The organism is Bacillus sp. ISL-41 (genome assembly GCF_018613235.1).
Lineage (GTDB): Bacteria > Bacillota > Bacilli > Bacillales > Cytobacillaceae > Mesobacillus.
Genome location: NZ_JAGGQP010000044.1, coordinates 1 through 90,094 on the forward strand (window position 1 = coordinate 1; position 90,094 = coordinate 90,094).

General features: G+C 42.0%; 73 protein-coding genes and 1 pseudogene. 30 read left to right on the forward strand and 44 right to left on the reverse strand.

What is annotated here, in order from left to right; translation table 11 throughout:
• Together J7I80_RS20625 and J7I80_RS20630 are read left to right on the forward strand one after the other, a co-directional pair.
• The coding region (locus J7I80_RS20625) for a hypothetical protein (RefSeq protein ID WP_214740907.1) at positions 1-205 on the forward strand (205 nt) is incomplete at its 5' end.
• Between the two features lie 46 nt (positions 206-251).
• Positions 252-449, forward strand: a complete 198-nt coding sequence (locus J7I80_RS20630) for a hypothetical protein (protein WP_214740909.1) — start codon at positions 252-254, stop codon at positions 447-449.
• A gap of 166 nt (positions 450-615) precedes the next feature.
• On the opposite strand, the gene J7I80_RS20635 is transcribed toward J7I80_RS20630, so the two are convergent.
• Together J7I80_RS20635 and galU are read right to left on the reverse strand one after the other, a co-directional pair.
• Complete coding sequence (locus J7I80_RS20635; RefSeq protein WP_214740911.1) at positions 616-987, reverse strand: hypothetical protein; 372 nt, start codon at positions 985-987, stop codon at positions 616-618.
• Positions 988-1,294: 307 nt separating this feature from the next.
• Positions 1,295-2,191 carry a UTP--glucose-1-phosphate uridylyltransferase GalU gene (galU, locus tag J7I80_RS20640; RefSeq protein ID WP_214740913.1) on the reverse strand — a complete coding sequence of 299 codons (897 nt, stop codon included), beginning with the start codon at positions 2,189-2,191 and terminating at the stop codon, positions 1,295-1,297.
• Positions 2,192-2,652: 461 nt separating this feature from the next.
• Between galU and J7I80_RS20645 the strand changes: the two genes are divergently transcribed.
• Positions 2,653-5,610: a S8 family serine peptidase gene (locus tag J7I80_RS20645; RefSeq protein ID WP_214740915.1), complete on the forward strand. Its 2,958-nt coding sequence runs from the start codon at positions 2,653-2,655 to the stop codon at positions 5,608-5,610.
• 253 nt (positions 5,611-5,863) lie between these two features.
• On the opposite strand, the gene J7I80_RS20650 is transcribed toward J7I80_RS20645, so the two are convergent.
• Positions 5,864-6,559 carry an N-acetylmuramoyl-L-alanine amidase gene (locus J7I80_RS20650; protein ID WP_214740917.1) on the reverse strand — a complete coding sequence of 232 codons (696 nt, stop codon included), beginning with the start codon at positions 6,557-6,559 and terminating at the stop codon, positions 5,864-5,866.
• A gap of 187 nt (positions 6,560-6,746) precedes the next feature.
• On the opposite strand from J7I80_RS20650, the gene J7I80_RS20655 reads away from it, so the two are divergent.
• Entirely contained in the window at positions 6,747-7,790 is a 1,044-nt protein-coding gene (locus J7I80_RS20655) for an S-layer homology domain-containing protein (RefSeq protein ID WP_214740919.1), read from the forward strand.
• 165 nt (positions 7,791-7,955) lie between these two features.
• Here the strand turns inward: J7I80_RS20655 and J7I80_RS20660 are convergent, their stop codons facing one another.
• The 6 genes from J7I80_RS20660 to J7I80_RS20685 form a co-directional block, all read right to left on the reverse strand.
• A complete protein-coding gene (locus tag J7I80_RS20660) occupies positions 7,956-8,660 on the reverse strand; it encodes a hypothetical protein (protein WP_214740921.1) in 705 nt (234 codons plus the stop codon).
• Between the two features lie 225 nt (positions 8,661-8,885).
• Positions 8,886-10,172, reverse strand: coding sequence for a hypothetical protein (locus tag J7I80_RS20665; protein WP_214740923.1), 1,287 nt, complete (start codon positions 10,170-10,172; stop codon positions 8,886-8,888).
• A gap of 12 nt (positions 10,173-10,184) precedes the next feature.
• Entirely contained in the window at positions 10,185-11,750 is a 1,566-nt protein-coding gene (locus J7I80_RS20670; protein ID WP_214740925.1) for a hypothetical protein, read from the reverse strand.
• 51 nt (positions 11,751-11,801) lie between these two features.
• On the reverse strand, positions 11,802-12,533 hold the full coding sequence (locus J7I80_RS20675; RefSeq protein WP_214740927.1) for an OmpA family protein: 732 nt from the start codon (positions 12,531-12,533) through the stop codon (positions 11,802-11,804).
• A gap of 14 nt (positions 12,534-12,547) precedes the next feature.
• Positions 12,548-14,500: a MotA/TolQ/ExbB proton channel family protein gene (locus J7I80_RS20680; RefSeq protein ID WP_214740929.1), complete on the reverse strand. Its 1,953-nt coding sequence runs from the start codon at positions 14,498-14,500 to the stop codon at positions 12,548-12,550.
• Between the two features lie 15 nt (positions 14,501-14,515).
• Positions 14,516-15,883 (reverse strand): NYN domain-containing protein, encoded by a 1,368-nt coding sequence (locus J7I80_RS20685; RefSeq protein WP_214740931.1) that lies wholly within the window; start codon positions 15,881-15,883, stop codon positions 14,516-14,518.
• A gap of 215 nt (positions 15,884-16,098) precedes the next feature.
• On the opposite strand from J7I80_RS20685, the gene tagU (J7I80_RS20690) reads away from it, so the two are divergent.
• Positions 16,099-17,028, forward strand: a complete 930-nt coding sequence (gene tagU, locus J7I80_RS20690) for a polyisoprenyl-teichoic acid--peptidoglycan teichoic acid transferase TagU (RefSeq protein ID WP_214740933.1) — start codon at positions 16,099-16,101, stop codon at positions 17,026-17,028.
• Between the two features lie 146 nt (positions 17,029-17,174).
• Here the strand turns inward: tagU (J7I80_RS20690) and J7I80_RS20695 are convergent, their stop codons facing one another.
• Positions 17,175-18,527 (reverse strand): hypothetical protein, encoded by a 1,353-nt coding sequence (locus J7I80_RS20695; protein WP_214740935.1) that lies wholly within the window; start codon positions 18,525-18,527, stop codon positions 17,175-17,177.
• Positions 18,528-18,682: 155 nt separating this feature from the next.
• Positions 18,683-20,005, reverse strand: a complete 1,323-nt coding sequence (locus tag J7I80_RS20700) for a PD-(D/E)XK nuclease family protein (protein WP_214740937.1) — start codon at positions 20,003-20,005, stop codon at positions 18,683-18,685.
• 581 nt (positions 20,006-20,586) lie between these two features.
• On the opposite strand from J7I80_RS20700, the gene J7I80_RS20705 reads away from it, so the two are divergent.
• From J7I80_RS20705 to J7I80_RS20715, 3 genes are all read left to right on the forward strand, one after another.
• Positions 20,587-20,823, forward strand: coding sequence for a sigma-70 family RNA polymerase sigma factor (locus J7I80_RS20705; protein WP_214740939.1), 237 nt, complete (start codon positions 20,587-20,589; stop codon positions 20,821-20,823).
• Positions 20,824-21,073: 250 nt separating this feature from the next.
• A complete protein-coding gene (locus tag J7I80_RS20710) occupies positions 21,074-21,259 on the forward strand; it encodes a hypothetical protein (RefSeq protein WP_214740941.1) in 186 nt (61 codons plus the stop codon).
• 167 nt (positions 21,260-21,426) lie between these two features.
• Positions 21,427-22,044 carry an S-layer homology domain-containing protein gene (locus J7I80_RS20715; RefSeq protein WP_214740943.1) on the forward strand — a complete coding sequence of 206 codons (618 nt, stop codon included), beginning with the start codon at positions 21,427-21,429 and terminating at the stop codon, positions 22,042-22,044.
• Positions 22,045-22,274: 230 nt separating this feature from the next.
• On the opposite strand, the gene J7I80_RS20720 is transcribed toward J7I80_RS20715, so the two are convergent.
• Entirely contained in the window at positions 22,275-23,036 is a 762-nt protein-coding gene (locus tag J7I80_RS20720; protein WP_214740945.1) for a polysaccharide deacetylase family protein, read from the reverse strand.
• Between the two features lie 111 nt (positions 23,037-23,147).
• Positions 23,148-24,302 (reverse strand): endo-1,4-beta-xylanase, encoded by a 1,155-nt coding sequence (locus J7I80_RS20725; RefSeq protein WP_214740948.1) that lies wholly within the window; start codon positions 24,300-24,302, stop codon positions 23,148-23,150.
• 364 nt (positions 24,303-24,666) lie between these two features.
• Here J7I80_RS20725 and J7I80_RS20730 point away from each other — a divergent pair, with 364 nt between their 5' ends.
• From J7I80_RS20730 to J7I80_RS20750, 5 genes are all read left to right on the forward strand, one after another.
• The gene (locus tag J7I80_RS20730; RefSeq protein ID WP_214740950.1) at positions 24,667-26,421 is read left to right on the forward strand and encodes a sensor histidine kinase; all 1,755 of its coding nucleotides are present in this window, start codon (positions 24,667-24,669) and stop codon (positions 26,419-26,421) included.
• Positions 26,411-27,196, forward strand: coding sequence for a response regulator transcription factor (locus J7I80_RS20735; RefSeq protein ID WP_214740952.1), 786 nt, complete (start codon positions 26,411-26,413; stop codon positions 27,194-27,196). Before J7I80_RS20730 ends, J7I80_RS20735 begins: the two co-directional genes overlap by 11 nt.
• 109 nt (positions 27,197-27,305) lie before the next feature.
• A complete protein-coding gene (locus J7I80_RS20740; protein WP_214740954.1) occupies positions 27,306-28,610 on the forward strand; it encodes an extracellular solute-binding protein in 1,305 nt (434 codons plus the stop codon).
• A 75-nt stretch (positions 28,611-28,685) separates the two neighbouring features.
• Positions 28,686-29,564, forward strand: coding sequence for a carbohydrate ABC transporter permease (locus tag J7I80_RS20745; RefSeq protein WP_214740956.1), 879 nt, complete (start codon positions 28,686-28,688; stop codon positions 29,562-29,564).
• 14 nt (positions 29,565-29,578) lie between these two features.
• Positions 29,579-30,472, forward strand: coding sequence for a carbohydrate ABC transporter permease (locus tag J7I80_RS20750; RefSeq protein ID WP_214740958.1), 894 nt, complete (start codon positions 29,579-29,581; stop codon positions 30,470-30,472).
• A 482-nt stretch (positions 30,473-30,954) separates the two neighbouring features.
• Here the strand turns inward: J7I80_RS20750 and J7I80_RS20755 are convergent, their stop codons facing one another.
• From J7I80_RS20755 to xylA, 5 genes are all read right to left on the reverse strand, one after another.
• Positions 30,955-31,578, reverse strand: coding sequence for a YesL family protein (locus J7I80_RS20755; RefSeq protein ID WP_214740960.1), 624 nt, complete (start codon positions 31,576-31,578; stop codon positions 30,955-30,957).
• A 210-nt stretch (positions 31,579-31,788) separates the two neighbouring features.
• Positions 31,789-32,772 (reverse strand): aldo/keto reductase, encoded by a 984-nt coding sequence (locus tag J7I80_RS20760; RefSeq protein ID WP_214740962.1) that lies wholly within the window; start codon positions 32,770-32,772, stop codon positions 31,789-31,791.
• Between the two features lie 12 nt (positions 32,773-32,784).
• On the reverse strand, positions 32,785-33,819 hold the full coding sequence (locus J7I80_RS20765; protein ID WP_214740964.1) for an aldose epimerase family protein: 1,035 nt from the start codon (positions 33,817-33,819) through the stop codon (positions 32,785-32,787).
• A gap of 53 nt (positions 33,820-33,872) precedes the next feature.
• A complete protein-coding gene (gene xylB / locus J7I80_RS20770; RefSeq protein WP_214740966.1) occupies positions 33,873-35,372 on the reverse strand; it encodes a xylulokinase in 1,500 nt (499 codons plus the stop codon).
• A 121-nt stretch (positions 35,373-35,493) separates the two neighbouring features.
• Positions 35,494-36,810, reverse strand: a complete 1,317-nt coding sequence (gene xylA, locus J7I80_RS20775; protein ID WP_214740968.1) for a xylose isomerase — start codon at positions 36,808-36,810, stop codon at positions 35,494-35,496.
• A gap of 316 nt (positions 36,811-37,126) precedes the next feature.
• Between xylA and J7I80_RS20780 the strand changes: the two genes are divergently transcribed.
• Entirely contained in the window at positions 37,127-38,281 is a 1,155-nt protein-coding gene (locus J7I80_RS20780; protein ID WP_214740970.1) for an ROK family transcriptional regulator, read from the forward strand.
• Positions 38,282-38,337: 56 nt separating this feature from the next.
• Here J7I80_RS20780 and J7I80_RS20785 read toward each other — a convergent pair whose 3' ends face one another.
• The 3 genes from J7I80_RS20785 to J7I80_RS20795 all read right to left on the reverse strand — a co-directional run bounded on the left by J7I80_RS20785 (position 38,338) and on the right by J7I80_RS20795 (position 41,090).
• A complete protein-coding gene (locus J7I80_RS20785) occupies positions 38,338-39,321 on the reverse strand; it encodes a glycoside hydrolase family 43 protein (protein ID WP_353050142.1) in 984 nt (327 codons plus the stop codon).
• Positions 39,322-39,463: 142 nt separating this feature from the next.
• On the reverse strand, positions 39,464-40,453 hold the full coding sequence (locus J7I80_RS20790; protein WP_214740972.1) for a Gfo/Idh/MocA family protein: 990 nt from the start codon (positions 40,451-40,453) through the stop codon (positions 39,464-39,466).
• 217 nt (positions 40,454-40,670) lie between these two features.
• Entirely contained in the window at positions 40,671-41,090 is a 420-nt protein-coding gene (locus J7I80_RS20795) for a DUF3221 domain-containing protein (protein WP_214740974.1), read from the reverse strand.
• A 292-nt stretch (positions 41,091-41,382) separates the two neighbouring features.
• Here J7I80_RS20795 and J7I80_RS20800 point away from each other — a divergent pair, with 292 nt between their 5' ends.
• Positions 41,383-42,594, forward strand: coding sequence for a M14 family zinc carboxypeptidase (locus J7I80_RS20800; protein ID WP_214740976.1), 1,212 nt, complete (start codon positions 41,383-41,385; stop codon positions 42,592-42,594).
• 47 nt (positions 42,595-42,641) lie between these two features.
• On the opposite strand, the gene J7I80_RS20805 is transcribed toward J7I80_RS20800, so the two are convergent.
• On the reverse strand, positions 42,642-43,088 hold the full coding sequence (locus J7I80_RS20805) for a VanZ family protein (RefSeq protein ID WP_214740978.1): 447 nt from the start codon (positions 43,086-43,088) through the stop codon (positions 42,642-42,644).
• A gap of 290 nt (positions 43,089-43,378) precedes the next feature.
• Here J7I80_RS20805 and J7I80_RS20810 point away from each other — a divergent pair, with 290 nt between their 5' ends.
• Positions 43,379-44,050 (forward strand): hypothetical protein, encoded by a 672-nt coding sequence (locus tag J7I80_RS20810; RefSeq protein WP_214740980.1) that lies wholly within the window; start codon positions 43,379-43,381, stop codon positions 44,048-44,050.
• 63 nt (positions 44,051-44,113) lie between these two features.
• On the opposite strand, the gene J7I80_RS20815 is transcribed toward J7I80_RS20810, so the two are convergent.
• A complete protein-coding gene (locus J7I80_RS20815; RefSeq protein ID WP_214740982.1) occupies positions 44,114-44,836 on the reverse strand; it encodes a GDSL-type esterase/lipase family protein in 723 nt (240 codons plus the stop codon).
• Positions 44,837-45,135: 299 nt separating this feature from the next.
• Between J7I80_RS20815 and J7I80_RS20820 the strand changes: the two genes are divergently transcribed.
• Together J7I80_RS20820 and tagU (J7I80_RS20825) are read left to right on the forward strand one after the other, a co-directional pair.
• A complete protein-coding gene (locus J7I80_RS20820) occupies positions 45,136-45,648 on the forward strand; it encodes a hypothetical protein (RefSeq protein WP_214740984.1) in 513 nt (170 codons plus the stop codon).
• A 78-nt stretch (positions 45,649-45,726) separates the two neighbouring features.
• Positions 45,727-46,662 carry a polyisoprenyl-teichoic acid--peptidoglycan teichoic acid transferase TagU gene (gene tagU / locus J7I80_RS20825; RefSeq protein WP_214740985.1) on the forward strand — a complete coding sequence of 312 codons (936 nt, stop codon included), beginning with the start codon at positions 45,727-45,729 and terminating at the stop codon, positions 46,660-46,662.
• 253 nt (positions 46,663-46,915) lie between these two features.
• On the opposite strand, the gene J7I80_RS20830 is transcribed toward tagU (J7I80_RS20825), so the two are convergent.
• The 11 genes from J7I80_RS20830 to J7I80_RS20880 form a co-directional block, all read right to left on the reverse strand.
• Positions 46,916-48,517 carry an extracellular solute-binding protein gene (locus tag J7I80_RS20830; RefSeq protein ID WP_251027892.1) on the reverse strand — a complete coding sequence of 534 codons (1,602 nt, stop codon included), beginning with the start codon at positions 48,515-48,517 and terminating at the stop codon, positions 46,916-46,918.
• 65 nt (positions 48,518-48,582) lie between these two features.
• Positions 48,583-49,455, reverse strand: a complete 873-nt coding sequence (locus tag J7I80_RS20835; RefSeq protein ID WP_214740987.1) for a carbohydrate ABC transporter permease — start codon at positions 49,453-49,455, stop codon at positions 48,583-48,585.
• Positions 49,456-49,476: 21 nt separating this feature from the next.
• Positions 49,477-50,400: an ABC transporter permease gene (locus J7I80_RS20840; RefSeq protein WP_214741052.1), complete on the reverse strand. Its 924-nt coding sequence runs from the start codon at positions 50,398-50,400 to the stop codon at positions 49,477-49,479.
• Between the two features lie 184 nt (positions 50,401-50,584).
• Entirely contained in the window at positions 50,585-51,211 is a 627-nt protein-coding gene (locus J7I80_RS20845) for a YesL family protein (protein WP_214740989.1), read from the reverse strand.
• A gap of 81 nt (positions 51,212-51,292) precedes the next feature.
• On the reverse strand, positions 51,293-53,593 hold the full coding sequence (locus tag J7I80_RS20850) for a heparinase II/III domain-containing protein (RefSeq protein ID WP_214740991.1): 2,301 nt from the start codon (positions 53,591-53,593) through the stop codon (positions 51,293-51,295).
• 47 nt (positions 53,594-53,640) lie between these two features.
• Complete coding sequence (locus J7I80_RS20855) at positions 53,641-55,065, reverse strand: extracellular solute-binding protein (RefSeq protein ID WP_214740993.1); 1,425 nt, start codon at positions 55,063-55,065, stop codon at positions 53,641-53,643.
• 80 nt (positions 55,066-55,145) lie between these two features.
• A complete protein-coding gene (locus J7I80_RS20860; RefSeq protein WP_353050143.1) occupies positions 55,146-56,087 on the reverse strand; it encodes an alpha/beta hydrolase family protein in 942 nt (313 codons plus the stop codon).
• Between the two features lie 189 nt (positions 56,088-56,276).
• The gene (locus J7I80_RS20865; RefSeq protein ID WP_214740997.1) at positions 56,277-58,112 is read right to left on the reverse strand and encodes a ligand-binding sensor domain-containing protein; all 1,836 of its coding nucleotides are present in this window, start codon (positions 58,110-58,112) and stop codon (positions 56,277-56,279) included.
• Between the two features lie 144 nt (positions 58,113-58,256).
• Positions 58,257-59,492 (reverse strand): DegT/DnrJ/EryC1/StrS family aminotransferase, encoded by a 1,236-nt coding sequence (locus tag J7I80_RS20870; RefSeq protein ID WP_214740999.1) that lies wholly within the window; start codon positions 59,490-59,492, stop codon positions 58,257-58,259.
• A gap of 20 nt (positions 59,493-59,512) precedes the next feature.
• Complete coding sequence (locus J7I80_RS20875) at positions 59,513-61,201, reverse strand: polysaccharide deacetylase family protein (RefSeq protein ID WP_214741001.1); 1,689 nt, start codon at positions 61,199-61,201, stop codon at positions 59,513-59,515.
• 254 nt (positions 61,202-61,455) lie between these two features.
• Positions 61,456-64,287, reverse strand: coding sequence for an NHL repeat-containing protein (locus tag J7I80_RS20880; protein ID WP_214741003.1), 2,832 nt, complete (start codon positions 64,285-64,287; stop codon positions 61,456-61,458).
• Positions 64,288-64,658: 371 nt separating this feature from the next.
• Here J7I80_RS20880 and J7I80_RS20885 point away from each other — a divergent pair, with 371 nt between their 5' ends.
• The 6 genes from J7I80_RS20885 to J7I80_RS20910 all read left to right on the forward strand — a co-directional run bounded on the left by J7I80_RS20885 (position 64,659) and on the right by J7I80_RS20910 (position 70,899).
• Complete coding sequence (locus tag J7I80_RS20885) at positions 64,659-65,909, forward strand: Nramp family divalent metal transporter (protein WP_214741005.1); 1,251 nt, start codon at positions 64,659-64,661, stop codon at positions 65,907-65,909.
• A gap of 17 nt (positions 65,910-65,926) precedes the next feature.
• Positions 65,927-66,943 carry an NAD-dependent epimerase/dehydratase family protein gene (locus J7I80_RS20890; protein ID WP_214741007.1) on the forward strand — a complete coding sequence of 339 codons (1,017 nt, stop codon included), beginning with the start codon at positions 65,927-65,929 and terminating at the stop codon, positions 66,941-66,943.
• Position 66,944: 1 nt separating this feature from the next.
• The gene (locus J7I80_RS20895; protein WP_214741009.1) at positions 66,945-67,994 is read left to right on the forward strand and encodes a dihydrodipicolinate synthase family protein; all 1,050 of its coding nucleotides are present in this window, start codon (positions 66,945-66,947) and stop codon (positions 67,992-67,994) included.
• Between the two features lie 143 nt (positions 67,995-68,137).
• Positions 68,138-69,463, forward strand: coding sequence for a GGDEF domain-containing protein (locus tag J7I80_RS20900; protein WP_214741011.1), 1,326 nt, complete (start codon positions 68,138-68,140; stop codon positions 69,461-69,463).
• 13 nt (positions 69,464-69,476) lie between these two features.
• Complete coding sequence (locus J7I80_RS20905) at positions 69,477-70,391, forward strand: Gfo/Idh/MocA family protein (RefSeq protein ID WP_214741013.1); 915 nt, start codon at positions 69,477-69,479, stop codon at positions 70,389-70,391.
• Positions 70,392-70,512: 121 nt separating this feature from the next.
• Positions 70,513-70,899, forward strand: coding sequence for a hypothetical protein (locus J7I80_RS20910; RefSeq protein WP_214741015.1), 387 nt, complete (start codon positions 70,513-70,515; stop codon positions 70,897-70,899).
• Positions 70,900-71,448: 549 nt separating this feature from the next.
• Here J7I80_RS20910 and J7I80_RS20915 read toward each other — a convergent pair.
• Both J7I80_RS20915 and J7I80_RS20920 read right to left on the reverse strand, forming a co-directional pair.
• Entirely contained in the window at positions 71,449-72,351 is a 903-nt protein-coding gene (locus J7I80_RS20915; protein WP_214741017.1) for an acetamidase/formamidase family protein, read from the reverse strand.
• Positions 72,352-72,464: 113 nt separating this feature from the next.
• Complete coding sequence (locus J7I80_RS20920) at positions 72,465-72,929, reverse strand: SRPBCC family protein (RefSeq protein WP_214741019.1); 465 nt, start codon at positions 72,927-72,929, stop codon at positions 72,465-72,467.
• 398 nt (positions 72,930-73,327) lie between these two features.
• Here J7I80_RS20920 and J7I80_RS20925 point away from each other — a divergent pair, with 398 nt between their 5' ends.
• The 4 genes and pseudogenes from J7I80_RS20925 to fdhF all read left to right on the forward strand — a co-directional run bounded on the left by J7I80_RS20925 (position 73,328) and on the right by fdhF (position 77,535).
• On the forward strand, positions 73,328-74,587 hold the full coding sequence (locus J7I80_RS20925; RefSeq protein WP_214741021.1) for an L-lactate MFS transporter: 1,260 nt from the start codon (positions 73,328-73,330) through the stop codon (positions 74,585-74,587).
• A 49-nt stretch (positions 74,588-74,636) separates the two neighbouring features.
• A complete protein-coding gene (gene fdhD / locus J7I80_RS20930) occupies positions 74,637-75,434 on the forward strand; it encodes a formate dehydrogenase accessory sulfurtransferase FdhD (protein ID WP_214741023.1) in 798 nt (265 codons plus the stop codon).
• A 49-nt stretch (positions 75,435-75,483) separates the two neighbouring features.
• A pseudogene (locus J7I80_RS23690) lies at positions 75,484-75,645 on the forward strand (hypothetical protein); the annotation flags it as partial.
• Positions 75,625-77,535: a formate dehydrogenase subunit alpha gene (gene fdhF / locus J7I80_RS23390; RefSeq protein ID WP_353050144.1), complete on the forward strand. Its 1,911-nt coding sequence runs from the start codon at positions 75,625-75,627 to the stop codon at positions 77,533-77,535. The pseudogene J7I80_RS23690 and the gene fdhF, both read left to right, overlap by 21 nt.
• 893 nt (positions 77,536-78,428) lie before the next feature.
• Here fdhF and J7I80_RS20945 read toward each other — a convergent pair.
• The 8 genes from J7I80_RS20945 to J7I80_RS20980 all read right to left on the reverse strand — a co-directional run bounded on the left by J7I80_RS20945 (position 78,429) and on the right by J7I80_RS20980 (position 87,744).
• The gene (locus tag J7I80_RS20945) at positions 78,429-79,601 is read right to left on the reverse strand and encodes an SEC-C metal-binding domain-containing protein (protein WP_214741029.1); all 1,173 of its coding nucleotides are present in this window, start codon (positions 79,599-79,601) and stop codon (positions 78,429-78,431) included.
• A gap of 147 nt (positions 79,602-79,748) precedes the next feature.
• Complete coding sequence (locus J7I80_RS20950) at positions 79,749-81,677, reverse strand: WG repeat-containing protein (RefSeq protein ID WP_214741031.1); 1,929 nt, start codon at positions 81,675-81,677, stop codon at positions 79,749-79,751.
• A gap of 172 nt (positions 81,678-81,849) precedes the next feature.
• Entirely contained in the window at positions 81,850-83,076 is a 1,227-nt protein-coding gene (locus J7I80_RS20955) for a hypothetical protein (RefSeq protein ID WP_214741033.1), read from the reverse strand.
• Between the two features lies 1 nt (position 83,077).
• Complete coding sequence (locus J7I80_RS20960) at positions 83,078-83,509, reverse strand: PulJ/GspJ family protein (protein WP_214741035.1); 432 nt, start codon at positions 83,507-83,509, stop codon at positions 83,078-83,080.
• Between the two features lie 16 nt (positions 83,510-83,525).
• Positions 83,526-83,951 carry a type IV pilus modification PilV family protein gene (locus tag J7I80_RS20965; RefSeq protein ID WP_214741037.1) on the reverse strand — a complete coding sequence of 142 codons (426 nt, stop codon included), beginning with the start codon at positions 83,949-83,951 and terminating at the stop codon, positions 83,526-83,528.
• Between the two features lie 642 nt (positions 83,952-84,593).
• A complete protein-coding gene (locus J7I80_RS20970) occupies positions 84,594-85,403 on the reverse strand; it encodes a creatininase family protein (protein WP_214741039.1) in 810 nt (269 codons plus the stop codon).
• 12 nt (positions 85,404-85,415) lie between these two features.
• A complete protein-coding gene (locus J7I80_RS20975; protein WP_214741041.1) occupies positions 85,416-86,819 on the reverse strand; it encodes an APC family permease in 1,404 nt (467 codons plus the stop codon).
• 157 nt (positions 86,820-86,976) lie between these two features.
• Entirely contained in the window at positions 86,977-87,744 is a 768-nt protein-coding gene (locus J7I80_RS20980) for an IclR family transcriptional regulator (protein WP_214741042.1), read from the reverse strand.
• A 267-nt stretch (positions 87,745-88,011) separates the two neighbouring features.
• Here J7I80_RS20980 and J7I80_RS20985 point away from each other — a divergent pair, with 267 nt between their 5' ends.
• Together J7I80_RS20985 and J7I80_RS20990 are read left to right on the forward strand one after the other, a co-directional pair.
• A complete protein-coding gene (locus J7I80_RS20985; RefSeq protein WP_214741044.1) occupies positions 88,012-89,721 on the forward strand; it encodes an S-layer homology domain-containing protein in 1,710 nt (569 codons plus the stop codon).
• Complete coding sequence (locus J7I80_RS20990; RefSeq protein WP_214741046.1) at positions 89,705-89,956, forward strand: DUF3006 domain-containing protein; 252 nt, start codon at positions 89,705-89,707, stop codon at positions 89,954-89,956. The genes J7I80_RS20985 and J7I80_RS20990 overlap by 17 nt, the downstream gene beginning before the upstream one ends.
• Positions 89,957-90,094 lie beyond the last annotated feature (138 nt).

Sequence of the window (90,094 nt, forward strand, 5' to 3'; positions counted from 1 at the left end):
TAAACTCCCCCAGCAATCACCAGCAATAGTACTAGACCAAGTAGAGTTTCCATCCAAATCATCCTCCATAAACTTCACCGCGTTAAACGGGTGGGGGTCAGACCCCCACCCGTTTAACGCGGTGAAGCAGTTCTTTCGAATTATGTCTGACTTTGTTGTCGATTTTTTTAAGTATTTGATGAACGATACTTATTATGCCTTTTGACCTATAAGGAAATACTTGGGATATCAAAAAAAGAGAGGTGAGAGGAATGGGATTACCAAATTTGAGGATGCCTACAGGTGGCGGCCGTGTATGGTGGTTCACACTAGAAAGCAGGAATGGGTTTAAGTTGCAACAAAACAAATTGACCGGGCATTATAGGGTGCTTGATCCTGCGGACTACGGGCTTGATTGGGGATTAAATGAACATGATATTCGCGACACTTTTCAAACGGTATCAAGATAATAATACAACCTAAAGGAGGTATATTTAATAATGAAAATCCAAATTCCAACCCCGATGGGACCAGTAATTGTTGAAACAGATTCTTGTGGTAAAGGGAAATAAAAGATTGATTTCAAATGACTATTAAAAATACAAAAAAGGCAGGGAATTAAACTCCCTGCCTTCGTTATGCTTTCTTCTGCCAGGCAAAACACATAAATCGCGCATCTGACGTAAGCCATTTTTGTGCATGAGCCTGATTAATTAGTTCCTTATGTTCAAAGAAAATCTTCTTGGCATAAGGAAGTTTTACATCCCTAACCGCTTCATTCAATAAACTCAAAATCCTCTTGTCCTTATTTGTCAGCATAGCAAACTCATTTGTTTCTTTTTCTTTTGCAATAACTTTGACCAAATCCTTGGATTGTTGGCTAAGCATATGAAAGTTATTTGGTTCAGTTATCCGGTTCCATTCCTTTAAAATGACTTCTCTGGCTGCCCCGTAGCGTTGTTTACTCATTAGATTCTCAATTTTAAAGACAACACTTTCGATTTTCACAATTTATCCCGTCCATAAGTTTATTTAATCTACCTCTATTTTAATTAGTAAAATAGTCCTAGTCAATCTATATTGAAGGAATATTCAAATATATTATTAATCCTTCTTTTACTTATTTAAATTAACGAAATAAATGGAGTTGGTGTTCGATAGAATTAGATAAATCAAAATGAAATAGTAACAATATTACTTTGATTTCTTTCTTGCTAGCGATAGTCAACTGTCTTAACTCGTCACTCGCTTTAACACTTTAACTCGCTGGGGGTCTGACCCCCGCTCCTTTAACGCGGCAATGTCACGCTCATGTTTACCACTTCTTCTTATCTTTACGTTCTTTTTCTAATACAACATCCAGGTATTTTAAGATATCTGAGCGGAGATTGGGATCTTTCAAGGCGAATTCAATGGTGGTTTTGACAAAGCCGATTTTTTCACCCACATCGTACCGTTTTCCTTCAAAGTTATAAGCGAAAACTCGCTGGATTTGATTGAGCTTTTGTATGGCATCTGTCAGCTGGATTTCGCCGCCCGCCCCGGTTTCCATCTGGTCAAGGAACATGAAAATTTCAGGCGTAAGGATGTAGCGTCCCATAATCGCCATGTTAGAAGGTGCAGTTCCTGGAACTGGTTTTTCAACGAGATTCTCTACAACATATCGTCGGTCCTCCAGCTCCGCCCCATCTATAATCCCATATCGGTGTGTCTCACTCATTTCCACTGGCTGTACCCCAATAATCGTGGACCTGGTCTTATCATATTGCTCCATTAACTGCGCCAAACAAGGTGTGTCACTCTGGACAACATCGTCCCCAAGCAGGACCGCAAATGGTTCATCGCCAATAAAATGCCTGGCACACCAAACCGCATGTCCTAAACCCTTAGGCTCCTTCTGCCTGATATAGTGGATATTCGCCAGATTAGATGGATACCGAACCTTTTCGAGCAAATCGAGCTTACCTTTTTGCTCCAGATTCATTTCTAGTTCAGGTGAAAAATCAAAATGATCCTCAATCGCACGCTTACCTTTACCTGTCACAATGATGATATCTTCAATTCCAGAAGCGACCGCCTCTTCCACTATATACTGGATTGTCGGCTTATCAACGATTGGCAGCATCTCCTTGGGCATTGCTTTCGTCGCCGGCAAAAAACGCGTACCCAACCCAGCAGCAGGGATAATCGCCTTTCGGACCCTTTTCTTCATATTCCCCCTCCTTTAGAAATCATCTCTTTTGGTCTTTACCTTATCAATTTATATTAGCAGTCTTATTTCTTCATGAAAATTATATTCTCTAACTACTATTATTATTTAATCAAACGTTTGATTAAAACCCCTTGAATCCAAGCCTATCAAGACCTCCGGACATCAGAACAAATAACCCTCCCTTTAACACAGTAACGCGCCGGGGGTCAGACCCCCGGCGCGTTACTGTGTTAAAGGATAAGCGGTGACGAACTCCTCATTATACGGAACATATCCTTTAATGCAGAAGCAAACGCATGGACTGTAAACTTCCAGTATGGATTCCAGGGGCAAGAACTTGAAATCACTATAGCAGAGTGAAGAGCAAAATCCAAAATTTGGATGATATCTATCACTTTAAATCCCTCTTTATACTTCCGATATAAATAGCATCAAAGTTATTCAACAAGAAGGGACAGAGTATGAATAGGAAAAGGTTTCGTAGTTTAGTTGTCGTTCCGTTGGCTGCAATGAGTCTTATGGTTACATCTGTATCTCCCGCGCTTGCATTGGAGTCACATCCTATAGCAGCAATACAGAAATCGGAAGTTGTCGTAGTTTACAAGAATACAGTCGGCCGAGAAAAGGTTTTGAATCAGGCCATCGAAGTAAAGGATGAATTCACATCCTTGAAAGCTATTAATCTAGTATTACCGGAATCTGCAATTCATTTTTTAAAAAGTGACCCTGATATCAGCTATATCGAGCATCAGGTCGATCAACAGGTTGAATTGCTGGGCACACCTGGACAATGGAATGTAGAAGCTGTCAATGCACCAGAGGCATGGTCTCAAGGGATTACTGGCCAGGGAGTAAAAGTCGCAATCATTGATACTGGGATTGCCATTCACAACGAATTGCCAAACGTTGTCCAAAGAGTCAGTTTTGTGGAGGATGACCCGGCAACCTTGATAGATGAGTCTTCCCCTCTTGACAATCATGGACATGGCACACATGTTGCCGGAATTGTCGGAGCAAAAATTGGCGGATCGATTTCAGATGGAAGTGAACTTGTAGGTGTTGCTCCCAATACCAATCTTTATTCACTAAAAGCCATGGATGGTGACGAGGGAAGTATTTTGAACGTCATCGAAGCGATTGATTGGGCAATTGCCAATGATATGGATATCATTAATCTTTCCCTTGGCCTGTCGAGCCACGTTCAGTTATTGCAGGATGCAGTTGACAGGGCATATAACGCGGGGATTTTGCTTGTTGGCGCTGCCGGCAATGATGATGTGGGCAGTCCGGTCAATTATCCCGCTAAATACGAATCAGTGATTGCCGTTTCTTCCGTTGACTACAGGAAGACACTATCCAGCTTTTCCTCTACCGGTGCCGAGATTGAATTCACAGCGCCAGGCAGTGGAATAGCCAGCACCTATGTTAATGGAAGCATTGCTATGATGAGCGGAACATCGCAGGCAGCTCCTCATATTGCAGGGTTCCTCGCGCTATTGAAGCAAAAAGACCCAACCAAAACGGCGAGCGAGCTTCGTCTTGAATTGCAAAAATATGCAGAGGACTTAGGTCCTGATGGCCGTGATGAGTTCTATGGATACGGGTTCATCGACTACAATACCTTGGACGATGTTCCACCCGCTGACGTAATGAACCTCCAAGCAGCTGCAACAACCACAGATTCTATTACAGTTTCTTTCACGAAGCCGTCTGATGATGATTTTGTAAAAACAAATCTCTACATTGACGGTGAGCTATCAGGCGAAACAACTGCTGATTCATACACATTTACAGGATTGAGTCCTGACAAGGAATACCATATTAGCTCCAAAACCGTTGACGGACATGGCAATCTTTCCAATGGTGTCAGTATTTTGGTGAAAACAAAGGCTTTACCAGATACGACCGCACCCTATGAAGTAACAGAAATAAAAGCAGAAAGTATCACAGAGACTTCCGCATTAATCTCGTGGACAAATCCCGATGATGATGACTTCGTCCATGTGAATCTTTATTTTAACGGTGAAAAAATAAAGACGGTTCTGAAAGATGCCACCCCTTCCCATACATTGACCGGCCTTACTCCTGATACTGCCTACTCTGTGCTCATCAGGACAGTCGATCAGACAGGGAACGAATCACCTGGTAAAACTGTTGCTTTCACTACAGAGGCTAGTGCAGTAGAAGATCCTGTTGAATCGCCCGCTCCTAGCGATCCAGGTGTGCAGGATCCACCAGAGTCAGGCGGAGAAGAACAGCCTGTCAACCCGGATCCATCAGAACCTGGCACACAAGAACAGCCTGTCAACCCGGTACCTACTGAACCTGCACCGCATCCAGGTGAGACAGCACCGCTACCGGATACACAAAGTGAATTATTGGTTACAAGAGAAAAGCTGGTTGAGACCAACGGTAAAATTGAACTGACTTTACCATCAACCACTGGGAAAATCATTTTCTCTCCTGATGTTTGGAATGAGTTAAGAATAATGAAAAAAGACCTCTACGTGTCTTTTAATGGATTGTCTATTTTAATGCCGAAAGAAAATATAGCGAACTTGAGACTTGAGCACCTTACCGAGATCGCTGTCAGTTCGGAAGCTTCTGCACCACCAAAAGGTGCTAATCTTTTAACTGACCTTGCAAAAATCGAGATGGTTGACCAGGTGACAAAAAGGCGAATCAATACTTTTGACAAGCCACTTACAATCACATTAGACCTTCCAGCTGTAAAAAGTGCAGGCCTTACTAAAGCAATATTCGGTGCTAGAAAAGCAGGCAGCGAGTGGCAGTTTGCAGGCGGAAATATTACCAGTGGAAAGTTAGTGCTGCACACAAGGCAATTAGCCTCTTTTGCTGTAATGGAGAATCATCGAACATTCCTGGATATTAAAAATCATTGGGCTAAACCCGAGATTGAACAGCTTGCATCACGGTTGATCATTCAGGGCAAAACAGCTGACCTATTCTCTCCTAATGAGGAGATCACACGCGCTCAGTTTGTCGTCCTGCTCTCAAGAATGCTCAGCATCCCAACCAAGGAATATTCCGGCACGTTCAGGGATGTGCCGAAAAGCCAGACATGGGCCGCCGTGTATATCGAAGCTGCCCAGCGCCACGGCATTACATCCGGACTTGGCGATGGCACATTCCAGCCGAACCGCATCATTACCCGTCAAGAAATGGCAGCCATGATCGTGCGGGCATTGAGAGTTGAAAATCCAGATGCCCTTCAGGAGAGCTCAGCTACAACTAAACCATTTACAGACGACAAGCAGCTAAGCACCACATTCAAACAAGAAATCTATCAAGCAACCAAAGCAGGCCTCATAAAAGGCCTCCCAGACGGAAGCTTCAACCCGCTAGCCAAAGCAACAAGAGCCCAAACAAGCGTAGTACTATACCGCGCACTACACTAAAGCATAAACGCGCCAGTGCGCCGGGGGTCTGACCCCCGGCGCACTGGCGCGTTAACTTTTTAAAGTCTTACCTAGCGGCCCCTTGATGAATTGTATTAACCTTTGCGGCATGGTCAATGGTTATAGGCTCCCCTTTAATCATTTTTCTTCATACTTTTAGCTATTAGCCAAATTGTGAAAGCCCCGACAATAATCAGCGTCCCAGCGGTAAGCACTGTTTCAATTTTAAAAACAAAATGATGTAGCTTCATAATCAGTTTCCTTCAAGATTTATTTTCGTCCAGTCAAACAAGCTTCCCGGATCGTTCTTTCGCTCAGGAGCGTACTCGTCATGCCCAATAATATGCTCCCTGTTTGGCAAGATTCTCTTATTCCTGGCCAGGATATCTTCTAGCAACAGGTTCAATGATTGATATTGAGCTTCTGTGTAACCAATATGTTCTTGTGGAATTTTTTTATAGGCATCGGCAGAAAGCATGGTTCCCATTTCAACTTCAGTACCGATCGCCATAAGCTCAATCCCAATGGAATAGTCATTCAAATCATCTATATATTCAGGATATCCTGCCAGCTCTCCTTTACCCGCATGCCGGGCAGCCCTGGTTTCCGGCAGCAAAAAGTAGATCTCTCCTTCACGGTCAATCATATAATGAGGAGATACATCATAATCCACAAAAATCTTCCGGATATCCTCATATATGTATGGATTCTCAGGATTCATTGCCGCATTGCTGGTAAAATGGAGCACCACATGAGTTTTACTATTGCTCCTTGGCACAAAGTTAAGCCTTGGCATAAAATCCTTGATGACAGGGATTTGAATTTCTGCGTAAACATCCTCACTCTTCTTCGTCTCAGCCTTGGCCACAACTTCCTCATGTGTTTGATCAGAACACCCACCCGTTATCAGCAAAAAAACCAGAAGAACCAGCAGAACTCTTATATTCATCTCAATCTTTTCCATTCTCTTAAAATTTATAAATATAAATTCTGTTTTTGTCTCCAAAATTCCTGCTAAGTAGTGGCATCAACCAAAATATGGATGGTGTTTCCCGCCCCACTTAGGCCAATAGACATGCTGACTTTTTCCAGTCGCCAGTTTAAACTAAGGACATATTATTAATGAGGTGAAATTTTTGAAAAAAGCTATTATTTCTATTGTTTCTGCTGTCATGCTATTTGGTGTTTTCGGAGGCAACCCTGCTGCTGCAAGCGCCTTTTCCGATATTGATTCCTCGCCGATGAAGCCGCATATCGAAAGGCTTGCACAGGAAAATATCATTAGCGGATATATGGATGGCACGTTCAGGCCAAAGGAAAAAGTAACAAGGGCACAATACGCAAAAATGCTTGCGCTTGCGATGGGACTGTCTCCTGATGCGAATGCTTCCAGACAGTTTACTGACCTGGCTGACTGGTCAAGGCCATATGTCGGCGCTTTGGTAAAAGCAGGAATCACCAATGGCAAATCCAAGACGTCTTTTGGCGGAAATGACTATATTACTAGACAGGAAATGGCCGTGATGTTCGTCCGGGCCATGGGTCTTGAAGAGTTTGTTTACATGCTCGATTACAAGGAATCATTTGCTGACTCCAACAAGATCTCAAGCTGGGCCAAACCACATGTATTTTTCCTGAAGGATATTGGTTTTGCAGATGGAAATGGAAAATACTATTTCCCACAGGATGCGACCACACGTGAAGCATTCGCCAAGCTGACCTACCGATTCACAATCGAAGAGCATAAGTACTTCGAATTAGCGTTGAACCGCATTGCTTTAGAAGTTTATGAAAATATTGAAAAAGTAACCTATTTGGGTGAAAGCCTAATAAAGGTCACCTATACCGACGGCACAGTGGAAGAAGATCAGATTGAGGTATTCCTTGATGAACTGTGGTGGAACTACCATTACTATTCACTCGATGAGATGGACGGATACGACTGGGCAGCGATGAACAGTACCGAAAAAAGGGATCTCATCATGTTCATCCTGAACTACTGGGATACAGACTATGATATCTATGTACTCACAAGGACAAAAGAAGATGCCTATAGAGTCCTGTTAGAAAGAGTAAATCTTGTATTCTTGCACGAACATCAACAATACCAGAACTTCATGCGCGAATTCATCTGGGCGGCCGTTGATACACGTACGATCGACACTGCCGATGAAGAATAAAAAGCAGGCTCGCTGGGTCCAATAACTAGGATCTGAGTGAGCTTGCTTTTTTTATAACACTATATGACTGCTTCCTCCGCAATTTCAGACAGGGCTCCCGTATAATAGTTTTTGAAAAAATTTAGCGAGTTCTCCGCACACTTCCCGTCCAGCTTACCTCCTAAATCAAACCTCCTGCAAAAACCTCATGGCCCTTTCCCTTGCCTTCTGCTCATACTTCTCCGCTGCCTTTTTTACCTCTTCAGGCTTATGGTGTTCAAGATGTGCCTGCACGAAGGAAGAATAGCCCATGACACATAGCACGTACATGACACTGCGATTTAAGAGCGGGCAGTAAGGATTATCAGGATTTATCTCGGTGCTGCTGATCAGTTGTAAATTCTTAGCTTCTTTTACATAGATGATAGAGCCTGATTCTTCCCCATCCTGAAACTTGTATCTCTCAAGGAAATAGGATGTAGTCCGCCCATCGAACTGGATATATTCAACAGGGATACAGGGAAGCTGCTGCTTCTTTAGGGCTTCCTCCGATAAACCAAGGTTCAAACGTTCATTATATTCGAATTTCAACTCCCGGAAAGTTCGCGGATCCTGCAAAACAGGCTGCTCACTTGCTCTTCCAATAAAAGTTATTATATGAATCTCTTGATCCTCAATCTCGTAAACAAATAAAATATCCGAGTCAATTATCGCTCTTTTATTCGAGTTCATTGTGATTCTGTTCGGGATTGCAAGCAGCTGGTTCAGCAATCGTTCCAATTGCGCAAATCCAATGTGCGGTCCTACTCTTTCGTTCCACCTTTTAAATGCATGTACAGTTAATTTGATTTGGACATCATCCCCCGGAAAGGAAGGTCTTACGTTAGCCACCCTTTGAACACTCCATAATACTTCTTGTTTTGAGTAGACCTTTTCATTGTCCAAAAGCTGCACGGCTTTTATTATTTTCGGTCTCCTTAATAAACTCTTAGTTTTACCCGTATTAACCATTGTTCTCATTCCCTTAGCATTTCAAGTTGATTTCCGTGGCCTTCCCTTTTCTTCCTCTTGGATTCTTCAGTTCAAAAAAATGAAGCAGGAGAACCGTCCCTCTGCTCACATTTTCTTTGAAAGCTCTCGGGATTTTTGTTGGACTAATATTATTTCTGATTGGTAGTGGACTGGGTGGACGGCTGTCTTTGCTATTGTTGCCATGGTTTGGGGCAGTATTTGGATTGTATTGTCTGGCCTGTTTTGAATAGATTGGGAGATTGCGAGTAATTCTTCTTTTCTGTTGAGCAGGTATTTTCTTTCCTCTGTAAAACGGTGCTGTGAATCTTTGGCTAGAATATCATTGGCTTTAGATTCTCGCAGATTTCCAAGCAAATTGTCCATTTTCTTATCTTTAATCTTCAGCTTCTCCTCAATCTGGTCAACAACTTTGCTGATCAACTTGACCATTGCCTCATTCAACTCAGCTTCTTGTTTTTTGGAAAAAGTCCTCTTGATTCCTGCAGATAATCTTCCTGCCTGGCTCACTCCGGCATAAGTTCCAACCATTGCACCGACTACGCCGCCTGCCGGACCAAAAATCATTGTTCCAACAATTACTGTCGCTTTCTGGCCGAGCGCTCCCAGTACTACCCTGGAAGTCGTATCGCTCACTACATTGAAAACCGCCTGGTTAATCGAGACCTCATCCGTCCAGACTCGTTTTATGTTGTAAATTGAACTAACTCCAGCAGCAATCCAGGGAATCTCGAAATCCAGCAGGTCATCTGCATGGGAAATCGTTGTCGAAGTCGCCTCAAGCACCTCATCCCTTGAAATGCTGGACACATATACCTGCGGATTCCCTTCAAAATACGGCGCCAGTTCTTCATTCACATAAACCGGGATATCCGGATATTTCTCGAGATGTTCCCGCACTCCGGCCGGGTCAGCCAGATTTTTCACCTGGAATGGCTGCCCATCGACCAATATGTCCCAACCCGGATTATTCGAGGTTTCAGGAAATTCAACATCGTGGCCCTTGGCCTGAAGCTCTGCTGCAATCATCTGTTCAGCAACATATCCCTGCAGCTGAGCCATATCCCCGGTCAATGTTTCTGTATCAATAGTGCCGGCAAATTGGCTCAAGGTAAATAAGCTCGATAGGTCCTCTGTCCGTGCAAAATCCAGCCCCTGAACAACTGCAGGATTGATCATGACATAATCATAGATGAATTCTCCGACACTGATTGCCGTAATCACTCCCGTCTGCTTCAATTGATCAGGCGGTCCGAAAAGCATCGTCTGCAGCCTGTTTCCAGAGGGCTTGTCCTCCTTAATTGAACATTTCAGCGCCTCTTCATATTCGCCATTATTCCAACGTCTCCAAAAATCCTTATTGGATATCGCCATCTTCAAACTCCCCTAAATTTTAGTAAACAAATCTGCCAGGCCGTAGTTTTCCTTTTCAAGCTTTTTAATTTTGTGGATGAAGCGAGAATGATCACTGTTCAATTGGCTCAAGCCATCTTGTAAAAAGGTCTTAGTCTCTTCTTCCTGAGCTTTTGCCGTCAGCAATTCCTGGATATGATCACGACTTGCAAGTACCGCATTCCGTTCACTCTCTTTAAAAGAACTTTGGGAATGGATTACATCATCGACCATCATATCCAAATACGAGTCAGCAACCTTCTCTTTTCCCTGGATATCCAGCGATGAAGAGAAGTTGGAGAAGCTGTTCTTCACTCTCTTAAAAAACCCGGTACTGGAATCATTCACTTTCTTGCTTCCCTTGATAAAAGCTATTTGTCCAAGTGTATTATGGTACAATTGCTTTCGCTTCAAAAATGATGAACTCACTTCCAACTGATCTAAATCAGTATTCTTCAGGGCGGACTTGATTTTCTGCCTCTCACTCACAAGTACACCCTTTTCTGCAAAAATCTTCGCACTAAGGTCATTTATTCGCTTTTCTCGCTCTGAAATTTGCTGCCTTACCGAATCCTGCTCAGCCACAATCTTCGCTAGTTCCTCCCGCAGCTCCGTATCATTCTCATACCGGCCTTCCCATTCCTGGATAAACGAATAAAAAGAAACATCCTCCCCTCCCTTGCTCATATATGGCAGAGCAATTTGCATGATGACAATTGGCAGAAGCTTTGATTTAAGAGATTTATTTTGATGATTGAACAGAAGATAACCACCGCCCAACAACATTGGAATAATGAAGAATGGGTTAGCCAGGACCGCAACGGCAGATGTCATCCCCGTATAAAAGCCAAACGGCAGAGTGAGACCGAACAAGCCCGCAAAGCTTGCCACCAGGGATGTTGCTGTAGTATAAAACGCAAATCCGCTGACCTCGACAATGATCGCAAAAACAACGCTTGTCCCGCTGGCCGCAATCGTCTTCCGCACCATTTCATCGGACAAATCATTTAGTCCCAGCTTATCTTTGATTTTCTGCTGCTTTTCTTCAGGCAAACTATGAATATAGTCATTCACCTGCGATGCGAATTTGGTCTGGTCTTCGATCGTAAAGTCCTTGAAGCTATCATCCAGCTCGCTGAACACCTTGCTCATCTGAAATTGGATCATCTTCTGCAGCAGCGTTGAGTTCGCTTGTTTTTCCGAAAAAGCCTGAAATTCTTTATCCTGCTTTTTATATTGCTGGTAAACATCCCGAATCATATTCCCACATTGGTCGGTGATTTCCTTTTCCAGCGTATATTTCATCCCTCTTAACTTTAACAGCCTGGTAATTTCAAGAAACAAATCAACCTGGATCACCTGGTCATCTGTATGCTGAAGTTTTCTCACTTCTGCTTCCAAATGTTTTGTAAAATGGTCCCCATCCTCTTTCGAGAAAACGTCCTTCGTTTTCGAAGATACAAGGTCTACGATATTGGTCTTGCACAATAAAGCATAAACCATCCTCAAGTCGCTGCCTTTCAAAGAAACCAGACTATTAGCCAATATTGCCCCATCCATTTCTTGTCACCCCTGCTGTAAAGATATTTAAAGGAGCCATACTCACTCCTTTTAGTTACTTTCATCGACCGCAAAATTCTTCAGCCTGAATTTGAATTCAACCCTGCGGGATTTTTGCCGGTCCACATTTCCATCCTTCTTTTTCAGCTGACTCTCCGAACGACCATTCGCGGTGATATCCTTCACGACCTCCGCTTTATACGGAAAATCACCGAATTCATCACTTAAAATATATCTGACGACGTTATATGCCCGCTTTTGTGACAAATCCAGGTTATCCATATAAGAACCGACATCGTCTGTATGCCCTTCAACAACAATTTCAGCGATACTTTCCTTGTTATCTTTATAAAGGACATTAAAGTAAATGGGAATAAAGGTTTTTAATTGGCCTTTAAATTCCGGCCTGACCTCAGCCTTTCCTGTCTCGAATAGGAGGTCCGCATTGAATTTAATCGCCCCTGTCTCTCTATCAATTTCAATATCAAGATTCGTCTTTTTGAATTCCGCTTCGAATTTTGCAACTATATCCTTGCGAACCCCGGTAAGCATCGCAATCTGCTTTTCTTGCTCTTCTATTTTCTTCTTGCGATCCTCTATTTCCAGCTTCCCTTTAGCAATTTCATCCTGCATCGCCTTGGTCACATTCTCGTTATGAATTGTTGTCGTAACCATGATCAGAATGACAACCAGCAAGATGGTGGCAAGCAAATCGGTAAAAGTTGGCCAAAAATCATTATCAGAGTTTGTTCCATCGAGAAGGCGCCGATACTTGTTATTCATCCATCATCACCTTCTTATTGCCCAACCGGTTCTGGGGTTTTGTCTTGTATTCCTGTAGCCAATTTCTGGACATTCGAATCAAGCGACATGATCGAGTCTTGAAGCTGGTTTAACGTAAAATACCCCACTTCTTCCATCGTAGATCTTGAAGCATCCATCGCGTCGAACTTTCTCTCGATAATGTCATTCGTTGTGCCAATATATCTCTGAAAGTGTTTAAGTGTATCTTTGAAACTATTATCCAGGCTGTCCTCAAGCAGCGAAAACAGCTTATTCATACTTTCAGACGACTTTATCACATATTCATTAAGCGCCGCCTTTAATGATTCTGACTGCTGTTGCTGCTGGACATAGTTGTTCTTGAATGTGTCCTCCATCTGGGCTGCAAGCTCTGTCAGGCGCTCATTATTTTGTTTGTAATTCTCAAAGTTAGATATGGCCTCTTTGAAGGACTGCTGGATCTGCTCATTTTGCGAGAAGCTATCCCTTAGGTAGGCATTAAAATCCTCCTGGGTCGTACGATGAGAAGATAGCTGCTCGTCCATAAGGGTCGCCAGGTTTTGGAACATCGATGTCTGCGAGTCATTCTGGACTTTAAGCTGGGCAATTTCGAACCCAAGCTTTTGAAAAAATTTCTGCAGCTTCTCCGTATTCTCGGAAAACGACTCCGACACGCTTGCAAGGTTTTCGAATGAACTGTTTTCAAGTATATGCTTCATCACGCTGGTTGCTGACTCAACTTCCTTAATATAAGACGAGTTCTTTTCCTCAATCCGCTGCTGGCTTTCCACAAGAAGTTTCTGCTGGCCGAGACTTCCATCGAAAAACTTGGCCATTTCCTCGTAAGCATCATGGACACGGTCAACAGCTGAATTGAATACATTCGAGAATTGCTCTTTGGTGGCATGATAATCCTGAACAATATTATTTAGGACAAAACTCATCTCTTTTTGCTGCTGGGCCTGAGTTGCCCAAATAGAAGCCACCTTTTCTGCTGAATATTGGACACTGTTGACAAGAGTGCTTTGAACCGCCTCCTGCTGATGGAAGTAATCAAATAATTTGCCGAAATCATCATGTATTTGCTTCGATCTTTCATTAAATAAAGCACTTACCTCGCGCATATCACCAAACAAGCGGCTGAGTTCGCCTGTATTTTTGCTAAAATCAGCATTGAACTGGTACATATTCTTTGTCGCCCTCTCAAAGTTCTTCGAAAAGTCTGCGACGTCAATGAACGATTGGCCCATCCGTTCGATTGCTTCCTTCACATCGACCATCGCGTGAATAACCTTCATATCAGAACTCTCATGGTCACTCTGGTGAATAAAATTCTCGATTTTCAGCATCAGCTGGATCAGGAGCTGTTCGGAGTTCACGATCCTGGAATGCAGGTTTATACCAATTGAATAGAGGATACCGGCAATACTCGTGTAAAATGCAGTATTAACCCCTGATAAAATATTCATTATAGAATTGTCCTTTAAACCAGCCTCAATACCAGCAAGCGAGTATACTAGTCCAACGAAGGTTCCCAAAACTCCTATCAAAATGGTGATAGAGGCATAGGTTTGAATCAGCTTCAAGTTTTTTACGATATTTGTATTCTCAAGCTGAAAATCTGCAAAATAGGATTCCAGGAAGGATGGAATATTGATTTGCAGATCATCATTCTTTTTTTCAGCCCGATATTTTGCGAGTATTTCTTTTGCTAATGGGGATGATCCAGGATCCCTGTTGATCGTCTCCAGGATCCCTTTCAAATGAATATTGAATCTCTTATTCTGGTAGATCGAGTAATAAGTGATGAATGACAATAAAAGAATCGTCGATATAACAATGATGTCGCCTGTTACTGATTGACTTTTTACTACCTTCAAAATGTTTGCTAGGAATATATAAGCAATTGGGGGTGAAAAAATGATGATATACTGCCATGCCGGCAGCACTTTAACATTACTTCTCATGTTGCTTCCTCCTTGTTAGATGATGATGCTTTCCCAATAATCCGTTATGAAATGGTGCCTGTCCTTAAAATGAGCAACCATTTCCTGTGATGTATCCTCTGGATGAATCGATATGACGTCAACCTGCACACCCTTTTCTTCATACTCTTTCATGACCGGGAGGAAGTGCTTGTCCCCCGTCAGGACAAGAATCTTAGTGTACTTATCCATTCGCTCTCTCATTTTTGCAATCAGCTTGAGGTCATCCGCATCCATTTCCCTGCCATTTTCAATTACCTTTGCTCTCTCTGTGCCATTTTCTGCTGTCAGCACTTGAAATCTTTGCGCCTCGAGGCTGACTTTAAACTCGTCCCTTCTTGCCTTTTCATAACTGGTTTTTGACTCACTCTCATCCTTCGGATAAAAAATTGCTGCATATTGATCTGAGATATTTTTCTTCTCTCCAAATACCTGCGTTAACAGCTGGCTAAAATCAATATTATAAGTATGCAGGCCAGTAAAAATATTGGCTGTATCCAGGAACACAGCAACCTTTTCTACCTTCGGAGACCGTCTGCCTTGCTGGTCAAGGAACGCAGCGATTTCTCTAAAATCATCAAAAGCATAATTATTCTGATCAAGTGCGATCATTAATAAATTTAAGTCCGAGTTATATTGATCTTCCCGGTAACTACCCGATCCGTATAGTTCTCCAGAAAAGTCCTGGATTAGAGCCTGAAATACTTTGAGATTATGAAGAAGGATTTCCAACCCGGGAGCAGAAGAGCGATCAAGAAGGTTATACATAAAAAACTGTTTGATTTCCCCTTCTTTGTTAAATAAGAAGGCATCCATTTTTAAACGATGATCTGCTTTTACCTTTATGTCGGTAATGAACTGGAAGAAGCTAATTAATTGCCTGATCCATTTTTGATTATGGAGCATTTTCGAGACGTGCTTATTTTTGAGAGAGTACTCCTCCATAGACTGAATCACTAAAACGGGGATACGATTAATCGCTGCACTCTTTTCCTTAATTAAATATCTATTAACACTCTTTATCGTTCTATGTATACTTTGTTTATTCACGAAGGCATTTTCCCCATACGAAATCAACTTTGCCTTGTTCTTGATCGAATCCAGCGGTGAAATCGCCTCAATAAATACTTGCAGGAATTCATGAGATTCCCGTGGAAGAATGGTTTCTTTTAATAGCACAATCTCATGCATCTTTGCATTTATGTAGGAAGGATCAGCTATTAAAGAATGTCCCCCACGTCTTTCAGCAAGCCGGAATACAAACTGATGATTCCCCACCATCTTAAAAAACGCCCGGTAGACCCCATCCCCTTCCTCCTCCGACAAAAAAGGAAGAACATAGAGAAACTCTCCAGATAAAGACATAAAACCAGCCCCCTTTCAACATCTATTCACCAATAAAACCAACAGATATTTAGCCCTACTAAATATATCGGCAAAAAGTCCCATTTTTTTAGAAGCAGAGGGACGGTTCTCGTGCTTCAACTTTTAAGTCTGACGATTGAAAAAACAAGCACGAGAACCGTCCCCGTGTACTCTTTTTTGTGTAAAATCTACTAGTTATGGGTAGGAATAATAATATGAAACCAAATAAAAACAATAAATGGTCTTTTGGGCTTAAGATGTTAGGCGTTATCATTCTTGTCCTCTTTATTGCTGTGGGAGGATATGCATTTTATGTGTATAATTCTTTGTCCCAAGCAGTGGATACGATGCAGGAGCCGATTGAGCGTGAGAAGTCGGAAAAGCGTCCGGAGCCTGTTACTCTGGAACAAAAGCAGCCTTTTTCTGTTTTATTGTTAGGTGTGGATGAACGTGAAGGTGACAGGGGGCGCTCTGATACTATGATTGTCGTCACTGTGAATCCAGATACAAAAACAACGAAAATGCTGAGCATTCCACGTGATACAAGGACCGAAATCATCGGTAAAGATTTTGAGGATAAAATAAATCATGCCTACGCCTTCGGCGGAGTTGAGATGTCGATGGATACGGTAGAAAACTTCCTTGATATCCCAATTGATTACTATATGAAAATCAATATGGAAGGCTTCAAGGATATTGTAGAAGCTGTAGATGGGATAACTGTTCAAAATGACCTTGATTTCACGTATGAAGGTGATTATTTCCCAAAAGGTGACATTCATCTAAACGCTGATGAAGCCTTAAATTACTCCCGGATGCGATACGAAGACCCCCGCGGCGACTTTGGGCGCCAATCTCGACAGCGTGAAATCATCAAGGGCGTAATCAAAAAAGGCGCGAGCTTTTCCTCTTTAACAAGATTCGATGAAATTTTTGATGCCTTAGGCAAAAACATCAAAACAAATATAAAGTTTGATGAAATGGTAGATATCCAGACGAATTACAAGGAATCGGCTGAAAGCATACAGCAATTGGAAATCAGCGGAAAGGGCGCAAAGATTGACGGCATCTATTATTTCATCGTAGCCGACGAAGAAAAACAAAAATTACAGCAAACATTAAAGGAGCATTTGGAACTGAAATAGACAAAAAGCCATTCCTTCTTATAGATGGAATGGCTTTTTCGGGTTTAATATTGCTTAACCAGATGATTGAATCAAACAGTGAATTAGCTAACTATTTACAGCCCCCATATCATTTTTTAAGTTTTGCTGGCGAATCCTCGATGCTGTTATTCCTCCCCGTCCCTTAATCGCTCAAAATATAAATAATCATCGTAGTTATCATATGGATTTTCAGCATTAAATTGGCTCCGGGCATGGTAATATTCCATACGGTAGGAATCTTCCGTCATCAACTCTGCTCTTTCCTGATCAGATGGTTCATAATAAGGAGTCACGGTTGGACCAGTATAAGCAGCTTTGGGTTCTGGGCGCTTTTTGTCTTTATAAGTATAAATACGCTCACTAAACGGAAGTTCGTGAATATTCACTTTCTGTATGATGATTTCCTTTATTTTTACCACCGGCTGGGTGCTGAATATGATTTCTTCATATTCAGTGACTGGATTGTCAGCTGCAGCGTTAATGGCTGCTCGGTACTCTGTGTTATTTTCCATATACCACTGCTGAATTTTTATACTATGAGAACAGTTCCACTCTTCCTTTACCTTTTCAATCCGACTTTTCACGTCCTGTTCAGGATAACGGAATTCTACAATCTTTCTTTGGCCATGGTATACTACCGCCCCAGGATTATTTGACCACCATTCCATCATCATCTTTGAATCCGCATTGTTCAAATAACCCATGAAGCGATTATCATACTCCGAGGAAGTTGATATCCTGAAGTTTTCAGCATCAGGATATGCTTCTAATTCATCAAATGGGTTACAATAAATTTTATCCCTCGGCTGATAAGCCGGGATAAATCCTCGATCATCCTCTCCTGATTCAAGCAATCGCTCGTATTCGTATTCTGCAAAGTCGAATCCATAATCAGATTCATCCCATTCGTAATTCTTTTCATAATAAACTGTTTTCGTGAATTTCAAAGAAACGATCGCTTTTTTACCCGCATCAGCTAAAGATTCATGATCCAGCTGCTGTTTCGTGCCATCCAAATAAACTAATTCTATTCGTTGATTTTCAGGGCTTAAGTATTTTCCAAGCCTTTCCCCAAGTTCACCTGATTCATGCCATTTTTTTAACAATAACCCAAAAGCGGGGTCCTGCTTCTCGGCCAGCTTGATGGCAGAGGGAATTAACAAACTAAGATTCATTTTATTGAAGAAGGGCGCTATGACTATAGTAGAATTTAAAATAGATAATTGGCCTGCAAACTCCTTAAGCTTTCTCTCTTCCTCTGCTGAGAAAATAGCTTTGACAACCGTTGTTTCTAATTGGATTGTTTTTTTACAGGTTGTGCATTCAAACGTATGGTTTATAGCATCTTTCTTTTTAAGGACAAAATCTCCATCCCCGGAACATTCGCATAGTGTCCCAGTCAGTTTTTCTGAAGTTTCCCCATTAAACCAGGCTGATTTTATAAGAAATAAATATTGGTTCTGATAGAATTTATTCATACTTGATCTCATGACCCTTCGACTAATACTATTTAATTTAATTTTTAATAAAGCAAGATGCAACTGTGGCTCGCCAGAGTTCTGCAAGATAGCGACAGGTAACTCCCTTTAAAAGAAAATGCCTGCCACACTATGCCGGTATCTCCCTGTATCTCTCAGGAATCCTGATTCCACTTCTTCAACTCATCAATTGTTTTCTTTATATCAATCAAACCTTCTTCTGTTGCTTGAATATAGTCTTTCCTCTGGGCAATGGTCATTGTTTTCCCTGCGCGCAATCTAGACGGCTTTTGCACCTGCAGTCCCTTCAACTCGGATTCTAATAAAACAGCACCCATGACCTTGCGCACCCTTGACAGATCCATCCCTTCTTCAGCTTCAAGTTTTACGCATAGCTTATTTTCCTCAAGCTGAAGGTAATAGCTTCTATCAGAAAGCGATTTCCACCAAAAGCCCCAAAAACCGCCCCGTCTGTTTGATACATATCCCCAATTGCCGTCAAACTCTTTTTGCAGCTCCATATAGAATCCCTGCCATGCAAAGTCATCCCAGTCCCTTACAGGAATGGTTCTGAACGCTTCATACTTTCTATCCAGCCACTCTAGCCTGGAAAGGTAATCGAGGAAAACATCATGATTGACGCCATTCTCTCTTCCACGCCTTAAAATAGGAAGCATATGTTTTCTTGTTAATGGAAAGTAGTGTGCAGCAGTTACAGAATGATAATTGCTCTGATCGGCAATTTTATAGTAAATCGGCAATTGAATCCATTCAGGGTTCCGTCTCGCTACGGCTTCCGAGTATCGAATAAGTTGATTCGAATGGTCTTTTGTGAACGTCTTGTCTTCTATTAAAATTGCATACTGGTCATTTACTATTGCTAGCACATCAAGGCCTTCATACTGTTTCTCAATGGTGATATTTTTAATCACTGGGACAGGCTCTTCATGTACATTGAAAATCATCGAAATAAAATCAAGCGCTGCCTGGTGCAATGGTTTATTGTTTGAGCGATAAACCTCATGGCTCCAGGCTATAAGCCAGCACAAAAACGCATCCTGTGATAACTCACTCGTCGCATAATTAAATAAGTTTGGCTGCTCGATCCCATAAGACTCACTGTCACGGGCATTTTCCAGAAGGGTTTCGACATCATGATTCCCGGTATATTCCTCCCAGTATCCCCTACCAAGGATGGATAGATAATGTACTGGCGGCCAAATCACCCTATCCTTCAAATCTACAATTCTTCCTTGTTCATCAGGATAAATCAGCAACAAACGCTCGCCATCCTGCTGGTACTTAATTTCCGGTACAGGTTCAACCCGCTTCATATAGCCACATTTCTGGTCTGAACACATATATACAGGGTGAACAACGACTTTGATCCCACCATCTTCGGTCTCGCTGTTTTTCTCCCAAACCTTCTCAATTACATTAGCTCCGCAACGCGGACAAGTATAACCGTTCATCCTCATTCACCATCTCCTCTATTTGCTTCTTGCCAGCAACTAAAAGTTTGTTTGGCACACATGGAAACTCTATATTTGGTATATCGGACAAAAGACCTACCCATGAAGTTTTCCCCAAATAATTTCTATTTTTATGTAAAAACCTTATCTTGAACAATAACTACTGTATTATATAGAACAGGATTCCCCAAGTTCTTGTCATATTCTTATGTAAGAGGTGATCTGGATGTTTCACAACTTTATAAAGTTCAACATAAAACTAACTCCTGTTTATTTATTCTTTACTCTCCTATTAATATTCGGCATTGCCCTGACCGGAGACAGGGAGACATATATTTCAGATATGGCAGCGGTAATCGCACAAATCGTTAGATTACTTTTGATTCCTAATCTTGTTTATATGTTCCGTCATAGAAAAAAGGTTGGCAGTTTCTTGGGATTAATTGGGGTTTTACCTCTCATTGCACTCCCTTTCATATTGATTGCGATATTGATGAGAATAATTTACTTATAAAAAAAGTTTTTTATTAATGTCACCGAAATCAACTTTTTATTTTTGTCGATCGTCTAAACAGGGAAGCTAAATTGTGGGTGAAGCAGTGGAGAGAGAGGAAGCGATTGTTGAACTGATGGAACGCTTTGGCACAGATGTTTTGCATCTTGCTTATTCATATGTACGGAATAGGCAGACTGCGGAGGACCTGGCTAAGGAGATTTTCTTGAAGTGCTACAAGAGGTTTGACACATTCAAGGGAAATTTGCAGGTACAGACTTGGCTTTATCGTATTGCCTCTAATCATTTCACGGATTATTTGAAAAGCTAGAACCATCGACAGGTTTTGGTTACAGGCTATATCTCGGCGAAACTTTCTGGCCATCATAAAGAATCACCTTTTACACTCGAAAAAATATCTGAAACGGATTACCGAATTATCCAGACTCAGAATTTTGAAGATGGCAGGGTCCAAAAATTTTCCGCTGGCTTTGGGTTCGATTCTGGATCCTGGAAAATAACTTCAATGGAAACCAGAAGAACTGAGCGCTCCCCGGCTTGAGGAGCAGGAAGCCGTCGACTTGCTGAACAAATACAATAGTGTTAGGGAAGCCGCCTTTAAAGATGCATTGGATCAGCCAAATTTTAAGTTCCGAACGTATAAAACGAAAGAGAAATTTTATCAGTTATTCCTTGATTTCATGTCGAGAGATGAGGTTGCCGACAAATGGGTAATAGATGCTAGAAACATTACTGAAGAAAACTGAAGCACAGGGACGGTTCTACTGCTTGTTTTTCAAGCAGTAGAACCGTCCCCATGATTGACGAGCACGAGAACCGTCCCTCTGCTTACCCATACCATATCGTTATACAAAGCAGTGCGGAGATGTTAATGTGAAGAAAGATGGTAAATAAATGGTAAGGGTGAAAAGTGATGAATAAAATAACTACGATTTTGTTAAGCGCTATTTTAGCCTCTAGCCTCTTTGTATTCAATGGTGATGCAAAAGCCAGCTCATTTAGTGACATCAACAATCACTGGGCAAAGGAAGAAATGGAGTATTTGGTGCAGAAAGGGATTATCGGTGGTTATGCTGATGGCACTTTCAGGCCGAATGAAATTGTCACCCGAGCTCAAGCTGCGATTATGATTGGCCGCGCACTGGGATTACCGGGAGAACAGCCGGTTGACACAAGGTTTCCTGATGTTCCAGCAAGTGTGACGGGTTCAGGTTATATTCATGAGTTGGAACTGATCGACGTACTGACCGGATATGGTGACGGGACTTATCGCCCTCATCAACCAGTAAACCGGGGAGATGCAACCGTTCATTTAATACGATCAGGCCTCGCACCTTCAGATCAGCAGCCATATCCAGAAAATCCATTCACAGATGTTTCTTCAAGCCAGCTTTCAGGACCTTTCGTCATCATCGCTTACCATAACGGCATTGTAGACGGTTATGCAGATAAAACATTCCGTCCATATGAACCGATTACCCGCGCCCAATTTTCGGTCTTTCTATCACGGTCTTTGCAAAGTAAAAAATAAACTAAGCAGATGAATCTCAGTCTTACATCATGGAAGAAGCTCGGCTGTTTAAACAGCCGGGCTTCTTTTTGGCTTTCCCCCATTATTTTTACCGAAGGAGGCAGCAAATTAGTCATTTCTAACCATAGATATATGTCGTAATTCATCCATGTCTATTAATTAAATCATAAAAAGCCGGCCACAGGATCACACCCATGCCCGACCTTTAACTCTATAATTCTCTTTTGCTGCTAATACCCTGTCTCAACCATTCTAATGAAATCCTCTAAAGTATGTTCTTGCAGGATCATAATCCGAGGCAGTTCATATCGGTAACTTTGATCTGTGCTGATTCCGCCGCCTACTTTGAATGCGCCTTTAAACCCTAATTCCTCTAAAACGGAGATTGTATCGGCATTATAGCTTCCATATGGATAGGCGAAGGTATTTGTTGTTCTTCCAGTTAACTCTTTAAGGGCACTCGTTGCTTCATTGATTTCTGTGTATTGCTGCTCCCTGCTTAGATCGGCAAGCGCTGGATGTGTTACTGAATGATTTTGGATATCTACCCCGTTCTCCATTACGGTTAGAAGTTCATTAGAAGTCATATTCCAGCTTCCATCCACCCAATTGGACACCGTGAATTGAGTAGCCTTCATTCCATATTTCTGCAGAACAGGATATACATACGGATAAAAATCATTTGAATTGTCATCAAACGTCAGGAGAATTGGCTTCTTTGGCATGGCCGCTTTTTTATCAAGAATGTTAAAATATTGCTTCATTGTTAAAGTGCGGTAGCCATTTTCATGAAGATAAGCCATATGTTTTTCGAATTCTTCTAGACTGAATTGATAGGGATTATTCGGGTCAGGATTAGGTTTCACAACATGATAAAGCAGGACAGGAATTTCAACCTGCTCAGTTTGTTTAGCGCTGGCTGGCAGCTGATATTGAGTACTTGCAATTAGTAATAGAATCAAAGCCATAAACAGTCCTTTAAATTTTTTCATCCGCACCGTTCCCTCCTATTTTTAGCTGCATCCACTTTGTTGATAAGGACAACAAAGTGGATGCAGGAATTCCCAAGGAAATCAATAAAATGCAGTTATTAATCTAAAATTCTAGTCAATAATCGCCCAATAAGCCGGCTTGGCATTGTATTCATTATCGAATACAAACGGCGCGTCTACTCCCACTCCGTCATTGTACTGTTCTGCGCGGTCATTCAGCCAAGTGTGGTTATCTGCAACACCCCAGAATGTCACACTGCTAATCTTGTCTCCCAGACTTTCATAAAGTTCGAATAGCTGGTCATAGCGTTCTGCCTGACGTTCAAACTCGCTTGCAGGGATTTCATCATAAGCTGGATAAGCAGGTCTTGGCGGCCATCCATAAAGGCTTACATCCAGTTCAGTAATTTGGTTATCGAGGCCCAAGCCGGCAAACATGTTAATGGAATCCTCTATTTCCTGAAGAGATGGCCAGCCGATTTGGATATGTGCCTGATGCCCAACTCCATCGATAGGAACACCAGCTTCAACCAATTCCTTCACCAGGTTATACAGGTGGGTTCTCTTCGGTTCTACTTCGGTATTGTAGTCATTGATGTAAAGCTTAGCGTCCTTTGCGGCAAAGCGATTCGCCGTTTCAAAAGCAACCTTGATATACTCTTTACCTGTAATTTGATACCATGGAGATTCGCGTAAGCCCTCTTCGTTAGACGCATACTCATCAATCACTTCGTTGACTACATCCCATGAGCTAACATCATTTTTATAGCGCTTGACGACCGTTTTAATATGAGTCTCTAATCGTTTTAGCAATAGCTTTTTATTCTTTTCACGCTGCTTAGGATCTGTTTCATCGACCATCTTGTTTCCTTCCTCATCCAGGAAGAACCATTCAGGGACCTGACTGTGCCAGATCAGCGTATGAAAACGCAGCTCCATGTCATTCTCTTTCGCAAACTTAACGATTTTATCTGCTTCCTCGAAGGTGAACTTCCCTTCTTCAGGCTGGATATTAATCGGTTTCATAACATTCTCGGCAACAACGCTGTTAAAATGGCGCTTTAGGACATCAGCGTCCTTTCCTTCAAGCATGCTAGGCTCAACGGCTGCACCAATATCGAATGAATCTGCATACCTTTCATCAAGTTCCACTTCGACATCCAGTGCACTCACCGGTTCAGCTGCTGCAACATTGGATAATCCGGCAGGTAAAAATAGGGCCAAAGCCAGTCCAGTAAGAAATGGTTTACGCAATACTTTTAACATATTAGGAGTTCCCCGCTTTCTAAAATTGTTTTTTAGCATTTTACACAGTTCTAACGAATTCTCCCCCCTCAATCAGTTTTCTTGGTCAGGAACATAAGAAAGGGCTTTCATAGAGGTGTAAAAAAATAGGCAGCAGTTACCTGACGTAAGAAGATTATATCAGCACTAAACTTTGTTTATCCACTTAATAAACTAATAATTTAAAGTTTTCTCTAAAAATGATAAAATATGACTAGATGGAAATTAAGCCATTTGCATCCTAAATTTTTGTACATTTTACCTGAAATAGACATATCAACAGCTACTAAGAAAGGAGATATAATAGTAAGTACAAATACTCATAGAAAAGAAAGGCGAACTCCCCGTGCTGAAACAACTAAAAAAGTGGAACACATTACGCAACCAGATTCTATTTATCTTTTTGATTGTCATGGTCATTGTCTTATTGATCGTCAGTCTTCTAACATTAGGACAAGTCTCGGCACTGCTCCAGAACAACGCCGAAAAGCAAATACAGCAAGTAGCGATTGAAGCCAATGGGCGAATCGAATCTCTTTACGAGCAGATCAATATGAATTCAAAGCTTGTCATAACAGATGAAGGGGTTCAAAGAATCTTAACGGATGTCCATGACGGAAAACAGGTATCTTTTAGCGACAGGCAGCAATTAATGGGGCATATCAACCGGATCATCGGGAATACGGATGGGATTTTTTCCTTTCAGCTGTTTTCTGAAAAAAAGCAGCGGATCCTCCCACTTGATGAGGATGAACTAATAAACCGAATCGGCAAAAAGTGGATTGATGAAGCATATAAGGCAAGAGGACGGATCGTTTGGATTGGTGAAGATCCAAATGATAAAAACTACTACCTGGCCATCCGGAGAGTTAATTTAATGGAAAGACAATATAGAAATGGCGGCTATCTTTTAATCAGTATTAACCGGAATCATTTTCATTTTGCGAATGAAAAATATGAGAATGACCAATACTCGATTCTTTTGGATCAAGATCAAAATCCGATCATCCAAAATTATACCGGCGATATCGAGAGTATCATTGAAAGCAAAGAAAACGTCGTGCAGCTAAATGAGCGGGATTATATCGTAACAAAGCAAACATCAAGCCTTACAGGGTGGACTGTCTTCATTTTAACTCCTGTCAGTGAGCTGACTGAGGGAATGTCCTGGATCAGGAACGGCATCATTTTGTCTGGAGTGGTCGGCCTCATCATTTTTTCCATCAGTTCTTTCTTTTTATCTACCTTGATCACAAGCCCGATATTAAGATTGACAAAAACCATGCGGCGAGCTGGAGATGGTTCATTAACACAGAATCCGGAAGTGTATTCCGTTAATGAAATCAATGAATTAAACAGTACCTATAACCAACTGGTAAAAGAAACGAACCACTTGATGCAGATGGTTTATCAGAAGGAGATTTTAAGAAGCCAAAGTGAATTGAAAGCGCTTCAGGCGCAAATTAACCCGCATTTCCTTTTCAATACGCTGGATGCGCTTCATTGGTCTCTTGATGAAAAAGATGAGGAAGAGCTTGCTGAACTGGTAGTGGCCATGTCCGATTTATTCCGTTATACCATTACAAAAGAAACCGATGATGACTGGGTGGACCTAAAAGACGAAATCAAGCACATCAGCGACTATATGGAAATCATGAAAATGCGTTTTGGCAATAGGCTGCAATGGCATGTCTCAGTCCCGGAAAAATATGAGCATGTCAGGATCCCTAAATTGATCATACAGCCTCTGGTGGAAAACGCAGCCCTCCATGGAGCTGGAAATAAAACAGGAAACTGCCAGATTTCTGTAATCGTAGAACCCGTCAAATATGAAAACGAAGAACGGATTCGTATCATCGTAAAAGATGATGGATCCGGGATGGACTCAGAGCGGCTGTCACAGATTATCCAGAACATTGAAGATGGCGGTACCTCCTCTGCGAGCGGAAAAGGGATGGCCATTTCAAATGTCTATAAGCGCTTAAAACTATATTACCAGGGCATTTCACACACAGACCTTTTGATTGAGAGTGAGTTGGACCGGGGAACTCGGATTACGTTCGAACTACCGATTGAAGGAGGCGAAAAGAATGTTGTCTAAAAATATTTTGATTGTGGATGATGAACCGAGAACGAGACAAGGCTTGCAAAGAACGCTGGAAAGCTGGAACAACGGTGAATACACCATCCTCACTGCAGAAAGCGGTGAGGATGTCCTGCGCATTGCACAGGAAAAGAAGATTCATATTTTACTATCCGATATCCGGATGCCGGAAATGACAGGTCTGCAACTATTAAAGACTTTGAAGGAAAAAGGAATGAGGCCCGTAGTGATTGTCATATCCGCCTATTCCGAATTCGAATACGCACAGCAAGCATTAAAGTTCGGTGTCATCAATTATCTTTTAAAACCCATTGGGAAAAAGAAGCTGATTGAAGCTGTCGAAGATGCTGTGAAAGTCATGGAGAAACAAGAAAGGGCCGGATTGATTGAAAAAGTGGTGGACGAGAAAATAGTCGATGCCAGCAACAAGATGGATTCAACCAAAGATACCATCCGCAAGGCGATCATTTATATTGACCGCAATCTAAAGGAAGAATTCACATTGAAAGATGTTGCTGCCCATGTCCATTTGAACCCCAGTTATTTTAGCGTATTGTTCAAGGAGCAAGTCGACCTTAATTTCAGTGAATATGTGACCAGAAGAAGAATCCAGCGCTCAAAGGAATTAGTCCTTTCGACTACCCTCCCGATTAATGAAATAGCAGAAGAAGTCGGCTATAAAACCGCAAAGTACTTCATTAAGATTTTCAAAGAAATAGAGGGTATGACACCGAGCGCTTATCGAAAAACAGGAAATGAAAGGGCTTTCTAAAAATAGTAGTATTTTTCCTAATCATAGTTGCCTTTTTTGGTCTCCCCCCTGGTGTTAGACTTTAACTGTAAGGCATAGACAAACAAACAATTGAGGGGGTTTTGGATTAATGAAAAAGAAAGCGTTTTCCTCTGTGATGACCTTAGCATTGGCAGGCGGACTGATTTTGGGAGGCTGTTCTTCCTCTACTGGTTCCTCGGGCGAGAAGGCGTCCAGCGGAGATAAAACTGTCGTGAAAATGATGCATCTATGGCCAGAAGGAAGTTCAAATGCACAATACACTATTGTGGATGACATTATCAATGCATATGAAAAGGAACATCCAGATGTAGACATCCAGACCGAAATTCTAGGCAATGAGCAGTACAAGGAAAAAGTCAAAGTATTATCTGCTTCAAATGAACTGCCGGATGTTGGGATCACTTGGGCCGCAGGATATATGAAGCCTTTCGTTGATGGAAAAATGTTTGCTCCATTAGATGACATTGCTAAAGAAGACAATTTCGTTGCTGGTACGCTTGATGCTTTCTCAGTTGACGAAAAGCCATACGCTGTACCTCTTGAATTGAACATCACCCCGGTATATTACAATAAAGAAATTTTTGAGAAATATAATTTAGAAGCTCCAAAGACATATGATGAGTTCCTGAATGTCGTTGAAACACTTGCTGATAACAAGGTTACTCCGATCACTTTAGGAAACAAAGACCGCTGGACTGGATCCATGTGGTATATGTACCTTGCTGACCGCATTGGCGGACCAGAAGCTTTGAACAATGCAATCAACCGTTCTGGAAGCTTTGAAGACCCAGCTCTTGTCCAGGCAGCTGAAGAAATTGAAAAGCTTGTTAAGATGAATGCATTCGTCAAAGGCTACAACGGCCTTTCCAATGATGAAGCAAAAGGTTACTTTATGAATGAACAAGCTGCTATGTACATGATGGCAACATGGGAGCTTCCAAACTATACAACAACTCCTGATGTATCCCAGGAATTCAAGGACAAAGTTGGTTACTTCAAGTTCCCTACCTATGAAGGCGGAAAAGGCGATATTGACAGCTATGTAGGCGGACCTGGTGTTGGTCTGTTCGTATCCGAACAATCAAAGGTTAAAGACGAAGCGAAAGAATTTGTCTCCTACCTGGTAGAAGAATGGGGCAAGCGTTCCGTTGTTGACGCTGGAGTCATTCCTGCTACAGTCGTTGATACATCCAATGTCGAGCTTCACCCAATGTACATTGACATCCTGAATGACTTAGGAAACGCAACGAACCTGACTCTATATGCAGATGTTCAGATGTCTGCCAGCGTAGCAGATGTTCACTTGAACCAGATTCAAGCATTATTCGGCGGACAAACAACTCCTGAAAAGTTTGCAAAAACGCAAGAAGAAGCACTCGCTGCTGAGAAATAATACTTGCTTAGAAAGAGGGCATATTGCTGATGAATATGCCCTTTTCTTTATAGGAAAGGAAGGCGGCTAACCAACATGAAAAATGTTATGTCGAATAAATACGTAATTGCCCTTTATACGCTTCCAGCACTGCTTCTCATACTCACCCTTATCTATATTCCCATTGTATTATCAGGCTATTACGGTTTCATGGACTGGGATGGAATCGGTGAGATGACATTTATTGGGCTGGATAACTATATCACCCTCGTTCAGGATAAAATGTTCTGGACAAGTACCTATCATTCTTTTCTTTTAGCTATTTTCTCTACAGCGAGCTTGGTGCTGTATCTGGCCATTTCCCTGGTTTTAGCCAGTAAAATCAAAGGTTCAGATCTATTAAGGAAGATTTATTTAATCCCAATGCTATTATCCTCTGTTGCCATTGCCCAGCTCTGGATGAAGATTTTCGATCCAACGAACGGTATGGCGAATACATTACTTGAAATGTTTGGTGTGGAAAATACACCAATTTGGCTGGCAGACCCTGAAATCGCGCTATATGCGATCTTCATTCCGGTTATCTGGCAGTATGCAGGATTTTATATTCTTATTTATTATGCTGCACTAAAGAACGTGCCCGATGAAATCATTGAAGCGGCGAAAATTGATGGAGCCAGCTCATTGCAGATTGCTTATAAAATAAAACTGCCCCTGATATCTGGAATTTTTAAAGTGACAATCATGCTCGCAGTAGTTGGTTCACTGAAATACTTTGACCTGATTTATGTTATGACAGGCGGAGGGCCTAACGGAGCCAGTGAAGTAATGGCTTCCTATATGTACAAAGAAGCATTTAAATTGAATAATTTCGGTTATGGCAGTGCCATCGGTTTTGGACTATTAGTGATCGCACTCTTCATGACCTGGTTAATTTCGAAACTAACGAAATCTAAAGACGATGTTCAATTTTAAGGGAGTGAAACATAATGAGCGAGGTTAGCACACAACCAGCAGCAACGACCCTTTCCGCACCCCAAAAAACAAAGAAATCTTACTTGAACAAAATCGGATTTGGATTTCTTTATCTAATATTAGGGTTATTTGCTGTCATTCAAATTTACCCATTAGTATGGCTGTTGTTCTTTTCATTAAAAACCAATCAGGAAGTATTCGGGATGTCACCTTTCTCGTTGCCGCAAGACCCGCAATGGGGCAACTATACAAAGGCCTGGACTTCAGGCAATATCGGGGTCTATTTCTTCAATAGCGTATGGATCACCGTTTTATCTGTTGCTCTGACGATCATCCTGGCCAGTTTCGTGACATTCGCTGTTACACGTATGACCTGGAAACTTAGCGGCCTAGTTCTTGGCTTATTCCTGGTCGCTTATATGATTCCATTGCATTCGACCATCATACCTTTGTTCAATATGTATAACAGTGCCAATCTAATTGATAGCCCAGTATCGATTGTCTTATCATATACGGCATTCAATCTACCTTTGACGATTATGATCTTGCTCGGATTTTATAGAACCTTCCCGCGTGAGATTGAGGAGGCTGCGGTCATGGACGGATGCTCGGTCCACAGGATCTTCTTCCAGATTACCCTGCCGATGACCGTACCTGTTCTATCAACAACCGCCATCATCAATATGATCTACAACTGGAATGAGTTCGTGTTTGTTAACACCTTCATCAGTTCAGATAACTGGAAGACACTGACGGTTGGGATCAATAACTTTGTAGGACAATATTTAACAGACTGGGGAGCAATCGGAGCAACTCTAGTTATCAGTATTGTACCAATTCTGCTTGCCTTCTTGTTCTTAAGTGACAAGATTGTTGAGGGGATGGCAGCTGGGTCTGTTAAGGGTTGATTTTGGGCAAATCCTAAATGAAAAGTATAAAGACTGTAGACACACTCGATGAACTTGAGCTGGGCTACAGTCTTTATTTTTGATTGAGGTAAAAAGGGGGCTGTTGATTTCCGTTCCAGGCGCTTCGCTTTCCGCGGGCAGTCCGCGAGCCTCCGCGGCGCTTTTCGCGCCTGCGGGGTCTCCCGTGACTTGCTGATCCCGCAGGACATTGATTGAGCTTCCTCGAACCTGCCCACGCACGATGGAAATGCGGTAGCATTTTCGGAGGAGTCTACGCGCCTTCCACTACAATCAACAGGACTTTATAACTTTTTTCGGGCAGCACTGAAAGCTCACTATAAAATAGACTTATTTAACGCATGACCAAAAATCAGTTTCCTCACTTCTCATTGCCAGAGTAATAACTAAGCCCAATGAGACTGTTCACAAACATTCAGCAAACAGTCCCATTGGGTCCTTTCTCACTACTAATATATCCATCTTTATTCAGTTACACTTCTTTTCCTGTCCATCTTGCCGAAAACGAGATAGGCTGCGGACATAATGATGGCTGCTATGAGGCTGCCGCCAAAGAAGAAGCCTAGAGCAGGGATGAATTTTACGACGAATAGCACTGCGACGATTCCTGCGAGCATCACTATATTTTCAATCGGGCTGATCAGCATCATCAGGAATGAGTTTTTAACGATTTGTAGCCACTTCAATTCAAAATGGACATATACCGGGAATAGATAGAGTATAGTCATGATGGCAGCAAACATAAACAGATAGATTGGGATCTGAATGAAACTTACAAGACCGATCACCGACCTTTCTACGAAGACCAGGTTAAAAACAATCAGCCCAACGACTGCAGCTACGAGCAATCCCAATCCATTGCTGCGGAAAAACTCCGATTTCCAGGTTGTCCAAAAGGTCCGAAAAATCGGGATGTCAGTTTCCCCTTTCAGCCACTTGCGAATGATCGTGAACATCGCAATCGTCGCTGGGAAAAATCCCAGGACAATGAGACCCGCGAGTGAGAATCCAATCCATAATAGATTTATATAGGCAAATTTCGTAATCCATTCCGTAGCTGCAAAAGCCCGGTTTGCCAATGTATTCATCCAATCCCTCCATCCAAAACCCTTAACATGTAATCCATTTATATGTTCCTTGTCAGCACACCACTAGGCGGTACCAACTTAAGGAAAAGAGGGCTAAATTATGCGGATTAACCCTCTTCCTATCATTATAAAATAGTTTAACTAACCGTCCACCGCCCAAAATCAAAAAAGAAAGCACAAAGTTTAAATTTGTGCTTCAATTCTTTAATATCAGTAAGGCCCTCTGATAAATTCTTTAACATTCTCCTGATAAAAACGCTGAATTGTCTGAAGCTCTTTTTCTGTGAATGGCTTTGTTTCCAGTGTCTGCAGATTATCCTTAACTTGATCAATGTTTTTAAATCCAGGTATGATGCAAGTAATCTCTTTTTGGTCGAGAATCCAGCGCAGTGCGGCGCTCGCCATCGATTGGCGTCCTTCTGCAATCCACTTTAGCTGGTCGGCCAGTTCAACACCCTTCTTGAACCCAAGGCCGGCAAATGTTTCTCCGACATTAAACGCTTCTCCATTTTCATTGAAACGGCGGTGGTCATCCTCTTCAAACACATGCCTTGCCGTAAATTTACCAGTCAGCAGCCCGCTTGCAAGCGGCAATCTCACCAGCAGTCCTACCCCTTTTTGATAGGCTTGAGGGATCAATGTTTCAAGCGGCTTCTGGCGGAACATATTAAAAATGATCTGCAGGCTTTTGACATTTGGGTTCTCGAGGCTGATCAGCCCTTCTTCCACCGTTTCGACACTGACTCCATAGTGGCGGATTTTCCCTTCTTTCTTGAGACGATCAAGTACTTCAAACACACTGCCATCCCTCAAAATCTCTGTAGCTGGGCAATGGATTTGGTACAAATCAATTGTTTCCCTGTTCAAACGGCGAAGACTATCTTCACAATAAGACCTGACTGTTTCATAGCTGTAGTTTTTCGGATCAAATATGTCACCCTGGCGGCAGAACTTTGTTGCGATATGAATCTGGTCTTCCTTGCCTTTGGTGGCCTTCGCTAACAACTCTTCACTATGACCGTCACCATAAACATCGGCTGTATCGAAGAAATTGACACCCTGGTCAATCGCGTACTCCAGGGATCTTAATGCTTCTTCATCATTAGTCTTTCCCCATGACCCACCGATTGCCCATGTCCCAAAGCTCACTTCACTGATCTTGATCCCGGTATTTCCTAATTCACGGTAATTCATTTCAACATCTCCTTATTCCAATCCAAATTTATACTTCGTGATAGACGAGTACATCTCCCCTTTGTCCAGAACCATCGATGGAAAATGTGGATGATGGATGCTATCAGGAAAGGCTTGTGTTTCCAGACAGATTCCCAAATATTTTCTGCATGGAACCCTCCTGAAGTCCCCTTCCGCTTTTAGAGAATTCCCCGAGTACACGACAACAGCAGGTTCATCTGTTTCAACCGTCAGGGTACGCCCGCTTTCTGGGTCCTTCAGAGCAATTTCATTATCATAGTTATCATCTAATATAAACGGATGGTCATACCCATTTCCTACGAGAACATTTTGGGGGTGATCCGATTCAGCGCCACTTTTTACAGTACCACCTTTTTTAAAATCAAATGGCGTATCTTTGACATCCAATATACTGCCGGTCGGCAGGAACTCCTCATCCAGCTCAAGAAAACGCGAACTTTTCAGCTGTAAGGAATGATTTAAAACATCCCGTTTCAAATTGCCGCTCAAGTTAAAATAAGAGTGATTGGTGACAGTAAGCAGCGTTTTTTGATCTGTTTGCGCCCGATACTGGATCGATAATTCATTGTCGTTGTTCAGTCTGTAAGTTACTTCTATGTACAGATTTCCAGGATAGCCTTCCTCGCCGTCCCTGCTTAAATAGGAAAACAGAACACCGTCGTCAATGACCTTCGCATCCCATACCACCTTGTCAAAGCCCTTCAATCCGCCATGGAGATGGTTGGTGTTATCGTTTTGGGCCAGAGTGAAATTCTTACCAGCCAGTTCAAAACTGCCGCCTTTGAGGCGTCCTGCCACCCTCCCGACAACAGCACCGAGAAAGTAAGGGTCGTTCAGATATTCATCAAGTGTGTCATGGCCGAGAACAATATTCTCAAATTTTCCATCTCGATCGGGAACAATCATTTTCGTGATAATACAGCCATAATTAATGGCCGTCACTTCCATGCCATGGTCATTTCTCAAAGTAAAGGAATGCACAGGATGGCTGCCGATCTGCCCGAATTTTTCTTTCGAAACTTCCATTCAGATCCTCCTCTCTTTTAAAAGAAAGCCCCACATTAAGTGGGGATTCAAATTTATCTTCTGAATTCTTTTAACTGGTCATTAAGCGTCTTGGTCTGTGTGTATACATTCTGATAAATCGAAAAGAGCTTCTTATATTGTTCAACATTTGCAGGAATTGGCTCATAGGTTTTAGAGACTTGAATGAATGCTTTTGCACAATCCTTCAGTGATGGGAACCAGCCGCAGCCGTATGCAGCGAGCATGGCGGCTCCCATTCCAGGCCCCTGTTCACTTGCCAGCTTTTCAATTTTCGCATTGAAAATATCTGCCTGCATTTGCAGCCATGTTTCGTTTTTGGCTCCGCCGCCGATGGAGATGATAGCATCAATCGTCTTTCCGCTGCTTCTGAAAATTTCAATGGACTCATTTAGAGAGAATGTGATTCCCTCAAGCACTGCCCGTGCAAAGTGCTTGCGCTCGTGTGAAGCATCGATGCCAATAAAGCTGCCGCGAATGGCGGAGTCAGCATGCGGTGTTCTCTCCCCGACGATATAAGGAGTAAATAACAGACCGTTGCTGCCGGCTGGTACTTCATTCACTCCCTCTAAGAACTCGTCAAAAGCCTCCTGTTTTGCAAAAGTATCCTTGAACCAGCTTAAACTGTAACCGGCTGCCAGCGTCACGCCCATTGTGTAATAAGCATTCTCTTCCCCATGGTTAAAATAATGAACCTTTCCTGCAAAATCGAGGTCATTTCTTTCTTCATAAGATAGAACAACACCCGAGGTGCCGATGCTGCATAAGCTTTTTCCTTCCGTTAAAATCCCGGAGCCAATCGCACCGCATGCATTATCTGCACCGCCAGCAAACACTTTTGTTCCTTCCGTTAACCCGGTTGCCTTCGAGAATTCAGGTGAAAGACTGCCAACGACTTCATGGGATTCCACCAATGGCGGGCAGAACTCAGGAGAAAGACCAAATGCATCGAGGATTTCCTGGCTCCATTGACGCTCAGCCACGTTCAACAGCAAAGTCCCGGCAGCATCCGAGTATTCCATCTGAATCTCCCCGGTAATACGATAGCGTAAATAATCCTTAGGCAGCAAAAAAGTGCTGGCACCTTTAAATACTTGCGGTTCATTTTCTTTTACCCAGAGGATCTTTGGCAAGGTGAATCCTTCCAATGCAGGATTCTTTGTTACCTCTAACAGCCGCTCCTTGCCAACAACACTGTAAATCTCCTCACATTGCTGCGTTGTTCTTGTATCATTCCATAAAATCGCATTCCGTAATACCTGATGGTTTTCGTCCAATAAAACAAGTCCGTGCATTTGCCCGGAAAAACTGATGCCTTCAATTTCAGCGGCATCTCCATCAAATTGATCTAAAAGTTCAGCAAGACCCTCCGTGGTTTTTTCAACCCATTCTTCAGGGTTTTGTTCACTGTAACCAGATTTTTCAATGATAAGGGGGTATGATTTAGAAACTTCCTTACACACTTCTCCACTTGGATTGACCAGCAGTATTTTAACGGCACTTGTGCCAAGATCCACTCCGATGACGTATTTCACCCTAGATCCTCCTATTCTATAGAAATGGGGCTGTCTAACAGGGCCGGTCCTCACAGCGAGGATTTACCACTTCGTTATTTAGACAACCCCAATGCTTAAGTTTAAATTATACTTTTACGAATTAAAGTGTTTCCAGAAGGTATTGATTGATCACTGCTTTTAAGCGTTCTGTTCTGCCAGACTGGTTTTTAATCTCGGTTAACTGAAGAGCATATTCTTCAAGTTCACGGAAGTTTGTTTTACCTTCTGCGATCCTTAAGCCGATTCCTGTTGTATAGCTGCTGTAACGTTCTTCAACGAAGCTATCAAGAACCTTATCTTCAATTAATTTGTTTGCTACTTTCAGGCCGATTGCAAATGCATCCATTCCTGCAATGTGGGCGTGGAAAAGATCTTCCTGCTCGAAAGAACCTCTTCTTACTTTAGCATCAAAGTTCAAGCCGCCGCTTCCCAAGCCGCCATTTTTCAAGATCTCATACATTGCCAGTGTATTAGTATACAAATCTGTTGGGAATTCATCTGTATCCCAGCCTAGCAGTGTATCGCCCTGGTTCGCATCTACTGAACCAAGCATTCCGTTAATGCGAGCCGTTCTAAGTTCATGCTCAAAAGTATGGCCGGCAAGTGTAGCGTGGTTCGCTTCAATATTGAACTTGAAGTAGTCTGTCAGATCGTATTTTTGCAAGAATCCTAGACCAGTAGCAACATCAAAGTCATATTGGTGTTTAGTTGGCTCTTTTGGTTTTGGCTCAATCAGGAATGGTACATTCAAGCCGATCTCTTTTGCATAGTCGACTGCCATATGGAAGAAACGGGCCAGGTTGTCCTGCTCAAGCTTCATGTCCGTATTGAGCAGTGTTTCATAGCCTTCACGGCCGCCCCAGAATACATAGTTTTGTGCACCAAGCTCTTTCGCTACTTCAAGGCCTTTTTTCACCTTCGCTGCAGAATATGCAAAAACATCAGCATTTGGAGCAGTTGCAGCACCATGAGTATATCTTGGATTCGTGAACATATTAGCCGTGTTCCAGAGCAATTTCGTCTTGCTAGTTTTCATATAATCTTTAATCATGGAAACAATTGCGTCCTGGTTTTCGTTTGTTTCTTTTAAAGTGCTGCCCTCAGGAGCGATATCCACATCGTGAAAAGCAAAGAAAGGAACATTCAATTTTTCAAAAAGTTCAAACGCAGCCTCAACGCGTGCTTTTGCCAAATCCATGCCATCGAACCGGTCCCATGAACGGATTGCAGTCCCAACACCAAATGGATCTGTGCCATCAGCCGTGAATGTATGCCAGTAAGCTACAGAAAAACGAAGAAGTTCCTCCATTGTTTTTCCATTGATCTTTTCTTCTGGATTATAATATTTAAATGCAAAAGGATTGTTGGAGCGTGGACCTTCAAATTGGATTTTGTTCACTGATTCAAAATAAGCCATGCCGTAATTCCTCCCTGGATTTTGTTTAGAAACCATTCATGTAAATGCTTACAAAATTTTGTTTTATAAAATATCTTTTCTCCTGTTACAATTCAAATTATAGCACCAGATACTTAGTTTGTCTATCTGATAAACTAAGATTTTGTGAAGAAAATTTAAGATATGATGGATAAAACCCTTCAGTTTTCTTTTACTAACCCAGAACTCATACTTAAAATTAAGTTACACTAGCTACGATACCTCCAAAGTTTGTATGTTTGGCAAACTAAGATTATGATAAAATAAAATTACTATTAAATAAGGGAGCTATAAATCAGTGGGAACCTTAACGTGGAATCAGCATGTTGTAAAGAAAAATAATAAAGCACTTGTCCTGAGTCTGATCATTGAAAAAGAGACAATCTCCAGAGCAGACATTGCCAATGTAACAGGCTTGAATAAGACGACCGTTTCTTCTTTAGTCACTGAATTATTAGAGGATGAACTGATTTACGAATCTGGCCCAGGGATTTCAAGCGGCGGCAGGCGACCGGTCATCCTCCATTTCAACAGGAGTACTGGCTATGCAATTGGTGTTGATATTGGCGTCAATTATATCCTGGCAGTGTTAACGGATTTAAAAGGGAAGATTATCGTTGAGAAAAGCCAAAATGTGAATCGGACCTCCTATTCTTCTATTATCAGCACTGTCCAAACAATGATTCAATCCCTGATGGATGATATGCCTAACAGCCGATATGGCATTGTCGGAATTGGAGTAGGTGTCCCTGGAATTGTGAACAAAGAAGGATCAGTCCTGCTTGCTCCAAATTTAGGCTGGACTAACATCCAATTAAAAGAAGACCTGGAAAGAATATTTAACGTGCCAATCATCATCGAAAATGAAGCAAATGCCGGAGCGGTCGGCGAGCAGCAGTTTGGGGCAGGCCAGGACTATGAAAATATCCTTTATGTCAGTGCCGGAATCGGTATCGGCGTAGGAATTATTTTAAACACAGAGCTGTACCAGGGGAAAAGTGGATTTTCAGGTGAAATGGGCCATATGATTATAGAATTGAACGGTAAACGCTGTAACTGCGGCAGCAGAGGGTGCTGGGAAGCCTATGCTTCTGAAAACGCCCTTCTTGAAATGGCTGGAGAAAATATTGACTCATTGGAGTCCTTGATCGAGCATGCTAAAAACGGAGAAAAATCAGCAATCGATCTTTTTGAAAAGATTGGACAGTACTTAGGGTTCGGGATCAATAACATCATTAATACCTTCAATCCTGACCAGGTGATCATCGGAAACCGTTTAGCTCTGTTAAGAGAATGGATTGAGGAACCAATCCTTACGACGATTGAGAATCATACACTTGCATACCACCAAAAGGAGATGCAACTAGAGTTCTCAAAGCTTGGAAAATATTCAACTGCCCTGGGCGTATCTGCTTTTGTCGTTGACCATTTTATAAAAGCAGGAGAAGCATAGACTTGATAAAATGAAAACCCGATTCAGCTTTGAATCGGGTTTTTCTCTGTAGAATTTTATCGATCAGCATAAGGATCGATCGTTTGGATCGTTCCATCTTCATTATATTTTAGTTCCGTGAATTTCACAGAACGTTTGTGGTTCACGCCGCCAGACATCGAGCAGTCATGATAGAACAAATACCACTTATCTTTGAATTCAACAATCGAATGGTGGGTTGTCCAGCCGCTGACAGGTGTAAGAATCGTGCCTTTATATACAAATGGCCCTTGTGGATTCTCGCTGACAGCGTAAACAATTTTATGAGTCGTACCTGTTGAATAAGAAAGATAGTAAAGACCATTGTACTTATGGACCCATGGCCCTTCAAAATATCTGCGGTCCTCATCACCTGCAAGAATCGGATTGCCCTCTTCATCGACAATGGAAATTTCCTGTGGTTCCCCTTTAAAATTCAACATATCATCGGTTAATTCAGCAACGATTGGTCCTAAAGCAGGTTCCGTCGGTGCCGGGCCTTCAGCATCAGGTAGGAACGTGCCTGTCTGCCACTTTTCCAGCTGTCCTCCCCAGAGGCCGCCAAAATAAACATAAGCTTTTTCATCCTCATCCACTAACACCGCCGGGTCGATGCTGAAGCTGCCAGGAATATAATTTGGCTCAGGTTTGAAAGGCCCTGCAGGACTTTGGCTCGTCGCCACACCAATTCTGAAGATCCCTTCCTGGTCCCGTGCCGGGAAAAATAAATAATACGTATTGTTTTTATAAGCAGCATCCGGAGCCCATAGCTGCTTGCTTGCCCAAGGGATATCTTTTAGATGAAGCACTTCCCCATGGTCAATACATGGAGCATCAGCATCTTCCATGGAAAGGACGTGGTAATCCTCCATTTTATACTGGTCACCATTATCATTCGAAGGCTCATCATGATCAAGATCATGTGAAGGATAAATATAAAGCTTCCCTTCAAAAACATGCGCGGAAGGATCTGCCGTAAAAATATGCGTAACTAAAGGTTCATTCTGCTTAGAATTTTTCACACTGATAACCTCCATGTTCATTTTAAGATCTATTCAAATTATAAACGAAGTTCATCTACTTTGTATACCGATTAAACTAACTTTTCTTACGGAGACAAAGGGACGGACTTTCTTGTTCTAGTAACTTTCTGGTTTTGATTGCTTATATAGTAACTTCTTCTTTCTTTTCTAAAGATGAGTAGCAGGCATCAATGACACGCATATTGGCGATGGTTTTTTCTGCTGGATAGCTCAGAGGTTTCTTTTCGAGAATCGCTTCGGAAAGATGATCTATCTCGTATAAATAGATATCTCCATCAACCTGTTCAGTTCTTTGCTGGCCGTCAGATTCAACTATAACCAACCCAACACCACCCTCTACATCCGGACGGAAAGCTCTGGGTACCAGAATCCTCCCCTTAGTGCCCACCACCTCAAATTCCTGTCTGAAGTTTGCTTCAAAGCTGCAATCAAAAACACCCTGAATACCCTGGTCGAATTCCAGATAAGCCACAGCTGAAACATCTACACCTGTCTCCGGATCCAGTCTGCCATGTACATGGACTTTTACAGGTTCAGCTCCTAAAATAAACCGCATGCTATGGATGCAATAGCAGCCAACATCATAGATACTGCCCCCGCCCAAGCTTTTATTCATGCGGATGTTCGTCTCACGGTCAACCATGTAATAAGAGAAGCTGCTTCGCATCAGCTTTACCTCGCCAATTTCTCCAGACGCGATGATCTCCTTGACACGCTCATGCTGAGGATGAAATTGATACATGAAGGCTTCCATAAATAAAACATCCTGTTCCTTGCAGTACCTTTCCATCTCGACCATTTCTTCGGCTGTTAACGCCGCCGGCTTTTCACATAGAATATGCTTCCCGTGTTTTGCTGCTTCGAGGACCCATTTTCGATGGAGATTGTTAGGCAGAGGAATATAGACAGCATCAATATTCGGGTCTCCCAGCAGCTCTTCGTAGGTATCATATACTCTTGGAATATTCAGCTCCACCGCCACCTCTACCGCTTTGCCGCTAGAACTGGCAATCGCTTCAACCTCTCCTATAGCCGATCTTTGAATCGCAGGAATGACCTGTGTTTGAGCAATGTTCGCCGTACTTAAAATTCCCCATTTAATTTTCCTCATTACCTTTCCTCCCATAGTTCAGGATTAAGAAATTACTGCCGGCTTATAAAAAAGAGACGAGAGTTCCCGAATTATAGTTAACCACCCTAATCTTAACAACCGCCATTTTGTTTGTCTAGACGATTGACTAAGTAGGATCAGACAAAGCCAAACACTTCACCACACCACCGCAACGGGGGTCAGACCCCCAGTGCGGTGGTGTGCTAAAGTCTTCAATTCACTCTTCTGTAATTTTAATCTTCGAAGCTTTTATGGTAGCTCCCCATATATCTACTGCTGCCTGCTCTTTATAGTAGATTTCGACTTTCTGCCCTTTTTTAAGCTTCTCGAAATCTCTTCGATTTATTGAAAAGTAGTTGCCTCTTGTTCCATAATCCCTCGCATCTTGCTGTGCAATATGATCTAATTCGGCAGCATCTGTATATGCTTCAATTTCCTCTTTTGTTATATCTTTAATAACCAGCACAATATAACGATCGTCTTCCACTTCGGTAAATGCCACATACCCTTCGTACTTATTATAGAACAGGTCGATAGCAGACCTAAAAGCAATGAATACAGAAACACCAAAGATTATAATTGTCATAATTACTATTACAATCTCAAAGCCTTTTAGCTTCAACTCAAATCCTCCCAACAAAACTCTCCCATTCTATTCAATTATGACTTATCAAAGCTGTGTCGTCACATACTTGCAATCCCTTTCTATCAAACCAATGTTGCTCCAATTCAAAAATACAGGAAAATAGATATACCCTCCTCTTCTCTTGTTTCTAAATCAAAACTACCAATATCCCAAGGTTTCCTAGTTCGTTCCTCTCATTTATTTCGAAAGTCGAAATATTCGACAAATTACAACAACATTCCCCTATTAACCCTATTAAAATAGCTAGGAAATTACTTTTATTAGTTAAAGGAGCGATGTGTTAATGAAGAAAAATAAAGTAATCATCGGACTAAGTGTATTGGCATTATGTACTGCCCTTGCCACACCAACGCTGGCAACCAACTCGCCAAACGGGAAACTCTATAACGAAAATCAGGTTTATTCAGTCAATGGATTTACAGACTATGCGGAAATGGTCAAACGACTGCAGCAAATCGAAGCGAACAGCCAGGGAAAAGTCGCCTTGGAGGTTGTCGGACAATCAAACCAGGGAAGGGATATTTACCAGGCAAGAGTCGGGACCGGAGAAAAAGTAGTCCTGATTGAAAGCGAGATCCATGGCAATGAGAGCACTGGAACAGAGGCGCTGCTCAGCATGCTTCAATACCTGGGATCGAGCAATTCACCTGAAGCTCAAAAAATCCGCGAGGAAATCACTCTCGTCACTTTGCCAAAAATGAACCCTGATGCATCCGAGCTGGACCGCCGCGGCAATGATATGTCATGGGAAGAAGTCGTCGAGGATTTCCCTCAGCTTGCAGATGCAGCGTCTCCTGCCTGGAATTACTATAACAACCGCATCATCCAGGATAGGGACTACAATGACCGTCCTGGATTTGACGTAAACCGGGACTTTAATCCAGACCTTGATTATGTTCCGCAGGCAGAAGATTTCCCAGGCACATCAAGTAAAGCCGGCTGGTACATCACTCCTGAATCACAAACAGTGCGTGATGTGTATAAAAAACTCCAGGCAGAGTTCGGCAAAGTGGATGTCTTCATCGACCTTCACCACCAGGGCCAATATTATGTTGAAGGAACAGACGACCTTGTCACTATGTCCCTCTCAGCAGACTTTGTTCCGGATCCGAACACAGCAGAAGGCGCTAAGTACGCTGAGTACAAGGACAACTATAATTTCGAGTTTTCCAAGCAACTGAATCTTGCCGCCTATAACGCGCTGCAGTCACTTGGTGAAAACTCACCATTCAACAATATCACCCTTTATCAACAAAACTTGGATCTCCCAGGAACTGCCCTTGGAAGCTTCGCGTTGAACGGAAGCGGCACAGTCCTTTTCGAAGTAAGAGGCCAATCGCACTCTTTGGGGCAAAAGAAAAAAGGCCAGCTGGTCAAAGCAGTAGAAACCGGCCTATATGGAATCATCAACGGAGTGGTTGATGGCTCAGTGGAGAAGCTGGACGCGGCTGAATATAATAACATTCCGCAAACTGCCTATTCACCAAGTTTATAAGAGTATGAAAAAAGCGGAGAATGGTGCCTCCGCTTTTTCAATACCTCCTAAAAACCAATCAACGCCGCCAGGCTCCTGACCCGTTCTTGAAAGGACACTTCCATTTTTAAGAAAGGCCTTTCATTAATATATAGCAAACCTACTAACAGTATCATCAAGAATATTGGGTAAACATGAAACACACTTGAAAGAACCCTCTTCTTATTAGCAAACAAATAAGACAACCCTAATGTAATACCAATTCCCATACTTACCCCTGCAATATTTGCCACTGCATCCAAAAACTCAGCACTTCTGCTAGGGTCCAGAAACTGTCGGTACTCCTCAATGATTCCGACCGTCACCAGAGAAAACCATACAATCTTTAACTGTTGTTTTACGCAATCAGGACCTGAGATTATTAAAATGAATATTCCTATTAACACTGAAACACCCGCAAAACCCAAGAAATGCATGAGCTTATCCAGCCCGAATATCAGTTGAAAATCCAACATCTAATCACCCTCTTCAACCACAGCCTAGCCAAAGTGAGCAGGTGATAATCAGTTCAGGAATTAGAGTAGTAAGCACTTCAAAAGCCAAAGACCATTTTGCCTGATAGATTGGAAGCAAGGTTAGTAATTCCCTCTCTAAACAGGATACTATTACTGTTTGTCCGTTCCCGGGTCAATACGACAAATTTAACGTTAGATAGGTAAAATCCGACAAATTCTTATTGAGTAATACCCCCATAAGGATTAATATAAAGGTAAGTTTTAGAAAAATTATCCAAAGGGTGTTTTAGATGGCAACTCCTGCACAGAAACATTTTAAAAAGGAAATGAATAAGCTCAATCGGGACGGCTTGAATTTTGAACAGGAAAGCATCTATTTTCCCGTTAACAGAAAAGAGAAAAGTAACAGGCCATGGTGGACCTACAGTTTGGCCGGAATCGTCCTATTTGCCATTATGTTTTCTACTATTCCAACCAAGATTTACAATGACTTGATCGTTAATAAGCATGATAGAATTTTCAAGTACCTGGAGGCGCACCGCGAATATACCGAGAAAAGTGACGCCCTTTTAAATCACCATTTAACCGTAACACCATTTCCTTCAGCTGTTGACTTAGCCTCTTTACAACAAGATAAAACCTCTCTTAACGTCCTTTTGCTGAAAGCTGAAAAGTTAAAGGTCCCTTCCGCATTCAAATCCCACAAACAATCATTCTTGGAAATCATGGAAAAACGTCTATTCATTATTACGTATCTTGAAGTACTTGCAAAGACAAATAGTACATACAACGGAGAGCTTACCCAGCATATAAATGAACTGAATGTAAAAAGGCAATTGGAGAGGAATAAATTAATAGGGATATTTGAAACAGAGGACATTGACTATACCGTCGAAGCGGATGGATCGATCATCTATCACATTAAGACCTATTATCCTAACAATTCAAAATACAACCAGTGAGTAGAATACAGATCAAAATTCATTTCAAAAAAATGCCTGGCTGTATTTAGCCAGGCACTCAGACTACTTCAGGTTACCATCTATCGCTTTCCAGAACTCTTTCGCCACTATTTTATAGCCTTCCTCGCTAAGATGTATATCAGCTGGATTAGGAAGGTATTCTTGATAACGTTTTGCGATTATTTTCTCAGTTGGAACAAAAGTGTCACCGTTATCTTCGGAAGCTTTCTCAATCGTTTGGTTCAAATTCTCCAGCAATGGCATCAAGGATGCTTGCTGCTCCTCCGGCATGTGTTGGAATGGGTTGTAATACCCCATTACATAGACATCGACATTTGGGTTTAATTCATCTATTGTTTTTAAAATTTGGTTTAAATTGTTCTGCACTCCTACCAAGGCTGCCTGGATTTTCACAAGATCGTTCGATCCCAGCTCCCTCAAAAGATCATTTGCCCCAATGTCCATCACGATGAATTCTGCATCTTCTATGGATTGTATGACATCTGTGTTTGTCAGCACATCTTTTAATAACTGACTGGAAACATATCCTGAGACACCATGTTTATTTAAATCCCCTTTGTATTGAGATTGTTCAAACCTTGCTTTTAAATAATCCCCATATCCCGAACCAATTTCACGATATGGAGTCTGTCCTGCAGCCAAAGAATCACCTAGTACTGTTAAATCTGCCACTTTCTTTTCCGGCTTTGCAAATGCTCCACCAGGTAAGCCTAATAACAATGTCCCCGTCAGCAATACACTGGCAAACTTCTTTGTAAGAATCATAGTATTCCCCTCCAACTGTTCTTAATAAAGCACAATTTTATTTTATCAGAGAGAAACAATAACAGATAGAATATTTAGTTAATTAAATCTTCTGCTCAATAGTAGCAATTACCGAATTTCTTTTTCATACAATTAGGAATGTAGAAAAGCGTCTCAAGTCTTTAAAGCTTTTAGAAAAAGAAACTGATGGTATTACTACCACCAAGATATTCCTAATTACAACAGACCATTTTGTGTTTGAAAAATGAGAAACCTTTAGTGTTTATTACCGTCTAATTTATTTAGAAAGGGTGATGACATTGAAAACCACCATACTGCCACTTCTATTCGCTTTATTTTCATCACTATTATGGTTATATGGCTGCAGCAATGATCCTATAAATAATCAACAATACTACGACATGGTCGCCAACGAAAAATCCTTGCCTGAAAACATGCATGAACTGGCATTTAAACGAGAAGAAACACCTCACTATCAATATCTAGTAAGGATGGCAGATAACCAATCAGATTTTGAGGATTTTTGGATGTTATATGAATTAATAAGGCAGGCACCTGAAACTCACTTTAAGGAGAAAAATGTTTTCTTTATAGGACTCCACGAATCTGGAAGTTGCCCATCCGAGATTGAAAAGGTCGAACCAGACTCTGAAATTATGAAAATAACAATTGCCACCCCAGACGGCAATTGCACTGATGACGCCACACCAAGAACATTTGTAATCCAAATTGATAAAGCAGAATCCAAAAATTTAGAGAGCGTCATTATCGTAGAAGGTGGTACCGAAACAACCGTGCCACTGGAAAAATAGCAATTCCTGGGTAGTGGACAAAGCTTTACTACCCTTCACGAAGTATGTAGTTGTATTTATTTTTCAGGGGGTTAAAATGTGAGAGCAGAAAAACATACAGGAAAGAAAAAGAGAAAATGGCTGCGAATTACTGGTATTGTTTTCTTTTTACTGATGATTGCTATAGGGGCGTACATCTATAATGTGTACTCTTCCCTCACAGATGCAGTGGAGACAATGCACCAGCCGATTAACAGGGATCAATCCAGTAAGAGGGATCAGAAAGTCACTATTGAAAATAAGGAGCCTTTTTCTGTTCTGATGCTGGGAGTAGACGAGCGCCCGGGCGATAAAGGCCGGTCAGATACAATGATTGTACTGACTGTAAACCCGGAACTCAATTCGACAAAAATGTTAAGCATTCCCCGTGATACAAGAACAGAAATTATCGGAAAAGGATTTGAGGACAAAATCAATCACGCCTATGCATTTGGCGGAGTGGAAATGTCCATCGACACAGTAGAAGAATTCCTCGATATCCCGATAGATTACTATATTCAGGTGAATATGGAAGGCTTTGAAGACATTGTAAATGCCGTGGGTGGAGTCGATGTTCACAATAATTTGGCTTTCTCCGCCGGCGGACACAACTACCCTGAAGGCGAAATCACGCTTGACGGAAAGGAAGCTCTATCCTACGTCAGAATGAGAAAGCAAGATCCAAATAATGATTTCGGCCGCCAGCAAAGGCAAAGAGAAGTCATTCAAGGTGTTATTAGAAAAGGTGCCAGCTTCAGTTCACTCACAAGATTTGATGATATTTTTGAAGCCCTAGGAAAGAACGTCAAAACAAACATGACATTCGAAGAAATGACAGATATCCAACAACATTATAAAAATGCAGGCAAAGACATGCAGCAGCTGCAATTAAACGGAACAGGAACAAAGATTGATAAAATCTACTATCTTATTGTAGAGGAAGAAGAGAGACAAAGAGTTCAAAGTGAGCTGAAGGATCATTTGGGACTTAAATAAGTTCTAAAGGAACGGAAACGCACGGAACCGTTCCTTTGTTGTATCAAAGATATCCATCCTACTTCACTTTTAACTAATCCGCCGCAGAATCCTTCAATAATGAAAGAGAGAGGAGCTCTGCTCCCCTCTCTTCAAAACAATATCGCCATTCAGAGATTTTTATCTAAATTAGATAGAATTATCTATCCAAGAAGTCCTTAACCCAGTCATTATTAGCGGGTCTCGATATCTCCTATATCCTTTTTATCCTTATTTATTTCCACTGCACATCTTCGTAGCCTTTGTCTTTTATTCCTTGGTTTGTTTCCTTGATGATGGCTGCTCCTCCACGTTGGAGGTATTCGTCGACTAGTTTATCCCAGTCAGAGACAGGCCTTTGGCCAGCGATCATTTTAGCTTGTTCATTCATAAGGAACTGCATCAGGTCTGTTCCCTTTTCCTGGTCTGTTTGTGAAATGACTCCATTAACAGGGTTGATAAACATCTCATTTGATTCGAACATATCTTGTAAGGAATTCACCAAGTCTTTCATTTCTGCTAACTTATAATCATCTGCATAGCGAATTTTTGCATCAGATGGTACATGTTCCCTGTTATCTAAGAAATAGGTAGATGGAGCAAGACCGTCGGAGGAGAAGTTTGGCACACGGACTGGCTGGTCTCCTTCCATGTTATAGCCTGTTCCTTCTTTACCCCACATCCAGTCGAAATCCTGTTTTTGTGGATTCCTTTCTTCTCTCGGGAAGAATGTCTTCCCTACATCCACGATTTCAAGTGCTCTGTAGATTTTTCCTTCATCATCGGCAAGCTTGGCATTAAGTGCCATGATTCCTGAATTTCCTGATCCCATTGTAAAGCCTTGAGACCCATCAGGAGCTTTGAACGGAGGAAGCGCCACAAATTTTGCATCTGGATGGATGGCTAATAAACCAGACATATAATCTTCACTCATCCCGGACACACCGCCGACAAAGATCCCAGCTTTGCCCGAGTAGAATTCATTATTCGTATCTGCCCAATTCAGCACCGCGAAATCCTTCGTCATCGCTCCCTCTTTATAAAGGTTGGCGAAGAATTGGATCAAGTCCTTGCGTCCCTCGGAAATCATGCCCGGGATATAATCGCCGTCTTCATTCTTATGGTACCAGGCACCGAAATCCCAGTAAGCACCCATATTGAAGTTCGGGTTGATATTTTCTCCTATTGCAAGGCCGTAAGTATCATTTTTACCGTTTTTATCTGGGTCATTTTTTGTAAAAGCAACCGCGACATCTTCCAGCTCCTCATAGCTAGTAGGAACCTCAAGCCCTAAGTTGTCCAGCCAGTCTTTACGGATGATTGGCACGAGCGGATATTCATTTGAATAACGCGGGATACCATAAATCTTGCCATTTACTTTAAAAGCATCGTAAACATGATCTGGTATTTTTGAAAGTGTTGGGTAATGTTTCAGGTAATCATCTAATGGCAAGAATGCGCCTTCCTTGGCCCACTGATAAAATCTTGTATCATTTGCCTGGAATCCAACAAGATCAGGCATACTTCCTGAAGCAACAATAGCGGAAGATTTTTCTGCATAATCACCCTGCGGAATGATTTCAGGCTTGAAGTTTACATTAAATTTCTCATTAATCATATCCAAACCAGGGCTTTTTGCTGGCGGTGGATCACCGAAGCGGAATGTCATCCCAGAAATGTCATACTTTTTGCTGTGGTCAAACGGATCGACGACACTATCTTTTTCATCCTTATCCTTCTTATCGGTATCGCCCTTTGTTTCTTCCGATGTACAGCCAATTAACGACAAGCTAAGTGAAAGACTCAAAAAACTGACTAAAAGATTTTTTCTCCTCAAATTAACCCCTCCAGCTTCTATTTTATATTCAAATCAACACTTCCGAAGGCACGCATCCAAATTCATCAGCCTTTTACAGAACCCAGCATCACTCCTTTAGCAAAGTGTTTTTGCAGAAATGGATAAACAATTAATATTGGAATGGTCGCTAAAAGGATAGCTGCCATTTGTACCGTTTCTGGTGGAGGTAATGACTCCATCATTTCGTGGGCGCCGAGTGCGGCGTTTGGTTCATTCACAATGACAATCTGTCTTAAGATGACCTGGATCGGCCATTTTGCAGGATCATTCAAGTAAAGAATGCCTGTAAAATAACTGTTCCAGTGGCCGACCGCATAAAAGAGCCCGAATGCGGCCAGCGCTGGTTTTGATAATGGTAAAATCACTTTCGTAAAAATCTGAATATCGTTGGCACCATCAATGATGGCCGCTTCCTTGAGTTCTTCCGGTATCCCCAAAAAGAACTGCCTCATGATAATTAAATTAAATGGGCTGATGGCAACAGGAATGATTAAAGCCCACCATGTATTAAGCAAGCCTGTAGCTTTTACAATCATATAGGTTGGGATCATCCCGGCTGAGAATAGCATCGTAAAAAGTACAAGGAAAAGTATCGCTCGCTGCCCGTAAACTCCCCTCGTCAATCCGTAAGCCATAGTCGAAGTGAACACCAGGTTGACGAACGTCCCGACCACCGTGATGTAAATCGTGACGAAGATTGACCGGATGAATTGGTCAGATCCGAGGATGAAGGTGTAAGCATCGGTTACCCAGTCCTTTGGCCATAAAAGTAGATCATTTTCTAGAAAGTCGCTGAGACTTGAAAATGAAACAGCGAAGATATAAAAGAATGGGAAGATCATTGTTGCAGATATGATTACTAGCAAAATAATATTTACGCCATCAAAAGCTTTCTCTCCGGCTGAAGTTTTATACATGACTATCCCCTCCTATGCACGTTAATATAGACCCTCTTCTCCAAAGCGTTTCGCCAACCGGTTCGCCATCACGACCAGTATAAGGCCGATTACTCCTTTGAATAATCCGACAGCGGTCGCAAAGCTGTAGTTTGCTTGCTGGATCCCTTTAAAATAAACGAAGGTATCGAGGACGTTTCCGGACTCCATATTGAATGGATTGAGCATCAGGAAGATTTGTTCAAAACCGCTGTCCATAACATTCCCTAGACGCAGAATCAGCATGATGATGATCGTGCTCTTGAGAGCAGGCAGCGTAATGTGCCAGATCTGCCTCCACCGATTCGCCCCATCCATCACTGCCGCTTCATATAAATGCGGGCTTATGCCTGATAGCGCTGCCAAAAAAATGATCGTTCCCCAGCCAGATTCCTTCCAGATAATTTGGAGCACAATCAACGGTTTAAACCATGCTGGATCTGTTAAGAAAGGCAAAGCATTCATTCCAAGAACATTAACGATAAAGCTATTGATCAAACCTTCACTCCTTAAAAAGATGACCGTAATACCTACTACAACAACCCATGATAAGAAATGGGGCATGTAAACAACTGATTGTAAAAAACGTTTAAGCAGCTGACTGCGCAACTCGTTCAGCATCAATGCAAGTGCGATGGAGATTGGAAACGCAAAGATAATTTGCAGCATCGATATTTGCAGCGTATTCCAGATGACCCTTACAACCTCTTTATCCTCAAATATCAATTGGAAATACTTAAGCCCTACCCATGGGCTGTCGGCAAAGCCCCGAAATGGACTATAATCCTTAAAAGCTAGTAAAAGTCCAGCCATGGGAATATAGCGATAGATCAAGAAAAACAAAACACCTGGCAAGAGAAGCAGGATTAAATATCGGTCACGCCATAGTTTCTTTTTAAATTTACTCCAGCTTGTATCGGGTTTTATTTTATTGTGAAGGTCCGGGGAAGATTCATATTCAGGATTGTGCTTGACTTCCAATAACTAGCTCCCCTTTCTCGTATGTATTTTCTGCAAGAGCATCTTGTAACTAATACATGTATATGACATGTATTTATAAAGTAACAATAATACAAATTTTAAGAAAATTCAATATTTATTTTCAAATCTTTTATTCCTGTGCTTTTTGATCCAGGAGCTCAAACAGCCTTAAAGAGAGACTCATTAATGGCAGAGCAATTAAACTCCCACCAAAAAAAGGTAAAAGGCCTGGAATTTTGATCATCAAATAGTATGGGAAATAAAACCCCAGGGCCATGAGTACAGAATATATAGGGTTCGAAAGTGCAATTAATATCGAGTTCTTGATATATTGGAGCATCCGCAAATCATATTGGACATAGACAGGAAAAGCAAATAGCAGGGCTGCAAGATAGAACACGCCAAGGATAAAAAAGAAGAACGAAAAAAGAGTGCCCCATAAATACGGAATGCCGCGGAAAAACAGAAGGTCTACATACAGAATCACCCCGATGATGAGCCAGACATAGCCATAAAGGTTGGCTTTTAGAAACTCACGCTTATACTCCTCTTTAAAATGAAGGTACAAAGGCAGCTCCACATCCCCATTTTGCCTCCATTTCCTGATGACAGCAAACATGGCAACAGTTGAGGGAAAAACACCTGCAAGAACAGCGCCAAACAATATTCCACCAAGCCAGAGCAAATTCAAGAAAGCCAGTTTCATAGCCCAGTTTCCATATCGGTAGAGACCACCCTTCCATCCTGTTAAGTCCATCGGTGTGTCACCCTTTCAAAAAATAACCAGATGTGTAAATAATCTGACTATTCTCATCTTACAATAGCTTCTTTCTTTTTACTAGACTGCCTGGAAAAATAACTCCAATTCATAGATACCCTGTGACAAATCAATCTCTAGAACACCTTTTTCCGCATCCCAGAGTACCTGATTCTCTTTTGGAGAATTACCGTTAAGCAAGATACAGTGAGGGTTAGCCGCTAGAATATATACTTTCCCATTCTGAAGCTGTTCTATTTTTACTTTTGCAGATTCTTCGTATAAAAAGCCAGACACACATATGTTTTCACTAGAATGTATGAGGACAGTTTCATTCATAATTAATTCTTTGCCATTCACGATTGCGAATTTAATAGGCGTTTTCTCATTATGAGCAAGCGAAACCCATCCTTGTTCTGCTTTTATCTTTATTTGATTGTCTTTACTAGATTGATAAACAGCTGTTTTCTCCTCATTAACTAGCAGATAATCCGTTATCCCCAAGTCTGGGTCTGTTACCTTCAGATCAAAAAGCGGACCCGAACGGGATAATTCATAGCTTAGTTCATTCTTGTTTTCTGATCCACATGGCCTAATTAAGGTAATGAGATTCTGAAACTTATCACTCTCTTTGAGCCTAACCTGCAGACAAGCCCCATACTGCTCTGCTCCTGGATATTTGGTAACCACCTTTTTTGCATCAGAAGGATAACAAACAGAAATCTCTGCTGCAGCTTTCTCACCAGTAAAGCGAATCGTGTTTCGGTTCGATTGATCTCCAGGTCCCAGAATCTCTCCCTCCGCATGGATGCTGACAGGTGTATGGAACAGGAAGGAAAGCTCGCTCTCATGCATCGATTTTTCCACTTTATCGAACATCACAAAATAACGCTGATCAATGTGAATGATTTGCCGTTCCCAGCCAATTATCTCCGAACCATAAGCAGCGCTTGCGTCCCCAATAATGTAAGAAAATCTTTCTGAAGTATACCAATCTACCAATCTGCTTCGGCCCCTGTGCATTTGCCCTAAGCCATCGACAAGCATACTATTATGCCCCACAGTACCGAGCGTGAATTCCCTTCTTGGTCCCTCAACATAATCCTGATAGCCAGGATTCGTAATAAGCCATTCTCCCGCAGCATGTAGAACAAAATTATTCTGATCGAAATGGTTATGATCTTTTGCAGATTCACTGGAATTAAAAGCAAGCAGATGATCCGCTCTCTGCCAGCCACTTCTTAGGGACGCCCAGCCGATAACCGGAAACACCTTCGAGCTTTGCTTGTAAAATTGTTCAGGTTCCACAGGGGGTGGTATCTTTTTAAAATCCAGCAATAAATCCAGCTTCCTCTCTGGAAATCGATGGATAAACCAACTTGCAACAGGATGATTCCGATTCGACGCAAGCACAGCCATACAATACAAAATATCCAGCTTATAAAATGAATCAGAAAAATTAACGAAGCTGGCTTCTGCACCCGTGCCTAACATATACATAAAAACATCAGGAAGAAAGCTGAAGTAATCATGGTTGATCAGCTCACCCCTTGCAGCAGACCGTTGCAAAATGTCAGACGCCATTAACAAATGGCGCGCCGCCACATTCAAATATAATAAGCCTTCAATTTCTGGATCTTTCAATCGGTTATCCAAATAAGTGCTGATGTACGCAAATGAATTCTCCAGGAAAGGCTTGACCCGATCCGTATATACCGGTACTTCCAGTATTGCTAGTGCGCCAACGAACATTGATACTCTCTTGGATGCAATGATATTATGGCTGTCCTGATTATCGAAATCGATTTCAAGCGGTTGAAGTCCCTTTGAAAAAATAGCTTCTTCAATCGTCTCCTTTTCCCGAGACGATAAAGTGCTGAATATTGCATCATATCCAATTGCCACTCCTAACAGGAAATGCGCATTGCTTAAGTTGCCCTCTGCGCCACGATGCGGGAATTCATACCATTTTGAAAAAGAAGATAGAGACAGTAAATATTCTCTTATCATTGAAGAGTAACGGATATCCCCTGTCATTCCATAAGAAAAGCTCAGCACCTTAATTCGCTCCTCTATTGCCCTGGAATACATCGTCCAAAACGGATAGTCCACATAGCCAGGCGGGTCCCCTACAGGACCCAGCTCAACAAGCGGTAGCGGGATGTCGAGTACAACATCACAGCTTGGATACGCCACCTTGAACTCCTTCTCAGCGAGGTACTTCTCTGCCTGCAGCTGGACTTGCTCCCAGATATCACCGAAAGTGATAGCACTGGCGGAATCGTGCATACCTATTCTGGATTTGATTTCTGTTATTTCCCGGTCATTGAACAAGATTCTCGGATGAGGCTTTAAGTCTTTAAGAAGCTGGATTGTATCCATTTTAAACACCAAATCCTTTCCGGCTATCGAGCTTATCAAAGCAAATGCTAAGAAACGATGACTCCTTCGTTCAGCATGTCATCAATCCTTTTGCAACTGGCCTCTGCCTTTTCCATATTGGCCCATAGCAAGTGAAGTTCACTTTCAATCAATTCCAGTTCCTTGATTGTTACATTGAGATCCTTTACCGTCACAGCATGGGGCATAATTTCCTTGAAGGCATTGTAATGTGGCGGATGCACTCCTGGCTGAAGCAAATAATTGTCTTCAGCCACGAAACGAAGAACCGGAATCGTACAGCCATTCTGTTTAACCATCGTTTGCGCCTCTGTACTGACCATATAGCTAACCAGTGCCTGAGCTGCTTCCTTAACCTGACTGTCCGCATTGATTCCCAGAGCCCCACCAAGCAGCAATGTAGCCGGTGCCGCCTGCTTCGGCGGAGGGAGGATATCCCATTTAATTTTGTGATCCCTGAACTCGTTCATAAAATAATAGGTTGTCAAAATCATAGCCGCTCGTTCACGCATGAAAAGATTTTCAGCAAGGACATTGCTTCCATGTGAAAAAATAGGTGAAACTTGATGCTTATACATCAAGTCCACACAAAAATCGAGCGCCTCGATGTTCTCTTTGCTGTTCATTCGTGACTTTGAACGGTCATCCGACATGAATCGTCCATTGTTTTGCAAAAGGAAAACTGGCCAACGGTTTGTCAATGATGAGAAGCAAAATCCGTATTGGTCAATTAACTGGTTGCCATCAAGGTCTTTTGTATTGCGGCTGGCGATATCCAGTAAGTCATCCCATGTTTCCATCTTCACTTTTTCAGGAATTCCCGCTTTTTCAAACATCTTCTGGTTGTAGCAAATCATAACCGGAGAAAATACGAATGGTGTGACGAGCAGCTTTTGATGATAAGTGAACATTTCAAAAACCTTGTCATAGCTATCCTTTTCCGGATTGATATTTTCAGGTAAAAATGGCTCAATAATGCCTAATTGCTTCGTCTCAGCCAGCTGCCGGAAATGATAATCTGACACAACGAACACATCCGGACCGTTGCCAGCTCCGATTGACTCAGTCAAATTATACACATACTGACTGTTAGGCAGGATTTGAAGGTTCACCTTGATATAAGGATTCAGTTGTTCAAACCGTTCAATGATCTGTTCAACTATTTCAATTTCATAAGAATTCGAAAACCAGCCAAGATTGACCGTCTGCTTCTGGGTGTCATGCGGAACCGTAACCCTGTTCCCTTTGCCAGGTATCTTTTCAATCAGGCCTTCCTCCACCAGTTGAGCAAGTGCCTTCCTAATGGAAACACGACTTAAATCATATTCTTTGCTTAATGTATTTTCGGGAAGGATAAATTCACCAGGACGAATTCTCCCTGAGATAATTTCTTCCTTTAAATCACGGATGAACTTATTGTACCGATCCTCAAAATCACTTTTTCTTTTCAGCATTCATAGACAGCTCCCATACAGCTTAATAACCCTAATTTTAATAGAGTTATTGCAGTTTTGCAAAGATGATTTTTAATCCTTCAGCCCATCTCCGCAGACAGCCAGCGATCAAGAAAAGAGTACGATATCTCCCTGATTTCAGGGGGGAAATCATGCCCGGAATTTCCTATCAAGGAAATGAATTTGCCTTCCTCTCCCAGCCATTCATATAAAGTATGCAAGTCTGCGAGACCCTCGGCTGCCGGCTTCCAATGAGGGAAAATACGATCATTCTGCCCCATCCACATAAATAATGGCGTCGACGCAGCCAGGGCGGCAATCTCATTGAATTCAAATGGAGTTTTCCCTTGAGTGATATCGTCACTAAGCTTCGGGATATGGGAAAACCATTCCCTCCTTCCCCATCGATGAGTTTCAGGATCATCAGCCAAAGGAGAGAAACCGCAGCTGCAGACCACTGCCTTAACTCTTTGATCAGCTCCGGCAAGAAAATAAGCATTATAGCCTCCCAACGAATGTCCGATTACACCAATTCTCTCTGGATCAACCAACTTAAAGGCTTGGAGCAGGATTATACCTTGCTGATGGTCAATTATCATTTTTGCGACAGCAGACCATTCGGGATGCTTTTGATAAAAAGAGGCAGTATGGAATGGCTTGTCATCAGCCAGGATTCTCTCTCCAGCCGTTATGGTATCTGGTGCAAGCACCACATATCCCCTTTTTACAAGCTCCAGTCCATATTGGCGGTTCACTCTTCCTGTGGACAAACTGATGTCGTCCTTTCCAGTCGCACTCGTAGGGTGTAATGCAAGGACTGCAGGAAGGGGCTTTTCTGAAAAGCCTCTGCCGGAATATAGCAACACTTGAACTTCTTCATCATTTGTTATCTGAACACCATGAAGCTTTGGGATTAGCAAATTAGCCGTTACCCAATCATCGTAAACCGTTGAATAGCGAATTTTGATAAGATAATGATCTTCGTTGGCCACCCAAGAATCGAGGGTCATACTCGTTTCCACAAGCCGTGGTAGCCCTCCGATACAACCTAGCCATTTGCGCTGTATCGATTCCCTCTTCCTGTTCCAGTCATCACGCGATCGTACCCCCTCCAGCAAGGGCGGAATCCCTTTAGCAGAGAGTGAACTCAAAGAATACAAAATCCTCACCTCAATCCAATGTACTTCGACATTACAATCCAAACAGGAAGCTCAGTCCGCTTTTATACTGCATAGATGGCTGCCCCCTCCGTAAAACACCCTCCCATTATGCAGAACCAATCCGCTTGACGCCTCTTCTAGGAGTGTGCGGACTACAATAGGGTCATTAAAACTTCCTCCATCAAGTTCAACTGAAAGCAATGTCTTTGTTAATAGAATCAGGAGATTACAGGAATCTTGATCATAAACAAAGCCATTGCGGACGACAGTTCCCCATTGTGACAAGTCTTTTCTGTAGTGAACTTCATGGGTCAATGGATTGCATACAAAGTAAAGGCACTTGTCTGTCAGGCAGTGTGCCTGACCAAACGGATCGATATAGATTTGGGCAATTTCCCGCGTTCCTTTTATTGGAATAAAAACATCTGCAATCATCTGATTATGCCAATCTAGCAAATACAACCGGGCATCTTTCTCAGCTGACCTCGCTCCTCCCGGCGTATCAATGCTTGTTCCGCCAACGATCAACCCCGAGCTTAGTTCTCCGAGACTTACCGTGCTTTGGTTCGGTACAACTTGATTATGGGACAGAACTGTATTTTGTTCGGTAATGGCATTGTAGATGCCCAGGCCGCCGCCTACCATTCCATAACCAGGGAATCCTCCCCAAATTATATGTTTTCCGTCGCTAACAGCAATGGAACAGCGCGGACGATGAATCTCCTCTGTCTGCAGGATCAGCTTCGGGTTATTCCCTTTGATAAAAGGTTTTTCCGTATCAATTTTATAAAGCTTACCGCCTGCATAAGCTGCTCCAATGAGGAGCTTGCCTTGTGCTGCATAAGCTGCGATATTCCCTCCACCACCATGCTCCATCACCTCACCGCCAAAATTCGTTAACTGATATTTCGAAAAATCATATCTAAATAACTGGAGCGGATGCATGGACGTCCCATATAAATATCCGTCAGGACCTTTGACCAGGGTGGACAGGCTTGCCCCCTCAGATTGATAGCTGAACTCTATTCGTCTTAAGGCACCTGTTTCTTTATGCACTAAATCAACATAGCCCTCTGAAAGACTGTAAGCAGGCACTCCATACACTGACTCCATACTTTGGTGCACTTTCTTAAAGCCAGTACCTGAAAAACGTGAAGGTCCCAGATCACGCATGCCACATTCCTTCACCCTTCCACCGAAAAATCCCATCCAACGTGAAGACTTGTTTACCTCTTTTAGATCCGCTGCTTCCCAGTGGCCATAAACCTCGCCATCTGTCCCCAAATAGACATATCCCGCTCCCTTTTTCCGCTCGATCTCAGGAACAAGACTTCTTCTCTCTTCACTTTCAGGATGGAAAGCAACAAGATTCTTATGCTCTGTTCCAATTCCGATATAAACCCAGCCACTTCGATCAACCGCTACGCTTCCCGGATATTTTTCCGTCGCATCCATTGAGCCGTAATCCTGCACTTCTTGCCTTTTAGGACAATACCTGAGCAGGTGGCAATGTGGATAAGAGGTGAAATAAATATAGCCAGCCTCATCCTCGGCAAAGCTGAAGCCGACTATTTCTTCCCCATTATCAATAACCTTATGAAAAATGAATTCCTCCAAAAAGGGATCAAGGACGAGCAGCATTTGGCCGGCCCCTGTGTAGAACAATCCTTTGCTGCTGAAAGAAGAGAATGGATATTCCTTATTGCGGTCGGGAAAGAAAACTTGTTTTGCAGACCCTGTATCAGGATTAATGATGAGCACAAACCCTTTGGCCGCAATAACCAACCTTGTTTCATTCTTTCTAGAACAAAAAGCAGCGGTCCGTTCCTCATCAGCCTGTACCGGAATCCCATGGTCAATAAAACCCTCTTGCACTTCCATCTCCATTCCTCCATTCCTCCTTTCAACTGTCAATCTATAAATCCAAGGTATAGAACCTTTTTGCAGTAACCCTTTTCCTGCGGTCCACCTGTTCTGGTGCGGAAGTCTACTTTGTCGTACAGCAGCGCTCTATTAATAGGCCTATCACCATCACCTTGCATAATAGGCAGCTACCTTTTTCACAGCCATGATCATTTCTTCAATATCCTGATTAGAATAAAACTCATTCAAGTTTAGGCGAATAGCAGTATTAAGGATTTGTTCGGCGTTAGGACAGCTGCCCGCTGAATAATCATATGTTCCCTGGTCGAACGGATAGTGGCTATTCTTATAGGCTTGCCTTTCCTGAAATAACGACTGCGCATAGAGAACCTTTGGGATATAACCAGCTTGGTTAGGAATCCCTTCAGCTGTGAGTGCATCAGAGAATTCTGCTCGTGTGCAGCTCAGTTCGTCTAAATTAAGCGTTAACATGTAAAACCAGTAACTGCACCATCCCCCGTCAGTTATTTTCATCGGTATGATGCCTTTCAGGCCTGTTATGCCTTCATTCAGTCTTCCACCGAGCTCGTTCCTTCTCGTGCAGATCCATTCCAGCTTCTGTAGCTGTGCAATTCCGACGGCTCCCTGTAGTTCTGTCATACGGTAATTCGGTGCCAGGTACTCTAAATCCTTCGTCACTGAATTCCCATGCCTGTGATAGTTTTTATCCGCAAACGCATGCGTGGTAAAATAATCAGCCTCATTTCCTGAGTTGACGGTAACAATGCCGCCATCACCGGTAGAAATATGTTTGAAATCATTTGTGCTGAAGCAGCCATAATGCCCTATTGTCCCTGTTAACTGCCCCTTGTAGGTGGTGAGGTAGCTCTGGGCGCAATCTTCAATGACCTTAAGGTTATGCTTCCGAGCCAGCTCCATGATTGGATCCATATCACACGGATTTCCGGCAAGATGGACAACCAGAATTGCCTTCGTCTTCGCGGTAATCTTCTTTTCTATGTTTTCTGCTGTCAGGTTATAACTTTGTGGATCGAGATCAGCGAACACTGGAACCGCATTTTGATAGAGGATTCCAATAACCGTCCCCTGATCTGTAATCGGGCTCGTGATCACCTCATCACCTGCAGTAACGCCAGCAGCACCGAGAGCAACATGAAGGGCAGCAGTGCCTGACGAAGTAGCAACACTATATCTCACCTGATACATATCGTTAAAGTTTGAGAGGAATTTTTTCACTTTTCCCCCGAAATGGTAAAACAGGGTATTCTGTTCAAGGGCCTCAAGCAGTTCCCTCGCTTCTTCGAGTCCGAAGCGCTTTCCTGTTCCAAAAGCGGTCTTTTTCACACTTTCGCCGCCATGTATGGCTAACCGAGTATGACTCATGATCCTTTCCTCCCCTCTACCTAGACCATATTCGATACTGTCTTGACCTTACGGCATTGGAACCCGAACCTTATCACGGTGTCTTCATCATCGGAGCACTGATTAGCTGCCAAGGGAACGAGCAGGACAAAGTCGTCTCTGCCGATAACACCGTCAATTTTAATTTCACCTGAGGTCCCTTCAATTACCACCTTTCTCCGGGCTCGTTCCCATTGATTGACTTGCTTCGATGTCCAGAAGGTGAATTCTTGATCCCTGGCCGTCCGTATCATTTCGACGATCGCTTCCCTTACCTTAGGCTGATTGTAGATATGATATTGATGGAATAAAAAGTGAGCCAAGCCATTCACCCTTTTAACACCCTCCAGAAATGGCTGTATTACACTGGAGTCAGCAAGAGTATTGTGGTTTAAATCCTGAGTCAGGAAGCCAAGTTCGAGGACATCATAATGACGGTTTTTTTCATCGGCCCAGGCAACCGGAAAATAAGGGTGGCAGGTACCAAATAAAAATCCGATATTTCCCTTCTTGCTCGGACCTCTTGTCTGATCTGTTTCAATTCCATACTTTTCGCACCAGGAAAACAACTCCCCCCAGCCTTCAAAAAGCGTATAATGGTTTTTATTCGAAGTGAAATGATTTAGTCCTGTCACCTTTTTGAGCCACTCAAGCTGGTCGGAAAAGGCTTTTTCGGACCAAACACCATCGTCTTGATGGAGCGCATTATAATGTAGTGCAAGCTCATGGCCGTCAGCTTTGATTTTTTCATAGATTGATGGATTGTATCCAGGCGCAATCATGCACCAAGTCGTTTGGACATCTTCCGCTTTCAGCGTTTCTAATGTAATAAGGGCCGATTCATCTAAGTTCAAATCACTGTCATGAGAAATCATCGCTACATGCTTCACATCAGCAGGCCAGTAATCTATAAAAGGAACCGTCATTGATTTTTCCGCGGCACAGGCAAAAAGATGCCCGACAATCGCTTCCTTCCACAGATCCGCATACGGATGAGCGAAATATGGCATTCCTGTTTCTGTATGGGAGCGGTCCATATCCCAGTCCAATTCAAATCCATCATCCGCTTTTAATAAATTTTCATCCAGGTTTGCTGTCCCATCTGGAGCCGGGATGCCATCTTCGGTAACTGGAAGGGTCCCTTGCTGCAGGCCGACAATGGTTCGCGGCACCTTAATTGACCATCGCTGGATCGAGCCATTTCCATATGCAATCTGCTGCAGAGCAGGAACAGCACTATCAGCAGCTGCATTCGTTTTACTTATATAACCTTTTTGTATAACTTTCAGCAGACCAGCCCCTGAATTCCATGGGTCAGCAGCAAGATACCTTAACGGTGGCAGGTCTTGGGATAGAACATTTGATAAAAAGGCGTATCCTTTCTGATCCACGGCAATGGAATCAAATCCAAGGATCTCTTTCAAGCCTTCCAATCCGCCATAAGATATCAGCGTGCCACCAGTGCTTACATATTCAAGCAGCTTCTCATCTGACTCCGTTTGCTTGCTTTCGAGGACAGCTAATACGATATCAAATGATTCTAGGACATCATTAACTCCTATCTTTTTATAAGGGATTCGGAGATGCTCGAACACTTCGAATAGAAATACCTCAAATACATTTTGACCTGAAGCCCACCGCTTCTCGGCTTCTTCCTGGTCAAAATACAACCCGACTTTCGCCATATTCATTTTTCTTCCACCAACCTTTATATATACATGTATTTAACATGTATTTCATTTTACTTTATAGTATTATAACTCCCCTACATTTTCAATTAATTATTTGATAATTTAAAAAATAATAAGGGGAAAAGTTTCAACAACTAATTGGAGCGATAAATTATCTTCGCATCCGGCATTATTATATTGAGCTTTTAATCAGCAAAAAATAAAACCCAGGAATGAAAAAACCTCATTCCCAGGTCTAATAGCAAACCTTTAACCTATTTATTCCCACCAGCGTTATTAATCCATATTGAAACAGACCTTGTTTCGACTGTAACGCCATTCAACTTCACCGTGGCGGAGACTTCTACTCTTCCGCTTTTTAACGCGGTCATCACACCATTCTCGACAGAAAGCATTTTGGGTTTATCAATCTTGAATTCTACTACTGCGCCTTCAAGGTCAAGCGTACTTCTTTGCTTTTCCAGAAGGCCTTTGATTTTAATAGTCTGACTGTCGCCAACCGTCAGCTTTTGGTCTTCTACGAGCAGCTGCGCACTTGTTAGATTCACTAGCAAAGCTTCATCAACATACTTATAAAGTCTATTTCCGCTAGATAAATAGAAAGCTCCAAAGTCATCCTGAGCCAGATGGTCAACATTGCCGGCAATGAATTCGAATGCCGCTGTTTCCAGCTCGAATTTGAAAAACTTATGGCCGATGATGCCATAAATATTTCCATCTGTTCCAACTTCAAGGGTAGCGTTGCGCCAGTTGCTCGAAGCGAGCGGGTCAAGTTCATACTGTCCAATGACCTCATTCGTTTCAGGATTCAGTTTAAACAAAACTCCATCAGCCATTCCCCAGATATTCCCCTCTGGTCCAACAGTTAAAGCAGTTAAAGCACGCTTTCCTGCAACAGGTATCAATTCAGCTGTTTTCTCCCTCTTTTCAACATCCCATACAAACAGCTTGGCTTCAGTTGTTGTCGGTATAGAGCCCTGTCCACCCGCAACAGTGGTTCCTCCGTAAACCTTGCCGTTCTTATAAACCAATGAAATGATACTTTGGTCAGGCATCAGGTTCCAATGAACTTCAGGGTCCTTTCCCGTTTCCGGTTCATAAATCGTAAATGCGCCGCCCAGATTCCCGTTCTTAGGAACGGTTCCAATGAACAGCTGATTATGTTCTTCTACACCCAGCATCGCAAATGCTCTATCCTGTGGAGTATACCCCGGGATATCCGCATTTTTCTCGAGGCTGAATAGTAAATTCGGATTCAGCGCATTGGAATCGGTCCGGTTCCACTCCTTGAAAGGATCGAACTCATACATTTTCGCATTCGGATAGATGCCTAAGTACATCTTTCCATTCAGATTGGCCATCCCTTCACTTTGACTGATGCCATCAAAGCGGATGTTTTCACCTGTTGTAGGGACATATGCTCCCATATTTCCTGGAAGATAGCCCGTGCTGTAAATTTTTCCGTCTGGCCCTTTGGACATATCGTGAATCAATGCAGGCTCTGAAGGCAGAACCAAATCGGTCAGCTTTAGATTTCCAGTCTCTAGATTATACTTATACATCTTCCCCCCATTCCCGGATAGTCCGACAAGCGAATAGCCTGGGAAGCCTTCCTCATTTAGCTCAAGGAACTTATAGCTAATTGCACTTCCTTTAATATCCACATCCAACGACTTGAATGTATTTGTATCCAAATCATATTCGTACAGGATTCCGTAATGGGTAAAATACACCTTGTTAGCTACCGGTGATTTTCCTGAAATCCCACGTGATGATTCAGGAATATCAAAAGTTTTCTCGCCTGTATCTCCATTTGTCGCTTCCACCAGTTCACCAGTGGCAGTATCAAGGACAAACATTTCAAAGGCTGATTCCTTCTGGGCAAACAGCTTCCCGTCGACCAAACCCATATCGTAAACAGAAATAATATCTGAATACTGAGGCGGAAGGATATTGCGCTTTTCGCCTGTAGATATGTCATATTCAATCAAATGTGCTTTACTGCCCACACCAGCGTAAATTTTATTGTTCTGTTCATCATAGACTGTACTTCTCACCCAGCTTTGGCCGTCAGCCATCCTTCCGAAGTCCGTGAATTCCTTAGTAGCAGGATCATACTGGTATACACTTCCCGAGCTATAGGCACCACCGAAAATTTTCCCGTCACTGGCGATATCCATTGGATACAGTACCGCATCGGTTGAGGATATTGGATGTCCTAAATTCACTAACTCATCTGACTCTGGAAGATAACGATAAAGATAACCTTTATTGTAGCCTCCTAAGTATACGGTACCGTCGGCAGCCACCTTGATTCCCCAAGCTCCCGAAGTATCCTCAAGCGGATAACTCTTGATCAAAGTCTCCGTTTCAACATCAACAATGGCAAATTTCGCTGGCGCTCCCGCCACTACTGTATAGATGACATCACGGCCGTTTGCGTCCTTTCCAATGTCCCCGAGCATGACGGTCGTTTTTGAGACCTGGATTCCTAAATCCTCGCCGACTTCTTGAATTGACTGTATTGGTTCAATCTCCATTAACATTGCATCATCATAATAGAAGGTACCTTTATTTCCTTTCCCTGAGTAAAATAATAGCGCGGCAGAAGCAGCATTCTCTGGGGCAACAGCATTTACCCGGATGTCAATCCAATTGCTGACCGGGCCTGGGACAGATTTATTCAGCCCGGTAATGTATTTACCATCCCCGTCAAAGAAACGAATGTAAATTTCCCCCGCTCCAGCCGTGCTCTTCATCTTGGCCGAAGCAATATACTCCCAGCCAGGATTGACGGGAACATTGTCACTAATGATTCCAATATTTTTACTGTCCGTATCGATAAGCTCCAGGCTTTGATTCCCAGAAGCGTGTTCATGATTTGCAATCGCAATGCCCCCTGTCCCAAAATTCTGTGCCCATCCAGGGATATTCCCGTTCACCACATTTTCTTCAAAGCCAGGATTCAATAAAGGAATATACTTAGCAGCCCCTTCAGCATTAGTTTCCTGATGAAGCCAAGGCAGCACTAGCTGCAGCATCAAAACACTGCACACAAAGACGATAAATCTGGTCATCTTCTTCATAATTTCCTCCTCAAGAAATCTATTTTTCTTTAAAAAATCTAAACTCACACCTCCCTTTTGGATAGAAAAAGAGTTAAAATACATGTATATTACTTGTATTCAATTTAAAAATAGTACTTATTATCAGAAAAATCAATAAATTATTAAAGCGTTTTCAAAGAACAGGACTTTCGCCCTACATGAAATACGAGGAAGGTTCTCACGTTCCTGAAACACGAGAACCTTCCCTATGTACCAATTAAAGACATATTAAAGACATTGTCTTAATTTAATTGTCTAGATAACATGGAAATATAAGAATTCTGAATTTACGGAAAATAATATTCGGAATATCTTGATCTATTAATACAATTTAAGGGAGGGGTTTAGAAATGGAGTCTGGTATTAACCAAAGTCCTGTTACTCCGGGTCAGGAAGCTGGAGTAAAGAAGAAGAATTTTTTAAGTCTTTTAGGACCTGCTTTTATTACATCAGCACTGGTGCTTGGTCCAGGCAGTTTGACGCTGTCTTCGAAAATTGGGGCTATTTATGGTATGCAGTTGATCTGGGTGCTGGCAGTTGTCGTCTTTTTTATGATGATTTATACCGAAATGAGCACAAGGATCGGTCTTGCAACTAAGGAGTCTTTCATCCAGGTTATGAAGAATAAATGGGGTAAACCCGCTTCACTCTTAATTGGGTTAGGAGCATTTCTCGTTACAGCATCTTTCCAGGCTGGAAATGCTCTAGGTTCTGGGCTGGCAATCTCAACAATTACGGGCTTCTCTTCAACATTTTGGATAACAGCGATAACATTGCTAGGCATGGCACTTTTATTCGCTAAGAACTTTTATAAAATCCTTGAAAAACTAATGCTTGGTCTGGTTCTCGTCATGCTTGTCTCCTTTGTGATTACTCTCATTTTAACAAAGCCTTCTATCACTGAAATCTTTTCTGGATTTGTCCCAATCATTCCAGATGGCTCACTTCCTCTCATCATCGCGCTCACAGCTACAAGCTTTTCTATCGTTGGGGCCGCTTATCAATCTTATCTTGTCCAGGAAAAAGGCTGGACGCTCCAGCAGAACAGCTCGAGCATTAAGGAAACCTATTGGGGAATTTTCATTCTTGGATTTATCTCGATGATGATCATGATTTGCGCAGCCGCCATCCTCAAGCCGCAGAGTATCGTCGTTAATTCCGTTTCTGAAATGGGTTTAGCCTTGGAGCCGCTCTATGGGAACTGGGCGACAATTTTATTCATGGTCGGGCTATTCGGCGCCTCCTTTTCGTCTCAAATGGGGAATGCCACCATTGGCGGATCCATGCTGGCTGACGGGCTCGGACTTGGCAGCAAGCTCTCCTCAAAAGCGGTTAAGGGGCTCATTTTACTCGTCATGGCATTTGGCTCACTGATTGGGATCATCTTTGGAGCTGCTCCGATTAATATGATCATTTTTGCCCAGGCGATTACGATTGTTATTGTTCCTTTCATCGCAATAGCCCTCCTTGTCGTGGCAAACGATGAAAAGATCATGGGATCGTTAAAAAACACCCTTTGGAAAAATATCTTTGGAATCGCTGGACTGATTGTCCTGATTTTGCTAGCAGTTAACAATGTTATTAATATCTTTCTCAAATAATTTTGGAGGTGCTTTACATGAAAACAATTGAAGAAATTGAAGAAGTCATGACTATTCCCTCGATAGAATTGATCAACGATTTGTGCAGCCTTGATGGCGACATCCTAATCCTTGGTGTAGGAGGAAAGATGGGGCCGACGCTGGCAAAAATGGCTGTCCGCGCATTGAGAAAAGGAAATTCAACAAAGAAAGTCATTGGGGTCTCTAGATTTTCTTCTGGCACTCTACAGGAAGAGCTAGAAGCTGCTGGCGTAGAAACAATTGCCGCAGATCTCTTGAATGACGATCATCTTCAAAATCTACCAGACGTCAAAAACGTAATCTATATGGCCGGGAATAAATTCGGAACAAAAGGCAATGAACATTACACTTGGGGAATGAATGCCTACCTGCCAGGACGCGTAGCCGAGAAGTTTAAGGATTCCAGAATTGTTGTTTTTTCAACCGGGAATGTCTACCCTCTTGTACCAGTTTCGCAAGCTGGCTGTGATGAAGAGCACCCTGTCAATCCGATTGGCGAGTATGCGCAATCCTGTCTCGGAAGGGAGCGAATCTTCACGAACTTCTCCCATCGAAACAACACACCAATGACAATCTTCCGACTGAATTACGCAATCGATATGCGCTATGGGGTCTTACTCGAGATTGCCCGCCAGGTATATGAAGGAAAAACAATTGATTTAACGATGGGACATGTGAATGTCATCTGGCAGGGCGATGCCAATGAATATGCTCTTCGTTCCCTGTTACTGGCCGACAGCCCGCCAGCAATCCTGAATGCGACTGGCCCTGAGACGATTTCTATCAGATGGCTTGCAGAGCAATTTGGCAAGGCCTTCAATAAAGAAGTCTCATTCGTTAATGAAGAACAGCCTACTGCGCTGTTGAATAACTCTGCCAAAGCACACCAGATGTTCGGATATCCTAAAGTATCTTTGAACCAGATGATTTCATGGACTGCGGACTGGGTCAAGGAAGATGGATATGTCCTGAACAAGCCAACACATTTCCAAGAACGCCAAGGAGCGTTTTAATATGCTAAAAGAAAACATTAGACAGCTTTTGTTTGAGGGAACCGTCATCCCTGCCCACCCACTGGCATTGAACGAAGACCGCAGCCTCGATGAGGACGGCCAAAGAAGGCTGACAAACTACTATATGGATGCTGGCGCTGGCGGTGTTGCTGTCGGCGTGCATACCACTCAATTTGAAATCAGGGACCCTGAATTCAACCTTTACGAAAGGGTTTTGCGCCTTGCTGTAGAAGAAGTTAACAAGAAGAACCTTACTCGCCCATTCATAAAAATTGCAGGTATATGCGGACCAGCCGATCAGGCGGTCGAAGAAGCGCAAATTGCCAAAGGATTGGGCTATGATATGGGATTGCTTAGCAATGGTGGTTTATCTGGACTTTCGGAAGCCGAGCTTCTCGACAGGACTAGAAAGGTCGCAGACGTAATCCCAGTTTTCGGCTTTTACTTACAGCCATCGGTAGGCGGACGAACTTTTTCCTATGAATTCTGGAAAGAGTTTGCCGAAATCCCGAACGTCCATGCGATCAAAATCGCCCCTTTTAATCGCTATCAGACACTTGATGTCGTAAGAGCCGTTTGCCATTCTTCACGCTGTGAAGAAATCGCCCTGTACACGGGCAACGATGATAATATTGTCAACGACCTTTTAACAACTTACCAGGTCAATGTCAACGGTCAGCCTGTCAAAAAGCAGATTATTGGCGGCTTGCTTGGACACTGGGCTGTCTGGACACAAAAAGCTGTAGAATTGTTCGATGAAATCAAAGCTGTCCGAGACCAGGATGCTATCCCAGTTTCCCTCCTGACCAAAGGACAGGAAGTTACCGATGCTAATGCTGCATTCTTTGATTCATCTAACAGATTTAAAGGTTGCATTGCTGGTATTAACGAGGTACTTGCTCGGCAAGGTTTGATTAAGGGAAATTGGTGCCTGCTTGATAAAGAAAAACTGAGTCCTGGCCAGGATAACGAGATTGACCGGATTTATCAAGACTACCCGCATTTGAATGACGATGCCTTTGTAAAACAACTTTTTGAATCAACAAAATAACCTAAAGACCCGTTGCAAAAAGCTCTGTTAGTGATAATCGATGTTTAAAAAGCAACTGTTATCACTAACAGACTACTATTAAAAAGCCATATTCCTGAACTCCTTCCTGCCTGGAGTGTGTTCAGTTTTACCGGAGGGATAGCATGCAGAGCCAAATTCAAATCGGGGTCATCGGCCCTGAAGTTCTTTTCGATAAGATTAATCAGTGTCTACAATTGTTCCCGAATTTTCAGCCTATTTTCCGCTTATCCAACCAAATCCTTGACGCTCCAGCGTTCACAAAGGAACTGGCAGACCAGGTTGATGTTCTTTTATATTCTGGCTGGTCGCCCTATTCCCTCTCCAAACCTGATATCCCTCCACATATTCCTGCCCACTATATCCCGTTAAAAGGGTCTGGTCTTTACAAGGCTTTATATAAAATCAAGCAAACCCAGCCCAGGGTCATTGGCCTTTCAATTGATACAATGCCTGCTGCAGAGGTTAATCGGGCACTAAAGGAATTAAACGAAGACTTTAATGTCTGTTTTTATGAAGAAACCTTCCATTTAGAACGAATTCAAGAGATGATCTCCTTCCACCAAAATTCCTTCACTTCAGGGATAACGAATGGAGCGATTACCGGGGTCAAGATGGTGGCAGACGAGTTAACGAGACTGAACGTTCCAACCCAGTGGGCAGTGCCAACCGTTGAGGATATTATCGTGACCCTTGAAAGGGCCCTTCTATCAACGGAAAAAAGGAGGAATCGCGAATCTCAGATTGTGTTTGGGCTGATTCAAGTCGATGGCTACCATGAACTCGTGAATCAAATGACTTCGGAACATCTGATCCAGAGGCAGAACCTCCGCTTATACCGGCTGATACTGGATTATGTAGAACAGCTCGAGGGACATCTTACCTCTCTCAGCGGCAATGAGTATATGTTTATTACAACGAGAGGCGTCTTTGAGCGAATCACGCAGGGCTACAAATGGATTCCGCTCATTAATGAGGCAAAAAAACAGCTGAAAATGAAATTGTCGATGGGCGTCGGGTTCGGTTTGTCCGCGAACGAAGCTGGCACACATGCCCGCATAGCACTCATGCAGGCTAAAGATTTTGGAGGAGAAAGCTGCTTCATTGTGAAGGAGGATCGCAGTGTGTTCGGACCGGTAGAGGTGTCTGCCCCAATATCCTATCCTTTGTATATCACGGACGAGACATTGCTAAAAAAAGCAGAAGATGCCGGGATGTCAGCGATTTATCAACAAAAACTTATTTCTTTGGTAAAGCGGAAGAAAGACAGCCAATTCACAGCGCATGAACTAGCCGAAACACTCGGAATTACGGCCCGCAGCGCACACCGAATAATTTTGAAATGGCTCGATGCAGAGCTTATCTCCATTATCGGAATGGAGAAAATGTCGACACGGGGCAGGCCGAGACAAGTATACCGTCTCAATGACAGCAGTCTTTTAAAAATATAAGGAGGAAAGACGAATGCGACCTTTAATAATTGGCATGATCGGCCTAGATACTTCCCATTGCCTTGAATTCACAAAGCTGTTAAACGGACCCGAACACCCTTTTCATATAGATGGAGGCAAGGTTGCCTATGCCTTTCCCTTCTACTCCGAGGATCTGCCAATTAGCAAAGACCGTGTCCAGGGTTACACAGAAACACTGCGTGATGAACTTTCGGTCAAGATTACCAGCTCGATTGCAGAAACAGCCGAAACCAGTGATGCAATTCTATTAACAGCCGTTGACGGCCGGAAGCATCTTGAATTATTTAAACAACTGCTCCCTTATAAAATTCCTGTTTTTCTTGATAAGCCGCTTGCACTTTCCATGAAGGAAGCAAGGGAGATATATGCCTTGGCTGAAGAGCATAACATCCCAATTATGAGCTCCTCCTCCCTGCGTTATGCAGATTCATTCAATACGGTAATCGACAACAAGAAAGACGAAATCAGTGGAATCTATGTTCACGGACCCCTGCCGATGCAACCACTCATGCCCGGCTACTTCTGGTATGGTATTCATATGATCGAAATGGTCATCGCCACAATGGGAACAGGCGCCAATAATGTAACCGTAAAAACAAGCAATGAGCACGAAACGGTCATTATCGAGTGGGAAGATGGCAGACACGCCATCATACGGGGAGAGTACGAATGGCACTCCAGATTCGGAGCTACCCTCCATACCAAAAACGGATTTCATCTCGCCGATATCAGCAAAGACACCAAGCCTTTCTACGCAAGTTTATTAGAACGAGTCATCACCTTTTTCCAGACAAAAGAATCTCCAGTACCAAAAGAAGAAACACTGGAAGTGATTAAATTAATTGAGATGATCAATAAAAAGCGGAACATGGGGACGGTTCTCGTGTCCCAAAAATCGGAGCTATAGTCCGATTTTTGGTGCATTTGAGCCGTCCTTTTGTTTTATAAAAATCAATTTTATTATTGACCAAGTAAATGGTAAAATATATAATAAAAGTGTAAATTTACACTTTAAGGAGATAATGACAATGAAAAGTGTCTTGATTGTTCTAACCTATTTTGCAATCGTATTTTTCGCAGGCTTTCTCATTTTTAAAATCAATATGTTCCACTATGAAAAAACAGCTGACAGCCGGATTGCGAAAGCAATGGAATATCAGAAAGTAGACCTATCTGAGGGTAGAGTAGAGCAAAGCTACTTCAATTATAAAACTGGCTGGTCTAAAATGGTTTATTACAATGATGATCCAGAAATCCGTTATGAATATGTATATGACAGATCCGAAAATGAAGTAGATGTTTTTGGAATGCAAAATAATATGTCACTTGATTTAGCTAAAAAAGAAGCCAAATATCCATTAGGAAGCTTTTGCTTTTTAAAAAATGGAGAAATAGAGGACTTTCATCATGAGTGAGCGGTCCCAAGCACGCGCCCCTAAAAGTGGCACTTTCTCTTTTTGTCCTGTCAATGATAATTACCCAAAGAGGAGGAAATCCTATCAAATCACTATGGTTCGTAGTTTCGTTAATTCCTAGTGCATTCTTGTTTCATTACATTGAAATTATTCATCCCCCAAGACCTGCCATTTTGCTGTCAGGCACATTGCTATTTGTAATTGTGGCAGGTCTCTTATCTATAAAAATAAAGTATCCAGTGATTATTTTGACAAACATTATCACTATTATAATATCAGTTGTGTTAGGGACAGAGTTTATTACTCCCCCAAATCCTTCCTGGTTTAACCCTTTTGGAAGGAATTTCGCGATTATATCGACTGGTATTGTTATGTTAATCGGGGTTTTATTCATTCGTTTTTTTATAATAAAGGTATTACTGAAAAATAATTCCTACTTAAAACAGTAATGAAAAGCCAGTGTCCCACCTACCTATGGGCACTGGCTTTTCATCTAATCCGTAAGTTCTTAAATCATCCCAAAGGTTATTGTCGGCTGACTTTTCCCACCTAGAATAACTTCACTTGATAGGCATCAAGCACATGTCTTGGAACCAAAAATCTTGCTGTCAAAAGCGGATCGACAATTTGCGATACCTGGACCTGGCCAACCGCACTCATAAGCATTGTCAGTTCAGCCAGGCTCAAATCTGTGTGGGGCTGCAAAGTATCAATAAAAATCTCCACAGCAGCTTTGGCCGCCTCATCAAGCGTCTCTTTCGAAACTAGAACAGCCATTCCTTCTTCATTCTCAAGGAATGGGTAAGGAATCGTTGTACCTTTGACGACTTCAAGTGTAACGGTTACTTTTCCAGGAATCTCAATGCCTGAAACGCCAATTTCTCCGTCTCCCATCGCTGCATGCAAATCTCCGAGGCCAAACAAGGCTCCTTCCTGGAATACCGGGAAATACAGCGTTGCACCAGTGGTGACAGATGTAGTATCCATATTTCCTCCGTGAGCGCCCGGTGTACCGCATGAAACAGGATCTGATTCAGGGGCTACGCCAATGACACCGATCATCGGATTCAATGGAAGCTGGAGCTTTTCATTAAAGACAGCCTTGCCATTTTCAATAGGAATCATCTTAACCGTAAACTCATCAATTCGATGGCCCATGACGCCAAGTCCGGGTCCGGTTGCCATCACTCCCTGATTCCCCAATTCAATATTGTCGATTTTCACCTTAAGGATATCGCCCGGCTGGGCACCTTCTACATATATTGATCCGGTAGCCGGGTTAATCTGGTTCCAGTCAATCGAATTGAAGGCTGCATCATTACTCTGAATCTGGTTCTGGAAACAATCATACGTTTCAATCACCACCTGTGAGCCTGAAGGCACTTTTAGTGCTGATTTATTCTCCTTACTGAAAGCATAGAAAAATTGCTCCTTTGCAATGGTATGTACCATGAAACCACTCCTCTCCTCTTTCTCTTATTATAAAAAAGGAATACAGGATGTGCAGGGATTTTGTTTGAGTATATAAAATTTTCTTACTTTTAACTCTATTTTTCTCTCGCGCCTTAATTCCCCAGATCTATATTTTCGGCAATATCTCTTAGTGCCTCTGCACGAGAAACAATAAATTCTCTCATATACCTCTCCAAAAACAGTTTATCGGCCAAAACGCCAATTGGTCCAAATGGTGACTTATACTGGAATTTATCGATCATTATGGTGCCTTCTCCTTTTTCAAGAAACTGATGTGTATGAACAAAGGAATGGAAGGCCCCCTTCACCATAATATCAACAAACCTTTTTGGTTTTTCCATTAATGTCACCTTGGCTGTCAATCTTTGTTTAATACCGAAATGAACAGCTTCCCAAGTAACAACATCCCCTTCCTCTAATAACCCTTCTGTCACTCCACCGACAGCTCTTTCCTTTGTTTTAAAGGTTGTTTGAGTGTGGATATCTACGTTCCTCGCAAGGTCAAAACAGACCTCGATTGGTGCATGAATAAATTGTTGATGCTCAATGACAGGCATTTTAATTCCCCTTTTTAAGCGCATTATAATACTTTTAATAGTCCTTAACAGTGCCTTCAAATGTCTCACCATTAAGCTCTAACTCTGCGTCCTGTTTCAAAAACAGGTAATAAATAGTTTATTGGCAGACGATTATCTTCTTTTAATCTTATCAGCATGCTTTTTAAAATTCCTACTTTCACTTCATTTCTTCCACCTCCTGGTATTACGATCTCGACCTGGAGATGGTTCTCATATTCCGAAGGTTGAATTTTTAAGGCCCTCGTAATGTCCTTATACTGGACTTCTATCCCTTCATTCCCTATTATAAAATTAAAAATGTCAGAATTTTGTAACATTTACTGTCATAAAGTATACCAGAGCTAGTAAACAAGTTTATAAAGGAGGAAATAGTTTTAATGGCTGAAACGAAGAAAAACCGCTGGTTGATTGCTGCTGCCGCTGTTGGAATTCATATTTCGATTGGTTCTGTTTATGCTTGGAGTAACTTTACGAACCCGTTGAAAAATTTGTTTGGCTGGTCCGATTCAGAAGTGGCTCTTACCTTTAGTATTGCGATCTTGTTCCTGGGTCTTGCTGCTGCGTTTTTGGGTCATTTTGTGGAAAAGCATGGTCCGAGGAAGGCTGGATTGCTTGCGGCGACTTTCTTTGGAATCGGGATTGCCGGTTCCGGTCTAGCTGTCCTGTTGGGTTCCAAGATTCTCCTATATCTGTTTTACGGGGTGTTAGGCGGGATTGGTCTTGGTGTCGGCTATATTGCACCGGTTTCCACGCTGGTAAAATGGTTCCCTGACCGGCGCGGACTTGCCACGGGTCTTGCGATTATGGGCTTCGGCTTTGCTGCAGCCATCTCAAGCCCAATCATGAACAGTTTAATTGAAAGCGTTGGAGTCGCGAACACGTTTTTCATTTTAGGAAGCGCTTACTTTATTCTAATGACCGCATCGTCTTTGTATCTGGAAAAGCCGCCTGAAGGATGGATGCCGGAGGGCTTTAAGGAAAAGGTCGAGTCTGGTGCGGCAAAGCCAGTAATGGACCTTTCACAGCTAACGGCGAATGAAGCGGTAAAAACAACCCGATTCTGGTATTTATGGCTGATGCTGTTCATCAATGTCACATGCGGAATCGCGATTTTGGCGGTAGCGAAACCGCTCGCGATGGAGTCGATTGGAATTGGGACAGCCGCCGCTGCCGCTCTGGTTGGGGCAATTGGAATCTTCAATGGACTAGGCCGGATTGGCTGGGCATCGATTTCAGATTTCATTGGACGTCCAAATACGTATACAACTTTCTTCATCCTGCAAATCGGATTGTTTTTCATGCTTCCGCACACGACTAATGCCCTTCTTTTCCAGGTAATGCTTGCAGTCATTTATACGTGCTATGGGGGTGGATTTGCATCTATCCCAGCCTATATCGGCGATTTATTCGGCACAAAGCAGCTCGGTGCCATCCATGGCTACATCCTGACAGCATGGGCAGCGGCCGGTCTGGTGGGACCAATGTTTGCCGCCTATATAAAAGATACAACCGGATCATACGCCGGCAGCTTATCAGTGTTTGCGGGGTTATTTGTGGCAGCATTCGTTATTTCCCTGCTGATCAGAGTGGATATGGCTAAGCTTCGTAAACAAAATGAATCAGAAATAACCGCCTAGATTTAACTTTTCCCTATTTTGTTTGCGTACGGGGGAGGAACAAAAAATCGTGACGAAGACGAGAACGAAACGAACCATTACCCGTTATGTAAATGGGAACATTGAAAAAGTTGAAGATGATATCGCGACTGAAAAACCGTTTACGATCAAATTGAATGAAAAAGAGTTTGCTACTCTAGTCTGCACAGCGGAATACATTGAGGATATGGTCATCGGATTTTTAGCATCAGAAGGTGTGATCAGGAAATTCGCGGACATTGAAGATTTATGGATTCAGGAAAAAGAAGGATTTGTGCATGTGAAAACACACTATACCAATTCCTTTTATGAAAAATTTCACTCGAAACGTTATATCACCTCTTGCTGCGGCAAAAGCAGACAGGGATTTGTCTTTTTTAACGATGCGAGATTATCCCACCATTTTAAGAAAGTGAATGTTCTATTAACCTATCAAGATTGTTTTCGATTAATGGAAGAGATGCAAAATCGGTCGGCTGTTTTCCAGGAAACAGGCGGGGTCCACAATGCGGCACTGTGTACAAGAGACGGTGTCCTGCTGTCCCGCCTGGATATCGGACGCCATAACGCCCTGGATAAAATATACGGCTACTGTCTGCGTCATCAAATTTCTTTGGAAGATAAAATTATCGTGTTCAGCGGACGGATCTCCTCTGAGATCGTCACAAAAGTTGCCAAAATCGGCTGTGAGGTGGTGTTATCGAAATCGGCACCGACAGAAATGGCACTTGAGCTTGCAGAGGAGCTTGGAATGACTGCGGTTGGCTTTATTCGGAACAATGCTTTGAATGTTTATACAAGGCCAGACCGAATTGTAGAAAAGATATAAGCTTGAACCATTTTATAAACATACAAAAGTCAGGAGGTATAAAATCGGCATGCAGGATCAACTAAATCATGTGGAAACGATATGCGGTTTTTGCGGTACAGGATGCGGCCTTATCGTCGAAACAGAAGATAACAAGATTAGCAAAGTAAAAGGATATAAGGAAAACCCTTCGAGCCATGGGGAAACATGTGTGAAAGGTGCGCTGGGTTGGGGATATCTCCAAAGCGATCGGAGGCTGACCCAGCCGCTGATTCGAAAAAACGGAGAGTTAACACCTGCCAGCTGGGAAGAAGCACTGACCCTGATTGCAAATAAATTTACGGATATTAAGAATGAGCATGGACCAGATGCCTTTGGCTGTTTTAGTTCTTCGAGATCGACTAATGAATTGAATTATCTCGCTGGAAAATTCATGCGGACCGTCATTGGCACCAATAATATCGACAGCTGCAACCGAACCTGACACGCTCCAAGCGTCACCGGTCTGGTGACTGTGTTTGGTACGGGTGCTGCCACGGGTTCTTATGACGAACTTGAGGACACCGATGTCATTCTTGTCTGGGGAAGCAATACGCAGGAATGCCACCCGATTATTTTTAACCATATGCGCCGCGGGATAAAAAATGGGACAAAAATGGTCGTCATTGACCCCCGGCAGATTGACCAGACGAAACTGGCCTACAAGTGGCTGCCAGTCCAGGTTGGAACGGATATTGTCCTGGCCAATGCGATGGGCCATGTCATTATCGAAGAAAACTTAGTCCACAATGGGTTCATTAAAAAGGCAACAGAACAGTTTGATCAGTATAAGGAAGAGGTCAAAAAATACACCCCGGAATTTGCGGAGCAAATCACCGGCATTCCAGCGGAAGATATCCGGGAAATCGCCCGGCTATATGCAACTGCCGATAAAGCAACGATTTGCTGGACGCTGGGGATTACAGAACATCATAATGGAACCGAAAATGTCTTTGCGTTAATTAATCTAGCCTTATTGACCGGTCATATTGGAAAGTACGGCTCGGGACTGAATCCGCTGAGAGGACAAAACAATGTCCAGGGCGGCGGAGACATGGGCGCTCTGCCGAACAGGCTTGTCGGCGGCTGGAATTATGACGACCCTGAAGGAAGAAAACTGCATGAACAAGTGTGGGGCACCCCGGTTCCTGAAAATATCGGAAAGCATCAAACCTTGATGCTTGAGGCAATGGAGAAAAAAGAAATTAAGGCAGTTTATGTGATTGGCGAAAATCCTGTTCAATCCGACGCCAACGGGAATCAGGTTGAAAAGATTTTTAAAGGCGTCGATTTCCTCGTTGTCCAGGACATTTTAATGACAAGAACGGCGATGCTTGCGGATGTAGTCCTTCCGGCAACAGGCTGGGCGGAAAACGACGGGACACTAGTTAACTCCGAACGCCGGATTCAGCGCGTCCGGCCGGCCCTAAAAGGACCAGGTGTATCGCGTCATGATCAGGACATCATCCAGGATATTGCCAATAAGATGGGAGCGAACTGGACGTATCAATCAGCGGAGGAAGTTTGGGAGGAAATCCGCAAGCTTGCACCAAATTTTGCGGGTATAACGTACGAACGGATCGATAAGGATGGCGGCCTTCAATGGCCATGTCCCGATGAAAATCATCCAGGTACTCCATTTCTCCATAGCCGTCTCTGGTCAGATGAGGTGGGAATGAAGGCAAAATTCGTGCCGACCCATTACCAGCCTCCTGCCGAAGAGCCTGATGAAGAGTTTCCTTTGATGCTGACAACCGGACGCAGACTGCAATTTTATAATACAGGCGTGCAAACAAGAGATTATAAGAAAATGAAAAACGCGGAAGAAGCTTTAGAGATCCATGCAGAGGATGCAGTGAAATATGGATTGCAAGACGGAGATCAAGTAAGAGTAAGCTCAAGAAGAGGAAGCCTCATAACCAAAGTCAACATCAGCAAAAAACAGCCAAAGGGCTTAGTCTTCATGTCCTTTCACTTCCCAGACCAGGCTAGCACGAATGTGTTAACCAACTCCGCAACTGACCCGCTTGCAGGGACTGCTGAGTTTAAGGCGTGTGCTGTGAAGATTGAGCAAGTAAAGTGAAGCAGAGGGACGGTTCTACTGCTTGTTTTTGCTCATACAAATACACAACTGATGATTGAGTTCTCTTAACGGATTGTAAAAGGCAGGAAAATTGAAAGATGGGTTTCTTTTGTCCTTATAGAAATAAAAGAAACCCTTTTTTTCGTTATTTATTCCTCTTTTTACACCGTGCTTCTTGGTTCTGAATATGGGAACGATCCGCCCTAGACATCTCCGTTGAGGATGGAACAGGCAAAGTGATAACAGACGATTTAAGTGGCAGTGACTTCTTATTCGATAATATAGCTGTAGAAGTTTTTAGACAAAGTATAATAATCAATTAATCTAAGAAAAACAATCAGTGGACGATTTCCTGCTTGTTTTTTTCTGGGACTTACCGATGGTTCAGTGTACAAGGTAGTCATCAAAGTTCTAAGGTAAAACAAATTATTGAGGGGTCAGGCCAAGCTCAAAATCTTTCATAGAAAATGGTTATGGCAATATTTAATTTTCTTCTTGCAGGCTCTGTAATTTGGTCATGGATCGATGCCTTCTTTTCTCAATAAACGAAATGACGAGTTGAACGAACAAACAGAAATCAGTATACTCAACACAATACGTGAACAATGGATTATGAGAAAAGCAGAACGAAATTTGAAGGAACGTACTCTTCCGCTTCATGATGCCAGCACCTTTCGGGAATGAAAGGTGCCGTTTCTTTATTTTGAAGATAAAAAATTCACTTTCCTTCGTAACGGTTGATATCGTGCTTTCGAGAACCACCTGTACCTTTTTCTGTATGTGAGTTTAGGAAACAGGGACAGATACCTTGTCTCCCTTTGATCTCAAGCAAAAAAGAAGCAATTGGAACGTTAGAACACTGTACCTCTACTATGTCTCTAATCGTCTCTATGTCACTTACCACAACATTTTTTATACTTCTTCCCGCTGCCGCACAGACATGGTTCGTTCCGGCCAACTTTGGGCTCGTTCTTTGGAACTGCCGAGCTAGTGAAGTTCAGATCATTAAGTTCCCTTGAACGCTTGTCATAATATTCACGTCTTTCCATAGCGCTTTTTCCCCACTCAGCAAGCTTCGGATGCTGTACTCCCATTACTTTATAAAAACCATAGTAAAGCTCATCCACTTCAAATGCAGAGGTATCGTATTTCTTCTGGATAGCATCTTCCACGATTGGGAAGGCATCCTCTGTGAGTTGGGAGCAAAGTGCCTCGACAATATACATTTTGACTTCCGGGTCGGTTGTCATTGAATAGTACTTGATTAGTTTATCAACAGAACTTTGTGTTTTTGTGTTTTTTAACACGCCTATTGGAAAAATTACCATCGCTGAATCTTCAATATCAGGATTTACAGATTCCACCACGGCATCCGATTGAAAACTGGACAAGACCTCCAAAAGTTCTTCAAGTAACAGGTCGTCATCTCTCTCAAGTAACCCTGCAAAATACGGGATATGCTGCTCAAGCTTCATTTCCTTGGCCATATACACCGCTAAAATATCCTCAAAACTGAAAAACTCTTTGTTTTTATGACCGTCAAAATTCCGCTGTATATAACCATCATCAACAAATCCGTTCCTTGCCAAAATGCGGGCAATCTCCTTCGCCATCCCATATAAGTTTGAATTAAAATATTTTTCTTTCTCCAACTCAGCAAGAGTGGCATGGTACTGATTCCACATGGATTCCGACCCGCTAGCCAGGAAAGCCACATTCTCTTTTAGCATCTCTTCACTGTAAAAGCGCTCCGCCAAATCCCGGTTAGCCAGAATGAAATTGGGATCTGCTTTGTCTAATAATCTTAGATATAAATGCTTTCGATCAAGGTCCGCATTATCAGCACCCTGAATAAGAAGCTCCAACGATTCCCGATTAAGCGGCGCATGCTCCAGCGATATTAAAATCAAACTCTCCTGCCCTTTGTTGGCAAGAGCCTGCCTCAACAATTGCACCGTCCACTCTTCAGGAATATCCGGAAACTCCCTCAAACTATGCATCACATAACGATGCACAAGCAAATCATCAGAAAGCAGAAATGGTTTTATTCTATCAAGAAAGCTCATAACAATTCTCCTCATCACAAAATCGGTAGACTATGAATTTATTGTAACTTATTAGGTAAGCACAGGTAAGCACAGGGACGGTTCTTGTGCTCATTTTCCCGAAAAAAAATGAGCAGGAGAACCGTCCCCCTGCTCACTTTTTTAAGTTTACTTTGATTGTATATAGTCGTTATAGCGTTTGATAAAGGCTGCTATGTGTGCTCTTAGTAATGTTTTATCAGCCCCATATGATTCATAAGTTTTGGGTATTTGGCCATTTTTATCAGCATAGCCTGAACTGATATTGGCTTGGTACATAAAATTGACCGCTTCCTTTTCAGAGACATTGCGTCCGAAGTGCTTAGAGGCTAGCAGCTCAGCTAGTTTGCCTCTAGTAGTAATTTCATTAGAACCAGATTGATTTTTAATAGAACCTACTACATTTAAACCATCTTGCTCAGCTAACTGATACGGTACGGATGCCCACCAATTAATTTTAGGTGTAGTGGTTCCCATGGCTTTAGGTTCAAAATAACGATATAGAACTGTAATCGCTTGCGCCTCTGTTAACTTATCATCAGGTTTTAATGATTTAACACCATTATGAATGTATCCTGAGATCAACTTATTCTCAATAGCCCAAACCATATCTTCTGACCAATATTCCCCTTTTCTGAAGTCTATATATTGTTGTTCTCCAACAGAAAGAGGATTAGCAATATATCCAAATTCCCCATCAACAAATACACGAATTAAGCCATCAGAGGAATATCCAGCACCCGTTATAGCCCGGAGTGGACCTGGTATCATAGTATGAGAAACATATTGTGGTTTGATAACCTCTTTCCCTGATTTATCAATAAAACCATCCATACCATTTTTACTAACCTTAGCTAAACCTTCATGAAATTCATCTATAAAACTGTATTGCGGGTTTACAATGATTTTCCCGGTCATATTAATTAATCCGTACTTATTATTCTTTTCAACCATAGCAAAGCCGTTTTTAAAGTCTGAAATAAAATTATATTGAGGACTTACAATATTCTTCCCAGCCTTGTTAATAACACCATATTTATTTTGTGGACTTTTTACGACCGCTAACCCTTCCTGGAAATTATACACTTCACTATATTGAGGTTTTACAATAATCTTTCCCTTATTATCGATCAACCCATTTAGTCTGTTTCCATTTACAAAAAGAGTTGTAACTGCAATACCTTCATTGAAATCTCCAATCCAGTCATACATTGGCTTGAGAAGAACTTTTCCACTTCTATTCTTCAAACCGTAAAGATGATTCTGGGAAAAAATAGTGACTCCATCTACATACTTTTCAGTAATATTTCCATTGTTGTCGATGTAATAACTTTTATAGTTTAATCCGACTCTTGCATAGCCATTTTTAAAAGAATCAGCACTATCATATTTTAGAGGGATTACCACCTTACCCGTTTGATCAATAAAACCAGATTTGCCGTTTTTGCTCACTTTTGCTAGACCTTCTTGAAAACTAGCTATTTCCTCATATTGTGGCTTTACAATTTCTTTACCTTCTTTATTAATTAAGCCATAACTTTGTGTAATTCTTATCATAGCAATTCCATTTATAAATTCTCCAACCTCATTATATTTGGGTTTTATAACTTCTTTACCTGTTTTATCAATAAACCCCCACTTGCCATTAAAATCGCACACCGCAGCCAGACCTTCATCAAAAGGCTCATGGTTCATGTACTTCTTATTCGTAATAAATTTTCCTTGCTTGTTAATCGGTCTAAATCCATCTGTGAATTCTAACCAACTAATCCCTTCTTGAAAAGAAGTATAGAGATCGTCTTTTAAATTTCCTGCTATTGGGGGAATCACCCAATTTCCAGTTGTATCAATCGCACCCCAGCCATCCTCATTTTGAACCCATGCCAAACCTTCTTGGAAATGTAATGCATATGTATATTGAGGTTTAATCCCACTTGGTAAATTAGCTGCTGTTGAAACAGCACCACTCGCAGAAACAGAGTTTGTTGAATAATTCATAAAAAATAGATTCATAAATAATATAGTTGTTAATAGAATAATAAAACCTTTGTTCCTCATCCTTTTCCTCCTTGAAATTTACTAGCCTTCATATAATCCTATTTACCCACTCCTTTTGTACCATATATTCCTAATACTAATATAACAAACCAACTGAGCACAGGGACGGTTCTTGTGCGTTTTTTTCGGGAAAAAATGAGCAGGAGAACCGTCCCCCTGCTCACTGCTCAATTTAATAGGTATACTTTACATTATTTATGATGTTTCCCCACTCCATGGTGAGTGCTGGCTGGGTGGATTGGGTTGGGCTGCCGCAGGCTGTGGTGAATTGCTGGGTGTTTACGTAGGCCGGTGTTCCTGTTATTTTCCCTTTGATGGTTCCTTTTATATATAATTGGCCCGCAATATCGATTTTGGATGCTGCCAGGTCGCCTGCCACGCACATTTTGGAGTTGGCATCGATTGTTAGATGCTTGTTAATCGTCGCTTTTCCTCCAATATAGACAGAAGAATTTTCTAAGTCTAAATGTCCATTAATATTGAGGTTTTCACCCGTATAGATTTCAGCATGGTCGACCCTGAGCTGGCTTCCGAAGTTTCCTGTCTTTTTGATCTCCAATATCGAATTGCTAAGGTTATTCATATTCTTACCCAAAGAAAAATCACCGTTTGTATGTATCCTAACATCGTCCATATTGTTCCCATTGCCACTTACTGACAAGGAATTATTAGCATAGATCAATTTTCCTGATAATCCATTGTAGTTGCCAGTGTAGCTTTTTGAGTTTTCAATGAGAATGCTGCTGCAATTCACGCTTAATGAGAGTGGGTTTTTACAGGATAAAGATACATTTTCAGGGTAGGGGATCTTATTAAAATCTGGCAGTGCATAAAAACCGCCACTGCCACCAGACCCGCTGCCGGGATTGCGGGAGGTTTCCAAACCCTTGATGGGAATCTTCAGCTCCGCTCCGAGCATTGCCTTCTGATCTCCCTCAACACCTTTACTGCTGTATGTTATGTTTATTCCTTCGGCCACCTTTTCTACCGATAAATCAACGATTGAAAAGGAAGCCCCAGGCTGATTGTCCATTGATTTTGTCGAACTAACGGTATTTAGGTGCCTTAGAATTGCCTCAAACATCAGAGAAATAGCTAAATCTCCATAGTATCCCTCAGGACGAGCCTTCTTATTATTAAAATCCGATAGCAACTGGCTTTCGACTTGATTGTCCACTGGCTGTTTATTGGTTACATAGGCATTTCGAATCGCTGTTTGGTAATAGGTAATGCCCATCTCAGCCAGCGCAACGGATTGATTGTTATCTTCCACAATGTTGTTTTGCTTTGTACTGTTATACGAATGGGCAAATAAAGTCATTCCCATAGACATGAAGATAATCATCACCAGAAGAACCGTCAATAAGGCGTAACCTTCGTCATTCTTTAAAACTCTCAAACTAGCCGTCTCCCTTCAGCCTATAAAGAAATGTATCTTGGACAATCCGGTTTTCAGCATTGGCTTTTTCATTGATGGTCAATTTCATCGGCAAGTCATTAAGATCAGGTTCCACCTCACCAGTAAAATCAATTTCGAGACACATCTCAGGGTGACTGAACTCTTCCACTGCCGTCGTTCCCTGCCTCATATACTGGACAATAATACTGCATGATGGGTTAGAAAGCTCATATTCATCGGAGGTTTGATGGATCTTGGTTAATGTAGCAGTAAGAATAGTTGCTTCCTGCTGCATGTTATTTTTAGAAATCGATTTCGCCGAGTAATTCATCCCCTGGAAAAAAACTTGCCAGACAAGAATTCCGATTATGGACAGGATCGCCAAGCTTGCCAGGAGTTCAATCACAGTCATTCCCCGCTGATTTTGTACCATATATTAATCCCCTCTATTAATCGACAATGATATACCCATATGTATCGCTAATATTTCCATTATGATTATCTGCTATTTTTATATAAATATAATGGGGCTTCCCGGGTCCCGAAACTAAATCAGGGATCTTTTTAATCTGGATATCCCCAATGTATCCGTGAATCGTCGTCTTAAAAAAATAATACTCCTGGTCTTCCCCTGCATATTCGGCAGGCCTGTTCATCTCGTCTGGGTTTTTAAGATAAATCTTCGCCTCATTAGAACCCTTCCACGTAATAAGGAGCTCCTTAGCAGCCTGTATGCCATTCGACTTAGACTCATTCTTCGCATTCAGCATGTTCACCTGAGGAAAAAAACTCATTATCGAAACCAGGATAATCGATAGAATCACCATAGAAAGAAGAACCTCAAGAAGCGTCAACCCTTTTTCATTAGACAGCATACAATTACCCTCTCAAAAAACTAATTATTCCCATTATAACATCGGGACTTATTTCCTAGCATTCTATTTTTTGAACATTTTTGAAGCACAGGGACGGTTCTTGTGCTCAACCCCTTGCTCAACTCGTGGTCAAATAATCATGGGATTGAAAAGGAACTTGAACATTAGGGTTACACATATATTGATGGGGATTGGCACTTTAATAATTTAGAAGAAGTGCAAGAGATGAATGAAGAAGAAGTAGATGATGCTATGTTTTTAGGTGGTTTGCTTACGGAAATGGTTTTCATTGGGGTAGTGCATGTTTCCATAACTCTTTCGTAAAATTAATTCCTGTTTATCAAAGTGACTGCCAAAAAAATTGATAAAAAGTTTAAACCACAGACAAAGAGCCTATAGGATTACCCCTTGTATCGGATAGTGAATCTTTCAGTTTCAGGAAATTAGAACCCTCATTCCCGGTTAATCCTCCCAGCAGTAAAACTATTATCGATTGCCGGTGTATATATGCAGGAACCGTACTAATGTCTCTCTTAATCCTACTCGCCAATCAAATTTACAAGAACAAAGAGCAGGGAACCATACATAAATCTGTATAGTCCCGCTCTTTTTCCATATAGTGCCTGTATCTGTAAAACTAACTCATAAAGGAATTTCCTTATTTCTTATTGTTACATTAATTTTTTCCTCACAATAATTAAGCAATTCTACTAAATTGTTAATTAATTCATTGTGATAGATTTCTCCAGCCTCTTTTGTTGAGACTGTAGGATCACCCACAACGCCGATTCCTTTAGATCCTTCTCTATAAATGGATACATCACTTGGTACAAATACACTGTCGCCCTCAACGAATGGATCATGTTTAAAGAAGCGATGTTTTTGTTCAATGTTTTTTACTGCCCTATCCATATCACAAAGCTCAGGATAAAGGTGAAGCATATGTGAAGTTTCCATCTCAGCAGCATGCCCTACTCCACCAGGTTCTGACTTTTTCACCTTTCTGCCTACCTGATCAGCTATATAAAATGGATCGGCAATCGCTAAAAAAGCACCAGTCTCATTACGGAGTTTTGTAATCGCGATTTTTAATGGTGGAAGATTAGCTTCACGGTGTCCATTAATAACAATAATTTTTTCAAAACCATGATAGATTAAGCTTTTACAAATATCATAGAGTAAATTAGTTAATGTTTCAGGACGAAGGGTGATTGTACCAGGATAGGCCATATGATGGGGAGCCCACCCAACCCAGTTTGGTGGTGCAACAAGAGTGTTAGTTTTACGTCCCGCTTCCTCCGCTACTTTAACTGCTACAAAGGAGTCTGTTCCCAATGGTAAATGCTTTGCATGTTGCTCAACACTTCCAACTGGAACGATAATCGTTTTCTTCGATTTTAAATAGTTTTCTACATCTTCCCATTTATTATCTTGTAGCCAAACGCTTTTCATAAGTAAACACTCCTAGTTGGTCATTTTCTCCATTTCCTCTTCATCGAGATATTCCCATTTATTCCTAGAATAAGCAAAGTACCATAATGTAATTAATACAAGCCAGGTAATACCTACTAACAAAGGTATTGTAGCGATGTAAGTCAACACCCATAAAGACGCGATAGCTGCAACAATTGCTAACACAGGAATGTTCCTTATATTAAGAGGAAATCTAAAAAGTGCTTTCTCTCTTAGTTCAGGTCTCTTTATTCTTACTACAACAAGGGCAATATTCATAATAGCCATCATTAACCAATTAGAAAAGACGGCAGCACCTACAGCAATCCCAATTGCTTTACCATAGCCCATAGTACTCATTAATGTTGCACCTAAAGCGATTACCCCTGTGAAAATTATTGCATATTGGGGCACATGTGTTGTTTCACTCACTTTACCTAAAACTGAAGGCACTGCTTTTTCACGAGCCGCTACGAATAGCATTCTTGAGGAACCTAATAAACAGCCTACAGTTGAGGTTCCAGTGGCAGTTAATGCGGCAATGGCAATTAGTACTGCTCCGATACCAGGAAGTACATTTTCCATTGCTAGAGATAAAGGCGCCTTTGAGGCCGCTAGCTCAACAGGATCTGCAGCTGCAACAACTCCAAAACCTGTTAAAACGTAAAGTATCACAACTGTTACCAGCGCTGATATCTGTGCTAGCGGTAGATTGCGTCTAGGATTCTTCGCCTCTTCTCCAAGAGTAAGAACTGCCTCAACTTGCATCTGTCCAAAAGCAATAAGTGCTGTAGCTGCGAATATACCTGTCCAACCATTCGGTAAGAAATCACTATATTGGAATGGACCACCTGGGTTTGCAAAAATAGCAATAGTAGCGATTGCAAACAAAGCAATGACTTGAATAATAGAAAAAATTGTGTTGATTTTACCAGTGACTTTTATGCCGATAAGAAGTAATCCTGTAATTATTATCGAAATAATCGGTGCCACAACTGTTGCTGGCAATGACGGAAATAAATAATTAAAATATCCTGCAAACCCCAGGTTTACTGCTCCTGCAGCAAATGCAAAGGATAAAAAGTATAAGCCAGAACACCATAATGCCATAAGTTTACCTAAGTCTTTATTAATGGGTGAAAAAGCGAACTTGGAATATGCATAGGATGCTCCTTCATAAGGCCAGATAGATGCGAGTTCAGCATAGCTCATACTAGATAGAATCGCGATGATTCCAGCAATTAAAAATGCTACGAATAATCCTGCTCCAGCTTGTGCAACAGCTGGACCTATAACCGTAAAAATACCTCCACCTATCAACGCCCCTACACCGACACTCCATAAATCAACAAAGCCTAAACCTCGCTCCAATTTCCCATTAGTTACTGGAACATTTGTGTTTGTGGATGGTTGCACGACTCCCTCTCCCTTCATTTCATATTATGAAATGTAAATTTCATTTTATTCACACTGAATTATATTAGACAAATAAACTATTATTCCTGCCTATTTTTAGAAAAAATTAAAAATTCAATCAATAAAAAAACTCCTCAAAAGAGGAGTACCTATAAATCTATAATTTTTGCTTAATTGATGCTGCAGATTTTTTTAGCTCATTAACGTATTCTTTTAATTGCTTTTCATTTGTGATGTCATTGACTACACCAATTATACTTAGAGCGGCTATTACCTTATTATTAACTGAATATATTGGAACTGCTATTGCAACAGTCCCCTCATATAATTCACCTTTACTAGTGGAATAACCTTTACTTCTAATCTTGTCGATTTCTTGTTTTATTTGTTCTATATTCGTTATTGTTGATTTCGTGTATGCCTCATATGTGAAGTTTTCTAGTATATAGTCAAGCTCATCTTCTGGAAGGTACGCTAGTAAGATACGTGGACACGCTGCGGCGTATAATGGTACTCTTCGTCCCACTTGAGGGAAAACACGAATTGGATTTAATGATTCATATTGTTCAATATAGATCGCTTCATAACCGTCTCTAATAGCAAGCTGCACTGATAGTCCTATTTTGCTCCTCAAGCGAATCATTTCACTCTTAGCTATCTCACGTAAATCTATTTGGTTATTTACCAATTCGCCTTTTTCAATAAAAGTCATGCCAAGACGAAACTTCACTTCCCCACGTTCATTAAATCTCTTTAAATAGCCGAACTTTTCCAGCGAACATACAATACGGAAAACAGTTGGTTTCGAATAACCGGTCTTTTCTGCAATTTCCTGAAGAGACATTTTAGGATTTCTAACATCAAAAAACTCAATAAGAGAAAGTGCTTTTTCAACACTATTAATTTTACTAGACAGTTCTTTCATAGTTAATCTCCCTTACTACCCTCTTCCTATTAGTGTACCATATCGGTATCAGCATAGTTATTAAGTGTAAACTATTTATATTTTGAATTTCATTCTATCGATTATTGGTTCGCAGCCTGAAATAGACCAATTGATATAGTTAACAAAACAAGCACAAGAACCGTCCCTCTGGTTGTTTTATTGGGAAATTTTTGAAAACCCTCCCGCTTCTTTAATCTACTATTATCCCTGTGTTAACCTATTAATAGTAGAGAGGAGTGGAGAAAGGTGAAAAAACTTTTATTATTAATTTGTTCTGTGTTTTTGTTCAGCGTCTTTACCCCGAGTGTAAATGCTAGTACAGAATTTGCAGATGTAAATCCAAGCTACAATTTTTATGACGAGGTTATATATCTGTATGATCGCGGGATTATTAGCGGATATGGTAATGGAGAGTTTAGGCCAAATGCTGTTGTAACGAGAGATGCTGCTGCCGCAATGATTGGCAGAGCGTTAAAGTTAGATGGCACACAAAGAAACACGACTTTTTCTGATGTGAGTGCAAGCAATTATGCATCCGGATATATAGATTCAGCGGTTAAACAAGGAATTATAAGCGGTTATGCTGATGGCACATATAGGCCAAAGGAGCCGGTTACACGTGGGCAAATGGCTATTTTCCTGGCCAGAGCGTTTAAGTTAAATAATGAAGCAACTGTTTACTTTTCAGATGTAAGCCCAAGTATTACTGCATACTCCTCTATTAAAAAAATTCTTGCCTTTGGAATCACGACAGGATATGCAGACAATACCTTCAGACCAAATAAACAGCTGTCTCGCGGAGACTTTTCTGCTTTCTTGGCTAGAGCTTTAAATGATAGTTTTAAAGTCGAGCCGCCTACCTCGAGCGGTGAATTAGCTGTTCACTTCCTGGATGTTGAACAAGGTGACAGCAGTCTATTAATTACTCCAACTGGTAAAACGATTCTAATTGATGGTGGTAAACAAACTGCTGGTGAAAAGGTTGTTTCTTACCTTAAGGCAGCTGGTGTAACTTCGATTGATTATTTAGTGGCGACACACCCTGATGCAGACCATATTGGCGGTTTAATTCCGGTGTTAACTCAAATACCTGTTAAAAACGTGATTGATAGCGGGAAATCGCATACGTCTCAAACTTACATGGAATACTTAACATTGATTGATCAGAAAAATATCCCTTTCCATGTTGCACAAACAGGTGAATTCATTGATGTAGACCCTGCAATCAAGGTTCAAGTATTGAATAGCGGTGAAGGTTCTTCGGATAATAATGAGGCATCCGTTGTATTGAAAGTAACTCATGGTTCAAAATCTTTCCTATTTACTGGGGATGCAGGGGTCGCAAGGGAAGCAGAGATGGTTTCAAGCTTTAATGTGAATGCTGATGTTCTTAAAGTTTCCCATCATGGATCTGAAACAGGATCTTCCCAACTGTTCTTAAACGAGGTCACACCAGCATGGGCAGTATTGTCTTTTGGCGAAGGAAATAGCTACGGACACCCCGATAGCGTTGTAGTGAACCGACTAACAGCTATGGGTGCAACAATAGTACCAACAACCAATGGAGACATCGCTTTTGAATCAAATGGTTCTTCCATACAACTTGTTAAAGGCGTTCCAGGAACCGAACCTCAGCCAAATCCCAATACTGGTAAAATCGATATCACTAATCTAGACTTGGACAAAGAAATCGTTACATTGAAAAATATCGATTCAAAAGACATTTCGATGGATGGCTGGACATTAATCAGTGTGGATGGTAACCAGCAATACAACTTCCCAAGTGATTTTGTCTTGAAGAAAGGTGCCTCGGTTACTGTGACGACTGGAAGAAATGCTTATGAAAGCAGACCGACTCACCTTCTTTGGACGACAGCTTACATCTGGGATAATAACGGGGACGCCGCAAGGCTCATAGACCCACAGGGGACGATAATTGATGAATTTACCAGGTAAATACACACTCGATCGATTCGAAAAAGACATTGCTGTACTGCTGTTTCGAGATGATGAGACTAAAGAGCTTTTAATCAGTAAAGTATCCTTACCCCCAAACGCTGCCGAAGGCGACATCTTATTTGTCGAATTTAATGAGGATGGCAATGTACAACAAATAAAACTGTTAGAAGAAGAAACTCAAGCTGCCAGGCAGAAGGTTGAAGAACTTTTGAATAAACTTAAAAGAAAGTGAGCAGGGGGACGGTTCTCCTGCTCGCTTTTTTGGTGTCTGGGTAGTTAGAAGTGAGCACAAGAACCGTCCCTTTGCTTACCTGTGCTTACCCTGATGGGAATAGAAGGAAACTGATATTTTAACACACTAAAGCGTCGG

Coding starts and splice junctions, on each gene's coding strand:
- J7I80_RS20790 (WP_214740972.1), bottom strand. CDS start 40,453: ATGAGGAAAATTAAATGGGGAATTTTAAGTACGGCGAACATTGCTCAA.
- J7I80_RS20970 (WP_214741039.1), bottom strand. CDS start 85,403: ATGAAAAGCGTTTGGCTACAAGATAATAAATGGGAAGATGTAGAAAAC.
- J7I80_RS20885 (WP_214741005.1), top strand. CDS start 64,659: ATGGAGTCTGGTATTAACCAAAGTCCTGTTACTCCGGGTCAGGAAGCT.
- J7I80_RS20715 (WP_214740943.1), top strand. CDS start 21,427: ATGAATAAAATAACTACGATTTTGTTAAGCGCTATTTTAGCCTCTAGC.
- J7I80_RS20760 (WP_214740962.1), bottom strand. CDS start 32,772: ATGAATTACCGTGAATTAGGAAATACCGGGATCAAGATCAGTGAAGTG.
- J7I80_RS20865 (WP_214740997.1), bottom strand. CDS start 58,112: ATGGAGATGGAAGTGCAAGAGGGTTTTATTGACCATGGGATTCCGGTA.
- J7I80_RS20755 (WP_214740960.1), bottom strand. CDS start 31,578: ATGAATACATTGGCAAACCGGGCTTTTGCAGCTACGGAATGGATTACG.
- J7I80_RS20920 (WP_214741019.1), bottom strand. CDS start 72,929: ATGCCTGTCATTGAGCATCAACAATTTATTCATGCACCAATCGAGGTC.
- J7I80_RS20630 (WP_214740909.1), top strand. CDS start 252: ATGGGATTACCAAATTTGAGGATGCCTACAGGTGGCGGCCGTGTATGG.
- J7I80_RS20855 (WP_214740993.1), bottom strand. CDS start 55,065: ATGCTGAAAAGAAAAAGTGATTTTGAGGATCGGTACAATAAGTTCATC.
- xylA (WP_214740968.1), bottom strand. CDS start 36,810: ATGGCTTATTTTGAATCAGTGAACAAAATCCAATTTGAAGGTCCACGC.
- J7I80_RS20810 (WP_214740980.1), top strand. CDS start 43,379: ATGGCAACTCCTGCACAGAAACATTTTAAAAAGGAAATGAATAAGCTC.
- J7I80_RS20745 (WP_214740956.1), top strand. CDS start 28,686: ATGAAAAATGTTATGTCGAATAAATACGTAATTGCCCTTTATACGCTT.
- J7I80_RS20765 (WP_214740964.1), bottom strand. CDS start 33,819: ATGGAAGTTTCGAAAGAAAAATTCGGGCAGATCGGCAGCCATCCTGTG.
- J7I80_RS20670 (WP_214740925.1), bottom strand. CDS start 11,750: ATGGATGGGGCAATATTGGCTAATAGTCTGGTTTCTTTGAAAGGCAGC.
- J7I80_RS20680 (WP_214740929.1), bottom strand. CDS start 14,500: ATGAGAAGTAATGTTAAAGTGCTGCCGGCATGGCAGTATATCATCATT.
- J7I80_RS20815 (WP_214740982.1), bottom strand. CDS start 44,836: ATGATTCTTACAAAGAAGTTTGCCAGTGTATTGCTGACGGGGACATTG.
- J7I80_RS20800 (WP_214740976.1), top strand. CDS start 41,383: ATGAAGAAAAATAAAGTAATCATCGGACTAAGTGTATTGGCATTATGT.
- J7I80_RS20850 (WP_214740991.1), bottom strand. CDS start 53,593: ATGGATACAATCCAGCTTCTTAAAGACTTAAAGCCTCATCCGAGAATC.
- J7I80_RS20645 (WP_214740915.1), top strand. CDS start 2,653: ATGAATAGGAAAAGGTTTCGTAGTTTAGTTGTCGTTCCGTTGGCTGCA.
- J7I80_RS20900 (WP_214741011.1), top strand. CDS start 68,138: ATGCAGAGCCAAATTCAAATCGGGGTCATCGGCCCTGAAGTTCTTTTC.
- galU (WP_214740913.1), bottom strand. CDS start 2,191: ATGAAGAAAAGGGTCCGAAAGGCGATTATCCCTGCTGCTGGGTTGGGT.
- J7I80_RS20835 (WP_214740987.1), bottom strand. CDS start 49,455: ATGTATAAAACTTCAGCCGGAGAGAAAGCTTTTGATGGCGTAAATATT.
- J7I80_RS20910 (WP_214741015.1), top strand. CDS start 70,513: ATGAAAAGTGTCTTGATTGTTCTAACCTATTTTGCAATCGTATTTTTC.
- J7I80_RS20980 (WP_214741042.1), bottom strand. CDS start 87,744: ATGAAAGAACTGTCTAGTAAAATTAATAGTGTTGAAAAAGCACTTTCT.
- J7I80_RS20890 (WP_214741007.1), top strand. CDS start 65,927: ATGAAAACAATTGAAGAAATTGAAGAAGTCATGACTATTCCCTCGATA.
- J7I80_RS20695 (WP_214740935.1), bottom strand. CDS start 18,527: ATGAATAAATTCTATCAGAACCAATATTTATTTCTTATAAAATCAGCC.
- J7I80_RS20880 (WP_214741003.1), bottom strand. CDS start 64,287: ATGAAGAAGATGACCAGATTTATCGTCTTTGTGTGCAGTGTTTTGATG.
- J7I80_RS20950 (WP_214741031.1), bottom strand. CDS start 81,677: ATGAGGAACAAAGGTTTTATTATTCTATTAACAACTATATTATTTATG.
- tagU (WP_214740933.1), top strand. CDS start 16,099: ATGAAACCAAATAAAAACAATAAATGGTCTTTTGGGCTTAAGATGTTA.
- J7I80_RS20915 (WP_214741017.1), bottom strand. CDS start 72,351: ATGGTACATACCATTGCAAAGGAGCAATTTTTCTATGCTTTCAGTAAG.
- J7I80_RS20700 (WP_214740937.1), bottom strand. CDS start 20,005: ATGAGGATGAACGGTTATACTTGTCCGCGTTGCGGAGCTAATGTAATT.
- J7I80_RS20740 (WP_214740954.1), top strand. CDS start 27,306: ATGAAAAAGAAAGCGTTTTCCTCTGTGATGACCTTAGCATTGGCAGGC.
- J7I80_RS20725 (WP_214740948.1), bottom strand. CDS start 24,302: ATGTTAAAAGTATTGCGTAAACCATTTCTTACTGGACTGGCTTTGGCC.
- J7I80_RS20685 (WP_214740931.1), bottom strand. CDS start 15,883: ATGTCTTTATCTGGAGAGTTTCTCTATGTTCTTCCTTTTTTGTCGGAG.
- J7I80_RS20965 (WP_214741037.1), bottom strand. CDS start 83,951: ATGCTGTCTAATGAAAAAGGGTTGACGCTTCTTGAGGTTCTTCTTTCT.
- J7I80_RS20925 (WP_214741021.1), top strand. CDS start 73,328: ATGGCTGAAACGAAGAAAAACCGCTGGTTGATTGCTGCTGCCGCTGTT.
- J7I80_RS20895 (WP_214741009.1), top strand. CDS start 66,945: ATGCTAAAAGAAAACATTAGACAGCTTTTGTTTGAGGGAACCGTCATC.
- J7I80_RS20945 (WP_214741029.1), bottom strand. CDS start 79,601: ATGAGCTTTCTTGATAGAATAAAACCATTTCTGCTTTCTGATGATTTG.
- J7I80_RS20750 (WP_214740958.1), top strand. CDS start 29,579: ATGAGCGAGGTTAGCACACAACCAGCAGCAACGACCCTTTCCGCACCC.
- J7I80_RS20805 (WP_214740978.1), bottom strand. CDS start 43,088: ATGTTGGATTTTCAACTGATATTCGGGCTGGATAAGCTCATGCATTTC.
- J7I80_RS20665 (WP_214740923.1), bottom strand. CDS start 10,172: ATGGCGATATCCAATAAGGATTTTTGGAGACGTTGGAATAATGGCGAA.
- J7I80_RS20990 (WP_214741046.1), top strand. CDS start 89,705: ATGAATTTACCAGGTAAATACACACTCGATCGATTCGAAAAAGACATT.
- J7I80_RS20735 (WP_214740952.1), top strand. CDS start 26,411: ATGTTGTCTAAAAATATTTTGATTGTGGATGATGAACCGAGAACGAGA.
- J7I80_RS20720 (WP_214740945.1), bottom strand. CDS start 23,036: ATGAAAAAATTTAAAGGACTGTTTATGGCTTTGATTCTATTACTAATT.
- J7I80_RS20905 (WP_214741013.1), top strand. CDS start 69,477: ATGCGACCTTTAATAATTGGCATGATCGGCCTAGATACTTCCCATTGC.
- J7I80_RS20870 (WP_214740999.1), bottom strand. CDS start 59,492: ATGAGTCATACTCGGTTAGCCATACATGGCGGCGAAAGTGTGAAAAAG.
- J7I80_RS20960 (WP_214741035.1), bottom strand. CDS start 83,509: ATGGTACAAAATCAGCGGGGAATGACTGTGATTGAACTCCTGGCAAGC.
- J7I80_RS20675 (WP_214740927.1), bottom strand. CDS start 12,533: ATGAATAACAAGTATCGGCGCCTTCTCGATGGAACAAACTCTGATAAT.
- J7I80_RS20845 (WP_214740989.1), bottom strand. CDS start 51,211: ATGGACTTAACAGGATGGAAGGGTGGTCTCTACCGATATGGAAACTGG.
- J7I80_RS20650 (WP_214740917.1), bottom strand. CDS start 6,559: ATGAATATAAGAGTTCTGCTGGTTCTTCTGGTTTTTTTGCTGATAACG.
- J7I80_RS20875 (WP_214741001.1), bottom strand. CDS start 61,201: ATGAATATGGCGAAAGTCGGGTTGTATTTTGACCAGGAAGAAGCCGAG.